Raw genomic sequence first — 106,460 nt, 5'->3', positions numbered from 1 at the left:
TGCGTTCTGAGGGTTTGCGGTTTTTCTGATCGGTTGCCCCGTCGACATCAGAGAACACGCGTGCAGGCGCCGTCACCGACAGGCCTGCGCCCCGGCATGAGACGCAACTCCCCTCTCCCGTGCGGGAGAGGGACAGGGTGAGGGATGCGACTTGTCCGGACAGACCTGATCCCTCACCCCAGCCCTCTCCTGTGCGGGCCGAGATGTTCACACATCTCCTGCTGCGAGGCGCGATGCGCTTTCCTTCCGCTTGTGGGGAGGGGCAAATCGCCTCCGTTCCAAAATGTTAGTGGCGGCCTGAAAAGTGTGAATCTGGTAGCCGGCACGAGAGAGGGGGCCGGTCGCGCTCGATGATCGGAGTCTACTGCAAAACTGGAAAGGCTCGCCTCACGCGGTCATGACCGTGAGATCGCGGGTAGGGCGCTCACGCCTTCAGCGGCCGCGCCTGCAGGATCGCCGCCCGCACGAAGGGCCGCTTCAACTGGGTGCCGACATTCGACCGGCCGACGAATTCCTGGGCGCCGGGGTGGCTGCGCACCGCCTTGACCAAGTTAAGCCGGTGGCCGCTGCGGAACCGGTAGGGCTCGGCCACCGCGCCGTCCAGGAACGCCTCGATGCTGGCGTCGATCTCGTCCTCGGCGATCACGTTCGCCGCGTGCAGCATCTGGATGGTCTGGAGGTCGGTCATCCTGAGTAGATAGGGCGGCGGCGATGTCGAGAGCGTGAAATTCGCGGCGGTCGAGGGACCTCTACCGCGTCGTCGCCAGCAGCAGGTCCGGCAGCCACAGGGCGATGCCCGGCACCAGGCACAGGATCAGGATCGCGAGCCCCATCAACATCACGAAGGGCAGGGTACCCCAGATGATGTCCGAGAGCGGAATGTCGGGGGCGATGTTCTTGATGACGAAGATGTTGAGGCCCACCGGCGGGTGGATCAGGCCCATCTCCATGGTGATGGTCATCACCACGCCGAACCACACCAGATCGAAGCCCGCGGCCTTGAGCGGCGGCAGGATGATCGGCGCGGTCATCAGGATGATCGAGACCGGCGGCAGGAAGAAGCCGAGGACGATCACGAGGCCGAGGATCGTCACCAGAAGCACCCAGGGCGAGAGCTGCATCGCCACGATTCCCGCCGCGGCCGATTGCGACAGGTGCAGATAGCTCATCACGTAGGCGTAGAGCAGCGACATGCCGATGATCAGCATCAGCATCGTGGATTCCCGCAGCGTCGCCACCAGGATCGGGCTGACGTCCCGGAACCGCCAGACACCGTAGATCGCGGCGATCAGGCCGAGCGCCAGCAGGCCGCCGAGGCCGGCCGTCTCCGAGGGCGTCGCGTAGCCGCCGTAGAGCGCCACCATCACGCCGGTGAGCAGGATCACGAAGGGCAGCACCCGCGGCAGCGTCGAGAAGCGCTGGGCCATGCTGTACTGCTCGTCGGCCAGGATCGGCGAGGCCGGGCCGCCGCGCTCCAGCACCGCCTTGGCGGCGGCGAATTCCGACCGGAACCGGACCATCGACCAGGCCGCGAACAGGCTCACCAGCAGCAGCCCCGGCCCGATCCCGGCCAGGAACAGGCGCCCGAGCGACTGCTCGGAGGCGACCGCGTACAGGATCATGGTGATCGAGGGCGGCAGCAGGATGCCGAGCGTGCCGCCGGCCGCGATGATCCCGGCGGCGAAGCCCGGCGAGTAGCCGCGCTTGCGCATCTCCGGAATGCCGGCCGAGCCGATCGCCGAGCAGGTCGCCGGGCTCGAGCCCGCCATGGCGGCGAAGAGCGCGCAGGCGAAGACGTTGGCGATGCCGAGACCGCCGGGGATGCGGTGCATCCAGGCATGCATCGCCGAGTAGAGGTCCTGCCCCGCCCGGGACCGGCCGATCGCCGCGCCCTTCAGGATGAACAGCGGGATCGACAGCAGGGTGATCGAGGCCATCTCCTCGTAGACGTTCTGCGCCACCGTATCGAGGGAGGCGGCGGGCATGAACGCGACCATGAAGGCCAGGGCCACGGCGCCGAGCGCGAACGCGATGGGGATGCCCGACAGCATCGCCCCGAGGGTGGCCCCCGCATAGAGGAAGCCGATCGCCGCCGTGCCCATCACTCCACCCTCGCGTCGACCGTCCGGCCCATCGGATCCGGCCCCCGGGGCGTGACCCCGGGCGCACCGTGCATATCCGTGTTCACGTCCGCGCCGATGCCGATTTTGGGCTTGGCCCATCCGGCCGCCCGCGGCCCGTAGAGCAGCGCCTCGGCGATCTGCAGGGCGAATTGGAGGCACAGCAGGCTCATGCCGGCGGCCATCAGGGTGTAGGGGATCCAGAGCGGCGGTCCCCAGGTCGATTGCGAGGTCTGGCCGTCGATCCAGGCCTCGTGGTCGAGGGTCCAGCTCTTCCAGGCGAAGAACAGGCAGAAGGCGAGGCTGACGCAATCGACGAACAGCAGCCGGATCCGGTTGATCTTGGGCGGCAGCAGGCCGGTCAGCGCCTCGATCGCCACGTGGCCGCGCTTGGCCTGCACCCCGGCGGCCGAGAAGAATGTCGCTCCGACGATCAAAAAGACCGCCATCTCGTCCTGCCACTCGGTCGGCTCCTTAAGGAGATAGCGGACGACGACGCTGTGGCTCAGCACCAAGCAGGCGCCGACCAGGCAGAGCCCGCCGAGGCCGAGGATCACGCGGTTGATGCCGCGCATCGTGCGGTCGAACAGGCCGAGCAGCCCAGGGAGCCGAGGCTCATCCGCACCCTTCGCATCCGGGATCGCAGTGGCGGCATCGAAGCCGTGGCTCACGCGACCTGCTCCGCGAGCTTCAACAGTTCCGCGCAGCCGGCATTGCGGCCGGCATAGTCCTTCCAGGCGGTCTCCCGGGCGATCTCCCGCCACTGGCCGAGCGATTTCTCGTCGAGCTGCGAGACCTTGGCGCCGGCCTTGGCGAAGATCTGCTCGACGCGGGTATCGTCCTCCTTGGCGCCGGCCTGGCCGAAGGCTTCGAGCTCGGCGCCAACCGCCATGATCAGGTCCTGCTGGTCCTTGGGCAGGCCGGAGAACACGGTCTTGGACATCATGATCGGTTCGAGCATGAACCAGTAGGACCGCTCGCGGCCCGAGGTGAGCGCCTTCGACAGTTCCTCCAGCCGGAACGAGATCAGGCTGGTGGACGAGGTGATCACCGCGTCGCAGGCGCCGGTCTGCATCGCCGCGTAGGATTCGTTCGACGGTATCGAGAGCGTCGCGGCGCCGGCCTGCTTCATCATCAGGTCCATCTCGCGGGAGCCGCCGCGGACCTTCATGCCCCTGGCGTCGGCCGGCGCGATCAGCGGCCGCTCGCGGCTGGCGACGCCGCCGGACTGCCAGACCCAGGAGACCAGGACGATGCCCTTGGATTCCAGGATCTCGGTGAGCTTGCGTCCCACCGGCGCCGATTTCCACGCCACGGCCTGCGCGTAGGAGGTCACCAGCGCCGGCATCAGGCCGATATTCAGCTCCGCCACCTCGCCGCCCGCGTAGGGGCTCGGATAAAGCGACATGTCGAGCGCGCCCTTGCGCATAGCGCCGAACTGGGCGTTCGTCTTCATCAGCGAGGAGCCCGGATACACCTGGACCTCCAGGGCACCCTTGGAGCGCTCGGCCACCGCCGCAGCGAATTTCCGGCACATGCGGTCGCGGAAGTCGCCCTCGTCGATCGTCCCGCCCGGGAATTGGTGCGACAGCTTCAGGACCGTGGCGGCCTGTGCGGCGCCGAGACCGAATCTCAGGACGGCTGGCGCTGCGAGGGCGGCCGCGACCAGCGTGCGACGTGTCGGTATCATCGAATTCTCCCGCGCCGCAATAAAGCCGGCTCTACTTTTGTGCGTCGCAAGAACGATCGCGCATTCGTTGCATGCAAGAAAAGTGATCTTGTATATGTTGTCAACAGTCGAGCATATGTGAGCGGCGTAAGTCGCAGCAATCCTTCAGGAAGGTCGGCGACGCACCATCCGCCGACGGGGAAGGACCGGAGGGATGAATCACGCCCAGCGCCTGCGGCAGCGGATCGAGGACGAGATCGTCTCGGGCGAACTCGCCCTCGGCGCGCGCCTCGACGAGAATCAGCTGGCCGAGCGCTTCGGAGTCTCGCGCACGCCGATCCGGGAGGCTCTGCTGCAACTGGCGGTCACCGGCCTGATCCAGGCCAAGCCCCGGCGCGGCGCCGTCGTCAGCGCGCCGGAGCCGCACCTGCTGCTGGCGATGTTCGAGACCATGGCGGAGATCGAGGCCGCCTGCGGCCGGCTCGCGGCGCGGCGCCTGGTTCCGGAGGATGCGGAGGCCCTGCAGGCGGCTCTGGCCAGCTGCAGGGCGGCGATGGCCCTGCAGGATGCCGAGAGCTACTACGCCGAGAACTACGTGTTCCACACGGTGGTCTATCGGGCGAGCCGCAACGCGTTTTTGGCCGAGCAGGCCTTGTCGCTGCACAGGCGGCTCGCCCCCTATCGCAGGCTGCAATTGCGCGTCCGCCAGCGGCTGCCGCAATCGCTCGCCGAGCATGAGGCGATCGTCGCCGCGATCGTCGCCGGCGACGAGGCCGGCGCCGCAGAGGCGCTGCGCAGCCACGTCATCGTCCAGGGCGACCGCTTCACCGACCTCGTGGCCGGACTGCGGGCGCCGAGCGCAGCCTGACAGAACGGAAAGCGCAGCTTAACCGCGATCCCCGCGAGGATTGCGTAGGCTCGCGAACAGACTCGACTAGAAGTTGTGTAGCCAGCATTATCGTCCCGTCGGAGCGAGGACGGCCATGCTGAAGGACATCGTGAGGAGCGCCGGGCGCCGCGCTGGCGTCGACATCTTCCGAGCCAGCACCGAACCGTTTCGCTGGAGCCATACGGTCCACGATTATCACCCGGTGGTACCGTCCTCCCGTTGGACACCCGGCAGCGCGCCGCACGGTCACCTCCGGTCGGTCCTGGCCCGGGAGAACGCCGCTTACGAAGCGTTCCTGACCGCGCTGGAGGCGCGAGCCGACCTGCTGCACAGCGTCCCGCACGAAGCCGGCGTCGCCGACCCGGTGACGCCGCACTGGAACAACACTTGGTTCACGGCCCTCGACGCCGCCGCCCTGATGACGATGCTCGCCTGGAAGCGGCCGGCCCGCTACCTCGAGATCGGGTCCGGCTGCTCGACCTGCTTTGCCCGCTACACGATCGACGCGCTGAAACTGCCGACCACGATCACCTCGATCGACCCGATGCCTCGCCGGGAGATCGACGCGATCTGTGACTGGACGCTTCGCGCGCCCCTCGAAGGCTGCGACCTGAAGATCTTCGAAGAGTTGCGGGCCGGGGACATCGTTTTCTTCGACGGCTCGCACCGATCCTTCGCGAATTCCGACGTGACCGTATTCTTCTTCGAACTGATGCCGCGGCTCGCGCCGGGCGTGATCGTGCAGATCCACGACATCTTCATCCCGGACGACTACCCGGGCGCGTGGAACTGCCGGCTCTACAACGAGCAGTACCTTCTGGCCGCGATGCTGATGTGCGGCGCGCCGCCGTTCCGGGTGACCGTGCCGGTGATGTATCTCTGCCAGGACCCGGCCAAGAGCGCCCGGGTCAAGGCGGTCTTTGCCGGCCGCCGGCCGGGGCCCGACATCCCGTTCCTCTACCCGAACGATTCCGGCACGCCGGGGGCCTCGTTCTGGTTCGAGATGACGGCTCAGCCGGCCTCCGCGACCCCGTAATTGGCTGCGATCACGGTCTTTTTCCCGCGGATATGCTCACGCATCAGGGTGGCGAGGGCAGCGCCGTCCCGGGCGCGCAGCAGCACGATCATGTGCTCGTGCTCTGACATGGCCCGGGCCCATTGATCCGGCGTCTGGTGGGCCGAGTAGCGCGACCGCTGGATCCGGCCCGACAGGCTCTCGTAGATGTTGGCCAGGATGCCGTTGCGGCTCGCCGCCATGATGCCTTCGTGGATCCGCCGGTTATGGCTGAAATACCCGGCCTCGTCGCCGCCCTTCCAGGCCGCCACCATCGCGTCGTGATCGACCTCGATCGCGTCGATCTCGGCCTCCGAGATCGTCCGGCAGGCGAGATCGCCCGCGGTGGCCTCGAGCCCGGCGATCACCTCCAGCATCTCTTCGAGTTCGGCCTCCGAGATGCTGGCGACCCGGGCGCCGCGGTTCGGGAGAAGTTCGAGCAGGCCCTCGGTCGCCAGGATCTTGATCGCCTCGCGCAGCGGCGTGCGCGAGATCCCGAAGCGCTCCGTCAGTTCGCCCTCGTTGATCCGCGCCTTGGGCTCCATCTCGCCGGAGCGGATCAGTTCTCGCATCCGATCCGCCACCTCGTCGTGGAGATAGCGACGGCTGATTCCGATGCCGGTGTCGATTTTGTTCATGAGCCGACGGTGCACGCGAGGTCGAAGCAACCTATCGTGCTTGTGTAGGTGTCCGGCAATTCAGTGTCGAGGCAGGGGGGCTTGCACGAGCGCGTCATCGAGGACGCGGGCCACATGTTCGGCGCGGATGCCGAGGCCATCATGGATCTGGTGACGGCAGCTCGTGCCATCGGCGACGACGCGGTCGCCGGGGGCGGCCGCCCGCAGGGCCGGGAACAGGGACAATTCGGCCATGGCGAAGGAGGTCTCGATCGTCTCGGCCCCGTAGCCGAAGGCGCCGGCCATGCCGCAGCAGCTCGACTCGATGACCCGGACGTCGAGGCCCGGGACCGTCCGCAGCACCGTCTCCACCGAGCCCATCACGCCGAAGGATTTCTGGTGGCAATGCCCGTGCAGGTGCGCGACCCGGCCCCCCTGGTCCGCAAGCGGTAGCGCGATCCGGCCCGCCGCCAGATCGCCGGCCAGCAATTCCTCGAACAGGAACGACTGCTTGGCCAGCAGCGCGGCATCCTCTCCCGGCAGCAGCGCCGAGAACTCGTCGCGGAATGTGAGCAGGCAGGACGGCTCCAGGCCGACCACCCGGGCGCCGGCTCGGACGAACGGCAGGAGCGTGCCGAGGGTCCGGCGCGCCTCTGCGCGGGCCCGGTCGGTCTGGCCCGAGGCGAGCCAGGTCCGCCCGCAGCAGAGCGGACGCCGCCCGCTTGTCGGGTAGACCCGGTGGTTTCGATAGCCGGCGGCCAGGAGCACCCGCTCGGCCGCCTCTAGGTTCTCCCGCTCGAAGGCACGATTGAACGTGTCGCCGAACAGGATCACGTCGCGGAAATCCCCGGCCACGTCACCCGGATGAGCCGCCTCGCCCTGCTCGCTCCAAGGGCGCCTCCAGCGCGGCAGCGACCGCTTGGCCGAGAGCCCGACCATCCGCTCCGACAGAGCGGCCAGCGCCGGATGCCGGTCGCGCAGGTTGAGGAGCGGGGCCAGCTTGGCGGCAATACCGGCATAATGCGGCATCAGGCCGATCAGCCGGTCGCGTAGGGGCAGCCCGTGGCGGGCGTGGTAGTGATGCAGGAACTCGACCTTCATCTTGGCCATGTCGACGCCCGTGGGGCATTCCCGGCGGCAGGCCTTGCACGAGACGCACAGGTCGAGGGTGCGCTTCATCGCCTTGCTGGTGAAGGCGTCCGGCCCGAGCTGGCCCGAAATGGCGAGCCGCAAGGTGTTGGCGCGACCGCGGGTGAGGTGCTCCTCCTCCCGGGTCACCCGATAGGACGGGCACATCGCGCCGCCGGCGAGCTTCCGGCAAGTGCCGTTGTTGTTGCACATCTCGACGGCCGAGCCGAAGCCGCCCCAATCCGACCAGTCGAGGGCGGGCTTCAGCGGTTCGGTCACCGCGTAGTCGGGCTTGAACCGGAACAGGCTCCGCTCGTCCATGCTCAGCGGCCGGACGATCTTGCCGGGATTGAGCCGGTTGTCGGGATCGAACGCATCCTTCACGGTCTCGAAGGCGCTGGTCAGAACCGGGCCGAACAGCGGCGCGATGTATTCCGAGCGCGAGATGCCGTCGCCGTGCTCCCCGGAATACGAGCCCTTGTAGCGGCGGACCAATTCGGAGGTCTCCTCCGCAATGGCGCGCATCCGCTTCACATCGCCGCCGTCCTTCATATCCAGGATCGGCCGGACATGCAGGCAGCCCACGGAGGCGTGGGCGTACCAGGTGCCGCGGGTGCCGTGCTTGGTGAACACCTCTGTCACCGCATCGGTGTAATCGGCGAGGTGCTCCAGCGGCACGGCGCAATCCTCGATGAACGAGACCGGCTTCGCGTCGCCCTTCATCGACATCATGATGTTGAGGCAGGCCTCGCGGACCTCCCAGACCGAGCGCTGACGGGCCGGCTCAACGATCTCGACGACCGCATCAGAGAAGCCGTGATCGGCCATGCAGGCGTCGAGACGCTTCAGGTCGCGCTTCAGCGCGGTGAGATCGTCGCCGGCGAATTCCGCCAGCAGAAGGCAGTTCGGCTTGCCGCGGGTGATGTCGGCCAAAGTCGCCCGGAACAGCGGAATGTCGGCGCCGAGCACCAAGACATTGTTGTCGACCAGCTCCACCGCGACGGGATCCAGGGCGACGATGTGCTGCGTCGTCTCCATGGCGGCCCGGAACGACGGAAAGTGGCAGACGCCCATCACCCGGTGCGCGGGCAGGCGCGACAGCTTGAGCGTCACCGAGGTGGTGGCGGCCAGCGTCCCTTCCGAGCCGACCAGCAGATGCGCGAGGTTCGGCCGAGGCTCGACCAGGGCGTCGAGGTTGTAGCCGCCCACGCGCCGTTGCACCTTCGGGTAGCGGTCCGCGATCTCGTCGCGATGGAGGAGGGCGAGGGTGCGCATGCGTTCGGCCAAGGCTTCGGCATGGGCCGAGCCGGTGACCCCCGCGGTCGCGTTGCCGATGATGCCGAAGCCGAACGCCTCGCCATCTGGGAGCAGCGCCTCCATGGCGAGGACGTTGTCGCTCATCTTGCCGTAGCGCAGCGAGCGGGCGCCGCAGGAATTGTTGCCGGCCATGCCGCCGATGGTGCAGCGGGTGGCGGTCGAGGGCTCCACCGGGAAGAACCAGCCGTCGGCCTTCACCCGGGTGTTCAGCCGCTCCAGCACCATGCCGGGCTCGACCGTGATCGTGCCGGATTCCGGGTCGTAGGCGCGGATGCCGTTGAAATAGCGCGCGCAATCGACCACCAACCCCGAGCCGATCGGCTGGCCGTTCTGCGAGGTTCCGCCGCCGCGCAGGATCACCGGCGCGCCGTGATCGGCCGCGATCCGTAAGGTCGCGGCGATATCGGCAGCCGAGCGCGGCAGCACCACGCCGGCCGGCATGATCTGGTAGATCGAGGCATCGGTGCTGTAGCGGCCGCGCGTGAACGCGTCGAACCGCGCTTCGCCCTGCAGCTGTTCCGCGAGCTTTCGCGGCAAGCCCCCGTCCAAGCGCGCTGCCGCGCGCGGCGACGCCGCAGTCCGAGCCTTGGCTTGCGTCACGCCCGATCCCTCCCGAGGGCGCGTCTCCGCCCATCGGTGAGATTGTATTCAAAATTCACAGCCGAGGGAACGGGTTGGTTGTGTCTGTGGCCCCCAGCGCATCCGCTCCTTGTGTCGCAGTGGGATCAGGCGGAGCATGTCTTCGCCCGATCCCGACCCGTCGTGTCGCCTCAGTGGTTGTCGCGCGGCACGCCCGAGGTCTGGGCCACTTTCTGGAACTTCACCGCGCCCTTCAGCACCATGCCCTCGTTGAGCTGCGCGACTTGGTCCCGGTAGATCTCCTGCCAGGGCGTCTGCGTCGCCGGGAAGGGGAAGCCGCCCCGGGCGGCGAGGTCGGTGCGGCGGCGATCCAGTTCCTCGGCCGGCAGCAGGATGTCGGCGCGGCGGGTGTTGAGATCGATGCGGACCCGGTCGCCGGATTGCAGCAACGCCAGGCCCCCGCCCAGAGCCGCCTCGGGAGAGGCGTTGAGGATCGCCGGCGTGCCGGAGGTCCCGGATTGGCGGCCGTCGCCGATGCAGGGGAGGGAGGTCACGCCTCGACGGATCAGTTCCCCCGGCGGCTGCATGTTCACCACCTCGGCTGCCCCGGGATAGCCGACCGGGCCGGCGCCGCGCATGATCAGCACGGTGGTCTCGTCGATCCCGAGCGCCGGATCGTCGATGCGATCGTGATAATCCTCCGGCCCGTCGAACACGACCACGCGGCCCTCGAACGCCATCGGATCCTCGGGGTTGCGCAGGTAGCGGGCGGCGAACTCTTCCGAGATCACGCAGGTCTTCATGATCGCGGAATCGAACAGGCTGCCCTTGAGGTTGAGGAAGCCGGCCTGCTCCATCAGGGGCGTCCCGTAGGCCCGGATCACCTCGCGGTTCCAACTGTGCCGCCCGCGATAATTCTCGCCGACGGTCAGGCCGTTGCAGGTCGGCGCCTCGGTATGGACCTTTCCGGCATCGATCAGCTCCGCGAACACGGCCGGCAGGCCGCCCGCGCGGAAATACTCCTCGCCGAGCCAGCGGCCGGCGGGCTGCATGTCGACCAGCAGCGGGATCTCGAACCCGACACGCTCCCAGTCGTCGCAGGTGAGCGGCACACCGATATGCTTGGCGATGGCGTTGATGTGGATCGGCGCATTGGTCGAGCCGCCGATGGCGGCATTGGCCACGATGGCGTTCTCGAACGCCTCCCGGGTCAGGATGTCGGACGGCTTCAGGTCCTCCCAGACCATGTCGACGATGCGCAGGCCGGTGGCGTAGGCGGCTTGGCCGCGCTCGCGGTAGGGCGCGGGGATCGCCGACGAGCCGGGCAGGGCGAGGCCGAGCGCTTCGGCCAGCGCGTTCATGGTCGAGGCCGTGCCCATCGTGTTGCAATGGCCGGTGGACGGCGCCGAGGAGCCGACGATGTCCATGAATTGCTGGAAGTCGATGTCGCCGGCCGCGTGGCGCTCGCGCGTCTTCCAGACGATCGTACCGGAGCCGGTCAGCTCCTTCTGGAAATAGCCGTTGAGCATCGGCCCGACGTTCAGCGAGATCGCCGGGATGTTCACGGTGGCGGCCGCCATCAGGCAGGCCGGCATGGTCTTGTCGCAGCCGGTGAGCAGCACGACGCCGTCGAGGGGATAGCCGTACAGCACCTCGACCAGCGACAGGTAGGCGAGGTTGCGATCCAGCGACGCGGTCGGCCGCTTGCCGGTCTCCTGGATCGGGTGGCACGGGAACTCGAAGGCGACGCCGCCCGCCGCCGTGATGCCGTCGCGCACGCGCTTGGCGAGCTCCAGATGGTGCCGGTTGCACGGTGACAGGTCCGAGCCGGTCTGGGCGATGCCGATCAGCGGCTTGCCGGAGCGCAGCTCGGCGGGCGTCAACCCGAAGTTGAGGTAGCGCTCCAGGTAGAGCGCGGTCATGCCCGGGTTGTGCGGGTTGTCGAACCACGCCTTCGAGCGCAGGTCGGCGGGGGTCACGCGGCGCTTGTCGCTCATGGTCGATATCCTCAGATCGTCATGCCACCGTCGATGGAATAGCTCTGGCCGGTCACGAACGCGGCCTCGTCGCTCGCCAGGAACACCACCAGCGGGGCGATCTCTTCGGCCTTCGCCAGCCGGCCCATGGGTTGGCGGGCGATGAAGGCCTTGCGGGCCTCCCCAGGATCGTCGAACGCGTTGATCCGCTCTGCCAAAGACGGCGTGTCGACCGTGCCGGGGCAGACGCAGTTGCAGCGGATTCCACGGCCGACATAATCCGCCGCCACCGACTTGGTCAGGCCGATCACCGCGGCCTTGGTCAGCCCGTAAACGAAGCGGTTCGGCAGGCCGCGCAGCGACCCGGCGACGCTCGCCATGTTGACGATGCTGCCAACGCCGGCCTCCAGCATCCGCGGCAGCACCGCGCGGATGGTCCAGAATTGCGACCGGACATTGAGATTCACCGCGACGTCGAAATCGGCGTCGCTGGCGTCGAGCACCGTGCCGGCATGGACGTAGCCGGCGCAGTTGAACAGCACGTCGATCCGGTCGAGGCCGCCGGCCACGGCCTCGATCTGCGCCCGGTCCAGCACGTCGAGGGGCGCGGTGGTGACGTTCTCCACCCCGTCGAAGGTCCGGAGCGCCTCCGCCCGGACATCGGTGGCCAGCACCCGGGCGCCCTCGCGCGCCATCGCCAGGACGCTCGCCCGGCCGATGCCCTGGCCGGCGGCGGTGACCAACGCTGTCTTGCCCGCGAGACGCATGCTCCGGTCCTCCCAATGGCGCGGTTATCCTGCCGCTTCGGATTTCAGTCTGCCGCGATCCGCGCCGCTGCGTAAGCCGGGGCGCGGCGTTTCAGGACAGCATCCGGGTGTCGCCGTCGATGGAGATCGCCTGGCCCGAGATAGTCCGGCCCCGGGGCGAGCAGAGCAGCAGGATCTGATCGGCGAGCTGGCGGGCGGTGACGTAGTCCTTCACCGACACGAACGAGAAGGCCCTGGCCTCCATCTCGGCGAAGCTCGTGCCCTGCTGCTGCGCCTTGGCCTCCAGGACCCGGCGCTGCCGGTCGCCGGCGACCAGGCCGGGCAGGATCGCATTCACCCGGATGCCGGCCTCGCCCAGCTCGATCGCCAGGGACTTGGTGAAGCCGATCACGCCCCATTTCGCCGCCGCGTAGGGGCTGCGCAGGCCGAAGCCGAACTTGCCGGCGGCCGAGGACAGGTTGACGATCGAGCCGTTGCCGCTCGCGCGCAGGTGCGGCACCGCAAGCCGGGCGCAGTTGAACTGGCTGGTCAGGCAGACCGTGATGCAGCGGTCCCAATCCTCCGGGGCGATCTCCTCGACCCGCCCGGTCGGCCCGGCGATGCCGGCATTGTTGACCAGCACGTCGAGCCCGCCGAGGTGGTCGACCGCCTGATCCATCATGGCGGCGACCTGCTCCCGGTCGGCGACGTCGGTCCGGCTGCGCCCGACCTCCGCGGGCAGGGCCTCCAGCGCCGCCTCGTCGATGTCGCAGGCGAAGACCCGCGCGCCTTCGTCCAGGAACGCATCGACGATGGCGCGCCCGATGCCGGCCGCGCCTGCGGTCACGAGCACGCGCAGGCCGGCGATTCCAAGATCCATGGTCTTTCCTCCTGTCAAAGCATCGTTTCGAAGGCGCTTGCGGCCTTTCTGACGAAGACGATGCGCACCAAACGCTACGCGTCCCGCAACCCCCCGCGGGACAGGATGAAGTCCGTCGCCTCGCGGATGTCGGCGGCCAGGGCCGCGGCGGCGGCCGGCCCGTCCCGGGCCTCGATCGCCGCCAGCGTCTCGGCGTGCCGCCGCAGGGCGTAACCCTGGAGCAGCCGTTCCGGATGGGCGCGCAGGTCGAGGTTGATGACCGGCCCCGCCTTCAGCCACAGCCGGGCGATGATTTCCTGGAGGGGCGCCAGCCCGCAGGCGGCATAGATCGCGAAATGCAGATCGCGGTTGAGCCGGACCGCCCGGGCGCCGTCGGGCTCCGCCGATCCGGCCTCCCCCCGGAACGCCGCCTCCGCCCGGCGGATCGCGGCGAGTTCCACCGCGCTCCGCCTCTCGGCGGTCCGGGCGGCGGCCATGCCCTCGACCGCCATGCGGGTCTCGGCGAGCGCCCGGAAATCCTGCGCGGTCATGACCGGCACCCGGATCGCCCGGGTCGGCGCGACTTCGAGGACACCGTCAGCCACGAGGCGGCTCACCGCCTCGCGCACCGGCATCACCGAGACGCCGAGCGCCACCGCGCTCTGGCGCAGGGACAGCCGATCGCCCGGCGTCAGCCGCCCGGAGGCGAGGAGGTCCGCCAGGGCCTCGTAGGCGGTGTCGGCGAGGGTACGCCGCTCCAGCTGCGGCAGTTCGGCCAGAACCAATCTAGAACTCATCTGCCGAGACTAGACGCATCCGGCACTATCACGCTAGTGATCTGTGATCACATCTCCGAAGAGAGCCGCCAGAGCCGGACAAAAGGGATCGGCTGGAGGAAACGCTTGGGCGGCGGGCGATGAAAGGTCGGTTCGAGACGACAGTCTGTCGCCAGCGCCTTCTGCGGGCCATCACGGACGATATGCGAGCGGCCTGCGACCGTCGGCGTCGGAAGCGTTCGACGGTCCCGGCCGACCGATCTCTCCGCCTTCCGAACCGCATCGTCACGTCGAAGCGCGACAGCTTCCCAGGGGCGGGCGACGCGCGCCGTCCACGCGAGGATCGGGATCAGCGACAAGAGGGGTTGAGGCTATGACCGACAGCGTCGCGATCATCGGTTCCGGCCTGATCGGCCGGGCCTGGGCGATGATCTTTGCCCGCTCCGGCTGGGACGTGCGCCTGTTCGATGCCGCCGACGGCGTCGCCGAGGCCGCGATCCCGCTGTGCGCCGAGGGCTTGCGCACCCTCGCCGCGCACGGGCTCTGCCCCGATCCGGCGGCGGCGTCCGGCCGTATCCGCGCATCCGAAAACCTTGCCGCCTGTCTCGACGGCGTCGGCTTCGTGCAGGAGAACGGCCCGGAACGGCTCGACGTGAAGCAGGCCTTGTTCGCCGAACTCGACGCGCTGGCGCCGCCTGGCGCAATCATCGCCTCGTCGTCCTCGGCGATCCGCTGCTCGCTGTTCACGGAAGGCTTGCCCGGCCGCGGGCGCTGCCTGATCGGACATCCGGTGAACCCGCCGCACCTGATCCCGCTGGTAGAGATTTCCGGCGCGCCGTGGACGGACGCTTCGGTCCTGGAGCGTGCCCGGGCCACGTACGAAACAATCGGGCAGGTGCCGATCACCGTCCTCAAGGAAATCGAGGGCTTCATCCTCAACCGGCTTCAGGGCGCGCTCCTGGCGGAGGCGTTCCGCCTCGCCGCGGAGGGCTACGTCACGCCGCAGGATCTCGACAAGACCGTCGCGGACGGGCTCGGCCTGCGCTGGAGCTTCATGGGTCCGTTCGAGACGATCGAGCTGAACGCCCCCGGCGGCATCGCCGATTACTGCGCGCGCTACACCGGCTTCTACAAGAGCCTTGCGGCCGATGCCGCGCCACCTTCGGTCTACGAGGCGCCGGCCACCGAAGCGATCCTGGCGCAATGGCGGGCGCCCGCGGATCTCCCCGCCCGCATGCGCCGCCGGGATGCCCGGCTGGCGTCCCTGCGGGCTCACAAGCTCTCACAGAAGGACTGAGCATGGCCCCCCAGCGGAAAGTCATCATCACCTGCGCGGTCACCGGCGCGATCCACACGCCGAGCATGTCGCCGCATCTGCCGGTGACGCCGGAGGAGATCGCCGACGCCGCGATCGGCGCCGCCGAGGCCGGTGCGGCGATCGTCCACCTGCACGCCCGCGACCCCGAGACCGGTCAGCCCGACCAGTCGCCGGAGGCCTTCGCCAAATTCCTGCCGGTGATCAAGCAGCGCTCCGGCTGCGTGGTGAACCTCACCACCGGCGGTGCGCCGACCATGTCGATCGAGGAGCGCGTGCGCCCGGCCGCGACCTTTCAGCCGGAGGTCGCCTCGCTCAACCTCGGCTCGATGAATTTCGGCCTGTTCGGCATGCTCGACCGCTTCAAGGACCTGAAGCACCAGTGGGAGCGGGACTATCTCGGCAACAAGGACATCATCTTCCGCAACTCGTTCGGCCAGATCGAGCACATCCTCACCACCTGCGCGCCGAACGGCACCAAGTTCGAGTTCGAGTGCTACGACACCGCCCATCTCTACAACCTCAAGCACTTCTTCGACCGCGGCCTCGTGAAGGCACCGCTGTTCATCCAGACGGTGTTCGGCCTGCAGGGTGGCATCGGCGCCCATCCGGACGACGTGATGCACATGAAGCGCACCGCCGACCGGCTGTTCGGCGATCAGTATCAATGGTCGGTGCTGGGGGCGGGCCGCAACCAGATGAACATCGCCGCCATGGCCGCCGCGATGGGCGGCAACGTCCGAGTCGGCCTGGAGGACAGCCTGTGGGACGGCCCCGGCAAGCTCGCCGAGACCAACGCGGCGCAGGTCCGCCGCGTCCGCGCGATCATCGAGGGGCTGGGCCTCGCAATCGCCTCGCCCGACGAGGCGCGGGAGATGCTGGCGCTGAAGGGCGGGGACAAGGTCGCGTTCTGAGGGCGGTCCACCCTTGCTTGTGCGGTCGCTGACCTGGGCATATGTTAAGCCGTATGTCGGGAGGTGATCATGGAGCGCATCGCCAAGGTCTTCAGGAATAATCGTAGCCAAGCCGTCCGAATCCCGAAGGAGTTCGAATTGCCTGGCGACGAGGTGTCGATCTCTCGACACCCCGATGGCAGCCTGGTCCTTCGACCGCGGCTTCGCCTCGAGGCTTTTATCGTGTCGCTGGAGCCGCTTCCGCCTGAAGATTGGTTGGATGAGATTCCCGATCTCGAGGCCGAAGACGTCGTCCTTTGAGTGGCGTCGTGCGCTATTTGCTCGATACCAACATTCTGTCGGATCTCATCAATCGCGGACGGGACGGCCCGGTCGCCGCCATTCTCGAAGGGCGCACAGCCAAGGTGTGCACGAGCATCGTGGCGGCCGCCGAGATCCGATACGGCGTCGCGCGAAAAGGGTCTCAGTCTCTGGCGGACCGCGCCGAAACGGTGCTCGGAACGATTCCGATCGCCCCTCTGGCAGCGCCGGCCGATCGCTATTACGGCGAAATCCGCGCGCTCCTCACAAATCGGGGCACGCCGATCGGGCCGAACGACCTTCTGATCGCTGCCCAATGCCTTGCCTTAGATCTCTGTCTCGTTAGCGCGAACCTAAATGAGTTCCGCCGCGTTCCAGGGCTGAAAATCGAGAATTGGCTCGATCCACAGGCCGTCGGCAACGGCGTGCACTAACATCGCCAGCAAGCGCCTATCCCGGATCACCAAAGGCTTTGGCCACGGCCTCCTCGTCTACGCCGGTGATCTCCAGGCGCTTCACACGTCCCTGATGGCCGGCGACGATCTGAACGGCGCCGGCCGCGATCCTGAGAGAACTGGCGATCAGCCGTTCGAGCGCCGTGTTGGCGGCGCCATCGACCGGCGGGGCGGCCACGCGGACCTTGAGACAAGGGGCGCCATCCGTGTCGCGGATCCAGCCTTCCACGGCGTCGCGGCCGCCGCGCGGGGTCAGCCGGACGGTGAGCCGCAGCGGCTTGACCGCTGGCTCCGACGGAGCTCGTGCCACCGGTCGCGCCTTCAGAAAATCTTGCCCGGGTTCAGCCGGTTGTCCGGATCGAGCGCGCGCTTGATCAGCCGCATGGCGCCGATCTCCTCCGGCGAACGCGACAGGGGCAGCTTACCGCGTTTTTCCAGGCCGATGCCGTGCTCGGCCGAGATCGAGCCGTTCAGCTCCGCGAGCGGCGCGTAGATTGCCGCGTCGATGGCGGCGTTGCCGGCGGCGTCGAGGCGGGTGGTGTTCCAGTGGAGGTTGTTGTCGCCGATATGCCCGTAGACCACCGCGCGGCAGCCCGGGATTGCGGCCAAGCGTTCTAGTGCGCCTTGGACGTAGCCATGCATCTTAGAGAGCGGCACGCTGACGTCGAATGCGCGCTCGATCCCGTCGGCGTTCAGGTGCTCGACCCGGTCGCGGATGCGCCACATCCCCCGGCGCTGCTCCTCCGATGAGGCCACGGCCGCGTCGAGGATCGTGCCCTCGCCCATCAGGCCTTCGAGCAGGCCGAGGAATCTGTCGGATTCCTCAGGCACGCATTCGACCTCGATGATGGCGTAGAACGGGTAGTCGTAGCCCAGCGGCGGCGTCGCCCGGCCGGGCGCGGTCATCACCTTATAAAAATCCGGCCACAGGCCCTCGAAGGACGAGACTCGGCCCTGGAAGGCGCTCTGCGCGGCGCGCAGGACCCGGGCGCCGTCATCGACCCCCGGGCAGGCGATCAGCGCGGTGGCGTAGCCGGCCGGCTCCGGGCGCAGGCGCAGGACCGCGCGGGTGACGATGCCGAGAGTCCCCTCGGTGCCGATGAAGATCTGCTTCAGGTCGAGCCCGGTGTTGTTCTTGATCAGGGGGCGCATGGACGAGACCACCGTGCCATCGGCCAAGACCGCTTCCAGGCCCAGCACCATCTCGCGCATCATGCCGTAGCGCAGGACGCGCAGCCCGCCGGCATTGGTCGAGATCGCGCCGCCGATCGTGGCCGAGCCCCGGGCGCCGAGATCGAGGGGGAAGAACAGGCCGCTCTCGGTCGCCGCGTTCTGCACGCTCTCGAGGGTGGCGCCGGTACCCACCACCACGGTCATGCCGAGCGGATCCACCGGCTCGATGCCGGTCATCCGCTCGGTGGACAGGGTGATCTCGTCCGGCGTGCACAGGGTGCCGTCGACCAGGCCGGTGGCGCCGCCCCGCGGGACCACCGAGATCCCCGCCGCGTGGCAGGCGGCCATCACGGCGCTCGTCTCGGCGGTGCTGCGCGGCCGGACCAGGGCGAGCGCGGCGCAGGGCTCGGTCGGCCGGGTCCAGTTCGCCGAGCGGCCGCGCAGCTCTTCGCCGGTCACGAGGCCGGACGGTCCGACGATGTCGGAAAGACGCGCGAGGATGGATCCGGCTTCTGTCATTGGCTTGTTCCGGGGGCTTCAGCGCGAGCCTCTGTCACAGAATCCCGCGCCCTGCGAGGTTGCGCATCAGCGCGCGGGCGCCGAACGTCCAGGGCTCGCAGGCATCGCAGGGGCGCATGCGGTTGACCAGCCGGCCGAGTTCGGGGCTTGCCACCACGACCCGGTCGTTCTCCGCGTGGGTGAAGCCGAGGCCCGGCCCGTGCCGGTCCTGGATCGGCGCGAACATCGTGCCGAGCAGCAGGATCGCGCCGTCGGGATAATCGTGCGTGCGGCCCATCAGGGCGGCGACCAGCTCTTCGGGATCGCGGCTGATCTCAGCCAGCGGCGACGTGCCCTCCATCCGAAACCCGTCGGTGCCGGTCACTTCAAGGGTCACGGTGGTGCGGCGCACGTCGTCGAGGCTGAACGTGTCGTCGAACAGGCGCAGGAACGGCCCCAGGGCGCAGGAGGCGTTGTTGTCCTTCGCCTTGCCTAGCAGCAGTGCCGACCGGCCCTCGAAGTCCCGCAGGTTCACGTCATTGGCGAGCGTCGCCCCAACGATCTTCTGTTGGGACGAGACGGCCAGGGCCAACTCGGGCTCGGGGTTGTTCCAGTGCGACTCCGGGTGCAGCCCGGCATCGGCGCCGCAGCCGACCGCGGAGAGCGGCTGCGCCTTGGTGAAGATCTCGGCATCGGGCCCGATCCCGACTTCGAGGTAATGGCTCCAGGCGCCTTGCGCGACCAGCACGTCTTTCAGCGCCATCGCCTCGGGCGATCCGGGCTTCAGCCGGCGCAGGTCGCGGCCGACGAGGCGCTCGACCTCGGCACGGATCGCCGAGGCCGCGGCGAGATCGCCCCGCGCCCGCTCCTCGATGACCCGCTCCAGCATGGAGGTCGCGAAGGTGACACCCGCGGCCTTCAACGCCTGAAGATCCACCGGGGCGAGCAGCCAAGGCTGTCTGGGGTCGCGGCCGTCCGGTGGAGTGTTGGCGACGATGGCGTCGAGGCTGCCGAGATCCGCGCCCTCGGCGGCCCGGAGCCCAGCGGCAGGGTCCGGCGCCTCGCACAGGTCGCTGACGGTCGCGAACCGGGCCGTGACGTCGATGACCCGCATGTCGCCATCCGAACCCAGCCGGATCGCCACCACGCTCGGCCCCCCGACATCCGGGCGCCACACCCGCCCGACCAGGGCACCGCGCCCGGAATCGTCGGGCAGGATCTCGCGGGCGGTCAGACCGGATAATGCCATGCTGTCCTCATCCCTCGGGAGGTTTGGGTTTTCCGCCGCGCCGGCGCGCCCTCGATCCGTCCCGGACGGTACGCCGCGAGCGGGGCCGACACGATCCGCCTTAACACCCGTCGTCGATTCGAGCGCCGGCAGAATGTTTCACGTCGGCGGCCTCGTCACTGATCCGCGGTGATCGGTCGTCTCCGAGGGATCCCCCGTGCATCTCGACGCCCGATCCCGCTCTCGGCACAAAAACTCCACCGGGCAAGTCCTGACAGAAGCTGGATATGATTCAAAATTCAGGGGCGGCCCGCTTGCTTTCCGAAAGGCGCTCACCTGTACTGATCGCAGAGGAGTCGCCGTCAGAGCGACCCTGATCGGGAGGAAGCATGGCCTCGGTGGGAATCCGCGAGGTTCGCAAGGCTTTCGGGTCGACGAACGTGCTGCACGGCGTGTCCGTAGACATCCGAGACGGCGAGTTCGTGATCCTGGTCGGACCTTCGGGCTGCGGGAAATCGACCCTGCTGCGGATGATTGCCGGCCTGGAGAATATCTCCGGCGGCGAGATCCGTATCGGCGAGCGTGTGGTCAATGATGTTCCGCCCAAAGAGCGGGACATCGCGATGGTGTTCCAGAATTACGCGCTCTATCCGCATCTCACGGTGCGGGAGAACATGGCGTTCTCCATGCGGATCCGGAAGGCGCGGGCGGCCGAGATCGACACGCGGGTCGGCAAGGCCGCGCAGATCCTCGGGTTGACCCACCTCCTCGACCGCTATCCGCGCCAGCTCTCCGGCGGGCAGCGCCAGCGCGTCGCCATGGGGCGGGCGATCGTGCGCGACCCCCAGGTGTTCTTGTTCGACGAGCCGCTCTCGAACCTCGACGCCAAGCTGCGCGTGGCGATGCGCACCGAGATCAAGGAACTGCACCAGCGCCTGAAGACCACGACCATCTACGTCACCCACGACCAGATCGAGGCCATGACCATGGCCGACCGGATCGTGGTGATGCATGACGGCGTGGTCGAGCAGATCGGGCCGCCGCTGGAGCTTTACGACCGGCCTGACAACCTGTTCGTGGCCGGCTTCATCGGATCCCCCGCGATGAATTTCGTGAGCGGGACGGTCCGGCGGAACGGACACTTGGTCTTCGCCGCCGATACGGGCCTGACGATCCCGCTGAACGAGGCCCCCGCAGCCGTGGAGGGCCGCAAGCTCGTCCTCGGAATGCGCCCGGAGCATTTCGACCTCGCGCCGGATGGGATCGCCGCCGAGGTCGTGGTGGTCGAGCCGACCGGTTCCGAGACCATGCTGGCGGTGCGGGCGCAGGGGCAGGATTTCACCTGCGTGCTGCGCGAGCGCGTCAGCGAGGGACCGGGCGAGACCGTCCATCTGCGGCCGAACCGCGTGCACTTCTTCGATGCCGAGACGGGCCGGCGCCTGCCGACCTGACCGCACCCGATCCACCCAGGGAGTGACGCCACGATGCCCCACCTCGACCGCCGTTCCCTCCTGGCGGGCGCCGCCGCGACCGGGCTGGCCGCCGGCGGCGACCTCTTCGGCTTCGCCCGGGCCTGGGCGCAGAATGCCGAGTGGAAGCCGGAACCCGGCGCCAGCCTGTCCATTCTGCGCTGGAAGCGCTTCATCCCCAGCGAGGACGAGGCGTTCCTGCGGATGGTGGACGCCTTTACCAAGGCGACAGGCGTCAAGGTCTCGGTGACCAACGAATCCTTCGACGACATCCAGCCCAAGGCGTCCGTCGCCGCCAATACCGGGCAGGGGCCCGACATGGTCTGGGGCCTGTTCTCGTTCCCGGCCCTGTTCCCGGACAAGTGCCTGCCGCTGGAGGACGTCGCCGAGTCGTTGGCCAAGAAATACGGCCCCTGGTTCCCGTCGGCGGAGGCCTACGGCAAGGTCAAGGGCAGGTGGATCGCGATTCCCGTGGGCTTCAACGGCGGATACCCGAACTATCGCATCTCGGCGATGCAGAAGGTCGGGTTCAGCAAGTTCCCCGAGGATACCGCCGGCCTCCTCGAACTGTGCCGGGCGCTCAAGAAGAACAACACCCCGGCCGGCTTCGCCCTCGGTCATGCCACCGGCGACGCCAACACGTGGTGCCACTGGGCGCTCTGGTCCCATGGCGCCAACCTGGTCGACGCCAACGAGAAGATCGTGATCAACTCGCCAGAGACCGCCAAGGCGCTGGAATACGTCAAGGCGATGTACGAGACCTTCGTGCCGGGCACCGTATCCTGGAACGATTCCTCCAACAACAAGGCCTTCCTGGCGGGCGACCTGTACCTGACGCACAACGGCATCTCGATCTACGCCGCCGCCAAGAAGGACAACCCGAAGCTTGCCGAGGACATGGACCACGCGGTCTGGCCGATCGGCCCGGTGGGCAAGCCGACGGAGTTCCAGCTCGCCTTCCCGATCCTGGCGTTCAAATATTCGAAGGCGCCCAACGCCTGCAAGGCGTTCATCAGTTTCATGATGGAGGCGTCGAACTACAATCCCTGGATCCAGGGCGCGCAGGGCTACCTCTGTGAGCCGCTGTCGAACTACCCAAAGAACCCGATCTGGACGAGCGACCCGAAGAACGCCGTCTTCGCCGAGGCGGGACGGCGGTCGCTGGCGGCCGGCGGCCAGGCGCCTGTGAGCGAGCGCATCGCCGCGGTGCTGGCCGATTTCGTGGTGGTCGACATGTTCGCCAGCCACTGCACTGGCCGGGAGGACGTGAAGACCGCGATCCGCAACGCCGAGCGCGCCGCCCAGCGCATCTTCCGCAACACCTGACGCGGCGACGCATCCCGGCCCTGTTCCCGAGGCGAATCCATGGCGCACACGGCCCTGACGCAGCCGGCCCCGCTCGTGATCCCGACCCGCTCCAGTTGGCAGCGCCTGCGCGCCAGTCGCGGCTGGGCGGGCTTCTGGTTCATGCTGCCGACCGCGCTGATCCTCGGCCTGTTCCTCGCCTATCCGCTGCTCAAGGGGATCTGGCTGTCCTTCACCAACACGCGGATCGGCCGGGACGGCACGTTCATCGGCCTGGAGAACTACGCCTGGCTCTGGGACGACGACGTGTTCTGGCTCTCGGTGTTCAACACCTGCCTCTACACGGCGGTGGCGTCGGTGGTGAAGTTCGCGGTCGGCCTCTACCTGGCCCTGCTGCTCAACAAGAACATGCCGTTCAAGTCGATCGTCCGGTCGATCGTGCTGATCCCGTTCGTGGTGCCCACGGTCCTCTCGGCGATCGCGTTCTGGTGGATCTTCGACAGCCAGTTCTCGATCATCTCGTGGTCGCTGCGCCATCTCGGGATCATCGACGGCAACATCGATTTCCTCGGCGAGCCGAACATGGCGCGGGCCTGCGTGATCTTCGCCAATATCTGGCGCGGGGTGCCGTTCATCGCGATCACGCTGCTCGCCGGGCTGCAGACGGTCTCGCCCTCGCTCTACGAGGCCGCGACGCTCGACGGCGCCTCGAACTGGCAGATCTTCTCGCGGATCACCCTGCCGCTGCTGACGCCGATCATCGCCGTGGTGATGACCTTCTCGGTGCTGTTCACCTTCACCGACTTCCAGCTGATCTGGGCGATGACCCGGGGCGGCCCGGTCAACGCCACGCACCTGATGGCGACCCTGTCGTACCAGCGCGGCATCCTCTCCGGGACGCTCGGCGAGGGCGCGGCGATCGCCACCGCGATGTTGCCGTTCCTGCTCGCCGCGATCGGCATCTCGTGGTTCGGCCTCCAGCGCCGGGCCTGGCAATCCGGGGGAACCGACCGATGAGCGCGCCCGCTCCGCCCGCCCATGCCGACCCACGCCTCGCGCCGATCATGGCAGCCCGCCCCGCCGGGCTCACCGACGACAGCGAGGGCATGACCTATCTGGAGCGCCTGCCGCGGCGGCTCGTGACCACCTACCTGCCACTCCTGATCATCCTCGCGGTGCTGCTGTTCCCGTTCTACTGGATGGCTTTGACGGCGATCAAACCGGACGAGCAGCTGATCGACATGGAGCACTACAACCCGTTCTGGGTGGTGCAGCCGACGCTCAAGCACATCAACAAGCTGCTGTTCGAGACGCAGTATCCGCGCTGGCTCTGGAACACGATGTACGTGTCGGTGGCGGCCACGGTGCTGTCTCTGTTCGCCAGCGTGCTCGCTGCCTATGCCTGTGTGCGCGTCCGCTTCAACGGCGCGGGCTGGGTCGGCGCCGCGATCTTCCTCGCCTACCTGGTGCCGCCCTCGATCCTGTTCATCCCGCTGGCTACGATCATCCAGGCCTACGGCCTGTTCGACTCGCCGATCGCCCTGATCCTGGCCTATCCGACCATCCTGATCCCGTTCTCGACCTGGCTCCTGATGGGCTACTTCAAGACTATCCCCTACGAGCTGGAGGAATGCGCGCTGATGGACGGCGCCAGCCGCTGGCAGATCCTGACCAAGATCATCCTGCCGCTCGCCTTTCCGGGCCTGATCTCGGCCGGCATCTTCTCGCTGACGCTCTGCTGGAACGAGTTCATCTACACGCTGACCTTCCTGTCCTCGACGCAGAACAAGACCGTGCCGATCGCGGTGGTCAGCGAGTTCGTGGACGGCGACGTCTACAAGTGGGGCTCGCTGATGGCCGGTGCTCTGCTCGGCTCCCTGCCGCTGGTGATCCTCTACTCGTTCTTCGTCGAGTATTACGTCTCCGCGCTTACCGGCGCCGTGAAGGAGTAGGCCGGGACGCCGGGGAAACCTGCCCCCGGCCGTTGCGCCGACGCCCGCGATTGCTCAGACAATCCGCTGTGACGGCGCGCAGGACAATAGCTGCGGACCGCGATCGCAGAAGGTCACGCCATGGCCCATTTCATCGAGACCCGCGCCACCCTGGTCACCGACGCCATCGCGGGCCTGCTCGCGGCCAGCGGCGGCCGCCTGGCGCGGCTCGACGGCGATCCCGACATCCGCGTCGTGCTGCGCGCCGAGATCGATCCCGGCAACGTCGCGGTGATCTCCGGCGGCGGCTCCGGCCACGAGCCGGCCCATGCCGGCTTCGTCGGGCCGGGCATGCTGAGCGCCGCGGTGTGCGGCGATGTCTTCGCCTCGCCGAGCGTCGACGCGGTGCTGGCGGGCATCCTGGCGGTGACCGGGCCGGCGGGGTGCCTGCTGATCATCAAGAACTACGCGGGCGATCGCCTGAATTTCGGCCTCGCCGCCGAGCGCGCCCGGGCGCTCGGAAAAAAGGTCGAGACCGTGATCGTGGCCGACGACATCGCTTTGCCGGAGGCGAAGCAGCCCCGGGGGGTTGCCGGCACCCTGTTCGTGCACAAGGTCGCCGGCCATGCCGCGGAGGCCGGCGCGCCGCTGGAAACAGTTGCGACGCTGGCCCGCCGGGTGGCCGGATCGGCCCAATCGCTCGGCATCGCGGTCTCGACCGCCACGATCCCCGGCTCGCCGCGCAGCGAGCGCCTCGCCGAGGGACAGGCCGAACTCGGCCTCGGCATCCACGGTGAGCCGGGGGCCGAGCGGATCACACTGCCGAAGGCGAGCGACCTGGCGCGCCTCATGACCGAGCGCTTTTCGACGACCGGACCGCTGGCGCTGCTGGTCAATAATCTCGGCTCGGCGACCGCCTTGGAGATGCAGGTCCTGACCCAGGCCGTCCTGGCCACCGAGCTCGGCCGGCGGGTTCGCCTGCTGGTCGGACCGGCGCCGTTGATGACGGCGCTCGACATGCACGGCGCCTCGCTGTCGATCCTGCCCCTGGACGACGCGATCGAAGCGGCGCTCCTGGCACCGGTGCCCCTGCCGGCCTGGCCCGGCGCGGTGCGGATAGCGCCGCCGGTGCTGCGCCCGATCCCGGAGGGGCTCGCGGGCGAGGCTTTCACGCCCTCGCGCGATCCCGTTGCCGCCGCCCGGATCGCCGCCGTGACGGGTGCCCTCATCGCCGCCGAGGGCACGCTCAACGCCCTCGACGCGAAGGTCGGCGACGGCGACACCGGCACCACCTTTGCCGGCGCAGCCCGCGCGGTCGCGGCCGATCTCGACCGGCTGCCGCAGGCCGACCCGCCCGCCCTGTGCCGCGCTCTGGCCGAGCGGATCGGCCGCGCGGTCGGCGGTTCGAGCGGCGTGCTGGCCTCGATCTTCTTCGCCGCCACCGCGTCCTCGCTCACCGACGGCGCGTCCTGGCCCGACGCCCTGGCCCAGGGCGTGGCCCGGGTGCGGGCCTATGGCGGCGCCGGGCCCGGCGACCGCACCCTGCTGGACGCCCTGATCCCGGCCCTCGACGCCCTGAAATCCGGCGGCCTCGACGCCGCGTCCACCGCCGCCCGTGCAGGCGCCGCCGCCACCGCCCGCATGGACCGCGCCGCCACCGGTCGGTCGAGTTACCTCGCGGCGGCGGACCTCGCCGGTATCGAGGATCCGGGGGCCGCCGGGGTCGCGGCGGCGTTCGAGGCTCTGGCTGCTGCCGGGTGACGATCAATGGCGGGAATGAAGTCGCGTCCGCGGTGGAGGAGCAGCCGCCTATGAGGCTTCTCGGGCTGTCCGGAAGCACGCGCCAAGCTTCGACGAACACTGCGCTCCTACGAGCTTTGCAAGCCGTAGCTCCCAATCGAATCCGCCTCGACGTCTATGATCGTATCGGAAGCCTCCCCGTCTTTTCGCCGGATCTAGAAGGCGCTGCGACACCCCCTGCTGTGCAGGAGTTCATACGAGGCGTTCACGCCTGCGATGGGCTGATCCTATCGAGCCCCGAATATGTCCGGTCCATTCCCGGCGGCCTGAAGAACGCGATCGATTGGCTCGTCTCGACACACCACGTGATCGATAAGCCGATCGCGCTCGTCCACGCGTCCCATAGAGGCGACGACATGCTGCAGGTCTTGCGCATCGTGCTCGCGACCATCAGTACGAATTTCAATCCCGAGATCTTCTTCCGCCTGTCTCTGCTCGACCAAACGCCGGACGGCATCGTACAGATCGTCGGTGCGTCACCCAATCGCTTGGCGGCAAAGACATTTCTTGAGACGTTCGCCGCCTTCTGCCGGGAGCGTGCGCTGTGCAAACCTGCCTGATCCTCGACGATTACCATGATGCCGCGCTCGGCCTCGCCGACTGGGCGCGCCTGTCCGATCGCGTCGCCGTCTCGACCATCGCCGACCACATCGCGGATCAGGACGTCCTGGTTTCCAGGATCGAGCAGGCCGAGATCCTCGTCATCATGCGGGAGCGTACGCCCTTCCCGGCGGCCCTGCTGGAGCGGTTGCCCCGGCTGAAGCTGCTGGTCACCAGCGGCATGCGCAACCTCGCCATCGATATCGCGGCGGCGCGGGCGCGGGGCGTCTTGGTCTGCGGGACGGACTCGAGCCCGACGCCGCCGACCGAGCTGACCTGGGCCCTGATCCTCGGTCTCGCCCGCCATCTCCCCCTCGAGAACCGGAACCTACGGGCCGGCGGCCCGTGGCAGAGCACGGTCGGGACCGATCTCGCCGGGGCGACCCTGGGCGTGCTTGGGCTCGGCAAGATCGGAACGCGGGTGGCCGCGATCGGCCGCGCCTTCGGCATGCGGGTGATCGCCTGGAGCCCGAACCTCGACGACGCCCGAGCGGCCGCCGCCGGTGTCGAGCGTGCCGAGACCAAAGAGGCATTGTTGGAAGCCAGCGATGTGGTGACAATCCATCTCGTCCTCGGCGACCGGACGCGCGGGCTTCTCGGGGAAGCCGAGCTGCGCCGGATGCGGCCGAGCGCCATCCTGGTGAACACGTCGCGCGCGCCGATCGTCGATCAGGCCGCCCTGGTCCGGGCCCTGGAGGAGTGCTGGATCGCGGGGGCGGGGCTCGACGTGTTCGAGACCGAGCCGCTGCCGGCCGACAGCCCGTTCCGGCGCCTGCCGAACGTCCTGGCGCTGCCGCATGTCGGCTACGTCACGCGCAACAACTACCGGACGTTCTTCACCCAGGCGGTGGAGGATATCGAGGCGTGGCTCGCCGGCTCTCCGATACGCCTGTTGAGCTGAAGCTAGTCGGCCCGCGGGTCGACGGCATCGGCCAGGCCGTCGCCGAGCAGGGTCAGGGCCACCAGCGTCGTGATGAGGAACGCCGCCGGCCCGGCCAGCATGTGGGGCGCTGATTCGATCGCCCGGGCGCCTTCGGCGATCAGCACGCCCCAGCTCGTGTCCGGCTCCTGTACGCCGAGCCCGAGGAACGACAGAAAACTCTCCAGCAGGATCACCCGCGGCACCAGCAGGGTCGCGGCCACCGCCACCGGCCCGAAGGTGTTCGGCACGATGTGGCGCAGGATGATGCGGGGCGTGCCGAGCCCGAGGGCGCGGGCGGCGCGGACGAAGTCGCGCTCGCGGAGCGACAGGGTCTGCGCGCGGACGATCCGGGCCATGTCGAGCCATTCCACCGCGCCGATCACCACCAGCATCAGCGCCAGGCTCGCCCTGAAGAATACCAGCAGCAGGATGACGAAGAATACGAACGGCAGGGCGTAGAGCACGTCGACCAGCCGCATCATCACGGCGTCGACAGCGCCGCCGATGAAGCCGGCCGTTGCGCCGTAGCCGACGCCGATGAGCAGGGCGACCAGGGTGGCGGTGAGCCCGATCAGCAGCGAGACCCGTCCGGCGACGAGGCAGCGGGTGAGCAGGTCGCGGCCATGCACGTCGGTGCCGAGGGGGAAGGACAGGCGCCGGAGCGGCACAGCCACGACGAGACGCTTCCCGCCCTCCGTGTCGGCGATCACCTGCGGCGCGCCGAACAGGTCGGAGCGCGGCAGGTAGACGAGGCTGCGCCGGTCCACCCCGGCTTCGGCGCTGAGCGTGAGGCGCAGCGCGTCGCCGTCCCGAACCACGTCGTCGAGGCGCGTGCGCATGCGGAAGGCGAGGCGTTCCAGCGCCGGGCGCAAATGGTCGGGATCGGGTTGCGCCGTCAGGCCGGCGGGCAGCTGGCGCAGGTCCGGATAGGCCCGGGTCGGATCGTGTCCGGTCAGCGCCGGCCCGAACAGGCAGGCGAGGGCGATCAGGATCAGCACGGTGAGGGCAGCCATCGCCACCCGCTCGCGGGCGAGACGGCCGAGGGTGCGGGCGGCCGGGCCGGCCATGGTACGGGTGGCGCTCACGCGGCGCTCCGCAGGCGCGGGTCGAGCCAGGCGCAGGCGAGGTCGGCGATCAGGTTGAGGGCGATCACCAGGGCCGCGACCAGCAGGACGGTGCCCATCACCAGCGTGTAGTCGCGGTTGAGCGCCCCTTCCACGAAGTAGCGTCCGATCCCGGGCAGGCCGAAGATCGTCTCGACCACCACGGATCCGGTGAGCAGGGCCGCCGCCAGAGGCGCCAGATAGGCCACCACCGGCAGAAGCGCGCCGCGCAGGGCGTGCCGCGTGACGCGCGCGGGCGGCAGGCCGAGGCTGCGCATGGTCCGCACCGGCTGGGTGCGCAGGACTTCGCCGAGCGAGGCGCGAGTCAGCCGCGCCAGGGCGCCGACCTGCGGCAGCGCCAGGGTCACCACCGGGAGGATCAGGTGGCTCGGCGCGCCGCCCTCCCAGCCGCTGAGCGGCAGCCAGCGCAGGCTCAGCCCGAACACGATCTGCAGGAGCGGCGCCACGACGAAGCTCGGCAGCGACAGGGTCAGCGCAGCCCCGAGGCCGAGCAGCCGGTCGAGGGCACCGCCGCGCCGGAGCGCCGCCGCGGTCCCGAGCCCGATGCCGAGGCAGGCCGCCAGCGCCAGCGCGAGGGCGCCCAGGGTCGCCGAGACCGGCAGGCCCCGGGCGATCAGGTCGAGGACGCTCATGTCGCGGAACGAGAAGGACGGGCCAAGATCGCCCCGCGCCAGGGCCGCCAGGTAGCTGGCGAACTGCACGATCAGCGGCTGGTCCAGGCCGTAGACCCGGCGCAGGTTCTCCATGGCGGTCGGCGCCAGGGGACGCTCCAGGTCGAACGGGCCGCCGGGGGCGAGCCGCATCAGGAAGAAGCTGACGGCCACCACCGCGAACAGCGTCGGCACCGATTGCGCGAGGCGGCGCAGGATGAAGCGGATCACGCGTCGAGCCTCAGGAAGCGGGTCGGCGCGGCGTTGCGCAGGTTCGGAATGTAGCCGTGCAGCCGCGGCGCGATCAGCGCCTTCGAGCGATAATGCATCAGCGGGATCCACGGCAGCTCGCGCAGCGCGATGGCCTCGGCGTCGTAGAGCAGGTCAGCCCTGCGGCCGAGGTCGCGCTCGGAGGCGGCCCTGGCCAGGAGCGTATCATAGGCCGCGTCCGACCAGTGGCCGGCGTTCAATCCATCATTGCCACTCTGGAGCAAAAACAGAAAATTCTGCGGGTCGGCATAATCGGCGATCCAGGCGTAGCGGGCGACGTCGAAGGACCCGCCGTCGCGCAGATAAGCGAAATGGGTCTTGGCGTCGGTGTAGACGAACCGGATCTCGATCCCGAGATCGCGCCACATCTCGGCGACCGCGACGGCGGTGTTGCGGTTGTTGTCGCTGACGTTGAACCGGTACTCCACGGTGAGCGGCCGGCCCGGGCCGAACCCCGCCTCGGCCAGCAGGCGGCGCGCCTGCGCCTCGTGGTCGATCGGCAGGCCCTGCCGCCCTTCGGTCTCGGGGGGCGTGCGGTAATTGTCGATGCCGGGCGGGCACAGGGAATAGGCCGGACTCATGGTGCCGCCGTAGAGCCCGTCGGCCAGGTATTCGCGGTCGATCAGCAGGGACAGGGCCTGGCGAACGCGCCGGTCCGAGAACGGCGCCTTGCGGGTGTCGACTACCAGGGCTTCGAGGCCGAGCGAGGGCCCGAGCACCACCTGCGTGCCGAAGCGCCGACGCAGGTCGATGATCTGATCGACCGGGAGCTGGGACAGCGAATCGAGCTCCCCGGCGGCGTAGCGGCGCACGGCCGCCGACAGGTCCGAGATCGGCAGGAAGGCGACGCGCCGGATCGCGATCGCCCCGGCTTCCGGATGGTGCGGATTGACCTCCAGGGTGATCGCGCCGCCCGGCACAAGGTCGATCAGCCGATAGGGGCCGTTGGTCACGAAGTTGCCCGGACGGGTGAAGGAATCGCCGTAGCGCTCCACCGAGGCGCGGTGGACCGGCAGGGCGGTCTGGTGGGTCAGGAGTTCGAGGAAGTAGGGCGTCGGCTGTTCGAGGGTGATCGTGAGCGCGAGCGGCCCCTCCGCGGTCACCCCGAGGGCCTCGCCGGCAATCGCGCCGCGGTTCACCGCCGCCGCGCCGCGAATGGGAAATAGAATCTCGGCGTATTTCGCGCCCGTGGCGGGGGCGAGCATGCGGCGGAAGGCGTAGACGAAATCCTCCGCAGTCACCGGCTCGCCGTTCGACCATCTCCCGTCGGGGCGCAGCGCGAAGCGGAAGGTCAGGCCGTCCTCGGAGACTGTCCAGGCGCGAGCGGCGCCCGGGATGATGGTGCCATGGTTGTCGTAGGTCAGGAGGCCGTCGAACAGGTCGCGCAGGATATGCGCTTCCGCCACCGAGGAGGAGCGGTGCGGGTCGAGGGTCTCCGGGTCCGCATCGTTGCCGCGCCGGTAGAGCGCGGGCTCGCTGGCGCGCACTTGTCGCACGGCCGCGAGGGCGGCTGCGCCGGCCAGCCACGCGCGCCGGCAAATCGCCATGCTCAGGCGCCGGTCTCGGCCATCAGGCCGGCGGCTTCGATGCCGGCCACCGCGCAGATTTCGTCGTTGTCGGAGGTGTCGCCGGAGATGCCGACCGCCCCGAGCAGCCGCCCCTCGCGGGAGCGGATCAGCACGCCGCCCGCCACCGGCACGAGCGCGGCCGGGCCGACGACATGGCTCACCGCGGCGACGAAATAGGGCTGCGCCTCGGCCCGGGTGTGGATCGCCCGGGAGCCGAGTCCGAGCGCCAGGGCGCCGTTGGCCTTGCCGCTGGCGATCTCGGCCCGGCGCAGCGACGTGCCGTCCTCGACGGCGGCGGATCTGAGCGCGCCGCGGGCATCGTAGACCACGACGGCCATCGGCTTCAGCCCGCGCGTGCGAGCCTCCCGCAGGGCGGTGTCCACAATGCTGCGGGCGGCCTCGAGCGTCAGGTCGATCATCGGATTCCACGGTCCGTCGCCGCTCCGGGCGGCGGGCATACACTTAGAGGATCAGGACGGGACCGGTCCACCGCGTCGAGGCGCGGCACGCCAGCCGGTGGGCCTCACGACCGAGCATCAGGCCGGCCCGATCGATCGTCTTGAGTTTCATCGCCATCCGAGGTGGCTTCACAGGCTTTGGTTGGGCATGCAGAATGACCAAGGCTCAGTTATGAACACCTTGATTCCGAGATTACTTGACGTGTGTCAAGTTTTACCGCGGGCATCTATAATTTTTTATGGAAACATGAATCTTTGCATGTAATACATTACAGATCTGACAATTATTATAAAAGCCGATTAGTTATTTGACGTGGAATCAGGTCGATGTATGCAGCACTAAATCTGGCGACTGACCTGGGGTCGCGGATGCTTCCGGCCTATGGGGCCATCGCCGCCGGCTTCTGCGTCGGACGCCTGTCAGGTCGCGACTGGATCCGGCATCTCTCCAGCCTGCTGATGTATGTCCTGATCCCGCTGGTGGTGTTCAAGAATGCCCTGGCGCTGGATTTTGGCGCGGCGATCGGCAATGTCGCCCTGTCGATGGCCTTCAGCACGGTGATGGTGCTGTGTGCGGCGCTGATCGTGCCCCGGTGCAAGACCGATGTTCCCCGCCGCCTGGCGTTCTGCGCGTTCAGCTACACCAATATCGGCTGGTTCGGGATCCCGACCGGCCTGGCCCTGTTCGGTCCCGAGAGCCTGCCGATACTGGTGATGGCCTATTTCGGCGGCCTGATCTTCGGGAACACCGTCGGGTTCTACTGTGTAGCGCGCGATCGGTTCTCGGTCCGGACGAGCCTGTGGAAGGTCGCCACGACTCCGGCTCTCTATGCTTTCGGGGCCGGGCTCGCGGGTCAGGCGCTCGGTCTGCGCGACGTGCTTCCGCCGGCCTCGGAAGCACCGTTCTGGGCGGTGACACTGCTCATGTCGGGCTGCGGCATGATGGTGGTCGGGCTGGGGGCCAGCCAGGTCCGCTTCTCCGCCGCCGCGATCCGGGGGACGCTGCACCTGGTGATCTGGCGCCATGTCGCGTCGGTCGTCGCGATCGCGGCCGTCATCGGCCTGTTCGCCCTCGTCGGAGCGCCGGTCGCGACGGAGAACCTGAATACGGTGCGGCTCCTCGGCCTGCTGCCAGTGGCGGGCAATGTCGTGGTCTTCGCCGCGCAGCTGCGCAGCGACGTGGCGGCGGCGTCCCTGATCGTCGCTCTCTCGACGGCGATCTCGACGCTCACCGTGCTCTGCTGGGGCGTGTTTCTCCACGGCGCATAGGCATCTCGTCGAGCTGGAGCGGTCGCCGATCGGCCTTGTTTCCGGCTTGTATCCCGCGTCGGCGGGCGGCATGTCTCGGCGTCGCCGGAAGGCATTGACGGGGGATGGCGGGGTTTGGCTCAGACAGGCGCGCGCGGTATCGCGGTCGGGCGGGACGGATGGCTGTTCTGGATCGGCCGCAAGGACGAATTGGTCGACCTCTACACCGAGTCCGCAGCGACCCGCCGCCTGCTGCGCCGCTGGGTGCGGCTGGTCGCACACCGCGTCCGCCGGGCGAAGGCGCTGGGCGCGACCTACGTCCACGCGATCGTGCCGGAAAAGATCGCGGTCCATGCCGACACGCTGGACCGGCCGTTCCCGAAGCTGGACGACCCGCCCGGCGCGCGGCTCAACCGGCTCCTGGCTGCGGAAACGCAAGCCGAACTGGTCGATCTCTTCGAGCCCCTGAGGGCGGCGCGGGCCGAGGGGCCGGTCTACCTGCAGACCGACACGCACTGGAACCATCGCGGCTATATCGTCGCTTATCAGGCATTGTGCGCCGCGCTCGGGATCGCCCCGGCCGCGCATGTCGTCGAGGCGAACGGGCATATCGAGCGCTTCGTGTTCGACCTCGGCGGCAAGCTCAAGCCGCCCGTGGACGAAGCCTTTCTCGCACACGCATTTCCGCGGCATGCACAGCGCACTGAGGCCAACGCGCTGGTGCATCTGCGCGAGACCGGCCGGGTCGCCGGCCGGGGCGGCTTTTTCGTCGGGTCACGCGCCGTGATGCACAATCCCGAGGCCGGGGATCCCCGACGCATCGTGCTGTTCGGCGATTCCTACGTGTTCGACCAGGGACCGCGGCTCACCGCGATGCTGGCCGAAAGCTTTCGCGAGGTCCACGCGATCTGGTCCGCCGAGATCGACTGGGCCTACGTGGAAGCGGTGAAGCCTGACTTGGTGGTCTACGAGATCGCCGAGCGGTTCCTGCGGCGCGTGCCCACCGACCGGTTTTCGGTCGACGCCTTCGCGGAGCGCCGGGTCCGGCGGGAACTGAAGCCCAGCGTCCTGGACCGGCTGCGCCGCCTGCTGCGTCTTCGCTGACGCGGCAAAAATCGGCTCGCGCGTTGCCCGGTGGCCTTTCGCCCCTATCGTTCCGGCCGGATCCAACGCCCGGAACGAGCCATGGCCGACGCGCAACGCCCCTACGTCCTCTGTCACATGACCACTTCGGTGGATGGCCGGATCAAGGTCCGCCGCTGGAAGACCCTCGACGCCGACAGCCATTACGAGCGCGTCCACGGCGATCTGAACGGCGATGCCTGGATGTGCGGGCGGGTGACCATGCAGGGCTACGCCGACAGCGCCGATCCTTTGCCCGAACCGGTCCTCGACGACGGGAGCCCGATTCCCCGGGAGGATCACGTGGCGAAACGCGGGGCCTCCGGCTACGCCGTGGCCCTCGACGCCCGCGGCCGCCTGGATTGGGGTGCCCGGAACGACATCGAGGGCGACCACATCGTGGTCGTGCTGACCGAATCCGTGCCGGACGAGCACCTGAGGGCGCTGCGGGCCGGCGGCCAATCCTACCTGTTCGCCGGCGAGAAGACGGTCGACTTCGTGCTGGCGGTGACCAAGCTGCGCGCGCTGTTCGGGATCGAGCGGCTCCTGGTCGAGGGCGGCGGCCACATCAACGGCTCGATGCTGAAGGCCGGCGTGATCGATGAGCTGAGCCTGCTGCTCGCCCCGGCGGTCGACGGCGTGTCAGGCACGCCGGCCCTGTTCGATTTCGCCGGGGAGGAGGCCGATTCCATGGGCGGCCGCTGCAAGCTGGATCTGACGTCCTGCGAGCCCTTGTCCGGGGGCGTCGTCTGGCTGCGCTACCGCATCACGCCGGTGGCCGAGGCGGAGCCCAGTTGAGATCCGCCAGGAAGGCGTCGTATTCGGCGGTCACGTCGTCGAGCCGCTCGAAATGCGGGAAGGCCCCGGTCGGCAGGCTGACCACGCGCCAGTTCGGCCGGCCGACCACGCGCGGCGCCAGCCGGTAATCGACGAAGTCCCCGCGTCGCCCATGGACCATCCAGACCGGCAGGCGCAGCTCTTCGTAGAGCCGCGTCGTGTCGGTTGGAAACAGATGGCCGGAGATGAAGCAATAGGGTGCGTGCTCCGCGCCCGGTTGGTGCGCCGAGGCATAGTCGTAGGCGAACAGGCCCTCGTCGATATCGCGCGAGCCAAAGGTCTTCTGCAGGAAGAAGCGCATGCTCGGACGCGAGGCAAGCGCGTCGAACAGCGGGCGGCCGAACGGCGGCCGATCCAAAAGATTGCGCACCGTATCCCGGCCGCGATGGCCGTCCGGCGGTCCGTCGCCGGACAGCCGCGCATCGAAGCCCGTCGGGCTGATCAGGCCGAGGCTGCGGTAATCGTCGGGCCGCTCAAGGGCCGCGCGGGCGAGGTAGGAGCACGACAACGACAGCGCCATGGCGTCGATCGCGGCGCCCCGGTGCCGGCTGCGGATCTCAGCCACGGCCGCGCCGATCGCCTCCACCATCAGGCGCGGGGTGTAGCGGCGGCGGGACCGTTCGGAGAAGCCGAAGCCCGGAAGGTCGAGGGCGTAGACCGGGCGGGACCTGCGGTAATGCTGGTAGAGGGGACGAATCTCGTAGGCATTCGCGGCCGCGTTGATCGAATGGATCAGCAGGAGCGGCACACCCTCCCGGTCGTTCGAACCGTAGAGCACGACCGTGCCGGCGCGCTCCGTGGCGAGCTTTTCAAGCCGGCCGGGCAGGGCCGGCGGCAGGTCCATGTGCCGGTTCACGGCGAACCGGCTCCAGCCGATAAGGCCGGCCGCCGAGCCGAGAAATGCCAGGACGGCGGCGATCCCATAGGGTCCGGCGCGGCCATTCTTGGCAGGCTGACGGCTCATCGGGGCTCCTCGACCTCGGTAACCCCGGCCCGGACTGCGCGACGCGCCGGTGAGGGGGAGACAGTGCCGTCGTTTCAGGATGCGTGGCCGGCCAGGCTGCTCGCCGCGACCGCCGGGGTGCGTCCGGCGGGCCGGATCGGGCTGACATCCCGGCCCGCGGCCTCGCGGAAGAAGTCCACCGTCGCCGGATCGTTGCGCCAACCCTGGACGCGTTGCGAGACCAGAGCCTCGCGCGGGCGCCGGTCGTAATTCGCGTAGGCCGCGGCCACGAATTCCGCCCGGGTCATGGTGCGGGCAGGACCCGACCGGCGTGTCTCCGCCTTGAAGAACAGGTCGCTGCCGGGAACGCCGTAATGCGCGGCGATCTCCGGATAGACCGGCCAGCTGCCCTGGCCGCCGAGATCGTCGGGCACGAACGCGTCGAGGTCGCATTCGGGATAGGCGATGCCGGATCTGGTCAGGAGCCCGCGGGCGAGATCGGCGACCACGTAGAGCTTGGTGTGGTTGATCGAGTGCATGAAGCAGCCCCGGCGCGCCCAGCGCGTCAGGTGCGTGTCGAGATCGTACTGCGCCTGGGCGCCGAGGCCGCGCAGGTAGGAGACCGACTCGTTCCAGAGATCGAAATAACCCAGCCGCTCGAACACCGGCTCCGCGAACAGGCGCAGCGCCTGCGCCTGAGAGAAGCCCACCAGATAGGCGTAAAGCGTGATCGCCGAGTGCGAATGACCCATCGGCCCGGAGATCAGGCCGTCGAGCGAGACCGCGTCCTGAACGCCGACATGGATCAGGTCGGGATGGTAGGCGCCGAACACGATCGTCGGGATCAGGCGGACCTTCGGGTGGGTCCGGAACCGGTCGATCGTGCCGCCATCCTTAAACCGGGGCAGGTAGATGCTGGAATAGACGTGGTCGTAGCCGTCGGCATGGGCCATCAGGTCCACGAGCTTCGGGAAGCGCCGCGTCGCCGTGAAGGCCGAGACGAAATCCACCTGCGCGTCGGGCAGCAGGTAGCGCAGCACCTTGGCCATGGAGCCGGCCTGGCAGACTCCGACCACCAGGATGCGGGGCGAGCCCGTCCGCTTCTTCCCGATCTGCGCGAGCCGGTGCCGCGCGCGCCAAAGGCTGTCCACCGTCAACATGCCGCTTCTCTCGCATGTCCGCCTGCCGCGGGCAAACCGGACCGGCGGGCACCAGGTGGCTAATGGTGCGTATCCCACACGCGAAGCATCACCTGATGCTGGGCTATGACAGTCGAGCGAAGTTGTCGCGCCCCGGGACTGGTGGTCAGACCGCCGCTCATCCAAGGCGGGGCGACAGAGCCCGGAGGATTGCGATGGCCCCGACGAACGTGCCGGACGCCGTGCCGGAGATCGAGCGGGCGACCCTGCGCAAGGTCACCTGGCGGATCCTGCCGTTCCTGATGCTCGCTTACTTCATCGCCTTCGTGGACCGCGTGAATGCCGGCTTCGCCGCGCTGCAGATGAACCACGATCTCGGGCTGTCGGCGGCGCAGTTCGGGCTGGGCGGCGGCCTGTTCTACGTGTCCTACGTGCTGTGCGAGGTGCCGAGCAACATCGCCATGGAGCGGTTCGGCGCGCGGATCTGGATCGCCCGGATCATGATCACCTGGGGGCTGGTGTCGGCCGCCATGGCCTTCGTGGTCGGACCCACCTCGTTCTACGCGGTCCGTCTGCTGCTCGGCGCCGCCGAGGCGGGCTTCTTCCCCGGGGTGATCCTGTACCTCACCTACTGGTTCCCCCGGGCCTATCGGGGGCGGATCGTGGCCGTGTTCATGGTGGCGATCCCGATCTCCAGTTTCCTCGGCTCGCCGATCTCGGCCTCGATCCTCAACACCGACGGGATGCTGGGCTTCCGCGGCTGGCAATGGCTGTTCATCCTGGAGGCGGTCCCGGCCGTGCTGCTCGGCATCATCGCCTTCGCGATCCTGCCCGACGGCCCCGAAAAGGCGCGCTGGCTCACGCCGCAGCAGAGCGCGTGGCTGCAGGATCGGCTTTCCGCCGAACGGGCCTCGGTGGTCGCGGGTGAGGCGGCTCCGGGCCGCCACCTCTCGGTCTGGCAGGTGATGCGCAACCGCTACGTGCTGGCCGCCTCGCTGATCTACGCCGGGGCCTCCGGCGCCAGCCAGTGCCTGTCCCTCTGGCAGCCGCAGATCATCAAGTCGTTCGGGCTGACCAACCTGGAGACCGGCCTGCTGAACTCGATCCCGTTCGGCATCGCCTCGGTTCTGATGATCCTGTGGGGCCGCTCCTCGGACCGGAGGCGCGAGCGGGTCTGGCACACCGCCTTGCCCCTCGGCCTGCTGGCGCTGAGCCTGGCGGCCTCGATCGCCACCACGCAGCTGCTGCCGACCATCCTGATCCTGTGCCTCGCCGTCACGGCCACCTACATGGTGAAGGGCCCGTTCTGGGCACTCTCTACCGAATGGCTCTCGGCGGGTGCGGCGGCCGCCGGCATCGCGCAGATCAACGCCATCGGCAATATCGGCGGCTTCGTAGGCACCTACCTGCTCGGCGTGATCAAGGACGCCACCGGCAGCTACCCCCTCGGCCTGCTGCCGCTGGTGGTGCTCTCGGGGTTGGGCTGCCTGCTGGTCGTGGGTCTCGGGCGGGGCCGCGCCCAGGCGGTCGCCTCGGCGCGGGCCTGAGCGTGCTCGGATGCCGGCGACTGATTCGCTGGCGGGGATGCGCTCGCGGGCAGCTTGTCACGGGTGGAGGCGCTATCCGACGCCGATTGGGCGCTGGTGGCGATCGCCAGCAAATTTCTGTGGCGCGCTGGCAGGTTACGGCGAGGCCGATAGCAGGCGCGAATTTCGCGGCGTGATCAGTATCGCCGAAATCGTCAAATCACGACCCGCGATGGGCGTTTTATCGGGTCGACAATAAAGAAATCGACGGCGACGTGCCCTGACGTTCCTTGCGCGCTGCTTGGGTGCGCGGCAAGTTGACAAGTCAAGGCGGCAATGAGCTTATTCCTAAGCCTGGCGTATGAAACTCCGGGCAGTTTCTTCCTCGGCCATGATAGCCGTCGGAAGACGCGGCGCGCGACGATCGTGCGTCATATATTCAAGTCCCGGCATTTTACGGTAATATTCTGGCCATTATTGCGCTTAGTAATGCATATCAGCCATTTGGCGGCGTGCATTCATGCGTCTAAGGTTGTTGGGGATGCTGTAACGGGACGCTGCCAGCTCGTACGGCTGGCAGCGTCGCAACGGCAGCGCTAGGTGGGCCACGTTGGGATTGCCGCTGCTCGAATTCCAGAAGACAACGACGAGCGAGTCTTCATGGACTCTGATCAATCTACAATAAAAGCAATTTCGTTTTCAAATTGAAGCTCAATAGGACGACCGCAGGATCTCGCTGAGGTGCAAATTATGCGGACTGTCGTCAGATCAGGTACGTGGAGCCCGTAAGATGTTCGCTATCGGTCCTGTCGCGTCTCCGTCCGTCGCCGCAGTGAGGCCTCTACAGGTCAATGCGCCGGAGCGGGTCGCGTCGGTGATAGCCAGCGTGCTTCCCGTGCCGGCGGCGCTGGATCCGCGGACGAATTACGCCCTCTCGACCCAGGCGGCCGAAGCCGTGCTGTCTCTCGTCGAGGCGAAAGCGCCCGTACAAGACACGGTCGCGCTTCTCCCACACCAGGCGGAGACTTCGCCGTCCAAGGACGCCGAGAGCGCCGCGCGGCCGAAGCTTGCCGGCGATGTGCGCCCGGATGGGAGCGCGAACGGCGATGGGACTTCAGCATCCCGGGCTTCGACCGGTCATGCCGTGACGACGGCTTTCCAATCGTCGGGCCTCGAAACAAAAGCTGTCCAGCAAGCCAAGCAGGCCGCGGACTGGGAGGCCTATCTCTACAGAATTACGCATGTCGATAGCAGCATCATGAATGCGATCAGTTTCTATCTGATGGCCAACGATGCGAATTATCGAGATTTCAAGGCCGAGCATCCGAGCGTAGACGTCCACTGGATCAACGTCGACAACAAGAAAATCGTCGCTCTCTGGCCGAGGATAACCGACAAGTGGTTTCCTGACGCGGTTTGATCGGTTTCGATCACCGTGCGATCGAGGTTTCAGGGTCAAGCCGGGTCGTGCCGCGAAGATGTGAGCGTTCGATCCCGTTCTGGACCTGATTGAACGGCATCCCTCCGCCGGCGCGTGATGCCAAGGGCCCGAGCCCATCGACCGCATCTGATCGAGGTATCGGCGGCGACTGGACGGAGAGCGATGGGGATCAGAGTACCGGCAGCAGGGTCCGGATATAGGTTGCGAAGGCGCGGGTGAGCGGTGAGGCGTGCCGTTCATCGAGGCGGACCATGAGGCCGATCTTCGGCAGCGGCGGCAATCCGGAGGTTCGCGAGAGGATACGCAGATCGCCCGGCACGGCGGCCTGGGTGAGCACTGCGGTCGCCTGTCCGGAGCGCACCACGGCGAGAAGCCCCGCGAGGCTGCCGCTGGCATAGGCGATCCGGTAGCTGCGCCCGGCCCGCGCGAGGCTTTCCAGCGCCGCGCGATGATCCAACGTATCCGGATCGCCGAGGGCCAGCCGGAGCGGGTCCGGCCGGTCGGTCTTGCCGTCCTTGGCGCCGACCCAGACCAGCGCCTCGCGCCGCAGGATCTCCCGCTCGGCATCGAGGGGAACCGAGATCAAAGCGAGGTCGAGGCCGCCGCGCTCGAAACGGCGCAGGAGCCGGGGCGTCGCGGCGCAGACCACCTCGATCACCACGGCCGGATGGATTTGCGCGAAGCTGCGCAGCAGCGCCGGAAGGAACGCGTCGGCGTAATCGTCCGGGCAACCGAAGCGCAGCGTTCCATCCAGGCGGCCGCCCGAGAGTTCCGCCAGCGCGTCGTCGTGCATGGCCAGGATGCGGCGCGCATGGACCAGCAGGCGCTCACCATGGACCGTCAGGACCACGCCGCGCCCGGTCCGGGTCAGCAGCGGCTGGCCGACGATGTCTTCCAGCCGCTTCATCTGCATGCTGAGTGCGGCTTGGCTGCGTCCGACCCGCTCGGCGGCGCGGCTCAAGGCGCCGGTCTCGGCGACGAGGGCGAAGCTGCGCAGCAGGTCGATGTCCAGGCTCGCAGCCATCAGGATTTTCGAAGCCTCGGTTCAGATCTATAAGCTACCGTGACGGTGATCCCATCCCTAGCATGGCCGAACCTTCGACGGAGCCGAGCCGGCCATGACGCGGAACGCAGACCCCGATTTCTGGAACCGGGCGCGCCGGCACCTCGTGCGCTACGGCGGAGCCTTCGCGCCGCTGATCATCGAGCGCGCGCAAGGCAGCTTCGTCTACGATGCCGACGGCCGCGGCATCCTCGACTTCACCTCCGGCCAGATGAGCGCGATCCTCGGTCACGGGCATCCCGAGATCGCCGCCGCGGTGGCGCTTCACGCGGCGGATCTCGATCACCTGTTCAGCGGCATGCTGACCCGTCCCGTGGTCGACCTCGCTACGGAACTGGCCCGCCTCGCGCCGGGCAACCTCGAACGCGCCATGCTTCTGACCACCGGCGGCGAGGCCAACGAAGCGGCCCTGCGCATGGCCAAGCTCGCAACGGGCGGCTGGGAGGTGGTGAGTTTCGCCCAGTCCTGGCACGGTATGACCGCGGGGGCTGCCGCCGCGACCTACAGCGCCGGCCGCAAGGGCTACGGCCCCGCCGCGATCGGATCCTTCGCGATCCCGGTCCCGAATGCCTATCGGCCGGCCTTCGAGAAGGACGGTGCCGCCGATTGGCAGGCCGAACTGGACTACGCCTTCGCGCTGATCGACCAGCAATCCACCGGCAACCTCGCCGCCTTCCTGGCGGAGCCGATCCTCAGCTCGGGCGGCATCATCGAGTTGCCTCTCGGCTATCTAGCGGCCCTGAAGCGCAAATGCACCGAGCGGGGCATGCTGCTGATCCTCGATGAGGCGCAGACCGGGATCGGCCGCACCGGCCTAATGTTCGCCTGCGAGCGCGACGGCGTGGTCCCCGACATCCTCACCCTGTCGAAGACCCTCGGCGCCGGCCTGCCGCTTTCGGCGCTGGTCACCACGGCCGAGATCGAGGAACTCTGCCATGCGCGCGGCTTCCTGTTCTACACCACGCACGTCTCCGATCCGCTGCCGGCGGCGGTCGGTTTGAAGGTCCTGGAGATCGTCCAGCGTGACGGGCTCGCAGCCCGGGCGGCGGAGGCCGGTGAACGGCTCACGATGCGGCTGCGCGCGTTTCAGCAGCGCTTCGCCTGTATCGGCGACCTGCGCGGGCGCGGCCTGCTGCAGGGGATGGAAATCGTGGCCGACCGGCGCACAAAGGTCCCGGCACCGGAACTGGGGGACGCGATCACAAAGCGCTGCCTGGAACTCGGCCTCAGCATGAACATCGTGCAGTTGCCCGGCATGGGCGGCGTGTTCCGGATCGCGCCGCCGCTGACGGTCTCCGATGCCGAGATCGATCAGGGCGTGGACATCCTGGAGCGTGCCCTGGAAGCCTCGGTATAACGCGCCCAGGACCGGGATCCCAAAGGGCTCCGCCCTTTGGCGGGGTTCGGGGGCGGAGCCCACGAGAGGCCAGGGCTCCGCCCTGGACCCGCAAAAGGTCGACGACCTTTTGAAACCGGGATTTTCGTGATCAGTACCGAAAAGCGCGGGGAAGCACAGGTTCAGGCCGCCTCGATCTCCTCGCTCAGCGCCAGCCATTCCTCCTCTGCGGTGGCCAGCGCGCTGGCGGCGTCGGCGCGCATCTTGGCGATCTCGCCGGCCTTGGCGGCGTTCTCGCGAAAGGCCGTGCCGTCCTCCAGCGCCGCGTCGATCTTCTGGATCGCCGCAGTGAGCTTCGCCATCCGGGCTTCGATCCCGTCGAGCTTTTTTCGCAAGGGGGCGAGGGCGGCCCGGCGCTCGACGCCCGCCCGGCGCGCTTCGGCTTTCTGGCCACCGGCCGGCTCAGCGTCGTGCGCCTCTTCGCGTTCGGGACCGGACAGGACGAACCGCCGGTAATCGTCCATGTCGCCGTCGAAGGTCTTCACGGTGCCGTCGGCCACGAGCCACAGCCGATCGGCGCAGGCCTCGACCAGAAAGCGGTCGTGGCTCACCAGAATGACGGCGCCCTCGTAGTCGTTGATCGCCTCGACCAGGGCCTGGCGGCTCTCGATGTCGAGGTGGTTGGTCGGCTCGTCGAGGATCAGCAGGTGCGGGCCGTGGAAGGCCGCGAGCCCCATCAGCAGCCGCGCCTTCTCGCCGCCCGAGAGCTTTTCCACCGGCGTGTCGGCCTTGTTGGCTCCGAAGCCCAGCCGGGCGGTGGCCGAGCGCACCTTCGCCTCCGGCACGTCCGGCATCAGCGTGCGGACATGGGCGTAGGCGCTCTCGGCGGGGCGCAGCTCGTCGAGCTGGTGCTGGGCGAAATACGCCACCTGCATCTTGGACGAGCGCCGCATCTCACCGGCGATCGGCCCCATCCGGCCACCGATCAGCTTGCAGAAGGTCGACTTGCCGTTGCCGTTGGCGCCGAGCAGCGCGACCCGGTCGTCGGGCGCGAGGTTGAGGTCGAGCCCGCTGAGCACGACGCGGTCGCCGTAGCCGGCCTTGACCCGCTCCATGGAAACGATCGGCGGCGACAGCGGCTTCTCCGGGCTCGGCAGGTGGATCACCGGCACGTCGTCCTCGATCAAAGCGGCGATCGGCTCCATCTTGGCCAGCCGCTTCACCCGGGACTGCGCCTGCCGCGCCTTGGTCGCTTTCGCCTTGAACCGGTCGATGAAGCTCTGGAGATGCGCCCGCTCGGCATCCTGCTTCACCTTGGCCTTGGCGAGCAGCATGCGCTTCTCGGAGAGCTGCTTGGCGAAGCTGGTATAGCCGCCCCGGTAGATGGTCAGCTTGCCGCGGTCGAGGTGCAGGATGTGGTCGACGCTGGTGTCGAGCAGGTCGCGGTCGTGGCTGATGATGATCGCGGTGCGCGGATAGCGCTCGAGATAGTCGTAGAGCCAGAGCGTGCCCTCGATGTCGAGATAGTTGGTCGGCTCGTCCAGCAGCAGCAGGTCCGGCTCCGAGAACAGCACGGCGGCGAGCGCCACGCGCATCCGCCAGCCGCCGGAGAAGTCCGCGCAGGGCCGCGCCTGCGCGGCTGCGTCGAAGCCGAGGCCGTGCAGGATCGCGGCAGCCCTGGCGGGCGCCGAATGGGCGCCGATATCGACCAGCCGGGTCTCGATCTCGGCCCGGCGCAGCCCGTCGGCGTGCTCGGCCTCGGCCATCAGCCGGGCCCGCTCGGTGTCGGCGGCGAGCACCACCGCGTGCAGGGTCTCCGGGCCGGCCGGCGCCTCCTGGGCAACCGCGCCGATGCGCATGCCCTTGGGCAGCGACACCGCCTTCGCGTCGACCGGCAGGTCGCCGAGAATCGCCTTGAACAGCGTCGTCTTGCCGGCGCCGTTGCGCCCGACGAGGCCCACCCGTGCCCCCTCGGGGATCGAGAAGTCCGCAGAATCGAGGATCAGGCGGTCGCCGATGCGGTAGGTGAGGTCATGGACACGCAGCATGGCGGCGTTCTGGCGGTCCAGGAGCGGCGAGGCAAGCGCTCAGTCCGCGCGGTCCGGCGCCGCCGCGCCCGGCAAGCAGTCGCGCATCTCGATTGTCTATTATCGCACAGAAATACGGAATCGATAGCAGTCTCTTTAACCGAATCGCATCACTCTTGGTCGATTATTTGACAGAACCCCGGTGGGGTATGCGGTGAACATAGTGCAACGCGATCGGTGACCGGCGCCGGATCGACGGACGTTCGCGCCTGCACAGCGCAGCGGCGAAGGCCGGCCTACGGGATTGTGCGCCCATCGGGGGGCGTGTGTTGGGAGAGGCGTTTTGGGTCGCACCGTGATCCTGACCGATGATCTCGGCCGCGGCGAGCGCTTGGTGCGCAACCTCGGCGGTGATCCCAGCCTGCTTCTCCACGATCTCTACGGCGATGGGGAACCGCCCGCGGGCGCGGCGCTGGTGATCAGTGACGTGAGCGCGCTGACCTCGGACGCCGTACTCCGGCTGCGCCGGGCCCTCGCCGTCGCGCGCGACAGGACCACGCCGTTCCTCGCCCTGATCCACGGCAATCTCGGGCGCGGCGAGATCCAGGCGACCGCCCTCGGGGCCACGCGGATCCTGCCGGCCTCCGCGGCGAACGCGATGCTCGCCAACGTCGTCGCCACCCTGAGCACGGGCGGCCGCGGGGCCGATGGACGCGGCGGCCTCCGGCGCTGTGCCGAGGAGGCGCGGTCCGCCTTCGCGGCGATCTTCCGCGGGGACACGGCACCGGCCCCAGCGATCGTCGAGTCCGGCACCAGCATCGTCAACCGGGCGATCCGCGAGTCGAAGGTCCGCGACTGGCTGAACGTGGTGGCCGGTTTCGACGACGTGACCCATCGGCACTGCCTCACGGTCGCCGGCTTGGCCGCCGCCTTCGCCCAGAGCCTGGGCCTCAACGATTCCGATGCCCATCACCTCACCAAGGGCGCGCTCCTGCACGATATCGGAAAGTCGCGGATCCCGCTGGCGATCCTGAACAAGCCGGCCCCGCTGACCCCGGCGGAGCGGGTCGAGATGGACCGGCACCCGGCGATCGGCCACGCCATGCTGATCAACGGCGATTACGATGTCGGGACCCTCGCCGTCGTCCGCTCGCACCACGAATATCTCGACGGGTCCGGTTATCCGGACGGCCTCCGGGCTGCGGAGATCCCCGACCTCGTCCGGCTGATCACGATCTGCGATATCTTCGCGGCGCTGATCGAGGCCCGTCCCTACAAGGCGCCGAAGCCGGTCCGGGACGCCTACGCGATCCTGGAGGCGATGGGCCCGAGGCTCGATGCCGATCTCGTCCGCGCCTTCCGCGCGGTGGCGTTCGCCTGCGAGGCGCCGAATCTGCGCGCCTCCGCTTGAGCCGGCGCCGTCAGATCAGTTCCCAGGCCGTTCGCTCGCGCATCAGCGCGCCGACCAGCGCGTGATTCAGCTCATGCCCGGTATGGAACGCCGCGACGCGGCCTTCCACGGGGTGGCCCGCCAGCAGCAGGTCGCCGACGAGGTCCAGGATGCGGTGGCGGACCGGCTCGCCCGGGAGGCGCATGCCACCGAGGATCCGCCCGCGCATGAGGAGCGCCGCCGAGCGCGGCGACACCCCCTGCAGAAAATCCCGGCCGGTGGCATAGCCGTAGGCACGGCCGGCCATGGCCCGAAAATACCGGCCGAAGCTGCGTGAAGGCGCGATCTCGCGCAGGAAGTTCTCCGGTGTGATCGCGCCGGACCAGTCGATCGAGCCGAAATGCGCCAGTGCGACATGGCCGGTGACGTAAAGGCCCATGCCCGCGCCGATCTGGATCCGCCGCCGTCCGTCCTCAACCGCCACCGTCCGGCGCATTCGGATCACCCGGCAGGGGGCGGGCTGCTCGGTCCGGCCGACGCCGCGGATCGCCTCGCACCAGGGGATCGCGCTGCCGTCGAAGATCGGCAATTCGTCCGCGTCGATCTCGGCCAGCACGTTGTCGATCTTGAGCGCGTGCAGCGACGCCATCAGGTGCTCGATGGTGCGCACGAGCGCGCCCTCACGCCGGATCGCCGCCGACAGCGGCTGCGATTCCCGATACTGCCAAAGGGCCGGCACGTCGATCGTGCGCCCAGTCTTCAGGCGGCGCCGGAAGACGATCCCATGCCCCGCCGGAGCAGGGCAGACCCGAACGGTGGCATAGCGGCCCGAGTGCAAGCTATGGCCGGAGCGCTCAAACGCACCAGCCAATGTCGCCTGGCGCCGGCTCAACGGGATGACCGGGCCGGACGCCAGACCTGCGAATTCGAACTCTTGGTGCATCGGGATTCGTCGGGCGCCACGGCGCGGGAAATTATCTCTCTTCACCGATCCACGCTAATAAACTCCTGTTCAGCCAAGCGCGGCTTGACCGGCCAGCGCGTGACCGTCACGATCAAAGCCGCCTCATCGATCGAGCGCGGCCGGACCGGTGCGCTACTCCGAGATGCGGGCTGCTCCCGTCCCAAGTGTTGCTGGCCCAGAGTTGCTGGTCGGCCCCGTCAGGGCAGGGACGGAGGCGGGGGCCGAAGGGACAGGATCGATGGCGCGGTTGGGGACCATACCCTTCTTCAAGGATCCGGGCATCGAGCTCGGTCCGTTCGAGACCCGCTGCCATTGGCGCCGCTTCGACGAGAACGAGGTTCTGGTCGACTTCGACGATATCTCCACGGACGTGTACTTCATCGCCTCGGGCGAGGTGCGGATCCTGAACCGGACCCAATCCGGGAAGGAGGTGATCCTCGGTGAGATGCGCGGCGGGGCCTTCTTCGGCGAGCTCGCCGCCATCGACGGCATCGGCCGGTCGGCCAACGTCACCGCGCTCACCCGCGGCGAGGTCTGCGTGGTGCCGGCGGCGGTATTCCGCCAGATGGTGTTCGCCTCCGAGGCCATCGCCGACCGGCTGTTCCGGCTGCTCGCCAAGCGCGTGCGCGAGCTCAACACCCGCCTGATGGAGCACGCGCTCCTCGACCTGAAGCACCGGCTCTACGCGGAGCTGCTGCGCCTCTCGGTTCCGCGATCGGGCACGTCGGGCGAGCGGGTGGTGTCCCCGCCGCCCTACCACCACGTGCTCGCCGCGCGGATCGGCTGCCGGCGCGAGCAGGTCACCCGGGAATTCACCGCCATGGCGTCCGAGGGTCTGGTCGACCGCACCCGCGGCGCCCTGGTCCTGCGCCGGCCCGACCTGCTCGAAGCGCGCGTGGCCGAGGCGCTGCGCGAGGATTCCTGAGGCCTTGCCGGACGCGCCCGCGCTGCGCCTGGAGGATCTGACCAAGCGCTTCGGCACGCATGTGGCCGTCGATGCGGTGAACCTCGACCTGGAGCCCGGGGAGTTCTTCTGCCTGCTCGGGCCGTCCGGCTGCGGGAAGAGCACGCTGCTGCGCCTGATCGCGGGCTTCGAGGCCCCGAGTTCCGGTCGCGTTCGCCTCGGCGATCAGGACCTGACAGCCCTGCCGCCGCACAGGCGGCCGGTGAACATGATGGTCCAGTCCTACGCCCTGTTCCCGCATATGAGCGTGGCCGGGAATATCGGCTATGGCCTGAAAGGTCTGGGCCGCACCGCTGTGGCCGCCCGGGTGACGGAACTGCTGCGCCTCGTGCGCCTGGACGGTTTCGGGGATCGCCGCCCCGACACGCTGTCGGGCGGGCAGCGCCAGCGGGTCGCGCTCGCCCGGGCGCTCGCCCGCGAGCCGAGATTGCTTCTCTTGGACGAGCCCCTCGGTGCCCTCGACCGCGGCTTGCGCGAGGAAACACAAGCTGAGTTGCGCGCCGTGCAGCGCCGGCTCGGTACCGCCTTCGTGGTGGTGACCCATGATCCCGAGGAGGCGATGATGCTCGCCGACCGCATCGGCGTCATGGAGGGCGGCCGGCTCGCCCAGGTCGGGGCCGCAGCCGAGCTGTACCGGCGCCCGGCGAGCCGGTTCGTGGCGGGCCTGCTCGGCGATGTGAATCTCATCCCCGGCCGGCTCGGACCCGCCGAGCCCGGCGACAGCCGGGCGGTGCAGACCGCGCACGGGCCGGTCCGCGCCGCCGCGACGGCGTTGCCGGAGGGCGCCTCTGTCGTCGTCGCGGTGCGCCCGGAAGACCTCGTCGTCGGGACCGCGGGGCTGCCGGTGACGATCGCCGATACGGTTTTCTTGGGGGACCGCCTGCGCCGGACCCTGCGCCTGCCGGATGGCACGCTGTTGCGGTCGAGCGGGCGGCCGGGCGACGAGAACGACCCCGTGGGCCCGGAAACCCGCGCCGGCTTCGCCGCCGCGGACGCCGTGATCCTGCCGGCATGAGGGTCAAGGCGCCGGGAAAGCGACTGTTCGACCGGCTCGTGCGCCTGCCGCCGTTCCTCTGGCTGGCGGCGTTCTTCCTGCTGCCCTTCGCGATCACCCTGAAGATCAGCCTGTCGGAGCCGGCCACCGCGATCCCGCCCTACCTGCCGGTGGTCGATTGGCAGGGTGGGCTCGACGGCTGGTCGTCCTTCCTCGAAGCGCTGAACCTCGACAATTACGCGACGCTCGCCACCGACACGCTCTATCGCGACGCCGCCCTCGGCTCGCTCGGCTACGCCCTGGCCGCCAGCCTGATCCTGGTCGCCCTCGGTACCGCGCTCGGCTACGCGCTCGCCATGGCGCCGTCCCGCTGGCAACCGCTCCTCGTCGCCCTGGTGGTCGTGCCGTTCTGGACGAGCTTCCTGATCCGGGTCTACGCCTGGATCGCGATCCTCAAGCCCGAGGGCTTGCTGAACCTGATCCTGCGCCGGCTCGGCCTGATCTCCCAGCCGCTGATCATCCTGAACACCGACGCCGCGGTGATCATCGGCCTGGTCTACGCCTACCTGCCGTTCATGGTCCTGCCGCTCTACGCGGTGATGAACCGCCTCGACCCGGCCCTGCGCGAGGCCGCCGCGGATCTCGGCGCCTCGCCGGCCCGGGTATTCTGGACCGTGACGCTTCCGCTCAGCCTGCCCGGGATCGCGGCCGGCGCCGGACTGTGCTTCATCCCGATGGTCGGCGAGTTCGTGATCCCGGACCTGCTCGGCGGCTCCGAGACTCTGATGCTCGGCCGGGTGCTGTGGAGCGAGTTCTTCTCGAACCGCGACTGGCCGCTCGCCTCCGCGGTGGCGGTGCTGATCCTCGTGATCATCATCGGCCCGGTGGTGCTGTTCCGCGACAGCCTGCGCGTCGGCGAGGAGGGCGGCCCGTGACCTGGGTGACCCGCACCGCCCTCGTGTTGGGGCTCGGCTTCCTCTACGCGCCGATCCTGGTGCTGATCGCCTACTCGTTCAATGCCTCGAGCCTGGTCACCGTCTGGGGCGGCTTCTCGACCAAGTGGTACGGCGCCCTGCTCGCCGACGCACCGCTGATGGCGGCGGCCTGGGTGTCCTTGAGGGTCGCGCTGCTGGCGAGCCTGATCGCCACGATCCTCGGCACCCTCGCGGCCCTGGCCCTGGAGCGCCACGGACGCTTCCGCGGACGGGCGCTGTTCACCGGCCTGATCTTCGGGCCGATGGTGATGCCGGAGGTGATGATCGGCCTGTCGCTCCTGCTGATGTTCATCGGCATCGGGGTGGACCGGGGCATCGCCACCCTCGTCATCGCGCACGCGACCTTCTGCACAGGCTTCGTCGCGGTGGTCGTGGCGGCACGCCTGCGCGGGCTCGACCGCGGCCTCGAAGAGGCGGCCGCCGATCTCGGCGCCGGGCCGCTGCGGGTGTTCCTCACCATCACGCTGCCGCTGCTGGCGCCCGCGGTGCTGGCCGGGGCGCTCCTGGCTTTCACCCTGTCGCTCGACGACCTCGTGATCGCGAGCTTCGTCTCGGGCCCGGGCTCGACCACCCTGCCGATGCGGCTCTACGGCCAAGTCCGGCTCGGGGTGAACCCGGAGATCAACGCCGCCTCGACGCTCCTCGTCGTGCTGGTCAGTGTGTTCGTCCTGCTGGCTTCCTCGCTGACCGTCCGGCGCTCGCGTGCCTGAGCGACGGTTCATCCGGTTCGGACCCGACCCGGAACGCGCGACGTGTGCTTGCGCACGCAGCCACGCTTCCTCGGATCATACGCTCGTGACGAGCCCGCTGCGACATGCAGCGAATCCATGAGGGACCCGCGTCATGATTCGTGCTCTGACACTGTTTTCCCTGGCCGCTTTTCTCACCGCATCGGCCGCCGAAGCCCGCTCCGCCCGCGTCCACGCAAAGCCCCTGCCCAACCCGGCCATCAAGGCCCGTGAATCGGTGCTGAAGGATTTCGACGCCCGGATGAGCCGGCTGGATGCCCTGATGGGTCTGTCGGCGAAAACCTCGCCGCGGTCGCGCTCGGCGGATGCCGGCCGCTGAGATCGGTCGGCGGACAGGTCAGGATCAGCGGCCGAGGCCGCCGGCCTCCTCGATGAAGCGCGCGACGGCGTCGGCTCCGGCCCCCTCGCGCAACGACGCGAACACGTAGGGCCGCGCGCCGCGCATCCGCTTGGTGTCGGCTTCCATCACCGATAGGTCGGCGCCGACCAGCGGCGCGAGATCGGTCTTGTTGACGATCAGCAGGTCCGACCGGGTGATGCCCGGGCCGCCCTTGCGCGGGATCTTCTCGCCGCCCGCCACATCGATCACGTAGAGGGTGATGTCGGCGAGTTCCGGCGAGAACGTCGCCGCGAGGTTGTCGCCGCCGGACTCGATCAGCACCAGATCGAGCTTCGGGAAGCGCCGGCTCATCTCGGCGACCGCGGCGAGGTTGATCGAGGCATCCTCGCGGATCGCCGTATGCGGGCAGCCGCCGGTCTCGACCCCCAGGATGCGCTCCTCCGGCAGGGCGCCGGCCACGGTCAGGATCCGGGCATCCTCCTTGGTGTAGATGTCGTTGGTGATCGCGCAGATCTCGTAGCGCTCGCGAAAACGCTTGCAGAGCTGCTCCATCAAGGCCGTCTTGCCGGAGCCTACGGGGCCGCCGATGCCGACGCGGAGCGGGCCGTTCGAGGAGGTCATGCTGCGTCCTCAGGATCGGAAGATGCGGGAATATTGCGTCTCGTGCCGGAACGAGCCGAGATCGAGGCGGAAGGTGGCGGAGCCGATCGCATCGAGGTCCGCTTCGTGGGCTTCCTTGGCGAGCCGGACGATGCGGGGCGTCAGGGCGGCGATCACCCGCGTGCCGGCCGCCTGCCCAACCGGAGCCGCCCGCAACGCCGCCGAGACCAGGTTCTGAACGAAGGCGAGCCCGTAGGCGGCCAGCAGCGGCGGCAGCGCCATCCCATGCGCACCCGCCGCCGCACCGACCGCCACCGGATACGCGACCGGCCCCGGGAGTCGCTCGGCCACATGCGAAAAGGTTTTGCAGGGCCAGGCGCCGAGCGTCGCGTCGAGGAAGCTGCGACCCTGCTGGCTGGTCTCTAGATGCAGCTCGCGCGACGGGGCCAAGGCCAAAGCGAGGTCGTTGATCGCCACGATCGTGTCCAGGGAGTCCGAACCCGCCGCCCGATGGGCATGGGCCGCCAGGATCAGATCGTTGCGGAGCGCGCCGTGCGCGCAGACATCGGCGAGCCAAGCGGTAAGGCTCGGCTCATCACACACATCACCGGTCTCGGCCGCCCATTCCAGCCCGTGCGAATAGGCGTAGGCGCCCACCGGATAGCCCGGCGACAGCCAAGCCATCAGCCGCAACGCGTCCAGGCTCTCAGCCATCGGCGTGGTGGTGATGGTGGCCGCCATGCGGGTGATCGTGACCGTGCGCATGGCCGCCGGAATAGGCCCCGCCCTCCGGCCGGAACGGGCGCTCGACCGGCTCGGCGCTGCCGCCCAGGCCCCGGACCATGTCGGCGAGCACATGGTCATCGGCGATCCAAACCGCCTCCGCACCGATCTCGGCCGGGATATGCCGATTGCCGATATGCCAGATCAGCCGCTTGAGGGCGTGATCACTCGCGGCACGGATCTCCAGCAGCCGCTCGGACGCGGCCTCGACCCACACGAGCCGGCCATCCTCCAGCACCAGGGCGTCGCCGTCCTCCAGCACGGCCGCTTCCGGCAGATCGAGCAGGAACCCCAAGCCACCGGCACCGCGCATGGCGACGCGGCGGCGATGGCGCGCGCCGGAATCGAGCACGACCCGGTCGACGATCTCGCCGCCGGACAGGTGCTCGCGGCGGAGGATGCGGGTGGCGCGGATCATGAACTCAGGATTGGTCAATGAGATCGGGCTCCTTCGGCAGGAAGCCGTCGGCCAGCACGTTTTCCAGGGTGAAGGGAGGCTGTTCGGGGAAGAGCGTGAAATCGATGCCCGTCTGCTCCGAGGCTTTGCGGCGGCCGGATAGGTAACACATCGCGAAGACCTCGCCGGGATAGCGGCGCAGGCTCGGGCTGGCAGCGAGAAGATCGGCCAAGCCGGCACGCTGCTCGGCGATCGCCCCCTTCCAGCCGCTGGATCGGAGCCCCGGCTGGTACTTCCATTTCAGCAGGTGCGTGAGCAGAACGGTCAAACGGCTGCGAATCTCGCGTTTGTCGCTGGCGCCCACGCTCGCCACCTCGTCGATCAGATGTTCCAGGTCGAGCTCGTCGAAACGGCGAGCGCGCAGCAGATCGGCCTGGGCCTGCGTCCAGAGGAAGAAGTCGGTCTCGTAGAGGCCTTCCGTCCGTTGTGGTTTCAGCGCGGCCTTCGCCATCTCTGGCCTCCTGTCCGTCCGCCGCACGATAGCTCAGAACAGGAAATAACGCTGCGCCATCGGCAGCACCTCGGCGGGCTCGCAGACCAGGAGCTCGCCGTCCGCGCGGACATCGTAGGTCTCGGGATCGACCTCGATCGCCGGCGTCGCGTCGTTCAGCACCATGTCCTTCTTCGAGATACCGCCGCGGACGTTCTCCACCGCAACGAGTTGCTTCTGCACGCCGAGCCGCTCCCGCAACCCGTCCTCCACCGCCGCCCGGGAGACGAAGGTCAGGGCGGTCGCATAGGGCACGCGGCCGTAGGCGCCGAACATGGGGCGGTAATGCACCGGCTGGGGCGTCGGGATCGAGGCGTTCGGATCGCCCATCGGGGCGGCCGCGATGCTGCCGCCCTTCAGCACCAGATCGGGCTTCACACCGAAGAAGGCCGGGGTCCAGAGCACCAGATCGGCGAGCTTGCCGGGCTCCACCGAGCCGATATGCTTCGACACGCCGTGCGCGATGGCCGGGTTGATCGTGTACTTGGCGACATAGCGCCGGACGCGCAGGTTGTCGGTGCCGGAGGCGTCGCCCGCGAGCGCGCCGCGCTGGCGCTTCATCTTGTCGGCGGTTTGCCAGGTGCGGATCACCACCTCGCCGACCCGGCCCATGGCCTGGCTGTCCGATGACATCATCGAGAGCGCGCCGAGATCGTGCAGGATGTCCTCGGCCGCGATCGTCTCGCGGCGGATCCGGCTCTCCGCGAAGGCGAGGTCCTCGGGGATCGACGGGTCGAGGTGATGGCAGACCATGAGCATGTCGAGATGCTCGTCGATCGTATTTTTCGTGTAGGGCCGCGTCGGGTTCGTGGACGACGGGAGGACGTTCGGCAGCCCGGCGACCTTGATGATGTCCGGCGCGTGGCCGCCGCCGGCCCCCTCGGTGTGGAAGGCGTGGATCGTGCGGCCCTTGAAGGCCGCGATCGTGTCCTCGACGAAACCCGATTCGTTGAGCGTGTCGGTGTGGATCATGATCTGGATGTCGTGGGCATCCGCCACCGACAGGCAGGTGTCGATCGCAGCGGGCGTCGTGCCCCAATCCTCGTGGAGCTTGAGCGCGCAGGCCCCGGCCCGGACCATTTCCACCAGACTCTCCGGGCGCGAGGCGTTGCCCTTGCCGGCGAACGCCAGGTTCATCGGGAAGGCGTCGGCCGCCTCGATCATCCGGGCGATGTGCCAGGGGCCGGGCGTGCAGGTGGTGGCGAAGGTGCCGTGCGCCGGCCCGGTGCCGCCGCCCAGCATCGTGGTGACCCCCGAGCACAGCGCCTCCTCGATCTGCTGCGGGCAGATGAAGTGGATGTGGCTGTCGAACCCGCCGGCCGTGAGGATCTTGCCCTCGCCGGCGATCACCTCCGTGCCGGGGCCGACGACGATGTCGATCCCGGGCTGCACGTCAGGGTTGCCGGCCTTGCCGAGCTTGAAGATCCGGCCGTGCACGATGCCGACATCGCATTTCACGATGCCCCAATGGTCGAGCACCACCGCGTTGGTGATCACCGTGTCGACGGCGCCCGCCGCGTTGGTGACCTGGCTCTGGCCCATCCCGTCGCGGATGACCTTGCCGCCGCCGAACTTCACTTCCTCACCGTAGGTGGTGAAATCGCGCTCCACCGTGATCTCGAGGGACGTATCCGCGAGACGGATGCGGTCGCCGGTGGTCGGCCCGAACATGTCGGCATAGGCGGCGCGGGGGAGGGCGGCGGGCTTCGGGGTGTTGGCCATGATGGTCAGGACTCCCGGCGCAATCGGGTGAAGGCGTCGGCGGGTTCCGCTTTCCGATCGAAGGTCAGCGTGGTCCTGCAGCCGGCCGAGCGGTTGATGGCGCCGATCAGATGATCGGCGAAGTCGCCTCTGCCGCCGGCCCAAGTCGACAAGGCAGCCTCGGCCGCTACGCGGTGATCGACGACGACATTCGATGCGTTGAGCAAGCGGCGAATCACCGAGACGAGGGCGGCCTTCTTCTGGCGCAAGGGTCGCGCCAGGATCCAAACGGTTTCGGCAAGCACCACTGTATTGACGAAGAACTGAGCGTCGAGCCGGCTCAGCGCTTCCGTCGCAAGCGCGGTCTGGTCCGGCGCGTCGTCCGGCCATACCGTTTCATCGACGAGCCAGCGGAGCAGCACGTTCGTGTCCAGCCCGATCACGCCTCGTCGTCCTCGGAGGCATCGTGCGTTCGATCCCAGCGGGCCGCGCGGCTCGCTTCGATCCATTCGGAGAGTCGCACGCCATCGACCGGCGCGATCGGATCGCAGGTGTCACGGCCGACGATGCCGCGGAGCGTGGCCAGCGCTTCCGTGCGTGCCGCGACGAGAAAGCGTCCGTGTGCATCTTGCGTGAAGACCAGCTTGTCGCCCGCCTTCACGCCGAGAGCTTTTCGAAGCGACGCCGGCACGGTCACCTGACCTTTCGACGTGATCGTGGCTTCCGTCGTCTTCATGCGGATCTCCTTACCTTTTGCGATGTTAGTAAGGAGATTGCGGGAAGGCTCGCAAGCGCGGCTGGTTCGCATGTGCGGCCATCGGCCGGACTCACAGTTTGCCCATCACGCCACCCCGAAAACCGTACACGGTGCGCCCGCCCGACAGCGGCACCAGCACGACCTCCCGGGTCGAGCCCGGCTCGAAGCGCACCGCCGTGCCGGGCGCGATGTCGAGGCGCTGCCCGCGCGCCCTCTCGCGGTCGAAGACGAGGCCGGGATTGACCTCGTAGAAGTGATAGTGCGAACCGACTTGGACCGGTCGGTCGCCGGTATTGGCGACCTCGATCACGGTGCGTGCCGCCCCGGCGTTGAACACGATCTCGCCGGGCAGGGTGGTGACCGTGCCGGGCACGTCGGTCGAGACCGCGCCCCGGATCGGGTGATGCACCGTCACGAGCTTGGTCCCGTCCGGGAAGGTCGCCTCGACCTGGATGTCGTGGATCATCTCGGCGATGCCGGGCATCACCTGGTCGGCGGTGAGCACGTTCGCCCCCGCCTGCATCAGTTCGGCGACGCTGCGCCCGTCGCGGGCACCCTCGACCACGAAGTCGGTGATCAGCGCCACGGCCTCGGGATGGTTGAGCTTGACCCCGCGCCCCAGGCGGTTGCGCGCGACCTGCGCCGCCATGGCGATGAGCAGCTTGTCCTTCTCGCGGGGCGTCAGCAGCACGGGATACCTCGTCGTGGCGGCGACGGGAGCAAGGATCATGCGCGGTGCGGGGTCAAGGGTGCCGCGAGGCGGCCCGACGGCTTCACCCTGGCATCGCGTCTGTCAGGCTACGGTGAGACCCGCGCGTCCGGATTCCGGGCGGATCGTCAGGCCGCCTCGTCGTCCCCGCCGATGAGGCGCATGGCGCGCAAGCGGGCCGTGCGCTCGTCGCGCGCCCGCAAGTCCGCGCGGATGGCCGCCCAGAGAGCCGCCGGCTCGGGACTATCCTGTGGCGCGACTGCCGTGTCAGCTCCGGTGTCGCGTTGATCGAAGGCGTCCATATCGTCGCATCCCGCGCCTTGTGCTGCGGCTCGGTATCAGCACGGCGCTTCGGCGGTCCAGCCTCAAATACAGGCATGATCCGGACAACCGTCCCGCATCGTCACGCCGGACCGGATGGTCGATCCGTCGACGGCCGCGCGATGCGACGCCGGCAAGCAGCAGCCCGGTCGTCATGAGGGGTGGGGGAAACGGTCGGGGCGCGCTCCGGGCCGTAGACCGGGATCTGCGGGGCTTCGCCCGGCCACCAGCCTGAGCAAACCTTGGAAACATAACGGACACGGAGACGTGGCACCTGTCCGATCGAATCGGACCCGCATCGTCCGCACGGCGCGCCGGGATGCCCTCAGTCTTTCGTCAGCGTGGCGATGATGGATTCGACGACGTCGATCTGGTGTTGCACCGCCACCAGCCGCGGCCCCGCGGCTGCGCCGTCGCCGAGCACGAAGGTGCCTTTCTGCCGGCGCGTGTTGCGCAGCTTGCGCACCGAGGCGACGAGGGTCTGCCGCTCCTCGATGAGGGCGGCGCGCAACTCGTTCAAGCCGTCCAGTTCCAACGTCTCGGCCATGCGGCGTCCCGGTGTCCTGACTTCGTCGCCGGACACGCCGGCTTCCGACGGTGCGCGCATCCGTGCTCTCAGCAGCGATCACAGCGACGCGCGACGCCGGACCGGGTTTCTGGCTCATTTGCGACGCCTTTGCCACGGGCGCAATCAGTGCCGCGCGCCGAGCTTTTCACGCGCGTCATCCGCATTCCGATGCGGCGATCGGCGGGGCGCCCTAATGTTGCCGCGTCGATTGTATGCTAATGAATGCAATATTCTCCGGCGGCGTTTTGCGGAGCGCCGCGGTTACGATGGACGATCGCGGCGCGCTCGGCGGCCCGATCACGCAAGGGCCAGTCAGGCATGCTGAGCCACGATGACAGCCATCGCGACGCGACTCGATCGGACGAGGCTGTCGCATTCTACGGCGAGGGGGAACCGCGGCCGATGAAGGGTGAGCGGAAGCCGCGGCGGTCCCGCGGTTTGGTGACGACGATCGTGGCCCTCGCTCTCCTGGGCGGCGGGGCCTACGGCTACGTGCGCACGACTCAGCGGCCGGTGGCGAAGGCGAAGGCGGCCACGCCGGTGCCCGTGCCGGTGACCCTCGGGATGGTCGAGCAGGGGCCGTTCGCGCTGGTGCTGAACGGGCTCGGCACGGTCCAGGCCTACAACACCGTCCAGGTGCGGACCCGCGTCGATGGCGAGATCCGCCAGATCGCCTTCCGCGAGGGCCAGACCGTCCGCACGGGCGATATCCTGGTCCAGGTCGACCCGCGCCCCTACCAGGCCGCCCTGGACCAGTCGAAGGCCAAGAAGGAGCAGGACACCGCCAACCTCAACAACGCCAAGGCGGATCTGGTCCGTTACACCGGGCTCGGCGCCTACGCGTCGCGCCAGCAGACCGAGACGCAGTCCGCCATCGTCGCCCAGCTGACCGCGCAGGTCGCCTCCGACCAGGCGTCCATCGACAACGCCACCACGCAGCTCAGCTACGCCACGATCCGGGCGCCGATCAACGGCGTCACCGGCTTCCGGCAGGTCGATATCGGCAACATCGTCAACGCCGCAGGCCAGTCGGCGATCGTCACGATCACCCAAGTCGAGCCGATCTTCGTGGTGTTCACGGCGCCGGAGGACCAATTGCCCGCGATCGTCGCGGCCCTGCGCGCCGGCGAGGTGCCGGTGGAGGCCTGGAGCTCGGACGGGCTGACCAAGCTGGCGGACGGCAAGCTCGCCCTGTTCAACAACCAGGTCGACACGGCGACCGGCACGATCCGCCTGAAGGCGGTCTATCAGAACCAGAACCACGCCCTGTGGCCGGGTCTGTCGGTCTCGACCAAGATGCGGGTCGGCACGGTCGCGGCCGCCACGACGGTGCCGGACGACGCCGTCCAGCACGGGCCCGACGGCCTGTTCGCCTTCGTGATCGACGAATCCGGGCACGCGCACCAGCGGGTGCTGAAGGCCGGGCGTTCCGATTCCGGCCGGACGCAGGTGCTGGCCGGCGATCTCAAGCCCGGCGAGCGGGTGATCACCGCCGGGCAGTACAAGGTTCAGGACGGCAGCCTCGTGGCCGATCCGCACGCGGCCCACACGGCGCAGGCCGAGACGACGGCGTCCAGCCGGTCGGCAAAGGCCGATCCGTGATGGGGCTGCGTATCGACAGGGCGGCGGCGTTGCCGCGCGAGGGGCTGCGAGAGGATCTGCCATGAAGGCTGGGATCTCGGCACCCTTCATCCGCTTCCCGGTGGCGACCACGCTGATCATGGTCGGCATCCTGTTCCTCGGGATGGTGACCTATCCGCTGCTGGGCGTTGCGCCGCTGCCGCAGGTGGATTTCCCGACAATCCAGGTCACCGCGCAATTGCCCGGCGCCAGCCCGGAGACCATGGCGTCCTCGGTGGCGCAGCCCCTGGAACGGCAATTCTCGCAGATCCCGGGCGTCGCCCAGATGACCTCGACCAGCTCGCTGGGGATCTCGACGGTCACGGTCCAGTTCGACCTTAACCGCAACATCGACGGTGCGGCCAGCGACATCCAGGCGGCGATCAACGCGGCGAGCGGCCAGCTTCCGAAGAACCTGCCGACCCCGCCGACCTACCGGAAGGTCAACCCGGCCGATTCCCCGATCCTCCTGCTCTCGGCCACCTCCGACAGCATGCCGCTGATCGAGGTGGACGACGCAGTGGACGTGCAGCTCGCCCAGCGGATCAGCCAGATCTCGGGCGTCGCGCAGGTGTTCATCGGCGGCCAGCAGAAGCCCGCGGTGCGGATCCAGGTCGATCCCGCCAAGCTCGTGGCCAAGGGCCTGTCGCTGGAGGACGTCCGCACGCCGCTGTCGGTAACCACGGTAAACAACCCGAAGGGCAGCATCGACGGCGCGAGCCACAGCTACACGATCTTCGCCAACGACCAGCTCACCACGGCACAGAACTGGAACGACGTCATCGTCGCCTATCGCGACGGCGCGCCCCTGCGGGTGCGCGACATCGGCACCGCGGTCGCCGGCCCGGAGGACACCAAGCAGGCCGGCTGGACCAACGGCCAGCGCGGCGTGTTCCTGGTTGTGTTCAAGCAGCCCGGCGCCAACGTCATCGACACGGTGGACAGCATCAAGGCACAGCTGCCGCAGCTGACCGCGACCCTCCCGGCCGGCATCAAGATCGGCATCCTCAGCGACCGCACGCAGACCATCCGCGCCTCCGTGGAGGACGTGCAGTTCACCCTGCTGATCACCATCGTGCTGGTGGTCGCAGTGATCTTCGTGTTCCTGCGCAGCTTCTGGGCGACGGTGATCCCGAGCGTGACCGTGCCGCTCGCCCTGCTCGGCGCCTGCGCGCTGATGTGGCTGGCCGGCTATACCCTCGACAACCTGTCGCTGATGGCGCTCACCATCTCGGTGGGCTTCGTGGTCGACGACGCCATCGTCGTGCTGGAGAACATCAGCCGCTACGTCGAGGAGGGGATGCGGCCCATGGAGGCCGCGTTCAAGGGCGCAGGCGAGATCGGCTTCACCATCGTCTCCATCTCGGTCTCGCTGATCGCCGTGCTGATCCCGCTGCTGCTGATGGGCGGCATCATCGGCCGCCTGTTCCGGGAATTCGCCGTCGTCCTGTCGATGACGATCGCGGTTTCGGCCTTCGTCTCGCTGACGCTGACGCCGATGATGGCGGCACGCCTCCTCAAGCCGCACGGCACCGGCCACCACGGACGCCTCTACCGGGCGAGCGAGGCGGTGTTCGACGCGCTGGTGTCGTCCTACGCCAAGGGCCTGGATCTGGCGCTGCGCTTCCGGTTCATCACGCTGCTGACCTTCTTCGCGACCCTGGCGCTGACGATCCACCTGTTCATCGTCATTCCGAAGGGGTTCTTCCCGCAGCAGGATACCGGCTTCATGATCGGCGTCACCGAGGCGGGCCAGGACGTGTCCTTCTCGGCGATGAAGACCCTGCAGGAGAAGGTCGGCGCCATCGTGCAGGCCGATCCGGACGTGGCGACGGTGGGCATGTCGCTGGGCGGCAACGGCCAGGCGCTGAATTCGGGCCGGATGTACATCACGCTCAAGCCCCGCGAGGAGCGCGCGGCTGACGCGTTCCAGATCATCGGACGCCTGCGGCCGAAGCTGGAGCGAGTCGAGGGGATCCGCACCTACATCCAGGCCACCCAGGACGTGCGCACCGGCGGGCGGACCTCCCGGACGCAGTTCGAATACACGCTCCAGGACCCGGATCTGGCCGAGCTCAACACCTGGGCGCCGCGCATCCTCGACAAGATGAAGACCCTGCCGGAGCTGCGCGACGTCGCCACCGACCAGCAGAACCGCGGCACCACCCTGACGCTGGCGATCGACCGCGACGCCGCCTCGCGCTACGGGATCACGCCCCAGCTGATCGACGACACCCTCTACGACGCCTTCGGCCAGCGGCAGATCGCCCAGTACTTCACCCAGCTCAACAGCTACCACGTGATCCTGGAGGTGCTCCCGGCACTGCAGGGCAGCGTTGAGAGCCTGGACAAGATCTACATCAAGGCGCCGATCGGCGGCGGGCAGGTGCCGCTCGCGGCCTTCGCCCGCTGGACCACGGACCCGGTGGCGGCGCTCGCGGTCAACCACCAGGGCCAGTTCCCGGCGGTGACGATCAGCTTCAACCTCGCCCCCGATGTCGCGTTGGGCCAGGCCACCGAGGCGATCGGCCGGGCGATGAAGGACCTTGCGGTTCCGCCGACCGTGGTCACCGGCTTCCAGGGCACCGCGCAGGCGTTCCAGCAATCGCTGTCGACGGTGCCGCTGCTGATCCTGGCGGCCCTGTTCGTGGTCTACCTGATCCTCGGCATCCTCTACGAGAGCTTCATCCACCCGATCACGATCCTCTCGACCCTGCCTTCGGCTGGCGTCGGTGCGTTGGCCGTGCTGATGTGGGCGGGCTACGATTTCAGCCTGATCGCACTGATCGGCATCATCCTCCTGATTGGCATCGTGAAGAAGAACGGCATCATGCTGATCGACTTCGCCATCGTGGCCGAGCGCGAGGAGGGGCTGAGCCCGGAGGAAGCGATCCGCAAGGCGGCCCTGCTGCGGTTCCGCCCGATCCTGATGACCACCATGGCGGCGTTGCTCGGCGGCATCCCGCTGATGCTCGCCACCGGCACCGGTTCGGAGATCCGGCAGCCGCTCGGCTACGCCATGGTCGGCGGCCTCGCCGTCAGCCAGATCCTGACGCTGTTCACGACGCCGGTGATCTACGTCTATCTCGACCGGCTGGCGCATCGGTTCTCCTTCCGGGACAAGCCCGAAGCGGTCGACGCGCGGTTGGCCGAGGACCGCGAGGCCGCCCGCGAGCAGCAGGCGCTGCGCGCCGCGGAGTAGAGCCGCGGCTTCGCGCCGGATGTCAGCCGTCCCCGCTTGGCAGGGCGCGCGACCGACCCAGTTCACCCCGCTCCGGCCTCGCGAAGCGGGGCGCTCCGGATGCGGGGAGCGGTGAATGAGCGTGAACCGGCCGTTGCGCGGGCTGACCATCCTCGCCCTGGAGCAGGCCGTCGCCGCGCCCTACTGCACCTCGCGGCTCGCCGATGCCGGCGCCCGGGTGATCAAGATCGAGCGCCCGGAGGGGGATTTCGCCCGGGGCTACGATTCCGCCGTCAACGGGCTGGCGAGCTACTTCGTCTGGCTCAACCGCGGCAAGGAGAGCCTGGTCGCCGACATCAAGGATCCGGACGACGCCCGGCTGCTGCACGCCATCCTCGAAGACACCGACGTGTTCGTGCAGAACCTCGCCCCCGGAGCCGCCGCCCGGGCGGGCTTCGGCTCAGCAGAGTTGCGGGCGCGCCATCCGCGGCTGATCACGGTCGACATTACCGGATACGGGTCAGGCCACGCCTACAGCGACATGAAGGCCTACGACCTTCTGGTGCAGGCCGAGAGCGGCATGGCCGGGATCACCGGCCATCCGGCCGGTCCGGGCCGGGTCGGCGTCTCGGTCTGCGACATCGCCTGCGGGATGGACGCCCATGCGGCGGTGCTGGAGGCGCTGATCGCCCGCTCCATCTCCGGCGAGGGCTGCGCCCTGGAGGTCAGCCTGTTCAGTGGCGCGGCCGACTGGATGAACGTGCCGCTGCTCTATTTCGAGGGCACAGGCCGGGAGCCGCAGCGGGTCGGGCTGGCCCATCCCTCGATCTCGCCCTACGGCGCCTACAAGACCGCCGACGACAGCCTGGTGCTGATCTCGATCCAGAACGAGCGCGAATGGGCAAGCTTCTGCGACCGCGTGCTCGGCGAGCCGGATCTCGCCCGCACTGAGGGCTTTTCCTCAAACAACGCCCGGGTCGCGAACAGGGCAGCCGTGGACCTGCGCGTCGGCGCCGCCCTGGTGCGGCTGAGCCGCGACGAAGCCGCCGCCCGCCTCAAGGCCGCCGGCACCGCCTACGGCTTCGTCAACACCCTGGCCGACCTCGCCACCCATCCGGCCCTGGTCCGCGCCGAGGTCGAGACCTCGGCGGGAACGGCCCGCATCGTCGCGCCGCCGGTGCTGATCGACGGCGAAGTCCGGGCGCTCGGCCGGGTGCCGGATATCGGCGAGCACAGCGCAAAGATCCGGCGGGAATTCTCCGCCCGAGGTTGAGGCACGCAATTAAAAAAACAACAGGAGGAAACGATGAGATTGAACGGAAAAATCGCGCTCGTGACGGGCGCCGGGAGCGGGTTCGGCGCGGGCATCGCCGAGCGCTTCGCCGCCGAGGGCGCGCGGGTTGCCTGCGTGGATATCGACCGGGTGGCGGCCGAGCGGGTCGCATCCGGCATCGGTGCGAACGCCATCGCGATCGCCGCGGATGTCGGATCGGCCGCCGATGTCGAGGCCAGCGTGTCCGAGACCCGGGAGCGGTTCGGAATCCCGCACATCCTGGTCAACAATGCCGGCACCACCCACCGCAACAAGCCGCTGCTGGAGGTGACCGAGGACGAGTTCGACCGGGTCTTTCGGGTGAACGTAAAATCGATCTTCCACTACGTCCGCACGATCGCCCCGCTGATGCGCAACCAGGGCGGCGGCGTGATCCTCAACGTCAGCTCGACGGCGGCGCTGCGGCCGCGCCCGGGGCTGACCTGGTACAACGCCTCCAAGGGCGCCGCGAGCCTCGCCTCGAAGTCCCTGGCGCTGGAACTCGCCCCCTGGAAGATCCGGGTGAACGCCCTGTGCCCGGTGATAGGCGCCACGGCGCTGCTCGAGCATTTCATGGGCGTGCCCGACACCCCGGAGAACCGGGACAAGTTCATCGCGACGATCCCCCTCGGACGGATGTCGCGGGCCGAGGACATCGCCGCCGCGGCCCTGTTCCTGGCCTCCGACGAGGCCGCATTCATCACCGGCGTCGACCTGCCGGTCGATGGCGGCCGCACGGCCTGAGGCGCGCGATGGAAGCCTATACCGAGATCCGCGAGGCGGTCGCCAGGCTCTGCGCCGGGTTCCCCGGCCCGTATTGGCGGGCGCTCGACCGGGAGATGACCTACCCGACCGAATTCGTGACCGCGCTCACCGAGAGCGGCTACCTCTCGGTGCTGATCCCGGAGGAGTATGGCGGCTCCGGCCTGCCGCTCTCGGCTGCCGCCGCGATCCTCGAGGAGGTGCAGCGGGCGGGCTGCAACGGCGGCGCCTGCCACGCGCAGATGTACACGATGGGCACGCTGCTCCGGCACGGTTCCGACGCCCAGAAGGCCGCCTACCTCCCGGCCATCGCCGAGGGCCGCCTGCGGCTCCAGGCCTTCGGGGTGACCGAGCCGAGTTCCGGCACCGACACCGGCAGCCTCAAGACCACCGCCCGGCGCGACGGCGACCATTACGTCGTCAACGGCCAAAAGATCTGGACCAGCCGGGCCGAGCATTCGGACCTGATGCTGCTCCTGGCGCGCACCACCCCGCGCAGCGAGGGCATGAAGCGAACCGACGGCCTGTCGGTGCTGCTGGTCGACATGCGGGAGGCGATCGGCAACGGCCTGACCATCCGGCCGATCCGCACCATGATGAACCACGCCACCACGGAGGTTTTCTTCGACAACCTCCGCGTACCCGCCGACAACCTGATCGGTGAGGAGGGCAGGGGCTTCCGCTACATCCTGTCCGGCATGAACGCCGAACGCATCCTGATCGCCGCGGAATGCGTCGGCGATGCCAAGTGGTTCATCGACAAGGCCAAGCGCTACGCCGCGGACCGGTCGGTGTTCGGCCGGCCGATCGGGGCCAACCAGGGCGTGCAATTCCCGATCGCGAAAGCCTACGCCAACATGCGGGCGGCCGAGCTGATGGTCCGCGAGGCGCTGAGCCTCTACGAATCCGGCACCAATCCGGGCGCGGAGGCCAACATGGCCAAGATGCTCGCCGCCGACGCCTCGTTCGAGGCCGCCAATGCCTGCATCCAGACCCATGGCGGGTTCGGCTTCGCCGAGGAATACGATATCGAGCGCAAGTTCCGCGAGACGCGCCTCTACCAAGTGGCGCCGATCTCCACGAACCTGATCCTCGCCTACCTCTCCGAGCACGTGCTCGGCCTGCCGCGGTCGTACTGACATGACCGACCTCAAAGCCTGGATCGGCCGCACCCGCGAGACCACGGACCTCGTCACGCCGCGCCTGCTGGCCGAGTTCCGCGCGACCTTCGCGCCGCATCTCGCACCGATGCCGGATGGGGCGGCGCCGCCGGCCCTGCACTGGTGTCTCGCCCCCGAGACGCCGCCCGCCGACGCCCTCGGGCCGGACGGCCACGCCGCCAAGGGCGGGTTCCTGCCGCCGGTGCCGCTGCCGCGGCGGATGTGGGCCGGGGGGCAGGTCGAGACCCTGTCGGAGCTGCGGGAAGGCGATCTGGTGACCCGGACCGAGACGGTGCGCGACGTCGCCTTCAAGGAGGGCCGCAGCGGCCGTCTGTGCTTCGTCACGGTCGACCACACCTTCGCCACCGCCCGCGGCGTGGCGATCCGGGAGCGGCAGGACATCGTCTACCGGGAGGCCGCCGGGGCACAGACCGGGGCAGGAGGCACGGCCGAGCGTGACGACGCGTCAGCATACGACCAAGTCTGGTCCGCGCCGGCGACGCCGACGCTGCTGTTCCGCTACTCGGCCATGACCTTCAACGGACACCGCTTCCACTACGACCAGCCCTACGCCACGCAAGTCGAGGGCTATGCCGACCTCGTGGTCCACGGACCGATCCAGGCGACGCTGCTGATGAACCTCGCGGCGACGCTGCTGGGGCGGGTACCGCGAAGCTTCACCCAACGCGGCGTCTCGCCGATGACCGCCAACCAGATCGTTCGGGTCTGCGGGCGGCGGACAGGGGAGGGGTTCGTGGGGGTCACGTTGGACGAGGCGGGCCGCGTCTGCATGCAGGCGCAGGCGGTCGCGTAAGCGCTTACGTTTCGAAACCCAGCTGCGCCGTCATCGCGAGCGCAGCGAAGCGACCCAGTGCAGCGCGCGGTCTCAGACGGTAGCGCGTCCCTAGGTTGCTTCGCTGCGCTCGCAATGACGGGGAGGGCGCGGTCGACCCTACAGATATCCTACCCGCGACCTCATCCTGAGATGGCGCCCCCAAGAGGCGCCCGCGAAGGAAGGTTCCAGGGATCGCTGAGACTGCTGGAGGGCTTCGTCGAGGCCCGCTCGCGCGGGCCCCTCCAGCTTAGGAAGATGGATAGAGTGACGGTTCGGCTCAGGCGAGCGTCAGGCCGACATCGACGTTGCCGCGGGTGGCGTTCGAGTACGGGCAGACCTGGTGGGCGGCGTCCACGAGCTTCTGCGCGTCGGCGCGGTCGAGGCCCGGCAGGCTGACGGTGAGATCGGCCGTGATGCCGAAGCCGCCCTCGGAGCGCGGGCCGATGCCGACATTGGCGGTGACGCTGGTGTCGGCCGGGACCTTGAGCTGCAGCGACGGGGCGACAGCTTTCATGGCGCCCAGGAAGCAGGCCGAGTAGCCGGACGCGAAGAGCTGCTCCGGATTCGCGCCCGGGCCGCCGGCACCGCCGAGTTCCTTCGGGGTCGAGAGCTTGACCTCGAAGCTGCCATCGGCGGTCTTGGCTGCGCCGTCGCGGCCCCCGGTGGCGGTCGCGGTGGTGCGGTACTTCACGTCTACGGACATGGTGCGATCTCCGGTTACAGGAAGAGAGTCGGCATCTAGGGCCGTCACCCCCTACCGTGTAGCCCCGAGATAGATTGCGCGCAATCTATTTTCAAGGGTCGATCAGCGCGAACCGGTCGACGTCCACGAGGCCCTTGTCGGTGATCTTGAGGTGCGGGATCACCGGCAGCGGCAGGAACGCCACCTGCAGGAACGGCTCCGGCAGGACGACGCCGAGGCCCCGCGCCGCCGCCCGCAGTCTCACCAGCGACGCGCGGATCGCCTCGAACGGCAGCAGGCTCATCAGCCCGGCGAGCGGCAGGGCGATCTCGGCGAGCACCCGGCCGCCCTCGACCACGACGAAGCCGCCCTCGATCTCGCCGAGCCGGTTCACCGCCACGGCCATGTCGGCATCTTCGGCGCCGACGACGGTGACGTTGTGGCTGTCATGCCCGACCGAGGAGGCGATGGCGCCGCGCTTGAGGCCGAACCCCTTCACGAAGGCGACGCCGATGCCGCGCTCCCCCGGCGGCGTCTTGCCGTGACGCTCGACGACGGCGACCTTGATCACGTCCTGATCCAGATCGATCCGGCGCTCGCCATGGACATAGGGCAGGGACAGGTCGTGCCGCAGGGTGATGATCTTGCCCGGCATCACGCCGATCACCGGCGTCGATGGCCCGGAGCCCGGGGCCGCGAAATCGGCGGCCGTCACCCGCCGCGCCCGAAGGCTGCCCCGGCCGATCGGCTGGATGGCAGGTCGATTGGCGAATAGCGCATCCTCCACAAGCCGCCCGGCGCTAAACACCTGCGCGACGCGGCAATCCAGAAAATCGTCGAGGACGACGAGGTCGGCGCGCTGGCCCGGCACCACGAGGCCGCGGTCGTGCAGCCCGAAGGCGCGGGCCGCCGACCACGAGGCCGCCCGGTAGGCCGCGAGCGGCGGCGCGCCCAACGCGATGGCGGTTCGGACGACGTAGTCGAGATGGCCTTCCTCGGCGATATCGAGGGGGTTCCGGTCGTCGGTGCAGAAGGCCAGGAACGGCGCCGTGCGCTCGGTCAGGATCGGCGCCAGAGCGTGCAAGTCCTTGGAGACCGAGCCCTCCCGGATCAGCACGGTCATGCCCTTCGAGAGCTTTTCCAACGCCTCTTCCGGCGTGGTCGCCTCATGCTCGGTGCGGATGCCGGCCGCGATGTAGCCGTTGAGCGCGGCGCCGCGCAGCAGCGGTGCGTGGCCGTCGATATGCCGGCCCTGGAACGCCGCGAGCTTGTCCAAGGCGCCCGGGTCGCCGGCGAGCACACCTGGGAAGTTCATGAACTCGGCGAGCCCGATCACCTTCGGATGGCCGGCGAAGGCCAGCAGCTCCGCCGCGCCGATCCGCGCGCCCGAAGTCTCCAAGTGATCCGTGGCCGGGACGCAGGAAGAGAGCTGGACCCGCAGGTCCATCGCCAGGGTCTCGGACGAGGCCAGGAACCACGCGAAGGCCTCGGTGCCGAGCACGTTGGCCATCTCGTGCGGATCGCAGATGCCGGTGGTGACGCCGTGCGGCAGGACGCAGCGCTCGAATTCCTGCGGCGGCATCAGCGAGGACTCGACGTGGAAATGCGTGTCGATGAAGCCCGGCACCACGACCTTGCCGGAGACATCCACCTCGCGCCGGCCGCGATAGCTGCCGAAGGTGCCGACGATCCGGTCGCCGCACACGGCGATGTCGGAGGCGACGAGATCGCCGGTGACGAGGTCGAGGAAGCGCCCGCCCTTGAGCACGAGGTCGGCCTCGGTCCGGCCCTGGCCCTGGTCGATGGCCCGCCGCAGGAAATCCACTCGGTCCATCGCGCGACTCAGCCCCCGTTCGATCCCGGTATTTGCCAGGAGCATGCCACGGTCGCACCCGCGCCGGCGACGCTTGCAGCGGCGCGGCGGCGGGCGCAGAAGCCCCTACCTTTGAAAGATTCGCTTCTGAACCGATTGAACCGCGCGATGCCAGCCTATCGTTCCCGCACCACCACCCATGGCCGCAACATGGCCGGCGCCCGCGGCCTCTGGCGCGCCACCGGCATGAAGGACGGCGATTTCGGCAAGCCGATCATCGCGGTGGTGAACTCGTTCACGCAGTTCGTGCCTGGCCACGTCCACCTGAAGGATCTCGGCCAGCTGGTGGCCCGGGAGATCGAGAAGGCCGGCGGCGTCGCCAAGGAGTTCAACACCATCGCGGTCGATGACGGCATCGCGATGGGCCATGACGGCATGCTATATTCGTTGCCCTCCCGGGAGCTGATCGCCGATTCCGTCGAGTACATGGTCAACGCGCACTGCGCCGACGCGATGGTGTGCATCTCGAATTGCGACAAGATCACCCCCGGCATGCTCATGGCGTGCCTGCGGCTCAACATCCCGACCGTGTTCGTCTCGGGCGGACCGATGGAGGCCGGCAAGGTTCAGCTGCCCGGCATCGCCAGGAAGGTCGATCTGGTCGACGCCATGATCGCGGCCGCCGACGACCGGATCTCGGACGAAGACGTGGACGTGATCGAGCGCTCGGCCTGCCCGACCTGCGGGTCGTGCTCGGGCATGTTCACCGCGAACTCGATGAACTGCCTCACCGAGGCTCTGGGGCTGGCCCTGCCGGGCAACGGCTCGGTGCTGGCGACCCATGCCGACCGCAAGCGCCTGTTCGTTGAGGCCGGGCACCTGATCGTCGATCTCGCCCGCCGCCATTACGAGCAGGACGATGCGAGCGTGCTGCCGCGCGCCGTAGCAAGTTTCTCCGCCTTCGAGAACGCCATGACGCTCGACATCGCCATGGGCGGCTCGACCAACACGGTGCTGCACCTGCTGGCCGCCGCCCACGAGGGCGAGGTGCCGTTCACCATGGCCGATATCGATCGGTTGTCCCGACGGGTGCCGGTGCTGTGCAAGGTCGCCCCGGCGGTGGCCAACGTCCACATGGAGGACGTCCACCGGGCCGGCGGGATCATGGCCATCCTCGGCGAGCTCGACCGGGCCGGGCTGATCGACACCGAAACCGGCAACGTGTCCGCCGGCACCCTCGGCGCGGCGCTCGCCCGCTGGGACGTGCGCAACGATCCGAGCGCCTCGGTCCAAGATTTCTACCGCGCGGCGCCCGGCGGCGTGCCGACCCAGGTGGCGTTCAGCCAGGAATCCCGCTTCGAAGATCTCGACCTCGACCGGGAGGGCGGCGTGATCCGCGACGCCGCCCATGCCTATTCGCAGGATGGCGGCCTGGCCGTGCTCTACGGCAACCTCGCCGAGCAGGGCTGCATCGTGAAGACGGCCGGCGTCGATGCCTCGATCCTCACCTTCGAGGGGCGCGCCCGGGTGTTCGAGAGCCAGGACGCGGCGGTGGACGGCATCCTCAACGGCAAGGTCACGGCCGGCGAGGTGGTGTTGATCCGCTACGAGGGCCCGCGCGGCGGCCCCGGCATGCAGGAGATGCTCTATCCCACGAGCTACCTGAAATCGAAGGGCCTCGGCAAAGCCTGCGCGCTGGTCACCGACGGCCGCTTCTCCGGCGGCTCGTCCGGCCTGTCGATCGGCCACGTCTCCCCGGAGGCGGCCGAGGGCGGCCTGATCGGCCTGGTGCGCGACGGCGACACCATCGCCATCGACATCCCGGGCCGCAGCATCCGCCTGGACGTGGAGCCGGCCGAGCTGGAGCGGCGCCGCATCGAGCAGGACGCCGCCGGCTGGCAGCCAGCCAGCCCGCGCAAGCGCAAGGTCAGCACGGCGCTCCGCGCCTACGCGATGCTGACCACCAGCGCGGCCCATGGGGCGGTGCGGCGGGTTTAATTTGATTGATGTTAAGTTAAGGCCCATCGCGACCCGGCCCTTCCAACAATCGATCTCATCCTGAGGTGTTGCCGCGCAGCGGAAACCTCGAAGGAGCCCTCCAGAAGGTCTCGCGATCTCTGGAGGGCTCCGTCGAGGCCCGCTTACGCGGGCACCTCACGATGAGGGAGAGATTGGGATAGACTTCGGTTCCGAACGTCGTTTGGTGCCAGAAACAAAATCGCCTCGGTTGCTGCGTCCAGCTTCGGCACGCCTGACCGAACCGGCGTTCCCTTCAGCGCGATGCCCAATAGAGGACCACACCGGCGATCACGATGGCAGCCACTGTAGCAAACGCCGCGAGGCGCGCCCTTCCAAACATCAGCAGCTTCGCACCGCTGGAGGCCTCAACCGCATCCCCGGCCGGCACCCGCCCTAGCGCCGCCAGCATCAGCGGCTCGATCGCCTTGTACCCGGCCGGGCTGAGATGCAGCCCGTCCGTGGTGTAGGCCCGGCGCAGCGCCCCGGATTTGTCCGCCAGCACCGCGTGGTAATCGATGAAGGTCGCGCCGTGCTCGTGCGCGTGGTCGCGCAGCCACGCGTTCACCGCGGCGATCATCGCTGGGGCGTCCGGAACTTCCGCATTCCAGGGGATCCGGGCCGCCGGCAGGATCGAGCCGATCCAGGCCGTCACGCCCATCGCCCGGGCCTCGTCGAGCATGCCGGCGAGCGTCCGGGCGATCTCCTCGGCCGGGACGAAGAAACCCTCGTTGCGCCCGATATCGTTGACGCCGCAGAGCAGGTGGACGCCCTGCGCGCCGGTCTCCTCGACGTCGCGGCGGAACCGCATGGTGATCCAGCGCGCCGTCTGGCCGGATCCGCCCCGCGGGATCAGGTCGTTTGCCGCGAAGGTGGCGGCCCGGTGGAAGCCCCAGGCTTCGGTGATCGAGTCCCCGATGAAGACGATCGGCCGGACCACGGCCTATCCCTCGGACGGGAGGCCGAGCACCTCCGCGACTTCGGCGGCCAGCCTGTCGGCCATCACCTGCCGGCCCTCCGAGGTGACGTGCACGATGTCGGTGAACAGAGAGCGGGTATCGGCCTCGAAGATCCGGCTCAGATCGCGGGTCGTGAACGGCCCCTGCGTGAGGCCATCGGCGTCGAGGCGGCCGAGCACCTGCTCGATCCGGGTGTATTGCCGGTCGAGATAGGCCAGGAATTCGCCGGAGGCGGCATTGTGCTCATCGCCGACCCGCTCGGTCTTGCGCACGATCGCCGGCTGCAGGAGGAACCGCACGGGCGCCCCGATGCCGCCGGAGAGGCGGCCGAGGCGCTTGAGCGCCAGCTCGAACTGGCGCACCACCTCCCACTCCCAGATGTCCGACTGCCAGTTGGTCAGCGCCCGGAGATTGTCGAGCCGGTTGAAGATCAGCGCCTGCAGGCTGTCGTAGGACAGGTCCTCGGCATCCTCGTCCGTCTTCACCGTATTGAAGAAGTAGTCGTACAGGCACTCGTTGGCGAAGTGATTGTACGGATAGCCTGCGCGCGGATCGAAGCTCCAGGGCTGGAAGACGTCGGTGGCACCGCCCAGCACGAAGATCACGTCGGGCTGAAGGTCCATCAGCCGGGTGGTGATCAGCGCGATCATCTGGTTCAGGCAGGCCGAGGTCGCGCCGAAATTGTAGACGCGGGCGCCCTCGCCGTGGCGGCGCTTCAGCCCGGTCTCGAGGCGGCCCGGGATCGTGTCGGCGAAGACCTGACCGTCGACCAGCGTGCTGTCGCCGACCACGAAGACCCGCAGGGTCTCGGCGGGCGTGCGCCCCTCCGGATGGCTGTCGTTCCGGTAGCCGAGCGCGTCGTAGCGCCAAGTCTGCTCCGCCGCCGGGGCCAACGGCTTGCCGGCGAACTGCACGTAGGGCGCGGGGAAGCGGATGTTCGAATCGAAGGTGTGGAAGTCGCGCAGGAACTTGCGCCGTCGCGCGCGCTCGGAATCGTCAGGGGCCCGCGGGGCCATGCTGGTTCTCCAACCCGGTCGGATGTCGTGCGGTGATCGCGTTCAGCCGCGCAGCGTGGCGTGGTTCTCCAGGAACCATCCGTAGGTCTGCCGCAGGCCCTGCTCCAGGCCGATCTCCGGCTGCCAGCCCATCGCCTTGAGCCGTGAGACGTCCATCAGCTTGCGCGGCGTGCCGTCCGGCTTGGTCGCGTCGAAGTCCAGCCGGCCCGCGTAGCCGATCACCCGGGCCAGGGACTCGGCCAGTTCCCGGATCGTGCAATCCTCGCCCGTGCCGACATTGATGTGCGACAGGTCCGGCCTCGTGTTGGCCGCATAGACCGCGTCGTCCAGCTCCATCACGAACACGCTGGCGCGGGCCATGTCGTCGACGTGCAGGAACTCGCGCATCGCCCGGCCGGTGCCCCAGACCGTGACGGCGGGGCTTCCCGCCTGCTTGGCCTCGTGCAGGCGCCGCATGAGCGCCGGCAGGACGTGGGCGTTCTGCGGGTGGAAGTTGTCGTTCGGCCCGTACAGGTTGGTCGGCATCACGCTGCGGTAGCGTCGCCCGTATTGGCGGTTGTAGCTCTCGCACATCTTGATACCGGCGATCTTGGCGATCGCGTAGGGCTCGTTGGTCGGCTCGAGCACGCCGGTGAGCAGCGCGTCCTCGCGCATCGGCTGCGCCGCGTGCTTCGGGTAGATGCACGAGGATCCCAGGAACAGCAGCCGGTCGACGTCGGCCACATGCGCGGCGTGGATCAGGTTCGCCTGGATCAGCAGGTTCTCGTGGATGAACTCGGCCGGGTAGGCGTTGTTGGCGTGGATGCCGCCGACCTTCGCGGCGGCGAGGTAGACCATGTCGATCCGATGCTCGGCGAAGAAGGCGCGGACCGCGGCCTGGTCGAGCAGATCGAGGGCCTGCCGGTCGGCCTTCAGGATTCGCCCGTAGCCCAGCTCCCGCAACCGGCGCACGATCGCCGATCCCACCATCCCGCGGTGCCCCGCAACGAAGATGGTCCTGTCCCGCCCGTCCATCACGCGTCCATTCCCTGCGGCCAGCGCTCGCGTGGCCCCTATACCCCCGGTTCGGTCGGATATCGCTGGGAAAAGGCGCGTTTTCTGAGGCGAACGGAACCCCCGCCGCGCCGCAGCGCGTGATGGGTGCGACACGCGAAGTGGCGATTACAAATACAACCGAAAGTTGGTGTTAAGCATTCTACCAGAAGCTGTGTCTGTACCCGCCCAACGCCCTCCGGACCTCTGGACCGGGCAGGATCTGCAGGGCCGCGCAGCAATGGAGTCCCAGATGCGTAACTCGACCGATGTCCCGGCGCGGCCGCGGACATTGACCGCCGTGCTGCTCCGGTCGGCCGGCCGTATCGCACCCCTGCTGGCCGGCACGCTGCTCGCCATCCCGGTTGTATCCACTGCGCAGGCGCAACTCCTGCGTGGCACCCTCGATACAACCGGAGGCGGTATCCTCGGAACCGGCGTCACCGTCGGCACCACGAGCCCGGGTAACGGCCTGCTGGGCACCGGCCTGAATGTCGGCACCACCGGCGGCGGCCTTTTAGGGACCGGCGTGACCGCCGGCACCACGAACCCCGGGACCGGCATCCTCGGCACCGGCCTCAATGTCGGCACCACCAGCGGCGGCGTCCTCGGAACAGGACTTCTTGTCGGGACCACCGGCCCGGGCGACGGTCTGCTCGGGACCGGGCTGACCCTCGGCACCGCGGGCGGCACCGGTGGCGGCGGCAATTGCGGGACCTGCGGGGGCGGGGGCGGGGGCGGCACGGGCGGCACGGGCGGCGGCACCGGTGGTGGCGGCGGCACGGGTCAGGGCATCTACATCGTGACCGGCAACGTCACCCAATCCCAGGGCCAGACCGTCATCGCCGACCTGCGGCTCTCGCAGCTCTCCAGCGCCACCGGCATCGCCGCCAACAACACCAGCGCCCTGGCGGCTCCGGTCGCCACGGGCGGGGACGCCCTCGCGGTCGGCTACGGATCAAGCGCGGCCGGCACCGCCTCCACGGCCGTCGGAACCGGAGCCAGCGCGGTCAACACCGGCAGCGTCGCGGTCGGCTACGCGGCCAGCGCGCAAGGTTTGGGCGGCACGGCGGTCGGCACCGCGTCCGCGGCCTCCGGGGACGGCAGCACCGCGCTCGGCTTCGTCGCCGGCGCCACCGGGACGGGGTCCACGGCGATCGGCGCGGCGGCCTCGGCCGCCGGCAACAACAGCGTGGCGCTCGGCAACGGCGCGGCGGCCAACCAGGCGAACACGATCGCCATCGGCGCCAACGTCAAGACCACCCAGGCGAACCAAGTGGCGATCGGCAACGCCGCCAACACCTACACGTTCGCCGGCATCGCCTCCCAGGCGAGCGCGGCGGCCCAGAGCGGCGCGACGAATTTCGTGACCACCGACGCCGCCGGCAACCTCGCGGCCTCGGCCTACGGACCGTCGACCATCGCGGGTCTCGGCAACCGGATCGATTCGGTCCAGTCCCAGGTCAACAACCTGGAGACCAAGACCGACTCGATGCAGCGCTACGCGGTCCAGACCCGCAAGGAGGCCCGCCAGGGCGTCGCCATGGCGATCGCGATGGCCACCGCGCCGATGCCCTCCGCCCCCGGCAAGACCACCTGGGCGACGAACGGCGCGACCTATCGCGGCGAATGGGCCGGCGGCATCGCCGTGGCGCACCGGCTGCCGACCTGCTGCGTGCCGATCGCCATCACCGCCGGCGTCGCCTATGCCGGCGACAGCAATGTCGGCGTCCGCGCCGGTCTGGCCGGCGAGTTCTGAGGGCAACCCGCGTCAGCAAGGCCGGACCGGCGTTTCGGCCTTGCGCCCGGGGAAATCCCCGGCATAGTGTCAAGTTATGTTGACACTCGCGGTCGAACAGTCGGAGCGGCAGGAGACGGATCGGCGACCGCACGCGGTCGTCGTCGGCTCGGGTTTCGGCGGTCTCGCCGCCGCCGTCCGGCTCGGGGCCCGGGGCTACCGGGTCACCGTGCTGGAGCGCCTGGAGCAGCCGGGCGGCCGGGCCCGGGTCCACCGGCAGGACGGCTTCACCTTCGATGCCGGGCCGACCATCGTCACCGCGCCGCAGCTGTTCGAGGAGCTGTGGCAGCTCGCCGGCCGCCGGCTTTCCGACGACGTCGCCCTGGTGCCGATCGATCCGTTCTACCGGATCCGCTTCGCAGACGGCGCGACCTTCGAGTACAGCGGCGATCCCGAGCGGATGCGCGCCGAGGTGGCGCGGTTCGCCCCGGAGGACGTCGCCGGCTACGACCGGTTCATGGACCACAGCCGCGCGGTCTGCCGCATCGGCTTCGAGCAGCTCGGCCACGTCCCGTTCGGCAGCGTCGGCTCGATGCTGAAGATCGCCCCGGACCTGCTGCGCCTGTCGGGCCACCGCTCGGTCCACGCCGTGGTGGCGCGCTTCATCCGCGACGAGCGGCTGCGCACCGTGTTCAGCTTCCACCCGCTGCTGATCGGCGGCAACCCGTTCCGGGCGAGCGCGATCTACTGCCTGATCGCCGATCTGGAGCGGCGCTGGGGCGTCCATTTCGCCATGGGCGGAACCGGCAAGCTGGTCGACGGGCTTGTGCGGCTAATCCGGAGCCAGAACGGCCGGGTGCGGCTCGGCGTCGATGTCGCCCGAATCCGCGTCGAGGACGGGACCGCCACCGGCGTCGAGCTCGCGGGCGGCGAGACGATTCCGGCCGACCTCGTGGTCTCGAACGCCGATTCGGCGGTGACGCATGCGCGGCTGCTGCCGAAGCCCCGGCGCTGGAGTCCCGGGCGGCTGAAGCGTGCGCGCTCGTCGATGGGGCTGTTCGTCTGGTATTTCGGCACCAAGCGCCGCTACCCGGATGTCGCCCACCACATGATCCTGCTCGGGCCGCGCTATCGCGGGCTGCTGGCCGACATCTTCGATCACAAGGTGCTGGCCGAGGATGCGAGCCTCTATCTGCACCGGCCCACCGCCACCGATCCGAGCCTCGCGCCGCCGGGCTGCGACGCGTTCTACGTGCTGGCTCCGGTGCCGAACCTGGCCGGCGGCCAGGATTGGCGTACGCTCGCCGAGCCGTACCGGCGCCGGATCGCCGCGATGCTGGAATCCAGTGTCCTGCCCGGCCTGTCGGAGGCCATCGTCACCTCGAAGGTGACGACGCCCCAGGAATTCCAGGACGATTTCCAGAGCTATCGCGGCTCGGGCTTCGGCCTGGAGCCGGTGCTGACCCAATCCGCGTGGTTCCGGCCGCATAACCGGTCGAGCGACGTGCGCAACCTCTATCTGGTGGGCGCCGGCACGCATCCCGGGGCGGGTCTGCCCGGCGTGCTCTCCTCCGCCCGTATCCTCGATCTGGTGGTTCCGGATGCCCGTGTTTCCGCCTGAATTCGCCGCAGCCGCAGACCGCACCGCCTGCCGGGTAGCGATCCGCGCCGGCTCGAAGAGCTTCTTCGCGGCCGGCCGGCTGCTGCCCGGGGAGGTGCGCGAGGCCGCCTACGGGCTCTACGCCTTCTGCCGCCTCTCGGACGATCTCGTCGACGAGGCCGCCACCGCGTCCGACCGGCGCGACGCGGTGGCCCGGCTCGGCCGCCGGGTCGCGCTGGCTTATAGCGGCGCTCCAGCGGACACGCCGGCCGACCGGGCCTTCTCGGAGATCGTCGGCACCTACGCGATCCCCGAGGCGCTGCCCTATGCGCTGATCGAGGGTTTTTGCTGGGACGCGGAGGGGCGGCGTTACGCCGACATGGCCGCCCTCCATGCCTACGCGGCCCGGGTGGCGGGCTCCGTCGGGGCGATGATGGCGCTGATCATGGGCGCGCGTTGCCCCGACGCGCTCGCCCGCGCCTGCGATCTCGGCGCCGCCATGCAGCTCACCAACATCGCCCGCGATGTTGGCGAGGATGCCCGGATGGGCCGCCTCTACCTGCCGCTGGACTGGATGGCCGAGGCCGGGCTCGACCCGGCCGCGTTCCTGGCCGATCCGCGGCCGAGCCCGGCGCTGTCCGGCGTGGTCGCCCGGCTGCTCACCGAGGCCGACGCGCTGTACCGGCGGGCCGAGGCCGGGCTCGCGGCCTTGCCATCCCCCTGCCGTCCGGCGATCCGGGCGGCGGCGCTGATCTATGCCGAGATCGGCCGGGTGGTGGCTTTGCAGGGATACGATTCCGTCAGCGGCCGCGCCCGGGTCGGGACCGCCCGGAAGCTCACCCTGATCGCTCGCGCCCTGCGCTCCGCCCCGGCCGCGCCCGGCCTCACGGCGCCGCCCCTGCCGGCGGTGGCGTTCCTGATCGAGGCCGTGATGCGGCATCCGCCCTTGCCCGATCGCCGACTGTCCGCGCTCCGCCCCTGGTGGGACGTGGGCGGCCGGGTCGTGCACGTGCTCGAACTGATCGAGCGGATGCGCGAGCGCGAGGCCTTCGGCCGCTCCGCACCGTCCTGAGGCCGGCCGATGAGCGACGGCCTGTTCGCGGCTTTCGATATCGGGCTGGTCTTCGCCCTGGCCTTCGGATTGGGAATCTGGCAGCTCGTCGCCGTCCGCCGCAGCATCCGCCGGGATCGCACGGACGGTGACGCGCGGAAGTGATGTTGCGTCTGGTCGAGCGGCCTATCCTGAACCGTCATCGCGAGCGCAGCGAAGCGACCCAGGGATACGCCGAGGTTTGAGGTCGCGCGCCGCCCTGGGTTGCTTCGCTGCGCTCGCCATGACGGGGTTGGCCCCGGCAAACCCTCCAGGGGGCACGCCGCCTATTGCAGGTGGCGCGCGTAGGTCTCCCCGGCCGCCTCCTTCAGCACCGCGCCGGCCTCGCGGCCGATCCGCTCGGCCTCCGCCGCCGGGCCCTGCCGGGAGACCGCCCAGTGCCGGCTGCCATCAGGCAGGAACAGCAGCCCGTCGAGCGTGAGGTGATCGCCGTCGATCTGCGCCAGGGCGGCGATCGGCGTCCGGCAGGAGCCGTCGAGCTCGGCGAGCAGCGACCGTTCGGCCGCGATCGCCGTGGTGGTGCGGGCGCAGGCGATCGGCGCCAGCAGATCGCGGACCGCCGCGTCGTCGGCTCGGCACTCGATGCCGAGCGCGCCCTGCGCGACCGCGGGCAGCATCTCGTCCACCGACAGGATGCTGCGGGCCATGTCCTGCAGGCCGAGGCGCTGCAGGCCGGCCAAGGCCAGCAGGGTCGCGTCGCATTCGCCGGATTCGAGCTTGCGCATCCGGGTGTTGGCGTTGCCGCGCAGGGGCACGACCTTCAGGTCCGGCCGGTGCATCAGCACCTGCGCGCCCCGCCTGAGCGACGAGGTGCCGACCCGTGCGCCTTGCGGAAGGCCCGCGAGCCCGTCCGCGTGCGGCGACAGGAAGGCATCGCGGGGGTCGTCGCGCTCCAGGATGCAGGCGATCACGAGGCCGTCCGGCAGCCAGGTCTCCACGTCCTTCATGGAATGGACCGCGACGTCGACCTCGTCGGCGAACAGAGCCTGCTCGAGTTCCTTGGTGAACAGGCCCTTGCCGCCGATCTCGGAGAGCGGGCGATCCAGGATCTTGTCGGCCACCGTGGTGACCACCACCAGCTCGGTCTGCAGCCCCGGATTGGCCGCCACGATCTGGTCGCGCACCATCCCGGTCTGTGCGAGCGCCATCGGGCTGCCGCGGGTGCCGATGCGCAGGGGGCGGTTCAACATTGGGGTCCGGACGTTTCTTGCGGCGTAATACGCCCGTTATAGCTTGCTCGCAGCCGCAGGCCATCGCCGGGTGCGGGATTCAGACTCGCTGAAGTGTCTGCGTGTCAGGCTGGGCGTCGCCCCGGTTTCGCCGGACTGCGCCCTTAGCGGCTCGCAGGTCACTTCGAGAGCCCTTGGACACCCCATGCTGATCGTGCCGAGCCGCCGGCAGTTCCTGACCGGCGTCGGGGTAGGCGCCGGGCTCGTGGCGGCCACCGGCGTCTATGCCGTCGATGTCGAGCCGCTGCACCGGCTGGTGGTGACGCAATACGCGCCGGTCCTGCCGCGCTGGGACCCGGCCCTGCGCCTGCGGGTGGCGGTGCTGGCGGATTTCCACATCTGCGAGCCGTACATGCCGTTCGACCGGGTGGCGGAGATCATCGACGCCACCAACGCCTTGAAGCCCGACCTCGTGCTGATGCTCGGCGACTACCCGGCCGGCAAGATCGCCTGGCGCAAGCTGCCGCTCGAACAATTCGCCCGGATGGTCGAGGGCCTGAAGGCGCCGCTCGGCACCCACGCGATCCTGGGCAACCACGATTGGTGGGACGATCACGCCGTCCAGCGCTCCATGCGCGGCTCGCCCGCGGTCAAGCACCTGCTGGAGGCCCGCGGCATCCCGGTGATGGAGAACGAGGCGGTCAGGATGGTGAAGGACGGGCGGCCGTTCTGGCTCGCCGGGCTGGCCGACCAGCAGCCCTACTTCAACAGCTTCGATATCGGCCTCGACGACCTGCCCGCCACCCTCGGCACGATCACCGACGACGCGCCGGTGATCCTGATGGCGCACGAGCCCGACATCTTCGCCGACGTGCCCGACCGGGTCTCGCTGACCCTCGCCGGTCATACCCATGGCGGCCAGATCCGCTTGTTCGGCCACTCGCCCGCGATCCGGCGGGTCCGCGGCCACGATTACGCCTACGGCCACATTATCCAGGACGGGCGCCACCTGATCGTGTCCGGCGGCTTCGGCATGAGCCGGATCCCGGTGCGCTTCGGTGTGCCGCCGGAGATCGTTCTGCTGGAGCTCGGGGCAAACGATCCGGACGTGCCGGGCGCCTGATCCAGTCGGTTCTTCGGTACGCTCTGAGACGACCTGCGGCAAATTGACCCTGTCTGCGCCGCGTGGTGAGATCGCTGCGTCGAATCGTGGGCGAGGCGACTTTGCCGATCCTGATCGCCATCGTCGGTATTCTGGCCGCCATAGTCTTCTGGATCCTGCGGGCGCACCGCACGGTCCGGCATCTCAATGAGGTCGATCAGGACACGAAGGCACTCCAACGGCGGGCGAAATCCGTCCTTGAGGACGGGTTCGGCACGTCGCTCGAGCGCGTGCGCGACGCGCGCTTGGCGGCATCCATTCTCATGATCCAGATCGTGCGGACCGGGAGCCCGGTCACGGCGAGCGAGAAGTCGCGGATCCTGGAATTCATGGAGACACCCCTCGGGATCACGATGATCTCCGCGATGTTCGAGCGCGCGTGGGACTACACGCAGGCGCGCTTGCCCTTCTCGCAGGTGGCCGACCCGTTGATCCCCCTGCTGCGTCGGAACCTCACGGTCGCGGAGCGCACCGACCTGATCGACATGCTGACGAAGGTAGCCGGCGCCCATTCGGCGCCGAGCGCGTTGCAACGCGAGGCCATCAGCCGCCTCAAGCGGCGCCTGCTTACGGAAAACCCGAGCGGTGTCATGGATCGGCGCCGCGAATTCGGCTGAGAGACCGGCAGCGCCCGAACGCCGCGCCCCTCGCGGGCTTCGGTCGTCGCGCTATGTTCCGGCGATGCGCGCACTCCTCCCCATCCTCGCCCTGGCCGTCCTCGCCGCCGGCTCAGGCTCCGCCCGGGCCCAATCCTGCGACACGCTGATCGACAAGGTGACGGCGGAGACGGCCGCGAAAGCGACCGAGCGGCGCAGCGATTACGCCGGCTTCACCGCCGGCCCCGACATGACCCTGACGCTCGCCTGCGGCACCCCGGACCTGTCCTCGGTCGGCGCCCAGTATCGCGGCGCGAACCCGCCGGACGTGTATTACGAGACCTTCGGCCGAGCCGGGCACGCGGTCACCGGCATCGATGCGTCGACGATCACGGAGGCCGCGCACAAGGCCCAGGCCGCGGCCGTGCGCCTGCGGCACAGCAATGTCGATCTCGGCGGCGCCCGGATCACCTGCTCGACCATGGTCTCGCCCGACAAGGGGCCGCTGACCCTGTGCGCCGTGATCGAGCACAGCGACCGGAGCTGAGGCTCAAGACGATTTACCACAGCGGCTTCGTTAGCCGCGACGCGCTCCCTCTCCCGTGCGGGAGAGGGGACCCGCGCCCCAAGCGGTGACGTGTAACTCTGTTCGACCTTGAGGCCGCAACCGAAGCCGCCGAACTGTCATTCCTGCTCAGAGCGGGATGTTGTCGTGCTTCTTCCAGGGCTGCTCCATCTCCTTGGTGCGGAGCATGCCCAGCGCCCGGGCGATCCGCCGGCGGGTCGAGTGCGGCATGATCACCTCGTCGATGTAGCCGCGCTCGGCCGCCACGAAGGGCGATAGGAACCGGTCCTCGTACTCGCCGGTGCGCGCCGCGATCTTCTCCGGATCGCCGAGTTCGCTGCGGAAGATGATTTCTACCGCGCCCTTGGCGCCCATCACCGCGATCTGGGCCGTGGGCCAGGCGTAGTTCAGGTCGGCGCCGACATGCTTGGACGCCATCACGTCGTAGGCGCCGCCGAAGGCCTTGCGGGTGATGATCGTCACCAGCGGCACCGTCGCCTGCGAGTAGGCGAAGAGCAGCTTGGCGCCGTGCTTGATCAGGCCGCCATATTCCTGCGCGGTGCCAGGCAGGAAGCCCGGCACATCCACGAAGGTGACGATCGGGATCGCGAACGCGTCGCAGAAGCGCACGAACCGGGCGGCCTTGCGGGAGGCGTCCGAATCCAGCACGCCGGCCAGCACCATCGGCTGGTTGGCCACGAAGCCGACCGTGCGGCCCTCGATTCTTCCGAACCCGGTCATGATGTTGCGGGCGTAGGCCGCCTGAATTTCGAAAAAGTCGCCCTCGTCGACGACGCGGCGGATCAGCTCGCCCATGTCGTAGGGCTTGTTCGGGTTGTCGGGGATCAGCGTGTCGAGGGACATGTCGAGGCGCTCGACATCGTCGAAGCTCTCGATCTCCGGCACGCCCTCGATGTTGTTGGCCGGCAGGAAGTCGAGCAGGCGGCGGATCTGCAGGATCGCCTCCACGTCGTTCTCGAACGAGCCGTCGGCGATGGAGGATTTCGTGGTGTGGACCTTGGCGCCGCCGAGTTCTTCCGCCGTCACCACCTCGTTGGTGACGGTCTTCACCACGTCGGGGCCGGTCACGAACATGTAGCTCGTGTCGCGGACCATGAAGATGAAGTCGGTCATGGCCGGCGAGTAGACGTCGCCGCCCGCGCACGGGCCCATGATCACCGAGATCTGCGGGATCACGCCCGAGGCCATGACGTTGCGGCGAAACACCTCGCCGTAGCCGCCGAGCGCCGCGACGCCTTCCTGGATGCGCGCGCCGCCGGCATCGAAGATGCCGATGATCGGGGCGCGCATCTTCAGCGCCATGTCCTGGACCTTCACGATCTTCTGGGCATGCGCCTCCGACAGGGAGCCGCCGAACACCGTGAAGTCCTTCGAGAACAGGAAGACGGTGCGGCCGTTGATCGTGCCCCAGCCGGTGACCACGCCGTCGCCGGGGATCTTCTGCTTCTCCATGCCGAAATCGGTGGAGCGGTGCTGCACGAACATGTCGAATTCCTCGAACGACCCGTGGTCGAGGAGGAGTTCGATCCGCTCGCGCGCCGTGAGCTTGCCGCGTTTGTGCTGGGCCTCGACGCGCGTCTCGCCGCCGCCCAGGCGCGCCTGGGCCCGCCGCTCCGCGAGCTTGTCGAGGATGTCCTTCATGGCTGTTCCCGCCCTTACCCTGCTCGTGCCGCCTTGCCCGGTTGAGGCCGGGTCGAAGCTTGTGCGTTTACCGATCGATCGGCCTTAGCACGGGCGTTTCAGGTGGCAAACCGACGCAAATGTCTCGCGCGTCGAACCTTCGGGGGGAGGGAGGCGAATGGTGGACGGTGCAGGGATCGAACCTGCGACCTTTCCCGTGTGAAGGGAACGCACTACCGCTGTGCTAACCGTCCGTGCCGCCGAGGGGCCAAACCCCAGGGGCGGAACCATCGCGGTCGAACACGCCTGGAACAAGCGGCGACCGGATGCCGGGCCTTCTAGGGCGCACCGACCCGAAACGTCAAGCGTCCCCCGCGAGGTTGACAAGACCGGCGCCGCAATGCGCTGTTCCCCCATGCACGAGAAGCAAGCGGGCGATCGCTCCGACAGCGACGTGACGGGGGAGGGCGGCGTGCGCCCGGCGGGGCCGCGCGTCGCGATCACCTACTGCACCCAGTGCAACTGGCTGCTGCGCTCGGCCTGGATGGCGCAGGAGCTGCTCTCAACCTTCCGCGACGACCTCGGCGAGGTCGCCCTGGTGCCGGCCACCGGCGGTGCGTTCCGGATCGAGATCGCGGGCGTGCTCCTGTGGGAACGGGTCCGCGACGGCGGCTTCCCCGATGTGAAGGCCCTCAAGCAGCGGGTGCGCGACCACCTCGACCCGGAGCGCGATCTCGGCCATATCGACCGGTCATGAAGCCAGGGAACGGCGAGGAGCCCGCGGGGCACCGCGGGCCGGGGACGGGCGCCGCTTGAGCCCGGAGCAGGAGGCCGAGGGCGTGAACCTCCCGGCGGTCCTTCCCGCGCGGCGGTCGTGGCTGTCGCGGCGGCTGTACCGGTTCGGCCGCAACGGCTTCTCGACGCAGGTCTATCTGATCGCCCTGGTGGTGGCGCTGATCGGCCCGGGGCTGCTGTTCACCAGCATCCTGCTGATGCGCTACGCCTCGGCCGAGCGGTCCCGCTTCGAGCAGGACGCGCGCGAGAACGTGCGGGGCATCGGCCTGTCCCTCGACCGCGACACGGCCGGCCTCGTCTCGGTGCTGCAGACGCTCGCGACCTCGCCGCGCATCCGCCAGGGCGACTTCGAGGCCTTCGACGCGCAGGCGCGCCTGGTGCGCGAATCGATCGATCTCGACGTGCTGTTGCGGCGGACGAACGGTCAGGAGGTGGTCAATACCGGCGCGCCCCGCGGCGCTCCGATGCCGATGATGCCGCTGCCGTTCGACCCGGACCTGACCCAGGGCGCCCAGCGGGCGATGGTCAGCGGCTACATCCCGGGCCCGACCCCGAACGAGGCCACCTACGCGGTCGGCGTCCCCGTGATGGTCGACGGCGAGGTCGCCTACATCCTGAGCTTCACGGTACCGCTGTCGCGCCTCCAGGGCATCCTCTCGCGCGAGGTCGTGCCGGGCTGGACCACCGGCATCTCCGACCGGAACGGGATCGTCCTCGCCCGCCTGCCGGACCCGGATTCGGTGCTCGGCAAGCCCCGGCTCGCGAGCCTTCGTCAGGTCCAGACGGCGACTCCGGGCGTCTGGGAGGGACAGGACCGCCAGCACAAGCCGGTGGTGGTGATCGAGGCGCGCTCGCGCCTCACCGGCTGGATGGTCGCCACCAGCATCCCGCAGGCCCTGGTCGATGCGCGGGTGCGCCGGTGGATCTGGGCGTTTGCCGGGTTCGGCCTGCTGGTGCTCGCCACCTCGTCTGTCCTGGCGGTCAACCTCTGGTCCCGGGTCTCGCGCCCGCTGCGGCTGCTGGCGGCCTCGGGTCCGGCGCTGTCGCGGGGCGAGGCGATCCCCCGGGTGCCGTCGCCGGTGCACGAGATCCAGCGGCTCGGGGCGGTGCTGTCCGACGCGTCGCTCCGGTTGCGCACCCGGGAGGCCGAGCGCGACCGCGCGCTCGCCGACACCCGCCGCGGCCTGACCGCGCTGAGCGAGAGCGAGGCCCGGTTCCGCCACATGGCCGATTCCGCGCCGGCGCTGATCTGGATGACCGACGAGACCGGCGGGGTCAGCTTCGCGAACCTCCATTTCGAGCACATGTTCGGGATTCCGCCGGCGCAGCTCACCAACGAGGGTTGGGAGCGGATCGTCCATCCGGACGATCTCGAAAATTTTCGCGCGGCCTTCTCCGAGGCGTTCGAGGCGCGGGCGCCGTTCCGCACCGAGGTGCGGGTCATCGACCGGGGCGGGGCCGTGCGCTGGCTCCGTTGCGAGGGCGTGCCGCGCCTCGACGACGACCAGACCTTCCTGGGCTATACCGGCTGCAACATCGACATCACCGACGCGAAGTTCGCGGAGGAGCACCTGCTGCTCCTGATCCACGAGCTGAACCACCGGGTGAAGAACACCCTGGCCACGGTCCAGTCGATCGCCGGCCAGTCCCTGCGCAATCTCGAGGGCCCCGACGCGGACGCCGCCCGGGCCGCGTTCGAGGCCCGGCTCCTGGCACTCGCCCGGGTCCACGACGTGCTCACCCGCGAGAGCTGGGAGGGCGCGGAGCTGTCGGCCGTGGTCGCGGACGCGATCCGGCCGCTCGAATCGGGCGACGGCCACGCCTCCCGCTTCGCGGTGATCGGCCCGGCCCTGCGCCTGCCGCCGCGGCTCGCTTTGTCGATCGCCATGGCGCTGCACGAGCTCGGCACCAACGCGGTGAAGTACGGCGCGCTCTCGGTCGAGGGCGGCACGGTCGAGATCTCCTGGACGGTGCGGCGCGAGGCGGAGATCCGCCTGTACCTGCGCTGGGCCGAGCGCGGCGGCCCGCCGGTGAAGAAGCCGACGCGCACCGGGTTCGGCTCGCGGCTGATCGAGCGCAGCCTGGCGCGCGAGCTGGCCGGCGAGGTCGCACTCACCTACGAGGAGACCGGCGTGATCTGCACGATCGACGCGCCGGTCCCGCCGCCGGGCCTGATGGAGCGCAAGAGCGCCGTGGCGCCGGCGCGGATCGCGCCGCTGCCGCTGGCCGGGTAGGGCCGTATCCCGAAGGGATGCGCCGGCGATCCGTGTCGATCGAAGCGGGCGGGCACGCCGGGTGTCCCGCTGGGCGTTGACGTGGGCGTTGCGCGCTCGCCGGGCTCGCTCGCGTCGCGCTGAGCCTGCCGGCGGGCAGCGCGGGCTTGATCCGCTTCCTCAGTGATACGGATCCGCCGCGTCCCGCAGCCCGTCGCCCATGAAGTTGAAGGCCAGCACCGTCACCAGCACCGGCAGGACCGGCAGCAGCAGCCAGGGGTAGAGCTGCACCGCCGCCAGATTCTGCGCCTCGTTGAGCAGGACGCCCCAGCTCGTCACCGGCGGGCGCAGGCCCAGGCCGAGGAAGGACAGGGCGGTCTCGCCGAGAATCATCGTCGGGATCGACAGGGTCGCCGAGGCGATCAGGTGGCTCATGAAGTTCGGGATCAGGTGGCGGCCGATCACCCGGGCCGGCGAGGCGCCCATCAGCTCGGCGGCCTGGACGAAATCCTCCTCCCGCAGGGCCAGGAGCTTGCCGCGCACGGCCCGGGCGAGGCCCGGCCAGTCGAGCAGGCCGAGGATCACGGTGATGCCGAGGAAGACCAGCAGCGGGCTCCAGGTCGCCGGCAGGGCCGCCGACAGGGCGAGCCAGAGCGGCAGCTCCGGCAGGGAGCGCACCACCTCGATCAGCCTCTGCACCCCGGCATCGACGATCCCGCCGAAATAGCCCGCGATGCCGCCGAACAGCATGCCCAGGGTGAACGAGATCGCCACGCCGACCAGCCCGATGGTGAGCGAGATCCGCGCCCCGTAGATCATGCGGGAGAACAGGTCGCGCCCGAGCCGGTCGGTGCCGAGCAGGAACAGGGTGCCGTTCTCCGGCGGGCAGACGAGGTGCAGGTCGGTGTGGATCAGCCCGAGCCAGTCGTAGCCGTCGCCGCGGCAGACGAAACGCAGGGGCTGGGGCTGGCCGGCATCGACCACGTAGTCGCGCCGAAACGTGTCGAGGTCGAGATGGGCCCGGTAGGAATAGACGAACGGCCCCAGGAACCGCCCGTCGTGGAACAGGTGCACGCCCTGTGGCGGCGCGTGCAGGAAGTCGCCGTTGCGCCGGGCCTGGCCATAGGGCGCCAGCATCTCCACGAACGGCACCGTCGCGTAGAGCGCCAGCAGGATCAGCGCCGAGGCCACGGCGATCCGGTGGCGCAGGAATTTCCGGAGGATCAGCCGCCAGGCCGAGGCGCTGCCGGCCGGGCTCTCGCCGAGCGCCTGCGGCTCGAACGGCGCCGGATCGACGAAGTGGGCGGTGCGCGGGCCGGTCACCGCGCGCCCATGCGGATGCGCGGATCGAGCCAGACCAGCGTGAGGTCGGAGATCAGCATGCCGACCAGCGTGAGGCCCGCGACGAACATCAGGATGAACCCGGCCATGAACTGGTCCTGGCTGCGCAGGGCGTCGAGCAGCAGCGGCCCGACGGTCGGCAGGCTCAGCACCAGCGAGACCAGCACCGAGCCCGAGACCAGGTGCGGCAGCAGGTTGCCGATATCGGCCACGAACGGGTTGAGCGACATCCGGAACGGGTATTTCAGGAGCGCGCGCATCGGTGGCAGCCCCTTGGCCCGGGCGGTCACCGTGTAGGGCTTGGCGAGCTCGTCGAGGAGGTTGGCCCGCATCCGGCGGATCATCGCGGCGGTGCCGCCGAGCCCGATCACCAGGGTCGGCACCACGAGATGCGCCAACAGCGAGCGGATCTTGGTCCAGGTCCACGGCTGGTTGGTGAGCGCCGAATCGTAGAGGCCGCCGATCGACAGGTCGAACCAGCGGTTGGCGTAGAACAGCAGGATCAGCGCCAGCAGGAAGCCGGGCACGGCGAGGCCGACATAGCCCAGCAGGGTCACCACCGCGTCCCCGACCGTGTGCCGGTGGGTCGCGGAATAGATCGCCGCCGGGATCGCCACCAGGTGGACGAAGATGACCGCGGTCAGGTTGATTAGCAGCGTCAGCCACAGGGCGTCGCCGACGACATCGGCGACCGGCTTGTCGTACTCGAACGACCAGCCCCAATCGCCCTGGAGCAGCCCCGAGAATCCGACCGGTCCGGGCATCAGGCCGACCCACATCAGGTATTGCTGCCAGACCGGCCGGTCGAGGCCGTATTGGCGGATCAGCAGCTCGGCCTTGGCCACGGAGCCCGCCTCGCCGGTGGCGCGCAGCTCCATGATCCGATTGGTGAGGTAGTCGCCCGGCGGCAGCTTGATGATGACGAACACCAGAGCCGAAATGACGAGCAGCGTCAGCGCCATGGTGACGACGCGGCGGAGGATCGCGACGATCACTTGGCCTCCGCGCGCGTGTCGGCGGCCTTGTCCCAGAACACCTCGTCGAGGCGCTGCACGCCGATGAGCGCCGTGGGATCCCAGGCATAGAGCGCGCGCTCGGGCAGGTTGACCAGCCGGTCGGCACCGACCACCGGCTGCAGCGCGCCCGCCACCGTGCCGATCACCCAGGTGTTCTGCGCGTGGTTCATCAGCATCTCGCGCCAGATCGCCGCCTGTTGCTCGGCATCGTCGGTATGGCGCCATTGCCGATCGAGCTCGAGGAGATGCTGGACCTCGGGCACGTCGCAGGGCTCGCCGGTCTTGCCGCGGCTCTCCACATTGGCGCTCCAGAGCGGCCAGGAATAGTGCTCCGGCTGGGCCGGGCTCAGCTCGGTGGGCGGCATGATCGCGGTCGGCACCGCGAGGTCGAGGCCCTGCGCGGCGACCATCACGGTCATGCCGCCGATCGACCGGCGGTGCAGGTTCGTCCGCTCCTGCGGCTTGGTCACCAGGCGGATGCCGACCTCGCGCCAGAACTCGGTGATGAGCAGCAGCGCGTCGAGCACCATCTCGGCCTCGCCATCGCTTTCGACGACGAGTTCCAGGGCCCGGCCGTCGGGCATCAGGCGCATGCCGGAGCCGTCGCGTCGGGTCAGCCCGACCGCGTCGAGCAGGCGGGAGGCCTGGGCCGGGTCGTAGCCGGCATTCAGCGTCCGCAGCTCCGGCGAGAACAGCGGGCTGTCGGACACGATCGTGTCGTTGCCCTCGGTGCCGAGCCCGAACAGCAGGGTGTTGTTGAGGGTGCGTCGGTCGATGGCCAGCGACAGGGCCTGGCGGTAGCGCACGTCCCGGTTCAGCGCCCGCCAGCCGGGATCTTGCGTGGTCAGGTTCGGGTAAAGGGCGATCTCGGAGCCGCGCGCCACCGGCCACAGGTTGGTGCGGTAGCGATGCGCGGTCTCGCCCTCCTTGAGGCTCGGGATGTCCGGCATCGACAGGCCGCGGAACATCAGGTCGGCCTCGCCGGCATTGGTCTTGGCGACCAGCAGCCCTTGAGAGGCGACGTCCATCACGATCGTGTCGACGTAGGGCAGCTGGGTCCCGGCGGTGTCGACCCGGTGATAGCTGCAGTTGCGCTCGAACCGGAACCGCGTGGCCGGCGAGCGGGTCCGCGGCACCCAGCCCTGCAGGGTCGGGCAATCCGGGTTGTTCAATTCGTAATTGTCGTCGAGCCGGTTGTGCAGGGCCGCCCAGCCGCGCAGCTTCAGCGCCTTGGCCTTCGCGTCGGCGGCCTCCTTGCCGATATAGCGGGCGTGGACGGTCTTGAGGTAGTGCGCCGGGCGATAGATCAGCGGGTCCCGGGGGGCGGCGAGCGCCGGCAGAAACATCGGGTTCGGCCGATCCCAGCTGTAGCGGATCGTCACCGGGTCCGGGAACGCGACCGTGGGCGGCTTGCCGTCCACGAGGAAGAAGGCCGGCGGCCCCTCGGGGCTCAGGGCCTTCTCGTTGGCGACGTCCTCCCAGTAGTAGCGGAAATCCTCGCTGGTGAACGGGTGCCCGTCCGACCAGCGATGCCCCTGCCGCAGCGTGAAGGTGAACACCCCGCCGGCGACGTCGACCCGCTCCAGCAGGTCGGGCCGCAGCTGCAGAGCGGCATCGTATCCGACGAGCCGCGTGTAGCCGTAGACCGAGAGGTAGCGGACATCCCGGGCCTTCGCGATCAGCGTCCGGATCGTCCCGCCGGCGGTGCCGGTGCGCCGGCCCCGGGCGGCGAGGTCGATCACGAAGGGTTTTTCGGGCGGGGCGGGGGAGTCGGCCGGCAGCGTGTCGGCGAACGCGTGGCGCGGGCGCGAGAGGAGCGCGGCGGCGCCAAGACCGGCGATCAGGGCGCGGCGGGAGACGCCGCTCTCCCTCCCCACGCCGCTGTCGTGCTCGCATGTCGGCTCGTGCCGACCGGGACGTGCCCCCTCTCCCGGGCGGAAGAGGGTTGGGGTGAGGGACCAGGTCTCTCCGGAACAGGCGAATCCCTCACCCTGTCCCTCTCCCGCACGGGAGAGGGGACCCGCGCCTCGCTCAAACGCGGCAGAGTCCGGCCGCTCCCCGGCGTGAGCAGGAAAACCGCCGCGGGGCTTGAAATCGCTCACGACCCGCCTCCCGCCGCCGGATGCAGCGCCACATAGGTCAGCCGCGCCGGCGAATACCCCGTGGCGCGGTGGAGATCGTCGAAGGCGTGCGCCTGCGCGATCAGCCCGGCCGCTTGCCGAACCAGCGCGTCGTCGGCCGGCTGCTCGAACTGGCGGCCGTTGCGGGTCCAGCGGATCGGCTCCGGGCTATGCGCGGGGCCGGTGATCATCGCGATGGTCGGGTGCGCCGGGCCGCCATGGGCGTGGATCCGGTGGCCGGCGGCGTCGTCGTCGAACAGCAGCCGGGTCAGGCCGCGGGCATGCGCCTCAACCACCCGGCGCCCCTGGGCGACGTGATCGTCGAAGAACGCCACCGTCCGGGCCGGCTCGAGGCCGGACCAGTCGGCCTTGGACCAGTCGGCGGTGCTGTAGCGCGCCTGCGGGTCGCGGTAGTGAAGGCCGGACAGATCGGGATCGTGGCAGAAGATCTTTGCGTGCGGGCAAGCCTGGCGGATCACCCAGGTGGTGAGCCCGCGGAACACGCCCGACTCGATCACGAAATCCGGCTTCAGCGCCCGCATCACGACGTAGAGCTGCAGCGCACCGTTGAAGCCGCTGCCGCCTCTTCGCTGCCGGACCGGGGCGGTCGGGATCAACGCCCAGAACTCCCGGACGCTCTCCAGAAGATCACCGTCCGGCGTCAGGCCCGAGGCCGAAAAATCCAGCTCCAGGATCGCGGCGGCGGATTCGAGCAGGGTGGCGACCTCCCGCGGCGAGGTCGGACGGTGGCTCCAGTCAGGGGCGGCCGGGACGAGGTCGTAGCCGAGGCGATCGAACAGCGGCGACAGCACCTTCCGGCGCAGGCGTTCCAGCATCACGGGCGGGCGCGGCTGCATCAGGCGGCCTCCGCGTCCTGGGCGGTGCCGAACCGGACGCGGTGGCCCGGCTCGACCGCCCGCATCGCGCCGGCCTCGTCGGGGGCGAGCCGATAGGGCGCCTCCCAGCGGGCCGGGTCGTTCTGGTCGCCGGTGATCGCGGCGAAGTCGAGCGGGTGGTCGAGGCTGGGGTCGGGCACGGCGGCGAGCAGCGCCCGCGTGTAGGGATGGACCGGGCGGCGGAACAGGGCGGCGCGGGGCGCCTCCTCGACGATCCGGCCCCGGCACATCACGCTGATCGTATCCGCCATGTAGTCGATCACTGCCAGGTTGTGGGAGACGATCAGGTAGGACAGCCCGAGGGCCGCTTGCAAATCCTTGAGCAGGTTCAGGATCTGCGCCTGCACCGAGACGTCGAGCGCCGAGACCGGCTCGTCCAGCACCAGAAGGCGCGGGCGCGGCGCCAGCGCCCGGGCGATGCCGATCCGCTGGCGCTGGCCGCCCGAGAAGGCGTGCGGATAGCGGCCGAGCCCGCTGGCCTCGAGGCCGACCATCGCCATCAGCTCTCGGCAGCGGGCGCGCCGCTCCGCGGCGGGCACGCCGTGGATCTCCATCGGCTCCGACAGGATCTGCCGCACGGTCATGCGCGGATCCAGCGATGCGTAGGGGTCCTGGAACACGAACTGAACCGTGCGCCGGTAGGCGAACAGGGCATCGCCCGACAGGCCGTGGACATCCCGCGGGCCGCTGCCGTCATCGAACAGGATCCGGCCGGAATCGGGCGGCAGCGCCCGCATGATCATCTTCGAGACCGTGGTCTTGCCGGAGCCGGATTCGCCGACCAGCCCCAGGGTCTCCCCAGCCGCGAGGCTCAGCGACACGTCGGACACGGCGCGGACCACGCGGGGCTTCTGCCAGAGGCGGCCGGCCCGCAGGGTGTAGCTCTTGCTCACCCCCTCGACCCGCAACAGCGGCCCGGCGAGTTTTGGCGGCTTCTGGACCGGCGGGATCTCGGCGCGGGCCGGGCGGATCGGGGTCAGTCGCTCGCCGGGCGCCATGTCGAACCGCGGCACCGCGTGGAGCAGCGCCCTCAGATAGGCGTGGCCGGGGGCGCGCATGACCGTGTCGCGGGGGCCGGCCTCGACCAGCCGGCCCCGGTAGAGCACGGCGACGTCGTGGGCGATGTTGGCGACCACCCCGAGATCGTGGGTGATCAGCAGGATCGCCATGCCGGTCTCGTCCTGGAGCCGGGCCAGCAGGGCGAGGATCTGGGCCTGGGTGGTGACGTCGAGCGCCGTGGTCGGCTCGTCGGCGACCAGCAGGGCCGGCTTCAGGATCAGCGCCATGGCGATCATGGCGCGCTGGCGCAGGCCGCCGGACAATTCGAACGGGTAGGTCTTCAGGGCGCGTTTCGGGTCCGGGAAGCCGACCCGGGCCAGGGCGTCCCGGGTGCGGGCATCGGCCTCCTTCCGATCGGCGCCGGTATGGATGCGCAGGGCCTCGCCGATCTGGTCGCCGACCGTGTGGAGCGGCGACAGGCAGGTCATCGGCTCTTGGAAGATCATGGCGATCCGCTGCCCGCGGATCGCCCGCATCGCCGAGCCTTCGGTGTCCAGCCGGGCGATGTCGGTCTCGTCCGGCCCGTCCCAGAACAGGATCTTTCCACGGGTGACCGACGCGGAGGCCGGCAGGATGCCCATGATCGCCTGGGCGGTGACCGACTTGCCGGAGCCGGATTCGCCGACCAGCGCCAGGGTTCGCCCGCGCATCACGTCGAGCGACAGGCCGTGCAGCGCCTCGAACGGTCCGATCTCGGTGCGGAACGTGACCGCGAGGTCGCGGATGGACAACAGCGGGCTCAACCGGTCCTCGCAGCGGGGGAGAACGGAAGAGTAGATCCCGCTTCGCCGGTGTCCACTGCAGCGGCGCAAAATAGGGTTTGGGGATCGAGAACAGTCACGGCCGGATGTTCGTCGAACACCGCCAGCAACGCGGCGAGGAAGGCCCAGATCGCCGCATCGTGGGCGCGGTGGTGGGTCAGCAGGCCGACGGGGCGCAGGGGGTCACCCGCGATCTGGGCGGCGAGGTCGCGCAGCAGCGCTTCCGGATCGCGCAGGGAGCGGGTGCCGCGCCAATCGATCGGATCCAGCGTCGCGTCGGCCCGGACGAGCCCGGGGATCGCCGGTCCGGGTACCGCCGAGAGCCCGCGATAGCCGAGTTCCGGCAGGGCGGCGGCGAGGTCCGGGGCGAGCCGGTTCCACGGGGGCACGAAGACCGGCAGCAATGCGGCATCCGGCAGCCGCTCGCGGGCGATCCGCAGCCCCGCCGCGGCCTCCGCCATCAGCGCGTCGAGCCGACGATGCGGGCCGAACTCGGCCGGTTTCTCGCCGGGCGGAGCGTGGTTGTGGTGGGCCAGCCCGTGGACGGCGACGCGTACGGTCTCGGCCGAGGCCAGGCGTTCTCCAAGCGATGGCTCGATCCCGGCCGGGATCGCGGCGAGCAGGAGCGGGACAGCATGCGCCTCGGCCAAATCGGTCAACCGGTCGAGGGCAGGGGAGGCCGCCACGGCATCGTCGTCCCGCCACCAGAAACGTACGCGCCGGCCGCGGGCGGCGGCTTCGTCCACGCTTTTGCGGAGCGCTGCGAAGCCGGATCGCGCGCTCTCCCTCCCTCCTCTGCGGGGGAGGGTACCCTGCGCAGCAGGGGGGGAGAGGGGCGGCGCGACGTTGGCGGATGTGTCGCCCGGCGCCCCTTTGCTGGAAGCGGCGCGCCCCTCTCCCGACCCCCTTCGGGGGCCACCCTCTCCCGCAGAGGGGGGAGGGAGAAGCGCGTGGTTCGCACCGACGGTTCGATCCGGCGACGCAGGAAGTTCGTCCACCCAGCCGCCGACGATATTCCCAGATGCGCTCATGCCGTCCGCGACAAGACCCCTCTCCCGCTCGGGAGAGGGGACCTCCGCCGCGTCCGGCAACCCCTGGCATTCTTCACCCGCACGCGCCGCCAGAATCTCCACGACGATCGCGACTGTCCGCGCCGCCCCGCCGAGATCGATCCCATGCGGCCCGGGCGCCGGGGCGCTCAGCTGGGCGTCAACTGTACGCAAAAGTGATTCCGCGGTCAGCTCCGCCTCCGGCAGAACCCGCGCGAGGCCTCGTGCGGCCAGGCATTCCGCGCGCAGCCTCTGTTCGGTCTCGCCGCCGGCCGCGAACGGCACCAGCACGGCCGGCGTCGCGGTCGCCAGGAGGTCGATGGCGGTGTTGTAGCCGCATTGGCTCACCGACAGGGCCGCGCCGGCGAGCAGGAGGCGGTAATCGGGGCGGGCGCGCTCGATCGTGCCCGCGGGCAAGCCGCGGCCGATCGCGGAAAGCTCGGATTCCGGGACGCCGTGCCCAGCCAGGATCAGCCAGCCGAGCGAGGGCCGCAGCCGGGCCGCCTCGGCGGCGGCTCTCAGGAGGCCGAGGCCCGCCGGCCCGGAGCCGGCCGCCACCAGCACGCCGGCGCGCGTCGCGGCCGGGTGGGCCGGGGAGCCCTCGTCGACGTAGCCGGTGTAGCGAAGTTTTTCGGCGGTCCCGGCATCGAGCGGCCAGGAGGCCTCGAGCGGCACCAGGGCCGGATCGCCGTGGACCAGCACGGCGTCGTAGAGCCGCGCCACGCGAGCGTGCGCCTGCGCGATCCGCTCCGGCTTCGCGGAGGCGACCAGGATGTCGCGCACCGAGGCCAGCACCAGCGGCCGCCGCCGGCGCGCGTGCGCCGCCTCCACCAGGGCCAGGAACTCGTCGGCCAGCGCCCGGCGGCCGAACGGGAACAGCTCGGTGATCACCGCGTCGGGAGCGAACTCCGCCAGCGTATCCAACAGGAGGGCGCGGCGGCGGGCGAACAGCGCGGCCTCGGCCGGGAGCCCGTCCGGTCCCAGCGGCCGGGCGAAGTCGGTGCCGGCGACGTGGAGCGGCGGCAGCTGCACAAGGCGCACATCGCCGAGCCGCACCATCGGGGCCGGCACGCCGCCCGTGACCAGCAGGACCTCGTGGCCCGCCGCCGCGAAGGCGCGCCCCAGCGCGGCGGCACGGGTGAGATGCCCGGCGCCGAGGAGATGCGTGACCACGATCAGGACGCGCACGCGGCCGGCTCCGGTTCGACGGCTCTGGCCGGCGGCGCGAGACACGCCGAATTGCGCAGGGCTTCCGCGATCAGGTCGATGGCGGCTTCCTCCGAGAAATCCTGCACCAGCCGCATTCGGGCGGCCGCGCCGAGGCGGAGCCGCAAAGCCGGGTCGGCGGCGAACCGCGCCAAGGCCGCCGCGAGGGCGGCCGGGTCGCCGGGCGGGACGAGGATGCCGTGCACCCCGTTGGTGAGGAATTCCGGCGTGCCCGCGAAGGCGGTGGCCAGGATCGGCAGCGCCTGGCTGGCGGCCTCCATCAGCACGTTGGGCAGCCCGTCCCGGTCGCCGCCCGGGGCGGGCTTGGTCGGCAGCACGAACAGATCGGCCGCGCGCATCGCCGCGATCACGGCGGGCTGAGCCTGGGATCCCCGGAAGGCGATCCGTTCGGACAGGCCCCGCGCGCGAACGCGCGCTTCGAGCGTGTCGCGCAGCGCGCCGCCGCCGATCAGGTCGAGGCGCCAGTGCAGGCCCGGGGGCAGGGCGGCCAGCGCGTCGATCAGGTCGTCATGGCCCTTCTTGGCGACCAGCCGGCCGACGCAGAGGAGCCGCAGCGGGGCCGCCGGATCGGTTCCGTCGCGGGGCACGCGCGGCGGCGGCGGGGTGGGAAAGCGAGCGAGGTCGAGGCCGTGATAGGCGAGCCGCGTCCGGCCCGGGGCCAGGGATTCGAGGCGGGCGAGCCCGTCGCGGGTGCAGGTCACCCCCCAGGCCGCGTCCTGCAGCTTCTCGGCGAGCTCCCAGGCCGGCGTCGTCCAGATGTCCTTGGCGTGGGCGGAAAAGCTCCAGCGCCGCCCGGTCAGCAGCGCGGCGTAGCGGGCGACGCTGGCCGGCGTGTGCAGGAAATGCACGTGGATATGGCTGACCGCAGGCGGCAGTTCTCGCGCGAGCACCAGCGCCTGCCCCAGCCGGCGCAGGCGCGAGGCCGTGGGATCGCGACAGAGGTCGCGGGCGAACAGGGCGAGCAGCGCCGTGAAACGCCGCTGCCGGAGCGCCGCACCAAGCCCGCGCAGCACCCGAAAGGGCGCATCGCGAAGATATTCGGGCAGGTAGGCGGCGGGCGCCCGGATGGCCGCATGCATCGGATGGCGCGCATTGTCGGTCGGCCGGCGCAGGGACCAGATCTCCAGCGGCAGGCCGCGCCGCTCCAGGGCCAGAAGCTCCTGGGCGATGAAGGTCTCAGAGAGGCGCGGATAGCCCTTGAGCACCACCGCGACGCGTTTGTCCGTCACGAGAAGGCCCGCGCCCGGGCGCCGATCGTCCCAAGGCCGGCCAGCGCCCGGACCCGGCGTGCGACCGCGTCGAGCCCGTCGAGCAGGCCTGGCACCAGCACCCGCGACGGCGCGCTCTGGTCGGGGAGCGCCCGGAGCGCCGCGGCCATGCGGGCGGGGGCGCGGCCGTCGGCCTCCAGCAGGACCCGGGCGAGGCCGAGCTGCTCGGCCGCAAGCGCCCGGATCGCCTGCTCCCGGCGCGGCTCGGTGCGCGGCACCAGGATCGCCCGCAGGTCGAAGGACAGGATCTCGCAGAAGGTGTTGTAGCCGCCCATCGCCACGACCCCGGCGGCCTTGCGCATCAGGAACTCGATCTGGCTGTCGAAGGTGATCGCCGCGATTTTCTGCCCGAGCCGGTCGATCCGGGCCATGAAGCCGTCGCGGGTGGCGTCGTCGAGGAACGGCCCGAAGGCGATCAGGGCGGGCAGGGGGATGCCGGGATCGGTCTCGTAGGCGGCGATCACCCAGTCGATCAAAGCGGCGCCGTCGCCGCCGCCGCCGGGGGTGACCAGCACGAACGGTCCCCGGGCGATGGCCGGCTCCTCGCGGCCGGCGCTCATCTCCGGCACCTGCCGGCGCAGATACCCGGTATAGATCAGCCGCTCGGCGATCCGGGCGGCCATCTCGGGCTCCATCGGCAGGGCCGCCAGGGGCTCGTGGATGCGGCTGAGGCCGTAGACCCAGATCTCGTCGTAGAACCGCGCCATGATCTCGGCGGCGCCCTTGCGCTCCCATTCGGGCACGAGGCGGTCGGCGTCGTCGAGCACGTCGCGCAGGCCCAGCACCAGGCGCGTGCCCCGGGCGGAGGCGGATTCCAGCACCGGCATCAGCTCGCCGTGGAAGCCCGCGGGCTCCTTGTCGACCAGGATCAGGTCAGGCGCGAAGCTGGAGTCGGTCCGGGCGATGATCGCGGTGCGCTGCGCCACCGTGTGGGCCAGCGGCGTGGTGCCGTCGAGGCTGGCATAGCCGCCGTCGGCGAACTTGGTCACCGGCGGCAGCCGCACGGTATAGACCCCGGGCGCGAAGGCGTAGCAGTCGACCACCGGGGAGCCGGAGATGATCATCGCCCGGGCGCCGCGGTTGCAGGCCACGATCGCGTTGGCGATCGCCCGGGAGCGCCGCAGATGGCCGAGCCCGAACGTGTCGTGGCTGTAGATCAGGACGCGGGGCGCGGGGGAGGCCTCGTCCGCTCGCATCGTCATCGCCGCCCCCGTTGACGGCGCGAATGTCGCAGCCGCGCTCGTCTCGCACAAGCCGCCGCGTTCGGCAAACCCCGCCGTTAACGGCACCGGAACCGGCTTCTCCTAGAAGTGGCACCGACCATCCCGCCGAAGGCCGCCATGTCCGCGCCCATCCCGATCGCAGCGCCGGTGTCGTGGCACGCGGCGCTCTGGGCCGATCTCACGGACCTCGCCGGCAGCGACGCCCGGCTGCTCGCCTTCGCCAAGCGCGCCGCCTGGGTGCTGGTGCCGCTGACGCTCGCCATCGTCGCTGTGGTGTTCGGCACCGGGCCGGAGCCCCGCCGGAACTGGTATGGCGACATGCTGGGCAACGATTTCAGCCAGATCTGGGTCGCCGGCCGGTCCGCCCTCGAAGGGCGGGGCGGCGAGCCCTACGATCTGCCGGTGCATCTCGAGAACCTGAAGGCGGCGTTCGGGCCGGAATGCCGCTTCGCCTGGCACTACCCGCCGGTGTTCCTGATCCCCGCCGCCGCCTTCGCGACCGTGGAGCCGCTTCCGGCCTTCTGGCTCTGGACCGCCCTGTCGCTGACCACCTTCGCGCTGACGATGCGGTTCGCCGCCGGCCGGCGCGACGCGGCCTGGATCGCGCTCGCCCACCCGCTGGTGTTCTGCAACCTGACCTACGGCCAGAACGGCCTGTTCACGGCCGCGCTCCTGACCCTCGGGGTCCTGCTGGTCGACCGCCGCCCCTGGCTTGCCGGCCTGTGCTTCGGCCTGCTCGCCTACAAGCCGCATTTCGCCGCCCTGGCGCCGCTGCTCCTGCTGATCACCGGCCGAAAGACCTGCCTGGCCTCCTGCCTAGCCACGGTGCTCGCCCTCTGCATCGCCTCGCTCGCCCTGTTCGGCACCGCGCCCTGGCTCGGGTTCTTCGGCACCCTCGGCGAGACCAACCGGATCATCCTGCAGAAGGCGGCGGCCGGACTCGAGCTCAACGCCAGCGCGTTCGGGGCCGTCCGGCTGCTGGGCGGCCCGATCGCCGTAGCCTGGGCGCTGCAGGCGCTCGTCGCCGCGCTGGCGCTCGCGGTGGCCATCCGCGCTTGGACCCTACCGGCGGCGCCCGATCTGCGCGCCGCCGCCCTGCTGGCGGCCGCGCCGCTGCTCTCGCCCTACCTGCCGGTCTACGACCTGGTCCCGCTGGTCCCGGCGACGCTGCTGCTGGTGCTGGAAGCCCACCGCACCGGCGGCCTGCACCGCCACGAGCGCGCGCTCCTGCTGGCCACGCCCCTGTTCGCGCTCCTGCGCGAGGGCGCCGGGCTGACGGGATTCCCGCTGGGGCTGATGCTCGGCCTCGCGACCCTGGCCTGCATCGCGGCGCGGGTTCGCCCGCTGGGGTTTCCGAGCGGGCGGAGGCCGGCGCCCGTCTGAAAGAAAATTCGTTCGACAGCACCTGCGCAGTTAACGTGAGACCCGCGCCGTCATTGCGAGCGCAGCGAAGCAAACCAGTGCGGCGCGCGATCTCAGACCGTGGCGTTTCCCTGGTTTGCTTCACTGCGCTCGCAATGACGGTGGAGCGGATGACGCGGTATGGATCGCAGGAACGACTCAGCTCGTGAGGGCGAGGCCATGTCCTGGCACGTGCATTGGCTGGAGGCCTCGGGCGATCTGCACCCGTGGCGCGAGATCATCGCTGCGGACATCGCGATCGCCCGCGACGCCATATCGGGCATGCTGCCGCTGCCGACCCTCGACATCCTCGTCGAGCGCGGGTCTGACGAGCCGCTCCCCGAGACCGGCACCACGGGCTTCGCTTATCGGCCGAGCCTGTTCTCGCTCACGCTCGATCCCGACAACCCGAACTTCGCCACCGCCCTGAGCAACGGCGACATTCGCCGGACGGTGGTGCACGAGGTGCATCATTGCCTGCGCATGGCCGGCCCGGGCTACGGCGCGACGCTCGGCGAAACCCTGGTCAGCGAAGGCTTGGCCGGCGAGTTCGTGAGCCACCTGTTCGGCACGCCGCCCGAGCCGTGGGAATCCGCCGTCTCCGACTCCGTGCTGGCGGCCCACCGGCCCGATCCGGCAATGCTCGCGGGTACGGATCACGATCACGGCGCCTGGTTCTTCGGGCGCGGCGGGCGCTACCCGCGCTGGCTCGGCTATACGCTGGGCTACCGGATCGTCGGCGACTGGCTCGCGGCGGGACCGGCGCCCGATGGCGACACGTGGGTCCATGTCCCCGCAGATACGGTGCTGGCGGCGGCCCGGGGGCATACGCTGGCGGCTGTTTGACCCGGACCGCGAAGATCCCGATCCCCCCTCATCGCTGAGGCCTCCGTTTCGCTTGGGCACCTCGGGATGAGGCCGAGGGTGGGAAGTCCGAGATCAATGACTTGTTCTTGACTTGCCCACGGATCCCGGGGATTTCGACAATTGCCGCACACTATCTTCTGGGCGCGATTGAGCACGTAACTTTGCGCCGAACGCACTCGTCAGTCCGGAACGCTGGAGGCGAGCCCGGAATTTCGAGGCCGCAAACGCGAACCCAAATACCTCACCGTTCGAACGGCCGCGGCATGCGGAACGGCAGCATCAGCTGCACCAGCGGGTTGCGGAAGCGGTCGAGCGACAGGCTCTCGTGCACCGCCCGCACCGGCTCGCCGGCGAGCGTCGAGGCGAGCAGGGAGCGCGAATAGAACGGCGTATCCTCGAAGGTGGTGAGCACCCGGGACCGGCCGTCGTCGCTGCGGGTCTCCCGGGGCATCCGCCAGAACGCGGTCGACGGCAGGGGCGCGGCCAGGGGCGGGCGGATGTCGCGGCGGCTGCCGTCGTGGGCAAAGCGCAGGGACAGGTTCTGGCCGCCGCCGTTGCGGTGGCGCACGTCGTACAGGATCGCGGCGCCGTCCGGCAGGTCGGCCCGGCACCAGGTCCAGCGGGTGAAGGCCGAGGCCAGGGGCTCGTCGCCGTCGTTGGTGTCGAAATAGCCGCTGCCGGTCCAGCGGAGATCGGGCTGGTCGAAGGCGACCTCGACCCGCGAGGACGGCGCCATCGGCCACCAGCGGTGCCGGCCACCGGGATCGAGCTGGAACGGGCCGGGGGTGAAGCCGCGGGGCTCGAGCCGCACCGTGCCGCGCAGCCGCCGGGGCAGGGGGGCACTGCGCTCGTCGATCCGGACCGTCAGCGCCGTGCCGTCCCACGCCATGGCGCTCGGACCGATGGCGATGTGATGCCGGCTGCGCGACAGGCTCCGGGGGCCGCGCTCGGTCATGGCGAAGCGGCTGCGATCGCCGTACAGCACCACGTTCATGGCGCAATGGGCGAACGGGTCCTTGTCGGTGCTCCAGCCGTAATAGGGCGAGAACACGCTGCCGATGAACGCGATGATCGTCAGCCCCTGGCGGCCGTCGTCGCTCACCGCATCGACGTACCACCACGCGTAGCCGTTCTGCGCGACCGGGCCGTCGAATCGAGGTCCTGCAGGATCGCCGCCGCCGCCAGCCGGCCGGACTGCGCCGCCATCGGCACGCCCGGGCCGGGATGGATCGTGCCCCCCGCCAGGTACAGGCCCGGCAGGGCGGTCCGGGCGCCGGCCCGCTTGAAGGTCGCCGCCCAGCCCTGCGGCGCCCGGCCGTAGAGCGCCCCCGCGCTCCCCGGAAATTTTCTCTCGAACCCGGTCGGATCGGTCACCACCGGGGGCAGGGTCTCCGCGAAGGTCAGCCCGCAGGCTTCCAGCCGGCGATTCAGATTCGTCTCGCATCGGGCGATCTCCGAGGGCGTCAGCGGGTGCTCCCGGCCGTCGGCCGGAGCATTGACGAGCATCAGCAGCCGTTCCGGACCGGTGGGCACGGCGCCCGTCTCGGTCCGGTCCTGGGCGCAGATGTAAACCGTGGGGTCGTCGGGCAGGCGGCGCTGCCGCAGGATCGTGTCGAACTCGGCCCGGTAATCGCCCGAGAAGAACACGTTGTGGTGGGCCAGCGGAAATCCCCGCGGGATCGCCGCCGCGCAGACCGTGACGGCCGAGAGCGAGCGCTCGGCCGGCGCCAGACGCTCGCCCATGGGCGCCGCCTCCGTGCCGAACAGCCCGGCACCCAGGGCCGCCGCATCGGCGTTGCAGACGATTTTCTCGGCCGGGATTTTTTCGCCGTCCGCCAGGATCACGCCGGAAACCCGACCGCCCTCGGTGAGGATCCGGTCCACATGCGCGCCGTAGCGGAACGTCGCGCCGCGCTCCGCGGCCAGGTCCGCCACCGCCCTCGCGAGCGCGCTCATGCCGCCCGCCACGGTCCAGACCCCCGCCTGCTCGACATGGGCCACCAGCATCAGGGTCGCCGGCGCGGTGAACGGCGAGGCCCCGCAATAGGTGGCGTAGCGCCCGAACAGCTGCAGCAGCCGGGGATCGCGGAAGAACGTGCCCAAAGCCGACCACAGGGTCGCGAACGGCTGGATCCGCCAGAGATCGCCGAGCCCCGCGATTCCGACCCGCTGCGCCAGGCCGGTCGGGCTGGTCCGGCCCTCGCGGATGAACGGCCCTTCCAGGGTCCGGTAGACCTCGGCGGACCGCGCGCAGAATCGGCGGTAGCCGTCGGCCTCGCGGGGGCCGGCGAAATCGGCGATCGCCGCCGCGGAGGCGTCCGCGTCGGCGAACAGATCCAAGCGCGCGTCGTTCGTCCAGGCGTGCCGGGCCAGCAGGCTCGCGGGCGTTAAACGCGCGTGGTCCGCGAAGCGTGCGCCGGCATCGGCGAACAATTCTTCGAAGACCCAGCGCATCGTGAACACGGTCGGGCCGGTTTCGACGGCCCATTCGCCGACTGGAACGCTCGCCATCTTGCCGCCCGGCCGCGGGCCACGCTCAACCACCGTGACTGAGAGCCCGGCATGCGCCAACCGTAAGGCGGCGGCCAGACCGCCGATCCCCGCCCCGATCACGACGACGCGGTCCTGCGCCACGCTCCACCCCACACCTTGAGCCTGCCGAATGGGATTGATCTCCGGTCCGCAAAGTGTCAATAAGAAATGACACTTGTCGCTGACAACCGATCATAACACGGGAGGCGCGTCATGGAGTCGGGCCGGCGGATCGAACAGGCGCTGGACCGCGCCGTGGCTTATGCCGAGGCGCCGGGTGCGCCCCCCTTGCTGGCCGAGGCCCTGCGCTACGCTGTCTTTCCCGGTGGACACCGGATCCGGCCCCGCCTGTGCCTGTCGGTGGCCCGCGCCTGCGGCGACGACGACCCCGCCTCGTCCGAGGCCGCGGCGGCCGCCATCGAGCTGCTGCACTGCGCCTCCCTGGTCCACGACGACCTGCCCTGCTTCGACGACGCCCCCCTGCGCCGGCAGAAGCCCACGGTTCACATTGCCTTCGGCGAGCCGATCGCTGTGCTCGCCGGCGACGCCCTGATCGTGCTCGCCTTCGAGACCCTGGCCAGGGCCGCCGGCCCCTATCCGGTGCGGCTCGCCCGCCTGGTCGGCCTCCTCGGGCGCGCCGCAGGCTCCCCCAGCGGCATCGCGGCGGGTCAGGCCTGGGAATCCGAGGCCCATATCAGCCTGAGCGACTACCAGCAGGCCAAGACCGGCGCCCTGTTCGCCGCCGCCACCGTGCTGGGCGCCGCTGCCGCCGGGTCCGATCCGGAGCCCTGGAGGCGCCTCGGCGAGTGCCTGGGCGAGGCTTATCAAGTCGCCGACGACCTGCGCGACGTCGCCTGCCGCCAGGAGGAGATCGGCAAGCCCGCCGGCCGCGACGCCACCCTCGGGCGGCCCAACGCCGCCGCCCTGCTCGGCACCGACGGCGCCCTGGATCGCCTCGCCCGTCTCACCCGCGAGGCGGTAGCCGTGATCCCGACCTGCCCGGGCATGGCGCAGCTCACAGCCGAGATCGAGGCGCAGGCGCGGCTATTCCTGCCCGCGAGCCTGCGCGCGGTGGCGGCCTGACCGCCGGCTCGGTTCCGCGCCCCGGCGCACCCTTGGCCGCTCCGGCCTCGCTCCGGGACCGCTGGCTCGGCTGGCGGAACCGCCTGGTGGCCAGCCCGCGCTTCCAGCGCTGGGCGGCCGGCTTTCCCCTCACCCGAAGCATCGCCCGGAAGAACACGCGGGCTCTGTTCGATCTCTGCGCCGGCTTCGTCTACGCGCAGGTGCTGACGGCCTGCATCCGCCTGGACCTGTTCCGGATCCTGGCCGCGGGGCCACTGACCCTCGACGGGCTGGCGCGCCGCCTCGACCTGCCGGTCGAGAACGCCCGCTGCCTGCTGCGCGCAGCCGCCTCCCTCGACCTCGTCCGGGCACTGCCGGGCGATCGTTTCGGGCTTGCCGATCTCGGCGCCGCGCTCACCGGCAATCCCGGCATCGCCGCGATGGTGGAGCATCACGCGCTTCTCTACGCCGACCTCGCCGACCCGGTGGCGCTGCTGCGCGGCGAAGCCGGACCGACCCGGCTCGCGCGCTACTGGCCCTACGCCCTCGGCGAGACCGCCGACGCGGCCTCGGTGGCACCCTATGGCGGGCTGATGGGGTCCTCGCAGGCGCTGATCGCCGACGACGTGCTCGATGCCTGTGACCTCTCGCGGAGTCGGCACCTGATCGATGTCGGGGGCGGGGAGGGCGCGTTCCTCGAAGCGGTCGCGGCCCGGCAAGACGCTCTGCAATTGACCTTGTTCGACCTTCCGGCCGTGGCCGGCCGCGCCGCCGAGCGGCTGGCGCAGGCGGGTCTGGCCGGGCGCATCGCCTGCCGCGGCGGCAGCTTCCACGACGGCCTGCCAGCCGGTGCCGACACGATTTCCCTAGTCCGGATCGTCCACGATCACGATGATGCGCCGGCCCTGGCCCTACTCAAGGCCGCGCACGCGGCGCTGCCGCCCGGCGGAACGCTGATCCTGGCGGAACCGATGGCCGGCACGCCAGGCGCCGAGCCGGTCGGGGACGCGTATTTCGGGTTCTACCTCCTCGCCATGGGCTCGGGCCGTCCGCGCCGCGCCGAGGAGCTGCACGCCATGCTGCGCACGGCCGGTTTCGCGACCGCGCGCGAGCAGAAGACTCGGCGACCGCTCCTGACCCGCCTGATCGTGGCGCAGAAAGACGCGCGTTAATGTAAGAATGACTTGACGCGCCATTGTGTCTATCTAGGATGACACATAGCGGTTCCGCCATGGCGAGAGTCGCAAAACACAGGGCGGATAATTCCAGTCATGGACGCTCTTGCCGTCATCCTCGAACGTCCGGAGCACTTGGCGCTCAGTCGCCTGGCCCTGACACCTGCCGGAGCGGCCGACGCGGTGGTGGCGGTGTCCTGGAGCGGGATCAGCACCGGCACAGAGCGTCTTCTCTGGACGGGCCGGATGCCGCCGTTCCCCGGCATGGGCTACCCGCTGGTCCCGGGCTACGAGTCGGTCGGCACGGTTGTCGAAGCCGCCGCCGATGCGCCCGTCCGGGTCGGCCAGACCGTCTTCGTCCCCGGCGCCCGCTGCTTCGGCGCCGTTCGCGGCCTCTTCGGCGGTGCCGCCTCCCACCTCATCGCCCCTGTTGCCCGCCTCGTGCCGGTGGATTCGGCGCTGGGTGACCGGGCCTGCCTGATCGCGCTCGCGGCCACGGCCTACCGAGCGCTCGGCGGCCTCTCCGCAGGTGCGAAGCCGCTGATCGTCGGGCACGGTGTGCTGGGGCGTCTGCTGGCGCGCCTGACGCTCACCGCCGGCGCCGAGCCGACCGTCTGGGAGATGGACCCGGCCCGGCGGGAGGGCGCGCCCGGCTACCCGGTCCTGGCCCCGGAGGACGATGCCCGGCGCGATTACGCGGTCATCACCGATGTCAGCGGCGACGCCTCCGGCCTCGACGGGCTGATCGCACGGCTCGCACCCGGCGGCGAGATCGTGCTGGCCGGCTTCTACGAGGCACCCCTGTCCTTCGCCTTCCCGCCGGCCTTCATGCGGGAGGCCCGGATCCGGATCTCGGCCGAGTTCCGGCCCGAGGATCTCGCCGCCGTCACGGCGCTGATCGAGGGCGGGCGGCTCTCCCTCGACGGGCTGATCACCCACCGCGCCCCGGCGGCGCAAGCCCAGGACGCCTATCGCCAAGCCTTCGCCGATCCCGCCTGCCTGAAGATGATTCTCGATTGGAGGGACGCCGCGTGAACGTTCAGCTCAATAAGGCCGTCCTCGATCAGGCCACTCAGCTCCGCGCCGAAGCCGCGATCGAGCCGGATGCGGTCCCGACCGCTCCGGTGAAGAAGGAGACGCAGATCATCGCGATCTACGGCAAGGGCGGCATCGGCAAGTCGTTCACCCTGGCCAATCTCAGCTACATGATGGCCCAGCAGGGCAAGAAGGTGCTGCTGATCGGCTGCGACCCGAAGAGCGACACCACCTCGCTCCTCTTCGGCGGCAAGGCCTGCCCGACCATCATCGAGA

The 106,460-nt window shown here is 69.5% G+C and carries 96 protein-coding genes and 1 tRNA gene; 47 read left to right on the top strand and 50 right to left on the bottom strand.

Going from position 1 to position 106,460, the window contains the following annotated elements; all coding sequences use genetic code 11:
• Positions 1–424: 424 nt before the first annotated feature.
• From MKL11_RS11295 to dctP, 4 genes are all read right to left on the bottom strand, one after another.
• Positions 425–688, bottom strand: coding sequence for a hypothetical protein (locus tag MKL11_RS11295; protein WP_243943274.1), 264 nt, complete (start codon positions 686–688; stop codon positions 425–427).
• A 61-nt stretch (positions 689–749) separates the two neighbouring features.
• On the bottom strand, positions 750–2,102 hold the full coding sequence (locus MKL11_RS11290) for a TRAP transporter large permease (RefSeq protein ID WP_243943272.1): 1,353 nt from the start codon (positions 2,100–2,102) through the stop codon (positions 750–752).
• The gene (locus MKL11_RS11285) at positions 2,102–2,791 is read right to left on the bottom strand and encodes a TRAP transporter small permease (protein WP_243943270.1); all 690 of its coding nucleotides are present in this window, start codon (positions 2,789–2,791) and stop codon (positions 2,102–2,104) included. Before MKL11_RS11285 ends, MKL11_RS11290 begins: the two co-directional genes overlap by 1 nt.
• Positions 2,788–3,810, bottom strand: a complete 1,023-nt coding sequence (gene dctP, locus MKL11_RS11280) for a TRAP transporter substrate-binding protein DctP (RefSeq protein WP_243943268.1) — start codon at positions 3,808–3,810, stop codon at positions 2,788–2,790. Before dctP ends, MKL11_RS11285 begins: the two co-directional genes overlap by 4 nt.
• A 193-nt stretch (positions 3,811–4,003) precedes the next feature.
• On the opposite strand from dctP, the gene MKL11_RS11275 reads away from it, so the two are divergent.
• Together MKL11_RS11275 and MKL11_RS11270 are read left to right on the top strand one after the other, a co-directional pair.
• Positions 4,004–4,657, top strand: a complete 654-nt coding sequence (locus tag MKL11_RS11275) for a GntR family transcriptional regulator (RefSeq protein WP_243943266.1) — start codon at positions 4,004–4,006, stop codon at positions 4,655–4,657.
• Positions 4,658–4,772: 115 nt separating this feature from the next.
• Positions 4,773–5,714, top strand: a complete 942-nt coding sequence (locus tag MKL11_RS11270) for a class I SAM-dependent methyltransferase (protein WP_243943263.1) — start codon at positions 4,773–4,775, stop codon at positions 5,712–5,714.
• Here MKL11_RS11270 and MKL11_RS11265 read toward each other — a convergent pair.
• The 6 genes from MKL11_RS11265 to MKL11_RS11240 all read right to left on the bottom strand — a co-directional run bounded on the left by MKL11_RS11265 (position 5,690) and on the right by MKL11_RS11240 (position 13,751).
• The gene (locus MKL11_RS11265; RefSeq protein WP_243943261.1) at positions 5,690–6,370 is read right to left on the bottom strand and encodes a GntR family transcriptional regulator; all 681 of its coding nucleotides are present in this window, start codon (positions 6,368–6,370) and stop codon (positions 5,690–5,692) included. The two genes, MKL11_RS11270 and MKL11_RS11265, sit on opposite strands and share 25 nt — an antisense overlap.
• 60 nt (positions 6,371–6,430) lie before the next feature.
• Positions 6,431–9,394, bottom strand: a complete 2,964-nt coding sequence (locus tag MKL11_RS11260; RefSeq protein ID WP_243943259.1) for an FAD-binding and (Fe-S)-binding domain-containing protein — start codon at positions 9,392–9,394, stop codon at positions 6,431–6,433.
• Between the two features lie 170 nt (positions 9,395–9,564).
• Positions 9,565–11,370 carry an IlvD/Edd family dehydratase gene (locus MKL11_RS11255; protein WP_243943257.1) on the bottom strand — a complete coding sequence of 602 codons (1,806 nt, stop codon included), beginning with the start codon at positions 11,368–11,370 and terminating at the stop codon, positions 9,565–9,567.
• A gap of 11 nt (positions 11,371–11,381) precedes the next feature.
• Positions 11,382–12,116: an SDR family oxidoreductase gene (locus MKL11_RS11250; protein WP_243943255.1), complete on the bottom strand. Its 735-nt coding sequence runs from the start codon at positions 12,114–12,116 to the stop codon at positions 11,382–11,384.
• Between the two features lie 91 nt (positions 12,117–12,207).
• Positions 12,208–12,975, bottom strand: a complete 768-nt coding sequence (locus MKL11_RS11245; protein WP_243943253.1) for an SDR family oxidoreductase — start codon at positions 12,973–12,975, stop codon at positions 12,208–12,210.
• A 74-nt stretch (positions 12,976–13,049) separates the two neighbouring features.
• On the bottom strand, positions 13,050–13,751 hold the full coding sequence (locus tag MKL11_RS11240) for a GntR family transcriptional regulator (RefSeq protein WP_243943251.1): 702 nt from the start codon (positions 13,749–13,751) through the stop codon (positions 13,050–13,052).
• Positions 13,752–14,103: 352 nt separating this feature from the next.
• Here MKL11_RS11240 and MKL11_RS11235 point away from each other — a divergent pair, with 352 nt between their 5' ends.
• The 4 genes from MKL11_RS11235 (at position 14,104) to MKL11_RS11220 (ending at position 16,693) form a co-directional block, all read left to right on the top strand.
• Positions 14,104–15,027 (top strand): 3-hydroxyacyl-CoA dehydrogenase, encoded by a 924-nt coding sequence (locus MKL11_RS11235; protein ID WP_243943249.1) that lies wholly within the window; start codon positions 14,104–14,106, stop codon positions 15,025–15,027.
• 2 nt (positions 15,028–15,029) lie between these two features.
• Entirely contained in the window at positions 15,030–15,959 is a 930-nt protein-coding gene (locus tag MKL11_RS11230) for a 3-keto-5-aminohexanoate cleavage protein (RefSeq protein WP_243943247.1), read from the top strand.
• 69 nt (positions 15,960–16,028) lie between these two features.
• On the top strand, positions 16,029–16,259 hold the full coding sequence (locus MKL11_RS11225) for an antitoxin (protein ID WP_243943245.1): 231 nt from the start codon (positions 16,029–16,031) through the stop codon (positions 16,257–16,259).
• Positions 16,260–16,267: 8 nt separating this feature from the next.
• Positions 16,268–16,693 carry a type II toxin-antitoxin system VapC family toxin gene (locus MKL11_RS11220; protein WP_243943243.1) on the top strand — a complete coding sequence of 142 codons (426 nt, stop codon included), beginning with the start codon at positions 16,268–16,270 and terminating at the stop codon, positions 16,691–16,693.
• A gap of 16 nt (positions 16,694–16,709) precedes the next feature.
• Here MKL11_RS11220 and MKL11_RS11215 read toward each other — a convergent pair whose 3' ends face one another.
• The 3 genes from MKL11_RS11215 to MKL11_RS11205 are packed head-to-tail and all read right to left on the bottom strand — an operon-like array spanning position 16,710 to position 19,634.
• A complete protein-coding gene (locus MKL11_RS11215; RefSeq protein ID WP_243943241.1) occupies positions 16,710–17,024 on the bottom strand; it encodes a DUF167 domain-containing protein in 315 nt (104 codons plus the stop codon).
• Between the two features lie 11 nt (positions 17,025–17,035).
• Positions 17,036–18,406, bottom strand: coding sequence for an FAD-binding oxidoreductase (locus MKL11_RS11210; protein WP_243943238.1), 1,371 nt, complete (start codon positions 18,404–18,406; stop codon positions 17,036–17,038).
• 34 nt (positions 18,407–18,440) lie between these two features.
• The gene (locus MKL11_RS11205; protein ID WP_243943236.1) at positions 18,441–19,634 is read right to left on the bottom strand and encodes a fumarylacetoacetate hydrolase family protein; all 1,194 of its coding nucleotides are present in this window, start codon (positions 19,632–19,634) and stop codon (positions 18,441–18,443) included.
• A gap of 368 nt (positions 19,635–20,002) precedes the next feature.
• Between MKL11_RS11205 and MKL11_RS11200 the strand changes: the two genes are divergently transcribed.
• The 7 genes from MKL11_RS11200 to MKL11_RS11170 all read left to right on the top strand — a co-directional run bounded on the left by MKL11_RS11200 (position 20,003) and on the right by MKL11_RS11170 (position 27,619).
• The gene (locus tag MKL11_RS11200; protein WP_243943233.1) at positions 20,003–21,064 is read left to right on the top strand and encodes an ABC transporter ATP-binding protein; all 1,062 of its coding nucleotides are present in this window, start codon (positions 20,003–20,005) and stop codon (positions 21,062–21,064) included.
• A gap of 33 nt (positions 21,065–21,097) precedes the next feature.
• Positions 21,098–22,408 (top strand): ABC transporter substrate-binding protein, encoded by a 1,311-nt coding sequence (locus MKL11_RS11195; RefSeq protein ID WP_243943231.1) that lies wholly within the window; start codon positions 21,098–21,100, stop codon positions 22,406–22,408.
• A 39-nt stretch (positions 22,409–22,447) separates the two neighbouring features.
• Positions 22,448–23,404, top strand: a complete 957-nt coding sequence (locus tag MKL11_RS11190) for a carbohydrate ABC transporter permease (protein ID WP_243943221.1) — start codon at positions 22,448–22,450, stop codon at positions 23,402–23,404.
• A gap of 47 nt (positions 23,405–23,451) precedes the next feature.
• Positions 23,452–24,339, top strand: coding sequence for a carbohydrate ABC transporter permease (locus tag MKL11_RS11185; protein ID WP_243943281.1), 888 nt, complete (start codon positions 23,452–23,454; stop codon positions 24,337–24,339).
• Positions 24,340–24,459: 120 nt separating this feature from the next.
• A complete protein-coding gene (locus MKL11_RS11180; RefSeq protein WP_243943219.1) occupies positions 24,460–26,079 on the top strand; it encodes a dihydroxyacetone kinase subunit DhaK in 1,620 nt (539 codons plus the stop codon).
• Positions 26,080–26,129: 50 nt separating this feature from the next.
• Positions 26,130–26,678 carry an NADPH-dependent FMN reductase gene (locus tag MKL11_RS11175; RefSeq protein WP_243943217.1) on the top strand — a complete coding sequence of 183 codons (549 nt, stop codon included), beginning with the start codon at positions 26,130–26,132 and terminating at the stop codon, positions 26,676–26,678.
• The gene (locus tag MKL11_RS11170; RefSeq protein WP_243943215.1) at positions 26,663–27,619 is read left to right on the top strand and encodes a D-2-hydroxyacid dehydrogenase family protein; all 957 of its coding nucleotides are present in this window, start codon (positions 26,663–26,665) and stop codon (positions 27,617–27,619) included. The genes MKL11_RS11175 and MKL11_RS11170 overlap by 16 nt, the downstream gene beginning before the upstream one ends.
• Before the next feature lie 2 nt (positions 27,620–27,621).
• Here the strand turns inward: MKL11_RS11170 and MKL11_RS11165 are convergent, their stop codons facing one another.
• The 4 genes from MKL11_RS11165 to MKL11_RS11150 are packed head-to-tail and all read right to left on the bottom strand — an operon-like array spanning position 27,622 to position 31,671.
• Positions 27,622–28,707 carry an ABC transporter permease gene (locus MKL11_RS11165; protein WP_243943279.1) on the bottom strand — a complete coding sequence of 362 codons (1,086 nt, stop codon included), beginning with the start codon at positions 28,705–28,707 and terminating at the stop codon, positions 27,622–27,624.
• Between the two features lie 14 nt (positions 28,708–28,721).
• The gene (locus MKL11_RS11160) at positions 28,722–29,645 is read right to left on the bottom strand and encodes an ABC transporter permease (protein WP_243943213.1); all 924 of its coding nucleotides are present in this window, start codon (positions 29,643–29,645) and stop codon (positions 28,722–28,724) included.
• Positions 29,642–31,231, bottom strand: a complete 1,590-nt coding sequence (locus tag MKL11_RS11155) for a peptide ABC transporter substrate-binding protein (protein ID WP_243943211.1) — start codon at positions 31,229–31,231, stop codon at positions 29,642–29,644. Before MKL11_RS11155 ends, MKL11_RS11160 begins: the two co-directional genes overlap by 4 nt.
• A 2-nt stretch (positions 31,232–31,233) precedes the next feature.
• The gene (locus MKL11_RS11150; RefSeq protein WP_243943209.1) at positions 31,234–31,671 is read right to left on the bottom strand and encodes a GlcG/HbpS family heme-binding protein; all 438 of its coding nucleotides are present in this window, start codon (positions 31,669–31,671) and stop codon (positions 31,234–31,236) included.
• 408 nt (positions 31,672–32,079) lie between these two features.
• Between MKL11_RS11150 and MKL11_RS11145 the strand changes: the two genes are divergently transcribed.
• From MKL11_RS11145 to MKL11_RS11135, 3 genes are all read left to right on the top strand, one after another.
• Entirely contained in the window at positions 32,080–32,979 is a 900-nt protein-coding gene (locus MKL11_RS11145; RefSeq protein WP_243943207.1) for an AEC family transporter, read from the top strand.
• A 114-nt stretch (positions 32,980–33,093) separates the two neighbouring features.
• Positions 33,094–34,062 carry an alginate O-acetyltransferase AlgX-related protein gene (locus MKL11_RS11140; protein ID WP_243943205.1) on the top strand — a complete coding sequence of 323 codons (969 nt, stop codon included), beginning with the start codon at positions 33,094–33,096 and terminating at the stop codon, positions 34,060–34,062.
• Between the two features lie 81 nt (positions 34,063–34,143).
• Positions 34,144–34,878, top strand: coding sequence for a dihydrofolate reductase family protein (locus MKL11_RS11135; protein ID WP_243943203.1), 735 nt, complete (start codon positions 34,144–34,146; stop codon positions 34,876–34,878).
• On the opposite strand, the gene MKL11_RS11130 is transcribed toward MKL11_RS11135, so the two are convergent.
• Together MKL11_RS11130 and MKL11_RS11125 are read right to left on the bottom strand one after the other, a co-directional pair.
• Positions 34,847–35,881, bottom strand: coding sequence for an alpha/beta fold hydrolase (locus MKL11_RS11130; protein ID WP_243943201.1), 1,035 nt, complete (start codon positions 35,879–35,881; stop codon positions 34,847–34,849). The two genes, MKL11_RS11135 and MKL11_RS11130, sit on opposite strands and share 32 nt — an antisense overlap.
• Positions 35,882–35,955: 74 nt before the next feature.
• The gene (locus MKL11_RS11125) at positions 35,956–37,020 is read right to left on the bottom strand and encodes a WcbI family polysaccharide biosynthesis putative acetyltransferase (RefSeq protein WP_243943199.1); all 1,065 of its coding nucleotides are present in this window, start codon (positions 37,018–37,020) and stop codon (positions 35,956–35,958) included.
• Between the two features lie 194 nt (positions 37,021–37,214).
• On the opposite strand from MKL11_RS11125, the gene MKL11_RS11120 reads away from it, so the two are divergent.
• Positions 37,215–38,546, top strand: coding sequence for an MFS transporter (locus tag MKL11_RS11120; RefSeq protein WP_243943197.1), 1,332 nt, complete (start codon positions 37,215–37,217; stop codon positions 38,544–38,546).
• A 769-nt stretch (positions 38,547–39,315) separates the two neighbouring features.
• Positions 39,316–39,945 carry a hypothetical protein gene (locus tag MKL11_RS11115; RefSeq protein ID WP_243943195.1) on the top strand — a complete coding sequence of 210 codons (630 nt, stop codon included), beginning with the start codon at positions 39,316–39,318 and terminating at the stop codon, positions 39,943–39,945.
• A gap of 190 nt (positions 39,946–40,135) precedes the next feature.
• Here MKL11_RS11115 and MKL11_RS11110 read toward each other — a convergent pair whose 3' ends face one another.
• A complete protein-coding gene (locus MKL11_RS11110) occupies positions 40,136–40,990 on the bottom strand; it encodes a LysR substrate-binding domain-containing protein (RefSeq protein ID WP_243943193.1) in 855 nt (284 codons plus the stop codon).
• 94 nt (positions 40,991–41,084) lie between these two features.
• On the opposite strand from MKL11_RS11110, the gene MKL11_RS11105 reads away from it, so the two are divergent.
• Positions 41,085–42,386 carry an aspartate aminotransferase family protein gene (locus tag MKL11_RS11105; RefSeq protein ID WP_243943191.1) on the top strand — a complete coding sequence of 434 codons (1,302 nt, stop codon included), beginning with the start codon at positions 41,085–41,087 and terminating at the stop codon, positions 42,384–42,386.
• A 161-nt stretch (positions 42,387–42,547) separates the two neighbouring features.
• Here MKL11_RS11105 and MKL11_RS11100 read toward each other — a convergent pair whose 3' ends face one another.
• Complete coding sequence (locus MKL11_RS11100; RefSeq protein WP_243943189.1) at positions 42,548–44,413, bottom strand: ABC-F family ATP-binding cassette domain-containing protein; 1,866 nt, start codon at positions 44,411–44,413, stop codon at positions 42,548–42,550.
• A 322-nt stretch (positions 44,414–44,735) separates the two neighbouring features.
• Between MKL11_RS11100 and MKL11_RS11095 the strand changes: the two genes are divergently transcribed.
• A complete protein-coding gene (locus MKL11_RS11095; RefSeq protein ID WP_243943187.1) occupies positions 44,736–45,803 on the top strand; it encodes an HD-GYP domain-containing protein in 1,068 nt (355 codons plus the stop codon).
• 10 nt (positions 45,804–45,813) lie between these two features.
• On the opposite strand, the gene MKL11_RS11090 is transcribed toward MKL11_RS11095, so the two are convergent.
• Positions 45,814–46,725 carry a UDP-3-O-acyl-N-acetylglucosamine deacetylase gene (locus MKL11_RS11090; RefSeq protein ID WP_243943185.1) on the bottom strand — a complete coding sequence of 304 codons (912 nt, stop codon included), beginning with the start codon at positions 46,723–46,725 and terminating at the stop codon, positions 45,814–45,816.
• A 259-nt stretch (positions 46,726–46,984) separates the two neighbouring features.
• Between MKL11_RS11090 and MKL11_RS11085 the strand changes: the two genes are divergently transcribed.
• The 5 genes from MKL11_RS11085 (at position 46,985) to MKL11_RS11065 (ending at position 50,767) form a co-directional block, all read left to right on the top strand.
• Positions 46,985–47,671 (top strand): Crp/Fnr family transcriptional regulator, encoded by a 687-nt coding sequence (locus MKL11_RS11085; RefSeq protein WP_243943184.1) that lies wholly within the window; start codon positions 46,985–46,987, stop codon positions 47,669–47,671.
• Positions 47,672–47,675: 4 nt separating this feature from the next.
• The gene (locus tag MKL11_RS11080) at positions 47,676–48,725 is read left to right on the top strand and encodes an ABC transporter ATP-binding protein (protein ID WP_243943182.1); all 1,050 of its coding nucleotides are present in this window, start codon (positions 47,676–47,678) and stop codon (positions 48,723–48,725) included.
• Complete coding sequence (locus MKL11_RS11075) at positions 48,722–49,639, top strand: ABC transporter permease (RefSeq protein ID WP_243943180.1); 918 nt, start codon at positions 48,722–48,724, stop codon at positions 49,637–49,639. The genes MKL11_RS11080 and MKL11_RS11075 overlap by 4 nt, the downstream gene beginning before the upstream one ends.
• On the top strand, positions 49,636–50,409 hold the full coding sequence (locus MKL11_RS11070; protein ID WP_243943177.1) for an ABC transporter permease: 774 nt from the start codon (positions 49,636–49,638) through the stop codon (positions 50,407–50,409). Before MKL11_RS11075 ends, MKL11_RS11070 begins: the two co-directional genes overlap by 4 nt.
• Before the next feature lie 133 nt (positions 50,410–50,542).
• Positions 50,543–50,767 carry a hypothetical protein gene (locus tag MKL11_RS11065; RefSeq protein WP_243943175.1) on the top strand — a complete coding sequence of 75 codons (225 nt, stop codon included), beginning with the start codon at positions 50,543–50,545 and terminating at the stop codon, positions 50,765–50,767.
• Positions 50,768–50,791: 24 nt separating this feature from the next.
• Here MKL11_RS11065 and ureG read toward each other — a convergent pair whose 3' ends face one another.
• The 10 genes from ureG to MKL11_RS11015 form a co-directional block, all read right to left on the bottom strand.
• The gene (gene ureG, locus MKL11_RS11060; RefSeq protein WP_243943174.1) at positions 50,792–51,409 is read right to left on the bottom strand and encodes an urease accessory protein UreG; all 618 of its coding nucleotides are present in this window, start codon (positions 51,407–51,409) and stop codon (positions 50,792–50,794) included.
• A 9-nt stretch (positions 51,410–51,418) separates the two neighbouring features.
• The gene (locus tag MKL11_RS11055) at positions 51,419–52,129 is read right to left on the bottom strand and encodes an urease accessory protein UreF (RefSeq protein WP_243943172.1); all 711 of its coding nucleotides are present in this window, start codon (positions 52,127–52,129) and stop codon (positions 51,419–51,421) included.
• Positions 52,095–52,589 carry an urease accessory protein UreE gene (locus tag MKL11_RS11050; RefSeq protein WP_243943276.1) on the bottom strand — a complete coding sequence of 165 codons (495 nt, stop codon included), beginning with the start codon at positions 52,587–52,589 and terminating at the stop codon, positions 52,095–52,097. Before MKL11_RS11050 ends, MKL11_RS11055 begins: the two co-directional genes overlap by 35 nt.
• A 4-nt stretch (positions 52,590–52,593) precedes the next feature.
• Positions 52,594–53,079: a DUF29 domain-containing protein gene (locus tag MKL11_RS11045; protein ID WP_243943170.1), complete on the bottom strand. Its 486-nt coding sequence runs from the start codon at positions 53,077–53,079 to the stop codon at positions 52,594–52,596.
• A 33-nt stretch (positions 53,080–53,112) separates the two neighbouring features.
• Entirely contained in the window at positions 53,113–54,840 is a 1,728-nt protein-coding gene (ureC, locus tag MKL11_RS11040) for an urease subunit alpha (protein WP_243943168.1), read from the bottom strand.
• A 5-nt stretch (positions 54,841–54,845) separates the two neighbouring features.
• The gene (locus MKL11_RS11035; protein ID WP_243943166.1) at positions 54,846–55,262 is read right to left on the bottom strand and encodes a PIN domain-containing protein; all 417 of its coding nucleotides are present in this window, start codon (positions 55,260–55,262) and stop codon (positions 54,846–54,848) included.
• Positions 55,259–55,555, bottom strand: a complete 297-nt coding sequence (locus MKL11_RS11030; RefSeq protein ID WP_243943164.1) for an AbrB/MazE/SpoVT family DNA-binding domain-containing protein — start codon at positions 55,553–55,555, stop codon at positions 55,259–55,261. Before MKL11_RS11030 ends, MKL11_RS11035 begins: the two co-directional genes overlap by 4 nt.
• Before the next feature lie 91 nt (positions 55,556–55,646).
• Complete coding sequence (locus MKL11_RS11025) at positions 55,647–56,267, bottom strand: urease subunit gamma (protein WP_243943162.1); 621 nt, start codon at positions 56,265–56,267, stop codon at positions 55,647–55,649.
• Positions 56,268–56,413: 146 nt separating this feature from the next.
• Positions 56,414–56,587, bottom strand: a complete 174-nt coding sequence (locus tag MKL11_RS11020) for a hypothetical protein (protein WP_243943160.1) — start codon at positions 56,585–56,587, stop codon at positions 56,414–56,416.
• A 344-nt stretch (positions 56,588–56,931) separates the two neighbouring features.
• Complete coding sequence (locus MKL11_RS11015) at positions 56,932–57,213, bottom strand: HOOK family protein (protein WP_243943157.1); 282 nt, start codon at positions 57,211–57,213, stop codon at positions 56,932–56,934.
• A gap of 363 nt (positions 57,214–57,576) precedes the next feature.
• On the opposite strand from MKL11_RS11015, the gene MKL11_RS11010 reads away from it, so the two are divergent.
• The 6 genes from MKL11_RS11010 to MKL11_RS10985 all read left to right on the top strand — a co-directional run bounded on the left by MKL11_RS11010 (position 57,577) and on the right by MKL11_RS10985 (position 66,023).
• Positions 57,577–58,776 (top strand): efflux RND transporter periplasmic adaptor subunit, encoded by a 1,200-nt coding sequence (locus tag MKL11_RS11010; protein ID WP_409565843.1) that lies wholly within the window; start codon positions 57,577–57,579, stop codon positions 58,774–58,776.
• A gap of 61 nt (positions 58,777–58,837) precedes the next feature.
• Positions 58,838–61,996, top strand: coding sequence for an efflux RND transporter permease subunit (locus MKL11_RS11005; RefSeq protein ID WP_243943153.1), 3,159 nt, complete (start codon positions 58,838–58,840; stop codon positions 61,994–61,996).
• Positions 61,997–62,111: 115 nt separating this feature from the next.
• Positions 62,112–63,248 carry a CaiB/BaiF CoA transferase family protein gene (locus MKL11_RS11000; protein WP_243943151.1) on the top strand — a complete coding sequence of 379 codons (1,137 nt, stop codon included), beginning with the start codon at positions 62,112–62,114 and terminating at the stop codon, positions 63,246–63,248.
• 33 nt (positions 63,249–63,281) lie between these two features.
• Positions 63,282–64,031, top strand: a complete 750-nt coding sequence (locus tag MKL11_RS10995; protein ID WP_243943149.1) for a glucose 1-dehydrogenase — start codon at positions 63,282–63,284, stop codon at positions 64,029–64,031.
• Between the two features lie 8 nt (positions 64,032–64,039).
• Positions 64,040–65,188, top strand: a complete 1,149-nt coding sequence (locus MKL11_RS10990; protein ID WP_243943147.1) for an acyl-CoA dehydrogenase family protein — start codon at positions 64,040–64,042, stop codon at positions 65,186–65,188.
• 1 nt (position 65,189) lies between these two features.
• Positions 65,190–66,023, top strand: coding sequence for a MaoC family dehydratase N-terminal domain-containing protein (locus MKL11_RS10985; RefSeq protein WP_243943146.1), 834 nt, complete (start codon positions 65,190–65,192; stop codon positions 66,021–66,023).
• Between the two features lie 298 nt (positions 66,024–66,321).
• On the opposite strand, the gene MKL11_RS10980 is transcribed toward MKL11_RS10985, so the two are convergent.
• Positions 66,322–66,747 (bottom strand): organic hydroperoxide resistance protein, encoded by a 426-nt coding sequence (locus MKL11_RS10980; protein ID WP_243943143.1) that lies wholly within the window; start codon positions 66,745–66,747, stop codon positions 66,322–66,324.
• A 91-nt stretch (positions 66,748–66,838) separates the two neighbouring features.
• Positions 66,839–68,560 carry an adenine deaminase gene (gene ade, locus MKL11_RS10975; protein WP_243943142.1) on the bottom strand — a complete coding sequence of 574 codons (1,722 nt, stop codon included), beginning with the start codon at positions 68,558–68,560 and terminating at the stop codon, positions 66,839–66,841.
• 147 nt (positions 68,561–68,707) lie between these two features.
• Here ade and ilvD point away from each other — a divergent pair, with 147 nt between their 5' ends.
• Positions 68,708–70,537: a dihydroxy-acid dehydratase gene (ilvD, locus tag MKL11_RS10970; RefSeq protein ID WP_243943140.1), complete on the top strand. Its 1,830-nt coding sequence runs from the start codon at positions 68,708–68,710 to the stop codon at positions 70,535–70,537.
• A gap of 274 nt (positions 70,538–70,811) precedes the next feature.
• On the opposite strand, the gene MKL11_RS10965 is transcribed toward ilvD, so the two are convergent.
• The 3 genes from MKL11_RS10965 to MKL11_RS10955 are packed head-to-tail and all read right to left on the bottom strand — an operon-like array spanning position 70,812 to position 73,544.
• A complete protein-coding gene (locus tag MKL11_RS10965) occupies positions 70,812–71,495 on the bottom strand; it encodes a GDSL-type esterase/lipase family protein (RefSeq protein ID WP_243943138.1) in 684 nt (227 codons plus the stop codon).
• 3 nt (positions 71,496–71,498) lie between these two features.
• Positions 71,499–72,530 carry an SGNH/GDSL hydrolase family protein gene (locus tag MKL11_RS10960; RefSeq protein ID WP_243943136.1) on the bottom strand — a complete coding sequence of 344 codons (1,032 nt, stop codon included), beginning with the start codon at positions 72,528–72,530 and terminating at the stop codon, positions 71,499–71,501.
• A 42-nt stretch (positions 72,531–72,572) separates the two neighbouring features.
• A complete protein-coding gene (locus MKL11_RS10955) occupies positions 72,573–73,544 on the bottom strand; it encodes a GDP-L-fucose synthase family protein (RefSeq protein ID WP_243943134.1) in 972 nt (323 codons plus the stop codon).
• A 271-nt stretch (positions 73,545–73,815) separates the two neighbouring features.
• Between MKL11_RS10955 and MKL11_RS10950 the strand changes: the two genes are divergently transcribed.
• The 4 genes from MKL11_RS10950 (at position 73,816) to MKL11_RS33070 (ending at position 78,116) form a co-directional block, all read left to right on the top strand.
• A complete protein-coding gene (locus tag MKL11_RS10950) occupies positions 73,816–75,321 on the top strand; it encodes a hypothetical protein (RefSeq protein WP_243943132.1) in 1,506 nt (501 codons plus the stop codon).
• Positions 75,322–75,397: 76 nt separating this feature from the next.
• Positions 75,398–76,921, top strand: coding sequence for a phytoene desaturase (locus tag MKL11_RS10945; protein WP_243943129.1), 1,524 nt, complete (start codon positions 75,398–75,400; stop codon positions 76,919–76,921).
• Positions 76,902–77,972, top strand: a complete 1,071-nt coding sequence (locus tag MKL11_RS10940) for a phytoene/squalene synthase family protein (protein WP_243943127.1) — start codon at positions 76,902–76,904, stop codon at positions 77,970–77,972. The genes MKL11_RS10945 and MKL11_RS10940 overlap by 20 nt, the downstream gene beginning before the upstream one ends.
• 9 nt (positions 77,973–77,981) lie before the next feature.
• Entirely contained in the window at positions 77,982–78,116 is a 135-nt protein-coding gene (locus MKL11_RS33070) for a hypothetical protein (protein ID WP_279600413.1), read from the top strand.
• A 161-nt stretch (positions 78,117–78,277) separates the two neighbouring features.
• Here MKL11_RS33070 and hemC read toward each other — a convergent pair whose 3' ends face one another.
• The gene (gene hemC / locus MKL11_RS10935; RefSeq protein WP_243943125.1) at positions 78,278–79,201 is read right to left on the bottom strand and encodes a hydroxymethylbilane synthase; all 924 of its coding nucleotides are present in this window, start codon (positions 79,199–79,201) and stop codon (positions 78,278–78,280) included.
• Positions 79,202–79,385: 184 nt separating this feature from the next.
• Between hemC and MKL11_RS10930 the strand changes: the two genes are divergently transcribed.
• The 3 genes from MKL11_RS10930 to MKL11_RS10920 all read left to right on the top strand — a co-directional run bounded on the left by MKL11_RS10930 (position 79,386) and on the right by MKL11_RS10920 (position 81,485).
• Positions 79,386–80,303 carry a metallophosphoesterase gene (locus MKL11_RS10930; protein WP_243943123.1) on the top strand — a complete coding sequence of 306 codons (918 nt, stop codon included), beginning with the start codon at positions 79,386–79,388 and terminating at the stop codon, positions 80,301–80,303.
• A gap of 101 nt (positions 80,304–80,404) precedes the next feature.
• Positions 80,405–80,959 carry a TerB family tellurite resistance protein gene (locus MKL11_RS10925; protein WP_243943122.1) on the top strand — a complete coding sequence of 185 codons (555 nt, stop codon included), beginning with the start codon at positions 80,405–80,407 and terminating at the stop codon, positions 80,957–80,959.
• Positions 80,960–81,023: 64 nt separating this feature from the next.
• Positions 81,024–81,485, top strand: coding sequence for an ABC transporter ATPase (locus MKL11_RS10920; RefSeq protein ID WP_243943120.1), 462 nt, complete (start codon positions 81,024–81,026; stop codon positions 81,483–81,485).
• Between the two features lie 147 nt (positions 81,486–81,632).
• On the opposite strand, the gene MKL11_RS10915 is transcribed toward MKL11_RS10920, so the two are convergent.
• Both MKL11_RS10915 and MKL11_RS10910 read right to left on the bottom strand, forming a co-directional pair.
• Entirely contained in the window at positions 81,633–83,165 is a 1,533-nt protein-coding gene (locus MKL11_RS10915) for an acyl-CoA carboxylase subunit beta (protein ID WP_243943111.1), read from the bottom strand.
• A gap of 158 nt (positions 83,166–83,323) precedes the next feature.
• Positions 83,324–83,398: transfer RNA gene (locus MKL11_RS10910), tRNA-Val, on the bottom strand.
• Between the two features lie 161 nt (positions 83,399–83,559).
• Here MKL11_RS10910 and MKL11_RS10905 point away from each other — a divergent pair.
• Positions 83,560–83,901, top strand: coding sequence for a SelT/SelW/SelH family protein (locus MKL11_RS10905; protein ID WP_243943109.1), 342 nt, complete (start codon positions 83,560–83,562; stop codon positions 83,899–83,901).
• An 82-nt stretch (positions 83,902–83,983) separates the two neighbouring features.
• Positions 83,984–86,173: a sensor histidine kinase gene (locus tag MKL11_RS10900; protein WP_409565844.1), complete on the top strand. Its 2,190-nt coding sequence runs from the start codon at positions 83,984–83,986 to the stop codon at positions 86,171–86,173.
• A 159-nt stretch (positions 86,174–86,332) separates the two neighbouring features.
• Here MKL11_RS10900 and MKL11_RS10895 read toward each other — a convergent pair whose 3' ends face one another.
• Genes MKL11_RS10895 through MKL11_RS10860 form a run of 8 tightly spaced genes read right to left on the bottom strand, consistent with a single transcriptional unit; the run spans position 86,333 to position 98,085 of the window.
• On the bottom strand, positions 86,333–87,475 hold the full coding sequence (locus MKL11_RS10895) for an ABC transporter permease (RefSeq protein ID WP_243943105.1): 1,143 nt from the start codon (positions 87,473–87,475) through the stop codon (positions 86,333–86,335).
• Positions 87,472–88,488 carry an ABC transporter permease gene (locus MKL11_RS10890; protein ID WP_243943103.1) on the bottom strand — a complete coding sequence of 339 codons (1,017 nt, stop codon included), beginning with the start codon at positions 88,486–88,488 and terminating at the stop codon, positions 87,472–87,474. Before MKL11_RS10890 ends, MKL11_RS10895 begins: the two co-directional genes overlap by 4 nt.
• Entirely contained in the window at positions 88,485–90,611 is a 2,127-nt protein-coding gene (locus tag MKL11_RS10885; RefSeq protein ID WP_409565842.1) for an ABC transporter substrate-binding protein, read from the bottom strand. The genes MKL11_RS10890 and MKL11_RS10885 overlap by 4 nt, the downstream gene beginning before the upstream one ends.
• Positions 90,608–91,486 carry a hypothetical protein gene (locus MKL11_RS10880; protein ID WP_243943098.1) on the bottom strand — a complete coding sequence of 293 codons (879 nt, stop codon included), beginning with the start codon at positions 91,484–91,486 and terminating at the stop codon, positions 90,608–90,610. The genes MKL11_RS10885 and MKL11_RS10880 overlap by 4 nt, the downstream gene beginning before the upstream one ends.
• On the bottom strand, positions 91,486–93,327 hold the full coding sequence (locus MKL11_RS10875; RefSeq protein ID WP_243943088.1) for an ABC transporter ATP-binding protein: 1,842 nt from the start codon (positions 93,325–93,327) through the stop codon (positions 91,486–91,488). The genes MKL11_RS10880 and MKL11_RS10875 overlap by 1 nt, the downstream gene beginning before the upstream one ends.
• Entirely contained in the window at positions 93,324–95,582 is a 2,259-nt protein-coding gene (locus MKL11_RS10870; protein WP_243943086.1) for a glycosyltransferase, read from the bottom strand. Before MKL11_RS10870 ends, MKL11_RS10875 begins: the two co-directional genes overlap by 4 nt.
• Positions 95,570–96,850: a glycosyltransferase family 4 protein gene (locus MKL11_RS10865; protein WP_243943084.1), complete on the bottom strand. Its 1,281-nt coding sequence runs from the start codon at positions 96,848–96,850 to the stop codon at positions 95,570–95,572. Before MKL11_RS10865 ends, MKL11_RS10870 begins: the two co-directional genes overlap by 13 nt.
• The gene (locus tag MKL11_RS10860) at positions 96,847–98,085 is read right to left on the bottom strand and encodes a glycosyltransferase family protein (RefSeq protein WP_313900744.1); all 1,239 of its coding nucleotides are present in this window, start codon (positions 98,083–98,085) and stop codon (positions 96,847–96,849) included. Before MKL11_RS10860 ends, MKL11_RS10865 begins: the two co-directional genes overlap by 4 nt.
• Before the next feature lie 144 nt (positions 98,086–98,229).
• Here MKL11_RS10860 and MKL11_RS10855 point away from each other — a divergent pair, with 144 nt between their 5' ends.
• Both MKL11_RS10855 and MKL11_RS10850 read left to right on the top strand, forming a co-directional pair.
• Complete coding sequence (locus MKL11_RS10855; RefSeq protein WP_243943080.1) at positions 98,230–99,495, top strand: glycosyltransferase family 87 protein; 1,266 nt, start codon at positions 98,230–98,232, stop codon at positions 99,493–99,495.
• Between the two features lie 159 nt (positions 99,496–99,654).
• Entirely contained in the window at positions 99,655–100,359 is a 705-nt protein-coding gene (locus MKL11_RS10850; protein WP_243943077.1) for a DUF2268 domain-containing putative Zn-dependent protease, read from the top strand.
• 262 nt (positions 100,360–100,621) lie between these two features.
• On the opposite strand, the gene MKL11_RS10845 is transcribed toward MKL11_RS10850, so the two are convergent.
• Together MKL11_RS10845 and crtD are read right to left on the bottom strand one after the other, a co-directional pair.
• A complete protein-coding gene (locus MKL11_RS10845) occupies positions 100,622–101,482 on the bottom strand; it encodes a carotenoid 1,2-hydratase (RefSeq protein WP_243943075.1) in 861 nt (286 codons plus the stop codon).
• Positions 101,479–103,014 carry a 1-hydroxycarotenoid 3,4-desaturase CrtD gene (gene crtD / locus MKL11_RS10840; protein ID WP_243943073.1) on the bottom strand — a complete coding sequence of 512 codons (1,536 nt, stop codon included), beginning with the start codon at positions 103,012–103,014 and terminating at the stop codon, positions 101,479–101,481. The genes MKL11_RS10845 and crtD overlap by 4 nt, the downstream gene beginning before the upstream one ends.
• 111 nt (positions 103,015–103,125) lie before the next feature.
• Between crtD and MKL11_RS10835 the strand changes: the two genes are divergently transcribed.
• The 4 genes from MKL11_RS10835 to MKL11_RS10820 form a co-directional block, all read left to right on the top strand.
• The gene (locus MKL11_RS10835; RefSeq protein ID WP_243943071.1) at positions 103,126–103,995 is read left to right on the top strand and encodes a polyprenyl synthetase family protein; all 870 of its coding nucleotides are present in this window, start codon (positions 103,126–103,128) and stop codon (positions 103,993–103,995) included.
• A gap of 32 nt (positions 103,996–104,027) precedes the next feature.
• Positions 104,028–105,146, top strand: coding sequence for an acetylserotonin O-methyltransferase (locus tag MKL11_RS10830; RefSeq protein WP_243943069.1), 1,119 nt, complete (start codon positions 104,028–104,030; stop codon positions 105,144–105,146).
• Positions 105,147–105,245: 99 nt separating this feature from the next.
• Entirely contained in the window at positions 105,246–106,184 is a 939-nt protein-coding gene (bchC, locus tag MKL11_RS10825) for a chlorophyll synthesis pathway protein BchC (RefSeq protein ID WP_243943067.1), read from the top strand.
• Positions 106,181–106,460: AAA family ATPase (locus tag MKL11_RS10820; RefSeq protein ID WP_243943065.1), on the top strand; the 280-nt coding region annotated here is incomplete at its 3' end. The genes bchC and MKL11_RS10820, both read left to right, overlap by 4 nt.

It is taken from the genome of Methylobacterium sp. J-077, from assembly GCF_022829365.1.
Lineage (GTDB): Bacteria > Pseudomonadota > Alphaproteobacteria > Rhizobiales > Beijerinckiaceae > Methylobacterium.
Note: the sequence above shows the minus strand (reverse complement) of the source record. Positions and strands in the feature narration are given on the sequence as shown.

Coding starts and splice junctions, on each gene's coding strand:
- MKL11_RS11295 (WP_243943274.1), bottom strand. CDS start 688: ATGACCGACCTCCAGACCATCCAGATGCTGCACGCGGCGAACGTGATC.
- MKL11_RS11290 (WP_243943272.1), bottom strand. CDS start 2,102: ATGGGCACGGCGGCGATCGGCTTCCTCTATGCGGGGGCCACCCTCGGG.
- dctP (WP_243943268.1), bottom strand. CDS start 3,810: ATGATACCGACACGTCGCACGCTGGTCGCGGCCGCCCTCGCAGCGCCA.
- MKL11_RS11275 (WP_243943266.1), top strand. CDS start 4,004: ATGAATCACGCCCAGCGCCTGCGGCAGCGGATCGAGGACGAGATCGTC.
- MKL11_RS11270 (WP_243943263.1), top strand. CDS start 4,773: ATGCTGAAGGACATCGTGAGGAGCGCCGGGCGCCGCGCTGGCGTCGAC.
- MKL11_RS11265 (WP_243943261.1), bottom strand. CDS start 6,370: ATGAACAAAATCGACACCGGCATCGGAATCAGCCGTCGCTATCTCCAC.
- MKL11_RS11255 (WP_243943257.1), bottom strand. CDS start 11,370: ATGAGCGACAAGCGCCGCGTGACCCCCGCCGACCTGCGCTCGAAGGCG.
- MKL11_RS11250 (WP_243943255.1), bottom strand. CDS start 12,116: ATGCGTCTCGCGGGCAAGACAGCGTTGGTCACCGCCGCCGGCCAGGGC.
- MKL11_RS11245 (WP_243943253.1), bottom strand. CDS start 12,975: ATGGATCTTGGAATCGCCGGCCTGCGCGTGCTCGTGACCGCAGGCGCG.
- MKL11_RS11240 (WP_243943251.1), bottom strand. CDS start 13,751: ATGAGTTCTAGATTGGTTCTGGCCGAACTGCCGCAGCTGGAGCGGCGT.
- MKL11_RS11235 (WP_243943249.1), top strand. CDS start 14,104: ATGACCGACAGCGTCGCGATCATCGGTTCCGGCCTGATCGGCCGGGCC.
- MKL11_RS11230 (WP_243943247.1), top strand. CDS start 15,030: ATGGCCCCCCAGCGGAAAGTCATCATCACCTGCGCGGTCACCGGCGCG.
- MKL11_RS11225 (WP_243943245.1), top strand. CDS start 16,029: ATGGAGCGCATCGCCAAGGTCTTCAGGAATAATCGTAGCCAAGCCGTC.
- MKL11_RS11210 (WP_243943238.1), bottom strand. CDS start 18,406: ATGACAGAAGCCGGATCCATCCTCGCGCGTCTTTCCGACATCGTCGGA.
- MKL11_RS11205 (WP_243943236.1), bottom strand. CDS start 19,634: ATGGCATTATCCGGTCTGACCGCCCGCGAGATCCTGCCCGACGATTCC.
- MKL11_RS11200 (WP_243943233.1), top strand. CDS start 20,003: ATGGCCTCGGTGGGAATCCGCGAGGTTCGCAAGGCTTTCGGGTCGACG.
- MKL11_RS11195 (WP_243943231.1), top strand. CDS start 21,098: ATGCCCCACCTCGACCGCCGTTCCCTCCTGGCGGGCGCCGCCGCGACC.
- MKL11_RS11190 (WP_243943221.1), top strand. CDS start 22,448: ATGGCGCACACGGCCCTGACGCAGCCGGCCCCGCTCGTGATCCCGACC.
- MKL11_RS11185 (WP_243943281.1), top strand. CDS start 23,452: ATGGCAGCCCGCCCCGCCGGGCTCACCGACGACAGCGAGGGCATGACC.
- MKL11_RS11180 (WP_243943219.1), top strand. CDS start 24,460: ATGGCCCATTTCATCGAGACCCGCGCCACCCTGGTCACCGACGCCATC.
- MKL11_RS11175 (WP_243943217.1), top strand. CDS start 26,130: ATGAGGCTTCTCGGGCTGTCCGGAAGCACGCGCCAAGCTTCGACGAAC.
- MKL11_RS11165 (WP_243943279.1), bottom strand. CDS start 28,707: ATGGCCGGCCCGGCCGCCCGCACCCTCGGCCGTCTCGCCCGCGAGCGG.
- MKL11_RS11155 (WP_243943211.1), bottom strand. CDS start 31,231: ATGGCGATTTGCCGGCGCGCGTGGCTGGCCGGCGCAGCCGCCCTCGCG.
- MKL11_RS11150 (WP_243943209.1), bottom strand. CDS start 31,671: ATGATCGACCTGACGCTCGAGGCCGCCCGCAGCATTGTGGACACCGCC.
- MKL11_RS11145 (WP_243943207.1), top strand. CDS start 32,080: ATGCTTCCGGCCTATGGGGCCATCGCCGCCGGCTTCTGCGTCGGACGC.
- MKL11_RS11135 (WP_243943203.1), top strand. CDS start 34,144: ATGGCCGACGCGCAACGCCCCTACGTCCTCTGTCACATGACCACTTCG.
- MKL11_RS11130 (WP_243943201.1), bottom strand. CDS start 35,881: ATGAGCCGTCAGCCTGCCAAGAATGGCCGCGCCGGACCCTATGGGATC.
- MKL11_RS11125 (WP_243943199.1), bottom strand. CDS start 37,020: ATGTTGACGGTGGACAGCCTTTGGCGCGCGCGGCACCGGCTCGCGCAG.
- MKL11_RS11120 (WP_243943197.1), top strand. CDS start 37,215: ATGGCCCCGACGAACGTGCCGGACGCCGTGCCGGAGATCGAGCGGGCG.
- MKL11_RS11115 (WP_243943195.1), top strand. CDS start 39,316: ATGTTCGCTATCGGTCCTGTCGCGTCTCCGTCCGTCGCCGCAGTGAGG.
- MKL11_RS11110 (WP_243943193.1), bottom strand. CDS start 40,990: ATGGCTGCGAGCCTGGACATCGACCTGCTGCGCAGCTTCGCCCTCGTC.
- MKL11_RS11105 (WP_243943191.1), top strand. CDS start 41,085: ATGACGCGGAACGCAGACCCCGATTTCTGGAACCGGGCGCGCCGGCAC.
- MKL11_RS11100 (WP_243943189.1), bottom strand. CDS start 44,413: ATGCTGCGTGTCCATGACCTCACCTACCGCATCGGCGACCGCCTGATC.
- MKL11_RS11090 (WP_243943185.1), bottom strand. CDS start 46,725: ATGCACCAAGAGTTCGAATTCGCAGGTCTGGCGTCCGGCCCGGTCATC.
- MKL11_RS11085 (WP_243943184.1), top strand. CDS start 46,985: ATGGCGCGGTTGGGGACCATACCCTTCTTCAAGGATCCGGGCATCGAG.
- MKL11_RS11075 (WP_243943180.1), top strand. CDS start 48,722: ATGAGGGTCAAGGCGCCGGGAAAGCGACTGTTCGACCGGCTCGTGCGC.
- MKL11_RS11065 (WP_243943175.1), top strand. CDS start 50,543: ATGATTCGTGCTCTGACACTGTTTTCCCTGGCCGCTTTTCTCACCGCA.
- ureG (WP_243943174.1), bottom strand. CDS start 51,409: ATGACCTCCTCGAACGGCCCGCTCCGCGTCGGCATCGGCGGCCCCGTA.
- MKL11_RS11055 (WP_243943172.1), bottom strand. CDS start 52,129: ATGGCGGCCACCATCACCACCACGCCGATGGCTGAGAGCCTGGACGCG.
- MKL11_RS11050 (WP_243943276.1), bottom strand. CDS start 52,589: ATGATCCGCGCCACCCGCATCCTCCGCCGCGAGCACCTGTCCGGCGGC.
- MKL11_RS11045 (WP_243943170.1), bottom strand. CDS start 53,079: ATGGCGAAGGCCGCGCTGAAACCACAACGGACGGAAGGCCTCTACGAG.
- ureC (WP_243943168.1), bottom strand. CDS start 54,840: ATGGCCAACACCCCGAAGCCCGCCGCCCTCCCCCGCGCCGCCTATGCC.
- MKL11_RS11030 (WP_243943164.1), bottom strand. CDS start 55,555: ATGAAGACGACGGAAGCCACGATCACGTCGAAAGGTCAGGTGACCGTG.
- MKL11_RS11020 (WP_243943160.1), bottom strand. CDS start 56,587: ATGGACGCCTTCGATCAACGCGACACCGGAGCTGACACGGCAGTCGCG.
- MKL11_RS11015 (WP_243943157.1), bottom strand. CDS start 57,213: ATGCGCGCACCGTCGGAAGCCGGCGTGTCCGGCGACGAAGTCAGGACA.
- MKL11_RS11010 (WP_409565843.1), top strand. CDS start 57,577: ATGAAGGGTGAGCGGAAGCCGCGGCGGTCCCGCGGTTTGGTGACGACG.
- MKL11_RS11005 (WP_243943153.1), top strand. CDS start 58,838: ATGAAGGCTGGGATCTCGGCACCCTTCATCCGCTTCCCGGTGGCGACC.
- MKL11_RS11000 (WP_243943151.1), top strand. CDS start 62,112: ATGAGCGTGAACCGGCCGTTGCGCGGGCTGACCATCCTCGCCCTGGAG.
- MKL11_RS10995 (WP_243943149.1), top strand. CDS start 63,282: ATGAGATTGAACGGAAAAATCGCGCTCGTGACGGGCGCCGGGAGCGGG.
- MKL11_RS10990 (WP_243943147.1), top strand. CDS start 64,040: ATGGAAGCCTATACCGAGATCCGCGAGGCGGTCGCCAGGCTCTGCGCC.
- MKL11_RS10985 (WP_243943146.1), top strand. CDS start 65,190: ATGACCGACCTCAAAGCCTGGATCGGCCGCACCCGCGAGACCACGGAC.
- MKL11_RS10980 (WP_243943143.1), bottom strand. CDS start 66,747: ATGTCCGTAGACGTGAAGTACCGCACCACCGCGACCGCCACCGGGGGC.
- ade (WP_243943142.1), bottom strand. CDS start 68,560: ATGGACCGAGTGGATTTCCTGCGGCGGGCCATCGACCAGGGCCAGGGC.
- ilvD (WP_243943140.1), top strand. CDS start 68,708: ATGCCAGCCTATCGTTCCCGCACCACCACCCATGGCCGCAACATGGCC.
- MKL11_RS10960 (WP_243943136.1), bottom strand. CDS start 72,530: ATGGCCCCGCGGGCCCCTGACGATTCCGAGCGCGCGCGACGGCGCAAG.
- MKL11_RS10955 (WP_243943134.1), bottom strand. CDS start 73,544: ATGGACGGGCGGGACAGGACCATCTTCGTTGCGGGGCACCGCGGGATG.
- MKL11_RS10950 (WP_243943132.1), top strand. CDS start 73,816: ATGCGTAACTCGACCGATGTCCCGGCGCGGCCGCGGACATTGACCGCC.
- MKL11_RS10945 (WP_243943129.1), top strand. CDS start 75,398: ATGTTGACACTCGCGGTCGAACAGTCGGAGCGGCAGGAGACGGATCGG.
- MKL11_RS10940 (WP_243943127.1), top strand. CDS start 76,902: ATGCCCGTGTTTCCGCCTGAATTCGCCGCAGCCGCAGACCGCACCGCC.
- MKL11_RS33070 (WP_279600413.1), top strand. CDS start 77,982: ATGAGCGACGGCCTGTTCGCGGCTTTCGATATCGGGCTGGTCTTCGCC.
- hemC (WP_243943125.1), bottom strand. CDS start 79,201: ATGTTGAACCGCCCCCTGCGCATCGGCACCCGCGGCAGCCCGATGGCG.
- MKL11_RS10930 (WP_243943123.1), top strand. CDS start 79,386: ATGCTGATCGTGCCGAGCCGCCGGCAGTTCCTGACCGGCGTCGGGGTA.
- MKL11_RS10920 (WP_243943120.1), top strand. CDS start 81,024: ATGCGCGCACTCCTCCCCATCCTCGCCCTGGCCGTCCTCGCCGCCGGC.
- MKL11_RS10915 (WP_243943111.1), bottom strand. CDS start 83,165: ATGAAGGACATCCTCGACAAGCTCGCGGAGCGGCGGGCCCAGGCGCGC.
- MKL11_RS10905 (WP_243943109.1), top strand. CDS start 83,560: ATGCACGAGAAGCAAGCGGGCGATCGCTCCGACAGCGACGTGACGGGG.
- MKL11_RS10880 (WP_243943098.1), bottom strand. CDS start 91,486: ATGCAGCCGCGCCCGCCCGTGATGCTGGAACGCCTGCGCCGGAAGGTG.
- MKL11_RS10860 (WP_313900744.1), bottom strand. CDS start 98,085: ATGCGAGCGGACGAGGCCTCCCCCGCGCCCCGCGTCCTGATCTACAGC.
- MKL11_RS10855 (WP_243943080.1), top strand. CDS start 98,230: ATGTCCGCGCCCATCCCGATCGCAGCGCCGGTGTCGTGGCACGCGGCG.
- MKL11_RS10850 (WP_243943077.1), top strand. CDS start 99,655: ATGGATCGCAGGAACGACTCAGCTCGTGAGGGCGAGGCCATGTCCTGG.
- MKL11_RS10835 (WP_243943071.1), top strand. CDS start 103,126: ATGGAGTCGGGCCGGCGGATCGAACAGGCGCTGGACCGCGCCGTGGCT.
- bchC (WP_243943067.1), top strand. CDS start 105,246: ATGGACGCTCTTGCCGTCATCCTCGAACGTCCGGAGCACTTGGCGCTC.